The sequence below is a fragment of the Ruegeria sp. HKCCD4884 genome, from assembly GCF_013110855.1.
Lineage (GTDB): Bacteria > Pseudomonadota > Alphaproteobacteria > Rhodobacterales > Rhodobacteraceae > Ruegeria.
The window spans coordinates 57672-173014 of sequence record NZ_WVRJ01000004.1; the positions used below are offsets into that span (position 1 = coordinate 57672).

At 56.7% G+C, this 115343-nt stretch carries 113 protein-coding genes and 1 tRNA gene (2 of these 114 cut by a window edge); 65 read left to right on the top strand and 49 right to left on the bottom strand.

Annotated elements, in window-relative coordinates:
- The 3 genes in view from GS636_RS07325 to GS636_RS07335 are tightly spaced (at most 11 nt apart) and all read left to right on the top strand, a layout consistent with a single transcriptional unit that may run on beyond the window.
- Positions 1–132: the 3' portion of a TRAP transporter small permease gene (locus GS636_RS07325; RefSeq protein WP_171669005.1), read on the top strand. Its footprint begins 534 nt before the window's first position; the window shows 132 of its 666 coding nt (coding positions 535–666); its start codon lies off the left edge, out of view; it ends in the stop codon at positions 130–132.
- Positions 132–1490: a TRAP transporter large permease gene (locus GS636_RS07330; RefSeq protein WP_171669006.1), complete on the top strand. Its 1359-nt coding sequence runs from the start codon at positions 132–134 to the stop codon at positions 1488–1490. The genes GS636_RS07325 and GS636_RS07330 overlap by 1 nt, the downstream gene beginning before the upstream one ends.
- An 11-nt stretch (positions 1491–1501) precedes the next feature.
- Positions 1502–2281: an IclR family transcriptional regulator gene (locus GS636_RS07335; protein WP_171669007.1), complete on the top strand. Its 780-nt coding sequence runs from the start codon at positions 1502–1504 to the stop codon at positions 2279–2281.
- A gap of 357 nt (positions 2282–2638) precedes the next feature.
- On the opposite strand, the gene GS636_RS07340 is transcribed toward GS636_RS07335, so the two are convergent.
- Positions 2639–3034: an ectoine synthase gene (locus GS636_RS07340; RefSeq protein ID WP_171183728.1), complete on the bottom strand. Its 396-nt coding sequence runs from the start codon at positions 3032–3034 to the stop codon at positions 2639–2641.
- Between the two features lie 15 nt (positions 3035–3049).
- Positions 3050–3799, bottom strand: coding sequence for an SDR family oxidoreductase (locus GS636_RS07345; RefSeq protein WP_171669008.1), 750 nt, complete (start codon positions 3797–3799; stop codon positions 3050–3052).
- 112 nt (positions 3800–3911) lie between these two features.
- Here GS636_RS07345 and GS636_RS07350 point away from each other — a divergent pair, with 112 nt between their 5' ends.
- Positions 3912–4790 carry a LysR substrate-binding domain-containing protein gene (locus GS636_RS07350; RefSeq protein ID WP_171183731.1) on the top strand — a complete coding sequence of 293 codons (879 nt, stop codon included), beginning with the start codon at positions 3912–3914 and terminating at the stop codon, positions 4788–4790.
- Positions 4791–5226: 436 nt separating this feature from the next.
- On the opposite strand, the gene GS636_RS07355 is transcribed toward GS636_RS07350, so the two are convergent.
- From GS636_RS07355 to GS636_RS07385, 7 genes are all read right to left on the bottom strand, one after another.
- Positions 5227–6915, bottom strand: coding sequence for an ABC transporter ATP-binding protein (locus GS636_RS07355; RefSeq protein WP_171183733.1), 1689 nt, complete (start codon positions 6913–6915; stop codon positions 5227–5229).
- On the bottom strand, positions 6912–7826 hold the full coding sequence (locus GS636_RS07360; RefSeq protein ID WP_171669009.1) for an ABC transporter permease: 915 nt from the start codon (positions 7824–7826) through the stop codon (positions 6912–6914). The genes GS636_RS07355 and GS636_RS07360 overlap by 4 nt, the downstream gene beginning before the upstream one ends.
- Positions 7823–8791 (bottom strand): ABC transporter permease, encoded by a 969-nt coding sequence (locus GS636_RS07365; RefSeq protein WP_171669010.1) that lies wholly within the window; start codon positions 8789–8791, stop codon positions 7823–7825. Before GS636_RS07365 ends, GS636_RS07360 begins: the two co-directional genes overlap by 4 nt.
- Complete coding sequence (locus GS636_RS07370) at positions 8792–10345, bottom strand: ABC transporter substrate-binding protein (RefSeq protein WP_171669011.1); 1554 nt, start codon at positions 10343–10345, stop codon at positions 8792–8794.
- Positions 10346–10400: 55 nt separating this feature from the next.
- Complete coding sequence (locus tag GS636_RS07375; protein ID WP_171669012.1) at positions 10401–11975, bottom strand: ABC transporter substrate-binding protein; 1575 nt, start codon at positions 11973–11975, stop codon at positions 10401–10403.
- 662 nt (positions 11976–12637) lie between these two features.
- Positions 12638–13438, bottom strand: a complete 801-nt coding sequence (locus GS636_RS07380) for a hypothetical protein (RefSeq protein ID WP_171183738.1) — start codon at positions 13436–13438, stop codon at positions 12638–12640.
- 729 nt (positions 13439–14167) lie between these two features.
- Complete coding sequence (locus GS636_RS07385; protein ID WP_171183741.1) at positions 14168–14848, bottom strand: GntR family transcriptional regulator; 681 nt, start codon at positions 14846–14848, stop codon at positions 14168–14170.
- A 124-nt stretch (positions 14849–14972) separates the two neighbouring features.
- On the opposite strand from GS636_RS07385, the gene GS636_RS07390 reads away from it, so the two are divergent.
- From GS636_RS07390 to GS636_RS07440, 11 genes are all read left to right on the top strand, one after another.
- The gene (locus GS636_RS07390; protein WP_171647443.1) at positions 14973–15473 is read left to right on the top strand and encodes a TRAP transporter small permease; all 501 of its coding nucleotides are present in this window, start codon (positions 14973–14975) and stop codon (positions 15471–15473) included.
- A gap of 9 nt (positions 15474–15482) precedes the next feature.
- A complete protein-coding gene (locus GS636_RS07395; RefSeq protein WP_171183745.1) occupies positions 15483–16769 on the top strand; it encodes a TRAP transporter large permease in 1287 nt (428 codons plus the stop codon).
- A 19-nt stretch (positions 16770–16788) separates the two neighbouring features.
- Positions 16789–17799 carry a DctP family TRAP transporter solute-binding subunit gene (locus tag GS636_RS07400; protein ID WP_216602854.1) on the top strand — a complete coding sequence of 337 codons (1011 nt, stop codon included), beginning with the start codon at positions 16789–16791 and terminating at the stop codon, positions 17797–17799.
- A 21-nt stretch (positions 17800–17820) separates the two neighbouring features.
- Positions 17821–18789 (top strand): C-terminal binding protein, encoded by a 969-nt coding sequence (locus tag GS636_RS07405; RefSeq protein WP_171183748.1) that lies wholly within the window; start codon positions 17821–17823, stop codon positions 18787–18789.
- Between the two features lie 43 nt (positions 18790–18832).
- Positions 18833–19483, top strand: coding sequence for an RraA family protein (locus GS636_RS07410; protein WP_170464565.1), 651 nt, complete (start codon positions 18833–18835; stop codon positions 19481–19483).
- 65 nt (positions 19484–19548) lie between these two features.
- Positions 19549–20739 carry an L-dopachrome tautomerase-related protein gene (locus GS636_RS07415; RefSeq protein ID WP_171647441.1) on the top strand — a complete coding sequence of 397 codons (1191 nt, stop codon included), beginning with the start codon at positions 19549–19551 and terminating at the stop codon, positions 20737–20739.
- Between the two features lie 61 nt (positions 20740–20800).
- On the top strand, positions 20801–21718 hold the full coding sequence (locus tag GS636_RS07420; protein ID WP_171669013.1) for a sugar kinase: 918 nt from the start codon (positions 20801–20803) through the stop codon (positions 21716–21718).
- A 3-nt stretch (positions 21719–21721) separates the two neighbouring features.
- Positions 21722–22426 (top strand): SDR family NAD(P)-dependent oxidoreductase, encoded by a 705-nt coding sequence (locus GS636_RS07425; protein ID WP_171669014.1) that lies wholly within the window; start codon positions 21722–21724, stop codon positions 22424–22426.
- Positions 22427–22440: 14 nt separating this feature from the next.
- On the top strand, positions 22441–22968 hold the full coding sequence (locus tag GS636_RS07430; RefSeq protein ID WP_171669015.1) for a 2,4'-dihydroxyacetophenone dioxygenase family protein: 528 nt from the start codon (positions 22441–22443) through the stop codon (positions 22966–22968).
- Positions 22946–23359: a methylglyoxal synthase gene (locus GS636_RS07435; RefSeq protein ID WP_171183759.1), complete on the top strand. Its 414-nt coding sequence runs from the start codon at positions 22946–22948 to the stop codon at positions 23357–23359. The genes GS636_RS07430 and GS636_RS07435 overlap by 23 nt, the downstream gene beginning before the upstream one ends.
- A 344-nt stretch (positions 23360–23703) precedes the next feature.
- Positions 23704–25248, top strand: a complete 1545-nt coding sequence (locus GS636_RS07440; protein WP_171669016.1) for an amidohydrolase family protein — start codon at positions 23704–23706, stop codon at positions 25246–25248.
- Positions 25249–25355: 107 nt separating this feature from the next.
- Here GS636_RS07440 and GS636_RS07445 read toward each other — a convergent pair whose 3' ends face one another.
- Entirely contained in the window at positions 25356–26309 is a 954-nt protein-coding gene (locus GS636_RS07445) for an SDR family oxidoreductase (RefSeq protein ID WP_171669017.1), read from the bottom strand.
- 168 nt (positions 26310–26477) lie between these two features.
- Between GS636_RS07445 and GS636_RS07450 the strand changes: the two genes are divergently transcribed.
- Positions 26478–27371 carry an AraC family transcriptional regulator gene (locus tag GS636_RS07450; protein WP_171669018.1) on the top strand — a complete coding sequence of 298 codons (894 nt, stop codon included), beginning with the start codon at positions 26478–26480 and terminating at the stop codon, positions 27369–27371.
- 303 nt (positions 27372–27674) lie between these two features.
- Here the strand turns inward: GS636_RS07450 and GS636_RS07455 are convergent, their stop codons facing one another.
- The 3 genes from GS636_RS07455 to GS636_RS07465 all read right to left on the bottom strand — a co-directional run bounded on the left by GS636_RS07455 (position 27675) and on the right by GS636_RS07465 (position 33090).
- Positions 27675–29090 (bottom strand): FAD-binding oxidoreductase, encoded by a 1416-nt coding sequence (locus tag GS636_RS07455; RefSeq protein ID WP_171669019.1) that lies wholly within the window; start codon positions 29088–29090, stop codon positions 27675–27677.
- Between the two features lie 115 nt (positions 29091–29205).
- Positions 29206–29463, bottom strand: coding sequence for a DUF4242 domain-containing protein (locus tag GS636_RS07460; RefSeq protein ID WP_171092613.1), 258 nt, complete (start codon positions 29461–29463; stop codon positions 29206–29208).
- A 27-nt stretch (positions 29464–29490) separates the two neighbouring features.
- Entirely contained in the window at positions 29491–33090 is a 3600-nt protein-coding gene (locus tag GS636_RS07465; RefSeq protein ID WP_171669020.1) for an adenylate/guanylate cyclase domain-containing protein, read from the bottom strand.
- Between the two features lie 824 nt (positions 33091–33914).
- Between GS636_RS07465 and GS636_RS07470 the strand changes: the two genes are divergently transcribed.
- Entirely contained in the window at positions 33915–34370 is a 456-nt protein-coding gene (locus tag GS636_RS07470) for a hypothetical protein (protein WP_216602855.1), read from the top strand.
- Positions 34371–35019: 649 nt separating this feature from the next.
- On the opposite strand, the gene GS636_RS07475 is transcribed toward GS636_RS07470, so the two are convergent.
- The 7 genes from GS636_RS07475 to GS636_RS07505 all read right to left on the bottom strand — a co-directional run bounded on the left by GS636_RS07475 (position 35020) and on the right by GS636_RS07505 (position 42525).
- A complete protein-coding gene (locus tag GS636_RS07475) occupies positions 35020–35364 on the bottom strand; it encodes a RidA family protein (protein ID WP_171183770.1) in 345 nt (114 codons plus the stop codon).
- 48 nt (positions 35365–35412) lie between these two features.
- On the bottom strand, positions 35413–36429 hold the full coding sequence (locus GS636_RS07480) for a D-cysteine desulfhydrase family protein (RefSeq protein ID WP_171669021.1): 1017 nt from the start codon (positions 36427–36429) through the stop codon (positions 35413–35415).
- 16 nt (positions 36430–36445) lie between these two features.
- Positions 36446–37174, bottom strand: coding sequence for a TSUP family transporter (locus tag GS636_RS07485; protein WP_171669022.1), 729 nt, complete (start codon positions 37172–37174; stop codon positions 36446–36448).
- Positions 37175–37211: 37 nt separating this feature from the next.
- Positions 37212–37952: an aspartate/glutamate racemase family protein gene (locus tag GS636_RS07490; RefSeq protein WP_171669023.1), complete on the bottom strand. Its 741-nt coding sequence runs from the start codon at positions 37950–37952 to the stop codon at positions 37212–37214.
- A gap of 28 nt (positions 37953–37980) precedes the next feature.
- The gene (locus tag GS636_RS07495; RefSeq protein WP_171669024.1) at positions 37981–39219 is read right to left on the bottom strand and encodes an FAD-binding oxidoreductase; all 1239 of its coding nucleotides are present in this window, start codon (positions 39217–39219) and stop codon (positions 37981–37983) included.
- Positions 39220–39223: 4 nt separating this feature from the next.
- Positions 39224–41437: a TRAP transporter fused permease subunit gene (locus GS636_RS07500; RefSeq protein WP_171669025.1), complete on the bottom strand. Its 2214-nt coding sequence runs from the start codon at positions 41435–41437 to the stop codon at positions 39224–39226.
- Between the two features lie 80 nt (positions 41438–41517).
- Positions 41518–42525, bottom strand: coding sequence for a TAXI family TRAP transporter solute-binding subunit (locus GS636_RS07505; protein ID WP_170377124.1), 1008 nt, complete (start codon positions 42523–42525; stop codon positions 41518–41520).
- Between the two features lie 137 nt (positions 42526–42662).
- Between GS636_RS07505 and GS636_RS07510 the strand changes: the two genes are divergently transcribed.
- Together GS636_RS07510 and GS636_RS07515 are read left to right on the top strand one after the other, a co-directional pair.
- Positions 42663–43601 carry a LysR family transcriptional regulator gene (locus GS636_RS07510; RefSeq protein WP_253758642.1) on the top strand — a complete coding sequence of 313 codons (939 nt, stop codon included), beginning with the start codon at positions 42663–42665 and terminating at the stop codon, positions 43599–43601.
- Between the two features lie 486 nt (positions 43602–44087).
- Positions 44088–45368 carry a serine hydrolase gene (locus GS636_RS07515; protein ID WP_171669026.1) on the top strand — a complete coding sequence of 427 codons (1281 nt, stop codon included), beginning with the start codon at positions 44088–44090 and terminating at the stop codon, positions 45366–45368.
- 79 nt (positions 45369–45447) lie between these two features.
- Here the strand turns inward: GS636_RS07515 and GS636_RS07520 are convergent, their stop codons facing one another.
- The 3 genes from GS636_RS07520 to GS636_RS07530 form a co-directional block, all read right to left on the bottom strand.
- Positions 45448–46149 (bottom strand): hypothetical protein, encoded by a 702-nt coding sequence (locus GS636_RS07520; RefSeq protein ID WP_171669027.1) that lies wholly within the window; start codon positions 46147–46149, stop codon positions 45448–45450.
- Positions 46150–46726: 577 nt separating this feature from the next.
- Positions 46727–46816 (bottom strand) — tRNA-Ser (locus tag GS636_RS07525).
- A 254-nt stretch (positions 46817–47070) separates the two neighbouring features.
- Entirely contained in the window at positions 47071–47967 is an 897-nt protein-coding gene (locus GS636_RS07530) for a MurR/RpiR family transcriptional regulator (RefSeq protein ID WP_171183787.1), read from the bottom strand.
- Between the two features lie 292 nt (positions 47968–48259).
- Between GS636_RS07530 and GS636_RS07535 the strand changes: the two genes are divergently transcribed.
- From GS636_RS07535 to GS636_RS07555, 5 genes are read left to right on the top strand one after another with little or no spacing between them, the layout of a single operon-like run.
- Entirely contained in the window at positions 48260–49342 is a 1083-nt protein-coding gene (locus GS636_RS07535) for an alcohol dehydrogenase family protein (protein ID WP_253762690.1), read from the top strand.
- A complete protein-coding gene (locus tag GS636_RS07540; protein ID WP_171669028.1) occupies positions 49339–49917 on the top strand; it encodes a dimethylsulfonioproprionate lyase family protein in 579 nt (192 codons plus the stop codon). Before GS636_RS07535 ends, GS636_RS07540 begins: the two co-directional genes overlap by 4 nt.
- Positions 49914–51020, top strand: coding sequence for a mandelate racemase/muconate lactonizing enzyme family protein (locus tag GS636_RS07545; RefSeq protein WP_171669029.1), 1107 nt, complete (start codon positions 49914–49916; stop codon positions 51018–51020). The genes GS636_RS07540 and GS636_RS07545 overlap by 4 nt, the downstream gene beginning before the upstream one ends.
- The gene (locus tag GS636_RS07550) at positions 51017–52123 is read left to right on the top strand and encodes a mandelate racemase/muconate lactonizing enzyme family protein (RefSeq protein ID WP_171669030.1); all 1107 of its coding nucleotides are present in this window, start codon (positions 51017–51019) and stop codon (positions 52121–52123) included. Before GS636_RS07545 ends, GS636_RS07550 begins: the two co-directional genes overlap by 4 nt.
- A gap of 40 nt (positions 52124–52163) precedes the next feature.
- On the top strand, positions 52164–53435 hold the full coding sequence (locus tag GS636_RS07555; RefSeq protein ID WP_171669031.1) for an aspartate aminotransferase family protein: 1272 nt from the start codon (positions 52164–52166) through the stop codon (positions 53433–53435).
- A gap of 218 nt (positions 53436–53653) precedes the next feature.
- Here GS636_RS07555 and hemC read toward each other — a convergent pair whose 3' ends face one another.
- Positions 53654–54619 (bottom strand): hydroxymethylbilane synthase, encoded by a 966-nt coding sequence (gene hemC / locus GS636_RS07560; protein ID WP_171669032.1) that lies wholly within the window; start codon positions 54617–54619, stop codon positions 53654–53656.
- A gap of 106 nt (positions 54620–54725) precedes the next feature.
- Here hemC and hemE point away from each other — a divergent pair, with 106 nt between their 5' ends.
- Entirely contained in the window at positions 54726–55760 is a 1035-nt protein-coding gene (gene hemE, locus GS636_RS07565) for a uroporphyrinogen decarboxylase (protein ID WP_171669033.1), read from the top strand.
- A gap of 81 nt (positions 55761–55841) precedes the next feature.
- Here hemE and GS636_RS07570 read toward each other — a convergent pair whose 3' ends face one another.
- Positions 55842–56930: a CaiB/BaiF CoA-transferase family protein gene (locus tag GS636_RS07570; RefSeq protein WP_171183796.1), complete on the bottom strand. Its 1089-nt coding sequence runs from the start codon at positions 56928–56930 to the stop codon at positions 55842–55844.
- A gap of 169 nt (positions 56931–57099) precedes the next feature.
- Here GS636_RS07570 and GS636_RS07575 point away from each other — a divergent pair, with 169 nt between their 5' ends.
- From GS636_RS07575 to uvrC, 7 genes are all read left to right on the top strand, one after another.
- The gene (locus tag GS636_RS07575; protein ID WP_171669034.1) at positions 57100–58029 is read left to right on the top strand and encodes an ABC transporter ATP-binding protein; all 930 of its coding nucleotides are present in this window, start codon (positions 57100–57102) and stop codon (positions 58027–58029) included.
- Entirely contained in the window at positions 58026–58787 is a 762-nt protein-coding gene (locus GS636_RS07580; protein WP_171093865.1) for an ABC transporter permease, read from the top strand. Before GS636_RS07575 ends, GS636_RS07580 begins: the two co-directional genes overlap by 4 nt.
- Before the next feature lie 113 nt (positions 58788–58900).
- Complete coding sequence (locus GS636_RS07585) at positions 58901–59698, top strand: S49 family peptidase (protein ID WP_171093863.1); 798 nt, start codon at positions 58901–58903, stop codon at positions 59696–59698.
- On the top strand, positions 59679–59870 hold the full coding sequence (locus GS636_RS22655) for a hypothetical protein (RefSeq protein WP_253284744.1): 192 nt from the start codon (positions 59679–59681) through the stop codon (positions 59868–59870). The genes GS636_RS07585 and GS636_RS22655 overlap by 20 nt, the downstream gene beginning before the upstream one ends.
- The gene (locus GS636_RS07590; RefSeq protein ID WP_171184234.1) at positions 59870–60829 is read left to right on the top strand and encodes a calcium/sodium antiporter; all 960 of its coding nucleotides are present in this window, start codon (positions 59870–59872) and stop codon (positions 60827–60829) included. Before GS636_RS22655 ends, GS636_RS07590 begins: the two co-directional genes overlap by 1 nt.
- A gap of 21 nt (positions 60830–60850) precedes the next feature.
- Positions 60851–61630, top strand: coding sequence for an SDR family oxidoreductase (locus GS636_RS07595; protein ID WP_171183798.1), 780 nt, complete (start codon positions 60851–60853; stop codon positions 61628–61630).
- Between the two features lie 290 nt (positions 61631–61920).
- Entirely contained in the window at positions 61921–63783 is a 1863-nt protein-coding gene (gene uvrC, locus GS636_RS07600) for an excinuclease ABC subunit UvrC (protein ID WP_171669035.1), read from the top strand.
- Here uvrC and GS636_RS07605 read toward each other — a convergent pair.
- On the bottom strand, positions 63780–64664 hold the full coding sequence (locus tag GS636_RS07605; RefSeq protein WP_171669036.1) for a DMT family transporter: 885 nt from the start codon (positions 64662–64664) through the stop codon (positions 63780–63782). The two genes, uvrC and GS636_RS07605, sit on opposite strands and share 4 nt — an antisense overlap.
- Before the next feature lie 173 nt (positions 64665–64837).
- On the opposite strand from GS636_RS07605, the gene pgsA reads away from it, so the two are divergent.
- The 4 genes from pgsA to GS636_RS07625 all read left to right on the top strand — a co-directional run bounded on the left by pgsA (position 64838) and on the right by GS636_RS07625 (position 67534).
- Entirely contained in the window at positions 64838–65506 is a 669-nt protein-coding gene (pgsA, locus tag GS636_RS07610) for a CDP-diacylglycerol--glycerol-3-phosphate 3-phosphatidyltransferase (RefSeq protein ID WP_171669037.1), read from the top strand.
- A gap of 3 nt (positions 65507–65509) precedes the next feature.
- Positions 65510–65755, top strand: a complete 246-nt coding sequence (gene moaD, locus GS636_RS07615) for a molybdopterin converting factor subunit 1 (RefSeq protein ID WP_171093853.1) — start codon at positions 65510–65512, stop codon at positions 65753–65755.
- 3 nt (positions 65756–65758) lie between these two features.
- Positions 65759–66202 carry a molybdenum cofactor biosynthesis protein MoaE gene (locus GS636_RS07620; protein ID WP_171669038.1) on the top strand — a complete coding sequence of 148 codons (444 nt, stop codon included), beginning with the start codon at positions 65759–65761 and terminating at the stop codon, positions 66200–66202.
- A 123-nt stretch (positions 66203–66325) separates the two neighbouring features.
- Positions 66326–67534, top strand: a complete 1209-nt coding sequence (locus GS636_RS07625) for a PLP-dependent aspartate aminotransferase family protein (protein ID WP_171669039.1) — start codon at positions 66326–66328, stop codon at positions 67532–67534.
- Between the two features lie 21 nt (positions 67535–67555).
- On the opposite strand, the gene GS636_RS07630 is transcribed toward GS636_RS07625, so the two are convergent.
- From GS636_RS07630 to ubiA, 3 genes are all read right to left on the bottom strand, one after another.
- Positions 67556–67876, bottom strand: a complete 321-nt coding sequence (locus tag GS636_RS07630) for a hypothetical protein (protein WP_050603973.1) — start codon at positions 67874–67876, stop codon at positions 67556–67558.
- A 1-nt stretch (position 67877) separates the two neighbouring features.
- Positions 67878–69797 carry an OmpA family protein gene (locus GS636_RS07635; RefSeq protein ID WP_171669040.1) on the bottom strand — a complete coding sequence of 640 codons (1920 nt, stop codon included), beginning with the start codon at positions 69795–69797 and terminating at the stop codon, positions 67878–67880.
- A gap of 64 nt (positions 69798–69861) precedes the next feature.
- Positions 69862–70824 carry a 4-hydroxybenzoate octaprenyltransferase gene (gene ubiA, locus GS636_RS07640; RefSeq protein ID WP_171183810.1) on the bottom strand — a complete coding sequence of 321 codons (963 nt, stop codon included), beginning with the start codon at positions 70822–70824 and terminating at the stop codon, positions 69862–69864.
- 12 nt (positions 70825–70836) lie between these two features.
- On the opposite strand from ubiA, the gene GS636_RS07645 reads away from it, so the two are divergent.
- From GS636_RS07645 to GS636_RS07685, 9 genes are all read left to right on the top strand, one after another.
- Complete coding sequence (locus GS636_RS07645) at positions 70837–71562, top strand: 16S rRNA (uracil(1498)-N(3))-methyltransferase (protein WP_171669041.1); 726 nt, start codon at positions 70837–70839, stop codon at positions 71560–71562.
- Between the two features lie 68 nt (positions 71563–71630).
- On the top strand, positions 71631–72404 hold the full coding sequence (locus tag GS636_RS07650) for a GNAT family N-acetyltransferase (protein WP_171669042.1): 774 nt from the start codon (positions 71631–71633) through the stop codon (positions 72402–72404).
- Positions 72401–72928: a hypothetical protein gene (locus GS636_RS07655; protein ID WP_171669043.1), complete on the top strand. Its 528-nt coding sequence runs from the start codon at positions 72401–72403 to the stop codon at positions 72926–72928. The genes GS636_RS07650 and GS636_RS07655 overlap by 4 nt, the downstream gene beginning before the upstream one ends.
- A 65-nt stretch (positions 72929–72993) precedes the next feature.
- Positions 72994–74364, top strand: a complete 1371-nt coding sequence (locus tag GS636_RS07660) for a glutamate--cysteine ligase (RefSeq protein ID WP_171183819.1) — start codon at positions 72994–72996, stop codon at positions 74362–74364.
- 71 nt (positions 74365–74435) lie between these two features.
- Positions 74436–75509 (top strand): phenylalanine--tRNA ligase subunit alpha, encoded by a 1074-nt coding sequence (gene pheS / locus GS636_RS07665; protein ID WP_171179000.1) that lies wholly within the window; start codon positions 74436–74438, stop codon positions 75507–75509.
- Positions 75506–76009, top strand: a complete 504-nt coding sequence (locus GS636_RS07670) for a hypothetical protein (protein ID WP_171669044.1) — start codon at positions 75506–75508, stop codon at positions 76007–76009. Before pheS ends, GS636_RS07670 begins: the two co-directional genes overlap by 4 nt.
- A gap of 354 nt (positions 76010–76363) precedes the next feature.
- Positions 76364–77170 (top strand): PHB depolymerase family esterase, encoded by an 807-nt coding sequence (locus GS636_RS07675; RefSeq protein ID WP_171669045.1) that lies wholly within the window; start codon positions 76364–76366, stop codon positions 77168–77170.
- Positions 77171–77248: 78 nt separating this feature from the next.
- Complete coding sequence (gene pheT, locus GS636_RS07680) at positions 77249–79645, top strand: phenylalanine--tRNA ligase subunit beta (protein WP_171669046.1); 2397 nt, start codon at positions 77249–77251, stop codon at positions 79643–79645.
- A gap of 81 nt (positions 79646–79726) precedes the next feature.
- The gene (locus GS636_RS07685; RefSeq protein WP_171669047.1) at positions 79727–80173 is read left to right on the top strand and encodes a YtoQ family protein; all 447 of its coding nucleotides are present in this window, start codon (positions 79727–79729) and stop codon (positions 80171–80173) included.
- A 50-nt stretch (positions 80174–80223) separates the two neighbouring features.
- On the opposite strand, the gene GS636_RS07690 is transcribed toward GS636_RS07685, so the two are convergent.
- A complete protein-coding gene (locus GS636_RS07690) occupies positions 80224–80922 on the bottom strand; it encodes a glutathione S-transferase family protein (protein ID WP_171093826.1) in 699 nt (232 codons plus the stop codon).
- Positions 80923–81131: 209 nt separating this feature from the next.
- On the opposite strand from GS636_RS07690, the gene GS636_RS07695 reads away from it, so the two are divergent.
- A complete protein-coding gene (locus GS636_RS07695; protein ID WP_216600425.1) occupies positions 81132–81944 on the top strand; it encodes a mechanosensitive ion channel family protein in 813 nt (270 codons plus the stop codon).
- 114 nt (positions 81945–82058) lie between these two features.
- Here GS636_RS07695 and ald read toward each other — a convergent pair whose 3' ends face one another.
- The gene (ald, locus tag GS636_RS07700; protein ID WP_171669048.1) at positions 82059–83177 is read right to left on the bottom strand and encodes an alanine dehydrogenase; all 1119 of its coding nucleotides are present in this window, start codon (positions 83175–83177) and stop codon (positions 82059–82061) included.
- A gap of 135 nt (positions 83178–83312) precedes the next feature.
- Here ald and GS636_RS07705 point away from each other — a divergent pair, with 135 nt between their 5' ends.
- Entirely contained in the window at positions 83313–83771 is a 459-nt protein-coding gene (locus tag GS636_RS07705) for an Lrp/AsnC family transcriptional regulator (protein WP_171093819.1), read from the top strand.
- Between the two features lie 3 nt (positions 83772–83774).
- Here the strand turns inward: GS636_RS07705 and GS636_RS22875 are convergent, their stop codons facing one another.
- Positions 83775–84614, bottom strand: coding sequence for a CPBP family intramembrane glutamic endopeptidase (locus GS636_RS22875; protein ID WP_171669049.1), 840 nt, complete (start codon positions 84612–84614; stop codon positions 83775–83777).
- 288 nt (positions 84615–84902) lie between these two features.
- On the opposite strand from GS636_RS22875, the gene ppk2 reads away from it, so the two are divergent.
- A complete protein-coding gene (ppk2, locus tag GS636_RS07715) occupies positions 84903–85820 on the top strand; it encodes a polyphosphate kinase 2 (protein WP_171183836.1) in 918 nt (305 codons plus the stop codon).
- Between the two features lie 45 nt (positions 85821–85865).
- On the opposite strand, the gene GS636_RS07720 is transcribed toward ppk2, so the two are convergent.
- Both GS636_RS07720 and rpsU read right to left on the bottom strand, forming a co-directional pair.
- The gene (locus GS636_RS07720; RefSeq protein WP_171669050.1) at positions 85866–86867 is read right to left on the bottom strand and encodes a CAP domain-containing protein; all 1002 of its coding nucleotides are present in this window, start codon (positions 86865–86867) and stop codon (positions 85866–85868) included.
- Positions 86868–87162: 295 nt separating this feature from the next.
- Entirely contained in the window at positions 87163–87369 is a 207-nt protein-coding gene (rpsU, locus tag GS636_RS07725; RefSeq protein ID WP_005614280.1) for a 30S ribosomal protein S21, read from the bottom strand.
- A 111-nt stretch (positions 87370–87480) separates the two neighbouring features.
- On the opposite strand from rpsU, the gene GS636_RS07730 reads away from it, so the two are divergent.
- Together GS636_RS07730 and GS636_RS07735 are read left to right on the top strand one after the other, a co-directional pair.
- Positions 87481–88173: a COQ9 family protein gene (locus GS636_RS07730; RefSeq protein ID WP_171183840.1), complete on the top strand. Its 693-nt coding sequence runs from the start codon at positions 87481–87483 to the stop codon at positions 88171–88173.
- Between the two features lie 61 nt (positions 88174–88234).
- Positions 88235–89221 (top strand): NAD(P)H-quinone oxidoreductase, encoded by a 987-nt coding sequence (locus GS636_RS07735; RefSeq protein ID WP_171669051.1) that lies wholly within the window; start codon positions 88235–88237, stop codon positions 89219–89221.
- A 30-nt stretch (positions 89222–89251) separates the two neighbouring features.
- Here the strand turns inward: GS636_RS07735 and GS636_RS07740 are convergent, their stop codons facing one another.
- The gene (locus tag GS636_RS07740) at positions 89252–90109 is read right to left on the bottom strand and encodes a DUF2189 domain-containing protein (RefSeq protein ID WP_171669052.1); all 858 of its coding nucleotides are present in this window, start codon (positions 90107–90109) and stop codon (positions 89252–89254) included.
- Between the two features lie 193 nt (positions 90110–90302).
- On the opposite strand from GS636_RS07740, the gene GS636_RS07745 reads away from it, so the two are divergent.
- The gene (locus GS636_RS07745) at positions 90303–91286 is read left to right on the top strand and encodes a quinone oxidoreductase (protein WP_171669053.1); all 984 of its coding nucleotides are present in this window, start codon (positions 90303–90305) and stop codon (positions 91284–91286) included.
- Between the two features lie 50 nt (positions 91287–91336).
- Here the strand turns inward: GS636_RS07745 and GS636_RS07750 are convergent, their stop codons facing one another.
- The 9 genes from GS636_RS07750 to GS636_RS07790 form a co-directional block, all read right to left on the bottom strand.
- The gene (locus GS636_RS07750; protein WP_171093803.1) at positions 91337–91870 is read right to left on the bottom strand and encodes an outer membrane protein; all 534 of its coding nucleotides are present in this window, start codon (positions 91868–91870) and stop codon (positions 91337–91339) included.
- 260 nt (positions 91871–92130) lie between these two features.
- On the bottom strand, positions 92131–92607 hold the full coding sequence (locus GS636_RS07755; RefSeq protein ID WP_171093801.1) for a YHS domain-containing (seleno)protein: 477 nt from the start codon (positions 92605–92607) through the stop codon (positions 92131–92133).
- A 185-nt stretch (positions 92608–92792) separates the two neighbouring features.
- Positions 92793–93059 carry a hypothetical protein gene (locus GS636_RS07760; protein WP_171669054.1) on the bottom strand — a complete coding sequence of 89 codons (267 nt, stop codon included), beginning with the start codon at positions 93057–93059 and terminating at the stop codon, positions 92793–92795.
- Positions 93056–93661 carry a glycerol-3-phosphate 1-O-acyltransferase PlsY gene (plsY, locus tag GS636_RS07765; protein ID WP_171093798.1) on the bottom strand — a complete coding sequence of 202 codons (606 nt, stop codon included), beginning with the start codon at positions 93659–93661 and terminating at the stop codon, positions 93056–93058. The genes GS636_RS07760 and plsY overlap by 4 nt, the downstream gene beginning before the upstream one ends.
- Positions 93661–94941, bottom strand: a complete 1281-nt coding sequence (gene pyrC, locus GS636_RS07770) for a dihydroorotase (RefSeq protein WP_171093796.1) — start codon at positions 94939–94941, stop codon at positions 93661–93663. The genes plsY and pyrC overlap by 1 nt, the downstream gene beginning before the upstream one ends.
- Positions 94938–95324 (bottom strand): hypothetical protein, encoded by a 387-nt coding sequence (locus tag GS636_RS07775; RefSeq protein WP_171669055.1) that lies wholly within the window; start codon positions 95322–95324, stop codon positions 94938–94940. The genes pyrC and GS636_RS07775 overlap by 4 nt, the downstream gene beginning before the upstream one ends.
- Positions 95309–95827 (bottom strand): hypothetical protein, encoded by a 519-nt coding sequence (locus tag GS636_RS07780; RefSeq protein WP_171669056.1) that lies wholly within the window; start codon positions 95825–95827, stop codon positions 95309–95311. The genes GS636_RS07775 and GS636_RS07780 overlap by 16 nt, the downstream gene beginning before the upstream one ends.
- Positions 95824–96759, bottom strand: coding sequence for an aspartate carbamoyltransferase catalytic subunit (locus tag GS636_RS07785; RefSeq protein WP_171093790.1), 936 nt, complete (start codon positions 96757–96759; stop codon positions 95824–95826). The genes GS636_RS07780 and GS636_RS07785 overlap by 4 nt, the downstream gene beginning before the upstream one ends.
- 59 nt (positions 96760–96818) lie before the next feature.
- Positions 96819–97433 carry a scavenger receptor class F, member 2 gene (locus tag GS636_RS07790; protein ID WP_171669057.1) on the bottom strand — a complete coding sequence of 205 codons (615 nt, stop codon included), beginning with the start codon at positions 97431–97433 and terminating at the stop codon, positions 96819–96821.
- Between the two features lie 83 nt (positions 97434–97516).
- Here GS636_RS07790 and GS636_RS07795 point away from each other — a divergent pair, with 83 nt between their 5' ends.
- From GS636_RS07795 to GS636_RS07820, 6 genes are all read left to right on the top strand, one after another.
- Positions 97517–98284 carry a uracil-DNA glycosylase family protein gene (locus GS636_RS07795; RefSeq protein ID WP_171669058.1) on the top strand — a complete coding sequence of 256 codons (768 nt, stop codon included), beginning with the start codon at positions 97517–97519 and terminating at the stop codon, positions 98282–98284.
- Positions 98281–98880: a metallophosphoesterase gene (locus GS636_RS07800; protein ID WP_171669059.1), complete on the top strand. Its 600-nt coding sequence runs from the start codon at positions 98281–98283 to the stop codon at positions 98878–98880. The genes GS636_RS07795 and GS636_RS07800 overlap by 4 nt, the downstream gene beginning before the upstream one ends.
- The gene (locus GS636_RS07805; protein ID WP_171669060.1) at positions 98877–99497 is read left to right on the top strand and encodes a LysE family transporter; all 621 of its coding nucleotides are present in this window, start codon (positions 98877–98879) and stop codon (positions 99495–99497) included. The genes GS636_RS07800 and GS636_RS07805 overlap by 4 nt, the downstream gene beginning before the upstream one ends.
- A gap of 6 nt (positions 99498–99503) precedes the next feature.
- Positions 99504–100046, top strand: a complete 543-nt coding sequence (gene moaB / locus GS636_RS07810; protein ID WP_171669061.1) for a molybdenum cofactor biosynthesis protein B — start codon at positions 99504–99506, stop codon at positions 100044–100046.
- Positions 100047–100152: 106 nt separating this feature from the next.
- Positions 100153–101601: an efflux RND transporter periplasmic adaptor subunit gene (locus tag GS636_RS07815; RefSeq protein WP_171183883.1), complete on the top strand. Its 1449-nt coding sequence runs from the start codon at positions 100153–100155 to the stop codon at positions 101599–101601.
- Positions 101602–101606: 5 nt separating this feature from the next.
- On the top strand, positions 101607–105008 hold the full coding sequence (locus tag GS636_RS07820) for an efflux RND transporter permease subunit (protein WP_171669062.1): 3402 nt from the start codon (positions 101607–101609) through the stop codon (positions 105006–105008).
- Here GS636_RS07820 and GS636_RS07825 read toward each other — a convergent pair.
- Positions 105005–105424, bottom strand: coding sequence for an NUDIX domain-containing protein (locus GS636_RS07825; protein ID WP_171669063.1), 420 nt, complete (start codon positions 105422–105424; stop codon positions 105005–105007). The genes GS636_RS07820 and GS636_RS07825 overlap by 4 nt on opposite strands.
- Before the next feature lie 4 nt (positions 105425–105428).
- Positions 105429–106235 (bottom strand): protein-disulfide reductase DsbD domain-containing protein, encoded by an 807-nt coding sequence (locus GS636_RS07830; RefSeq protein ID WP_371808707.1) that lies wholly within the window; start codon positions 106233–106235, stop codon positions 105429–105431.
- A 150-nt stretch (positions 106236–106385) separates the two neighbouring features.
- Between GS636_RS07830 and GS636_RS07835 the strand changes: the two genes are divergently transcribed.
- The gene (locus tag GS636_RS07835) at positions 106386–106940 is read left to right on the top strand and encodes a YqgE/AlgH family protein (protein ID WP_171669065.1); all 555 of its coding nucleotides are present in this window, start codon (positions 106386–106388) and stop codon (positions 106938–106940) included.
- Here GS636_RS07835 and GS636_RS07840 read toward each other — a convergent pair whose 3' ends face one another.
- Complete coding sequence (locus GS636_RS07840; protein WP_171669186.1) at positions 106941–107891, bottom strand: L-threonylcarbamoyladenylate synthase; 951 nt, start codon at positions 107889–107891, stop codon at positions 106941–106943.
- A 139-nt stretch (positions 107892–108030) separates the two neighbouring features.
- Between GS636_RS07840 and GS636_RS07845 the strand changes: the two genes are divergently transcribed.
- The 7 genes from GS636_RS07845 to GS636_RS07875 all read left to right on the top strand — a co-directional run bounded on the left by GS636_RS07845 (position 108031) and on the right by GS636_RS07875 (position 114537).
- A complete protein-coding gene (locus GS636_RS07845) occupies positions 108031–109734 on the top strand; it encodes an acyl-CoA dehydrogenase (RefSeq protein WP_171669066.1) in 1704 nt (567 codons plus the stop codon).
- Positions 109734–110780, top strand: a complete 1047-nt coding sequence (locus GS636_RS07850; protein ID WP_171669067.1) for an MBL fold metallo-hydrolase — start codon at positions 109734–109736, stop codon at positions 110778–110780. The genes GS636_RS07845 and GS636_RS07850 overlap by 1 nt, the downstream gene beginning before the upstream one ends.
- A gap of 6 nt (positions 110781–110786) precedes the next feature.
- Positions 110787–111239 (top strand): DUF6173 family protein, encoded by a 453-nt coding sequence (locus GS636_RS07855; RefSeq protein ID WP_171093764.1) that lies wholly within the window; start codon positions 110787–110789, stop codon positions 111237–111239.
- A 56-nt stretch (positions 111240–111295) separates the two neighbouring features.
- Positions 111296–113137, top strand: coding sequence for a glycerophosphodiester phosphodiesterase family protein (locus GS636_RS07860; protein WP_371808708.1), 1842 nt, complete (start codon positions 111296–111298; stop codon positions 113135–113137).
- Positions 113124–113663: a hypothetical protein gene (locus tag GS636_RS07865; RefSeq protein ID WP_171669068.1), complete on the top strand. Its 540-nt coding sequence runs from the start codon at positions 113124–113126 to the stop codon at positions 113661–113663. Before GS636_RS07860 ends, GS636_RS07865 begins: the two co-directional genes overlap by 14 nt.
- 89 nt (positions 113664–113752) lie before the next feature.
- The gene (locus GS636_RS07870) at positions 113753–113887 is read left to right on the top strand and encodes an aa3-type cytochrome c oxidase subunit IV (RefSeq protein WP_050604020.1); all 135 of its coding nucleotides are present in this window, start codon (positions 113753–113755) and stop codon (positions 113885–113887) included.
- Positions 113888–113904: 17 nt separating this feature from the next.
- Complete coding sequence (locus GS636_RS07875; RefSeq protein WP_171669069.1) at positions 113905–114537, top strand: hypothetical protein; 633 nt, start codon at positions 113905–113907, stop codon at positions 114535–114537.
- Here GS636_RS07875 and GS636_RS07880 read toward each other — a convergent pair.
- Positions 114526–114858: an AzlD domain-containing protein gene (locus GS636_RS07880; RefSeq protein WP_171183899.1), complete on the bottom strand. Its 333-nt coding sequence runs from the start codon at positions 114856–114858 to the stop codon at positions 114526–114528. The genes GS636_RS07875 and GS636_RS07880 overlap by 12 nt on opposite strands.
- Positions 114855–115343: the 3' portion of an AzlC family ABC transporter permease gene (locus GS636_RS07885; RefSeq protein WP_171669070.1), read on the bottom strand. It continues 225 nt past the right edge of the window; only the last 489 of its 714 coding nucleotides appear in the window; its start codon lies beyond the right edge, outside the window — the gene reads right to left on this strand; the stop codon is at positions 114855–114857. The genes GS636_RS07880 and GS636_RS07885 overlap by 4 nt, the downstream gene beginning before the upstream one ends.

Below are 115343 nucleotides of genomic sequence, written 5' to 3' on the forward strand. Positions count from 1 at the left end.
TGGTTTCTTCTGGCTGCGCCGCTGTCGTTCTTCTTGATGGTAGGGCGCGTGTTTCAAAATCTCGCGGATGATCTGCACAACTGGAAAACAGGCGACCCGCTCATCAAACAGGCCGTGATCGGAGCAGACTAATGACAGATGGAACCATGGTCACACTGATCTCGCTTGGGGTCACATTTCTATTCATGCTGGGCGTTCCGGTTCTGCTGGTCATCGGCTACTGGGTTATCGGTTGTTCGTTTGTCCTTGGCTTGACGCTCGACAATATGGGTGCCGAGTTGCTGAACGTCTTCAACAAGGGTTTCGCCCTGCTGGCGATGCCGTTGTTCATTTTGACCGGAGACCTGATCAACAAATCCGGTATCGCCCGGAGGCTCAGCGACTTCGCCTATGCCTGTTTGGGTTGGATACGCGGCGGGTTGGCGATGGCCTCGCTGGGGGCGTGCGGATTGTTCGCCGCTATCTCGGGCTCGAACTCGGCCACGACTGCCACCATTGGTTCCATGTTGCACCCGGAGATGGTCAAAGGCGGTTATGATGAGCGGTTCAGCGCGGCCACTGCGGCGGCGGGGGGCACGGTGGGGATTATCATTCCGCCGTCGATTATTTTCATTGTCTATGGGTTCCTGATGAACCTGCCGATTTCGGAGCTGTTCGTTGCGGGTATCCTGCCCGGTGCGCTGATGGTCATGGGGATGCAATTCGCTTGCTGGATCATCTGTCGCATGAATGGCTGGGGGTATCTGATCCCACTGCAACTGAATCGGGTGTTGAAAACCGCGTTCGGCGCTTGGCTTGGCTTCTTTGCCATCGGTTTGGTTTTGTGGGGCATCTATACCGGTAAATTCTCACCCACCGAAGCGGCGGGTGTGACTGTTGGATTTTGCGTGATTGCAGGCTTGGTCAGCTATCCGATCAATCGCTTGATGGGCGCCCGCAACAACATTTCACCAACCGAAAAAACCTATGCCGAGATGTTCGTGGTCGAAGGTTTTACGATCCCCGAGATCCCCTCAATTGTGATCCGGTCAGCCCAGATCACAGGTATCCTTGCACCGCTGATCGCAATTTCAGTGGTGATGCAGCAAATCCTGTCGCTGCTGGGGGCGCAAGAAACCATTGGGAACTTTGTAACCTCGATGGGCGGCTACCACGCGGTTCTGTTTACCTCGATGGTGATTGTCTTCTTTTCAGGCATGGTGCTGGAAAGCCTGCCAGTGACGATCATCCTTGCGCCGATACTCGCGCCAATCGCGGCCTCGGTTGGAATAGACCCGATCCATTTCTCGGTGATCTTCCTTGTGGGCGCATCTATCGGCTTCATCACGCCACCTTACGGTTTGAACCTCTATGTGGCATCAGGCGTGACGGGTGTGCCCTATTTCCGCCTCTTGCGATACACTGTGCCCTATCTGGCGGCTTTGCTGTCGGTATGGATCTTGGTGTCGCTTGTGCCCGATCTGGCCTTGATCCTGCTGCCAAATAACTAGAATGTTGCGGGATGGCCGAGACGGAAACCCAAGACAAAGAAACTCAGATCCCGACCAACCTGCGCCTTCTTCTTATCCTTGAGGAGGTGGCGCGGCGTGGGGTCGCCATCAAACCAGCAGACCTGATCGAGACTTTGGGGCTGGCGAAGCCCACAGTTCACCGTCTGCTCCAAACAGCTGAGGCCGAAGGTTTCCTGCAGCGAGATCTGGATGGCCGCTCATACGGCCCTGGGCACCGGCTGCGGTTGCTTTCGGTCAATACCATGTCCTCCGAACACCTGCGCACGGCGCGATTGGCAATCTTGCGCAGTGTCGCCGAAAACGTTGGTGAGACTTGCAACTTAGCCATCCCGGACCGGGAAGGAATGATCTACCTCGACCGGGTCGAAACGAAATGGCCGCTACGCATCCAATTGCCTATCGGTACTCAGGTACCTTTCCATTGTACAGCCAGCGGCAAGATGTACCTGTCTACTCTGCGTCAGAAGACGTTGGATGGATTTCTCTCTGCAGGCAATTTGCAACCCCAGAGCGAACGATCCCTAACGGACCCTAAAGCACTACGCGACGAAATCCGCGGAATCTCTGAAAGGGGTTACGCGACAGATGATGAGGAATTCATGGCCGGAATGACGGCCATCGCTGTGCCCATTCTTGATGGACAAGGCAGATTGGTGGGCACACTTTCGGTGCATGCTCCAACCCAACGTCACGACGTCAACAGTCTGCTGTCCTTTCTGAACATCCTGCAAAAAGGAGCAGGTGAACTTTCCGAAATGCTAATTGACTGATGTCTGCTCGTGACCATCGTCAGGACTGTCGTCACATCAGACTAAAAATGATTTTAACAAGCCGACTGAAGAATTCAGCTATCCGGAAAACGCCGTATTTGGTTGTCGCAAAGTCGGACCTTTTCCGGGCCGAAGTCACCAACCGATCCGACAAGTGACTACAAGCGTTTTTACTCAACAGGTCTGACACTTAAATGCACGCGGCCAAATTCTGATCAGGTGAAGCCACTGGGACCAAAGAAGCCGCTTCGAATGTGCACGGCGCGACGGCAACCCGAGGCGATTGCTGCAATGGCCGAGTGAAGGACGAGGTGCTTCATGCTGCTTTGCGGTCGGATTTTGTCGTTCTGCTCCGATCTACTCAGGTTCAGCTTCGACGCTGTAGCTTCCATCTTCGCGGTGAACTTCGCGCCCGCTGAGAGGTGGGGTGAAGACGCAAACAAGTCTCAGGTCGGTCTCTGTGGCTTGCACCACGTGCCGGTCATGGTGATCCAATGCGTAAAGGGTGAATGGCTCTAGGATATGCCAGGGTTCATCATCGGCGGCTCTGATCCGACCATTGCCCTCGATACAATAGCAAGCCTCCAGATGGTGGGTGTATTCAAGCTCAAGCGAGGCACCCTTTTCGATGAGCGTGTCAGTGAGCGTGAACCCCATGCCATCCGAGGCCAAAAGCAACCTTCTGCTGTTCCAGCCTGGTCCAGAGACGTCCCGCTCTGTTCCAAGAATGTCTTTGAGTGCTTTGACAATCATTTCACTCTCTCTGTTCTACCTGACTGCGCGGTTCATGCCGCCGTCGGACAGTATACTCTGACCATTGATGTATCGGGCCCCCTTACTTGCGAGGAACACGCATGTCTGGCCAATTTCTTCGAATGTTGCCGCCCGCTGCGCGGGAATTTCCATACGGGCCCGCTCGGACAGGTTCACATTCTCGCAGAACCCGGGAAGTAGGTTGTTCATGCGAAGGTTGTACCGCGCATAGCGATCCCCGTAGAGCTTTGAGAAACTGTGCAAAGCACCGCGCAACATGCTCATGGGATAGGGCGCGCGAGGTTCGATTGTGTTCATGGAGGAAATGTTTACGAACGCTCCACCGCCCTGTTCGATCAAGATGGGCGTGACGATGCGAGCAATCTTCACAACGTTCAGCACATACATATCCAGGCTTTCGTGCCACAGCTCGTCGCTCAGTTCCAAAAGCGGCCCGTCAAAATCAGGATCGAAGCCAACAGTTTTGATGGCCTCGGGTACCGAACCACCGTGCCCCATATTGCTGACAATAGCGTCAATCCGACCATACGCGCGCATGGTGTCATCAACCATCGCCTGCAGATCGTCCACATCCAAAACCGAGCCACGGCGGCCGATGCCACCAAGCTCTTCCGCCAGTTCAATCGAGCGATCGGACGGCGACATCAGCGAGACCTTGTAGCCCGCCTTTGCCATTTCAATGGCGCACCCCCGGCCAATGCCTTGGCCCGTACCTGTCATCAGCGCAACTTTGAGTTCGGACATGCGACCCTCGATCAATCAGACCCATGAGATTTCTTAGATTGACCCCGCTATAACTCTTTGTAACCAATGATGCCTATCGAGTTTATCTGATAAGGTTGTTAGTTTTTCTCACATGGCTGAAAATCTCAGACACCTTCGCGCCCTTCAGGCTTTTGACGAAACTGCGACCCATTCCAGCCTGACCAGAGCAGCGGACGTGCTGAATGTCACTCATGGGGCGATCAGTCGACAGATCAAATTGCTAGAGCAACATCTTGGCGTAACGCTTTTTCATCGTCACCCCAATGGCGTTGAACTAACCGACGCCGGGGAACGCCTGCATCAATCAACACGTGGGGCGTTTTCTGCTTTGCAGTTGGGTGTGACAGAGGTGAAGCGTTTTCATCATCGTCAGTCGATCACGGTGTCTTTGTCGACGTCGCTGGCTCTCAAATGGCTTGTGCCATTGCTGAGTTCGTTTCAGCAAGAGCACCCGGAAATCGCCCTGTTGCTAGACACGAATGATGCCTTTGCAGATTTTGACAGATCCGATGTCGACGTCGCATTGCGGTTTGGGGAACCCAATTGGGACGGGCTCTATCATGAGCAAATCCGAGAAGAGGAATTGATCGTCGTTGCCGCGCCTTCGCTTGTAGAAAACAAGCAGCTACCAATGCGTGCCGGAGAGGTGGCAAAATACCCTTTGTTGCATGATACCTTCAATGCGGGTTGGGACCATTGGGCCTTACAAGTTGGCCTGGACGCGGATCGCATCAAAGCGCGGAACATCAATTTCGTGGACAGTGCTGTTCTTTTGGAAGCTGCGATTGACGGCCAAGGCGTGGCCTTGGCGAGACACCTCTTGGCGGAGAGAGATTTAAAGCTTGGTCGGCTGGTCCGCCTGGATGAAAGCCGCGTGTCATTGAACCGTGGCCTCTATTTCGTCTGCCGAAACGGAGATCAAGATCGTGTCACTGTGAGAACCTTCAAGCGTTGGCTGATGTCGATTTGAGGCGATGTCCCGTAAACGATGCCCCGCTAGGCCATCAAGGGTCCGCTCACTTCAGAAGTCGACTATGTCCGCGAACTTTCAGTTCACTCGGACTCCAATTTCCAAGCGCAGCGAATGGCTGGTCTGACGGGCCACGACGCAGCATCCTCAAGGTCGGTCGAAGGTCGGGAATGGGCCGCCCGTGAAGCCGGGCGGAATTGACATAGCGAACATTATTCCCGAAGGACAAGTCACGCGCGGAATCCGTCGGTTTAGCCCACACTCCAAGCTTGTAAGCTGAACCCGAGACAATCTTAGGCCGACTGGACCGATCTGATGCGCCGAGATGGAAGCATATCCAGTCGGTGTTTGAGTTTAAACTTCCGTTGATTGCTTGCGCTTCCACATCTCCAGCAACGTCTTCTGAAAAAAACCGATGTAAGACTATGTCGTAAGATTATGCCAACTGCTTTAACCGGGGCATCAAATCCAAGAGTTCCCTAGTATACGAATGCTGCGGATCTTCGAACAACGAATCCGTCTCCTGGACCTCAAGCAACTTCCCATTACGCATCACGCCCACCCTGTCACACATCTGACGTACGACCGGGAGATCGTGGCTGATAAAGAGCATGGTCAAGCCGAGATGTTCCTGCAGGTCTTTGAGAATGTTCAGGATTTGCGCTTGAATAGAGACATCCAAGGCGCTTGTCGGTTCATCGCAGATCAGAAAACGGGGCTGAGTTGCGAGGGCGCGAGCAATACAAATGCGCTGACGCTGCCCTCCGGAAAATTCATGTGGATACTTACGCCATGCGTCCTTAGCCAGCCCAACCCAGTCGAGCAATTCGCGCACACGTGGTTCGATAGCGGGCTTGGGCAGGATTTTATGGTGATGGATGGGCTCGGCCACGAGATCCCCAACCCTCATGCGGGGATTCAAACTGGAGAACGGGTCTTGAAAGATCATCTGGATCTGGCGGCGGTAGGCTTGCAGAGCCTCTGCCTCCATGACTGTGACGTCTTCGCCATCAAAGATAACCCGTCCGCCATCTACGGGATAGAGCGTTCCAATCATCCGCGCGACCGTGGACTTGCCAGAGCCACTTTCGCCCACAAGGCCGAAAACCTCACCGTCGCGAATGTCGAAACTCACCTGATCGACGGCAGTGAAGTACTTGCGTTGCGATGGTAGCAGCCCACCTTTTTGCAGGAACGTTTTAGTAATGTTTTCGACTTCCAGCAGCTTGCCGGTTTTGGACAGATCAGTCTTGTCCCAATGGGCCGCCAGATCGTCAATCTTGAAGGTTCTTTCCCGCTCGCCATAATTGACCACTGGGAAACGCTCGACCTTGGTGTGCGGGCGCGGCACGGCGGCAATCAGGGATTTGGTATACTCATGTGTAGGCGCGCCGAGGATCTGATCGGTCGTGCCGCTTTCAACCACATGACCGGAATACATCACAGTGACCGTATCGGTGGTGTCGGCGATAACACCCATATCATGGGTGACGAGGATCACGCCGACCTGACGCTCTTTCGCCAGTTCCTTGATCAGATCCAGCACCTGCGCTTGGACAGACACATCCAGGGCCGTTGTAGGTTCGTCCGCGATCAGAACACTGGGTTCGGTACAGAGCGCGAGCGCGATTACCACCCGCTGACGCATCCCGCCGGAAAACTGGTGCGGATACTGGTTGAAACGATCCGCCGGGTCGGGGATGGACACGCGATCCAGCAGGGCAATGGCGCGCTTTTTCGCCTCGGACGCGGACAGGCCAAGATGCAGTTGGATCGTCTCGACCAATTGCTCACCAACTGTGAACAGCGGGTTCAGCGAGGTCAGCGGGTCCTGAAAGATCATCCCGATCTCTTTGCCCCGGATCCGGCGTTTATCCTCGGCGTCCAACTCGTCGATGCGGCGCCCATTCAGCCAGACCTCACCCTCTGACACATGGGCCGGAGGGTCCAGCAGGCCGATCACGGCGTTGCCGGTCATGGATTTGCCTGCACCGCTCTCGCCGACAACGCCCCGGATTTCACCGGGGTGGAGATCATAGGTCACATGCTCGACCGGCTTGAAGATGCCGTGGCGGGTGGGGATTTCCACCGTCAGGTTGCGGATCGAAAGAACGGGATCGGTCATTTCAGCCTCGGGTTCAGAACATCACGCAGCCAGTCGCCCAGCAGGTTCACACTCAGCGCCAGTGCCAGCAGAGTGCAGGCGGGGAAGAACAGGATCCACCACTCGCCCGAGAACAGGAAGCCCTGCCCGATACGGATCAGCGTGCCGAGTGACGGTTGCGTTGGTGGCGCTCCAACACCAAGGAAGCTGAGCGTCGCCTCGGCAATGATCGCCAGCGCCAGCGAGATGGTCGCGATCACCAGAACCGGTGACAGCACATTGGGAAGGATATGGCGCAGCATGATCGTCAGCGGGCTTTGCCCGATGATGCGCGCGGCGGCGACATAGTCCTTGTTTTTCTCGACCAGCGTGGCACCTCGGACCACACGAGCGAACTGCACCCAATCGGACAGGCCAATGGCCAGGATCAGCACCCAGATCGCCATTTGGTCGCGGTATTCCACCGGAGTAATGCCTTTGGCGATGCCAAAGATAAGCATGGCCAGAAGAATCGAAGGGAAGGTCAGCTGAACATCCGCCGTGCGCATGATGATGGTTTCAGTCCAGCCCCCAAAATAGCCCGAGAGCAGGCCCAGAATAATGCCCAGAACCATCGCAAACAGAACGGCCGCCACCCCAACAAATAACGAGATCCGCATTCCGTACAGGATGGTCGAAAACACATCCCGCCCCTGATCGTCGGTGCCCATCAGGAAGCTTTCGCCTGTAAAGGCATTGTGTTCCATCGGCGGGGTGAAGCCGTTCATCAGGTTCAGGCTGGCCGGGTCAAACGGGTTTGTCGGCGCAATCAACGGTGCAAGGATGGTGGCGAGGATCAGGAACAAAGCCACAGTCGCTGAGACCATCGCGACGGGCGAGCGGCGAAAGGCGTAGAACTGGTCGCTGTCCAGAATGCGTCTCACTCGGCTCATGCGCTGACCCTCAGGCGCGGGTCGATGAAGGCATAAAGGATGTCGACCGCAAGGTTGATAGTGACAAAGATGACCGAAATCATCATCAGGTAAGCTGCCATGACAGGAATATCCACGAACTGGATTGCGTTGATGAACAGAAGGCCGAGACCCGGCCACTGGAACACCGTCTCGGTGATGATGGCGAAGGCGATGATGGCCCCCAGTTGCAGACCGATGATGGTGATAACCGGGACCATGGTGTTTTTCAGCGCATGGCGGAAATTGATGGTCCGGTCGCTGAGGCCGCGGGCGCGGGCAAAGCGGATATAGTCTTGCCGGAGGACTTCCAGCATCTCGGACCGCACCAGCCGCATGATCAGGGTCATCTGATACAGACCCAATGTAATCGCTGGCAGGATCAGCGCCTTAAGCCCGCTGCTGGTCAGCAAGCCGGTGTTCCACCAGCCCAGATCCACAACCTCTCCGCGCCCGAAGCTGGGAAGCCAGCCAAGTTCAACCGAGAAGATGTAAATCAACAGGATGCCGATCAGGAAGGTGGGCAGGGATACCCCGATCAGAGAGGCTGACATGATGAGATTCGCGGCAAACCCGTCTCGCCGGATTGCGGTGAAAACACCCAGTGCGATGCCTAAGACTATGGCAAATACGGCCGAGACCAGCGCCAGCTCCAGCGTGGCCGGAGCGCGCTCGGCCAGGATTTCAGCGACCGGACGCCCCTGACGGAAGCTGACGCCGAAATTGCCCTGTACCGCTTCTTGCAGAAACTTCACATATTGCACCGGAAACGGCTGATCGAGTCCCAACTGAGCGCGCAGACGTTCCACATCTTCCATGGTCCGCTCTTGCCCCAGCATGTTGTCGATCGGATCACCGACAAAGCGGAACATGGAAAAGGCGACAAGGCCCACGACGAACAGAACCAGCGCCGACTGGGCAACGCGCCTGATAATGTATGACAGCATTTAGTTGACCGTGACCCAGCGCAGAAGGAAGAAATTGTCGGGCCGTTGTGTCAGCTCGATATTGCTGCGCGCGCCCCAGACCAACGGCTGGACGTAAAGGGGCACATAGGCGACCTCATCCTGAAGTGTGCCTGCAACCTCATCCAGCATGGCCTGACGGGTAGGCTCATCGATCTCGGACTGGATTAGTGGCAGCAATTCATCCACGCGGGCGTTGGAATAGCCGCCAAAGTTCCACGAACCCAGCTTCTTTTCCTCATTGGGTGTCGATGCGAGGAAACGCACAGGATGCTCGGCATCAAATGTGCCCGGTGACCAGCCCAGCAGATACATATCGAAGTTGTCGGCCCGCAGTTCCGGCCAGTAGTTTTGAACCGGCATAGCGTCGAGCGTCACGTTCAATCCAACTTGCGTCAGCATAGCGGTAATGGCCTGACAAACGGATTCGTCGTTTAGGTAGCGGTTGTTGGAGCATTTGAAGCTGACTTCGGCCCCTTCGGCTCCCGCTTCGGCCAGCAACGTCTTCGCACCTTCTGGGTCGTAGGCATATGGGTCTGCGTTTGCAGCTGAATAGCCACGCATCGCCGGGCTGACCAACTGGCTTGCCACTTCGGCGTTGCCGCGCATGATGGTTTGCAGGATGGCTGGTACGTTAACTGCTTTGGCAACTGCCTCGCGTACGCGCACGTCGCCAAAAACGTCGGTCCCGCCTTGGCCCGTTTCACTTGCGCCTTCCTGCTGGTCGAAGCCCAGCATGATGACACGTGCTTCGATGCCCTGAATGACTTTCACGTCCGGGTTGCCCTGCAACCGGGCGACGTCCTGAATGGGAACCGGGTTGATGAGATCCACATCGCCTGAAAGCAGAGCTGCCAGAGCGGTCGCTGGATTCTGGATAGGCACCAGTTCGGCACGAGTCAGGTTGTGTTCGGTCTCGCCCCACCAGCCTTCGAAAGGCTCTAGAACAGTGCGCAGGCCCGGCTCTCTCGCGGTGACTCGGAAGGCGCCGGTACCGTTGGCGTTGAGCGTTGCGTAGTTACCTGTTTCTTTGTCGGGAAGGACTGTGTCATTCGCCTCGGCCCAGCCGCTATCCATGATCATCCAGTTGGCGATGCTGTCCGGGAAGATTGGGTTTGGTGCGGTGGTCATCACGTCAACGGTGTAATCGTCAACCTTGACAACCTCGCTAACGGGCGCGAACCAGCTGCGGGTGTCCGAATTTTCGTCAGACGCCCGCTGGTACGAGAAGATCACGTCATCCGCATTGAATTCAGACCCATCATGAAACGTTACGCCCTCGCGCAGTTTGAACCTCCAGCCATCGCCGTCCCCGATGGTTTCCCAACTGGTCGCAAGCGCCGGTTCGATGGTCATATCCTTGCCTCGCCGAACAAGCCCTTCGTAGACATTGTTCAAAAAACCCAGAACTGGGGCGGAGTTGACCGCATGAGGATCCATTGTTTGCGGGTCCGTTGTGACGGCAAACGTGAACTCTTCGGCTGCGACGGGTAAGGCAAGCGCGCCCAAAAGCGCGGCAGTGGTCAAACGTTTCATGATAGCTCCCACTTATTGGTGGCGGGCCCCGTATTTCGAGGCCCGGCCACGTTTCTTATTTCAGGCCGAAATGCTTGACCATAGGCTGATCTTCAGGATCAACGTTGATGTCCAGGTTTTCAGCCATGCCCCAGTTCAGCACCTGATGGTGGATCGGAATATAAAGCTGTTCGTCCTGCACCACGCGCCAGATCTCGGCGATAGCCTGATCGCGCGCGACAAGATCCGTGTTCGAGGCCAGCGACTTGATCTTGGCATCCAACTCATCATTGTCATACCCGGTGCCGTTCCACGTCCCGATGTCGCTTTCACGGCCATGGACGAGGAAGTTGAAGATGTATTCCGAGTCATAGGTCGGAACGCCCCAACCCAGCATGTAGAAATCGGTTTTTCCGTCTGTGATCAGCGGGAAGTGCTGCGCCTTTGGCTTGGCATCCAGATTCACCGTAATGCCGATCTGACCCAGCATCCCGACAGCAGCCTGACAGATGCCTTCATCGTTGATGTAGCGGTCATTGGGGCAATCCAGCCGGATCGAGAAGCCGTCGGGATAGCCCGCCTCGGCCAACAGAGCCTTCGCGCCTTCAACATCCGTGCTGCTTTCACCGTCCATCTCGGCGGTCCAGCCGTTGACGAACGGCGGTGCGATCATCCCGGCTGGTTGCGACTGACCGCGCATAACCACCTGTTGGATGGCGTCCCGGTTGATCGCCTTGGACATGGCCTGACGTACCCGGACGTCGGCAAGGGGGTTCTTGCCGTCGACGTTATCCGCTTCGATATCATCCCCGCCCTGGTTCATACCAAAGAAGATCACCCGGTTTTGCGGTGCTTGCTTAACGACCAACCCGTCCACAGCATTCACCCGGTCCAGATCCTGCACCGGCATATCCTGAAGGAAGTTCACCTCGCCCGACAGCATCGCCGCAACGCGGGTGGCGTCGTTCTGGATCGGTGTATAGATGATTTCGCTGATCGCCATCGGGAACTGATCACGACCCCAATAGTCTTCGTTCCGCTCCATCACGGTTTTCACATCGGGCTCGCGGCTAACCAGCTTGTAGGGGCCGGTGCCATTCACATTCACAGTCGCAAAGGTGATCTCACCACCTTCAAAGTCCTGAACGTTGACCGCGTTGTTCGCCTCGGTCCAGCCTTTGTCCATGATAAACAGGTCGGTCAGGTTCGCCGGCAGGATCGGGTTCGGGCCGTCGGTCACGATCTCGACCGTGTGGTCATCAACAGCACGCACCTCGACAATCGAGTTGATTAGCTCTTTCATGTCCGAGTTTGGTTGTTTCGCGCGGTTGATACTGAACACTACATCTTCTGCGGCGAAATCAGCACCGTCATGGAACTTCACGCCCTGACGCAGGTTGAACACCCAGACATTCGGATCACTCTCGCTGGGGGCCCAATCGGTGGCCAGCGCAGGCTCAAAAGCGCCGGACGTGTCGCGGATAATCAGAGGTTCATACATCTGGTGGCGCACGGTATGCGTCGGCCCTTCGTTTTGCGAATGCGGGTCAAGCGTCAGCGCATCCCCCGAGCGCGCCCAACGCAGGGTTTCTGAATTGGCCAACGACGTCGTCGTCATCAACAGCGCAAGCGCGAGTATTGGTTTGTTCATGTTTTTCTCCCATTTTGCAGATGCTTATCTGCTTTGAATTCGCGATGCTCTGTCGCAAATTTCTGTGAACGTTATGGTTGTGGATAGCATACCAACTGCGAATGCATGTCAATCGTTCAACGCGGTGGAGAGTTGCCAAACGTTTGAAACGCGGGACTTTTAGATGGCAGCTTCCCTCTAAAAACGTCGCATCAAGTGTCTATTGCTCAGGCGAGACGAAAACAAACCGCAAAAATCAAGCTTCCCGTAATGGTAAGTAAATCCAGGTGGCGCTGGCGGGAACGGCGCTTTTCAGAGTCTGGATAAATGTCCGCTTTTTGAAGCGATTGCCCCACTGCCTTAGACTTGCTGCCAGATTTGTAATCCTCCCGAGGTTTTTTCGCTCGTTTGCCAAGTACACAAGTTGGTTGTTCAAGCAAAACACACCAACGGCAGATTAACCTCGGATAACAGAAGTTTAGTGACGAGTTGCGTATGTCGGGTTCGCGCCTATTCCTGACTTTTCAATTGCGGTCGACACCGGTGGTTGTGCCCTTCCGCAATCAAATTTCAATCAGAACGTTCGATCTAAAAACAGTCCACCGGACTGTCCGCTCAACAGACAAACAGGTAAAGTGCATGATGAACGCGGAGAAGTCTGCTGAGCGGCGTGATTGCGGAGCTTAAATGACCGGATATCGAGCAGGGTCTATACCGTGACGTTTGCAGACGACATCAATGTAGCTTCCTTCGGGCGGCAACCCACCGTAATGCGCCCTTATGTTGCTTCTGGTTTCGCCTTGGAAATGATGGAAACGAACCCAATCGGGTTCGTAGTCATCTAGACCACGTTCAGGATCCAAAAAACCGCGACGCGGAAAATACAAATGCCAGTGCTGGCCGCGACTGATCTCGCCGGTCGCGTTTAGGGCCCAGCGGGTGACACTGGGGCCGGTTGTCGTCCAGGGCAGGTCATACAGCGTAAATCGATCGCCTGCCTGGTATCGGTCAACTAACTTCTGTGTGCGTTCCGGTCCGAGCCAAAACGGAAATGGCACATCAGATTCCAAGAAGTTGATGATAAGTTTTAGGGCCAGTGAACCCTTTGGAAGACGCAGAACGCAGTTGTTCATCGAGTTGTTCCGCCTAATCAGGCCGAACAGATAATCGGAATTCACGTGCAGGGGATTTACGCAATAGATGTCCAGATCGACCCAGACGTAATCGGTTTTTTGCATCAGATAGATTCGGAACACATCCGAATACACCGCGGCGCGTTTGCGTGACGCATCAAGCTGGTCGGTTTTGCCCACGCCATATATTTCGCGGGCGTCATGGACGATGACACCGTCCGGGACATCAATGTCCAAATCCAGAACATAGAGATGATACGTGTAGCCATGGTCGAGAAAGGACTGAATACAGACTCGCTCCACGCAAGAGAGCGATTGTCCGTACCAAAAACTCGCCACCTCAAAATCCAAAACATCGTTCCCTTTGCAACGGTTTGATACAGTGTCTCTACCTAAGGGATTTGGAGGTCGTCAACGACCGGATGATGCTTCTCGATCGTTGTGTTTTATTGTCCACATGCCGATTGGTTCTGTGTCGATGTTTCTGCGTGAATCCAAGTGGAAGTGTATAATCGAAAAGAACCTTGGGCGGGTTCTGCAGACTTATTCAAGTTAAGTTGGATTCACCCTAGATCTGTCTACCGTTGTCGCATCTCCCATCAGTGCTTTTCCTGTAGATCCTGCCGCGCGAGTTCCTGTATTTGCAAACAAAGTGAACTCCTGCCTAGTTGGTTGTGCCTCTTCATCTTCGTGCGAATTTATCAGTCAACGGCGAAAGGCTTTGCCCAGCTTGGCTTTTACCGCATGATGTCAATAGGTTGATGGCGGAAAAGAAGTCAGTAAAACTAATCCTGCAGGTATTTGTTAAATATATAGTAAATTGATCTATGTTGAATGTATACCACGGTAGATACCACACAACGATCGATTTCAAACGAGGCACAGCGCAAGGTGTCTTATGACAAGATGTTGGTAAAACAATATAGCAGACACTCACACAGATTGCAGCTAAAGACCGCTTTGAGCCCAACGCCGACCTCGACTTTTTCGCGTGGTCTAGTCAATCGCGAGGGTAACCCGACCTTCGCTGCGGGTGCGAGTTGAGACGTCGTGCGTGCTGCAGGCAGGACACAGAAGCGCTTAATTCACGTGCTGGGTCTGGCTGTCCGCTTTAGTTGCGTCACTCCAATAGGACCCTTCTTTCCTGTCTATGTGGAGTTTCAGCACGTCTAGCGCTTTTGAAACATCGCCATTCTCGACGCACTGAAGCAACTCAATGTGCTCCCGATAGGACTTAGCCATGTGATCCGGGTGGTGCCCCAACCGGCTGCGCAATGCTGCCATTTTAAGAGCAATCGTCTGGTACGCGTCATTCAGAAACCGATTATCCGCACAATCAAACAGGCATTGGTGGAAAAGAGTATCCTGATACAAGTATTCTGCATCATCCGCCGCCCCTCGCGCCGCTTTCATCCGATTGATGCAATCGTTAAGCGCGGTATACAGCTCTTGCGGGTTTGCCTGCATGGCCGAGGTTAAAGCGGTTGTCTCAAGGCAGACACGCGCGTCGCAGAGCTTTGCCAATTCTTCGGGCTCCAAGTTGAACACGAAGGACCCACGTTGCGGTTCGACTACGAGCAGCCCTTCCATTTCAAGTCGATTGATTGCCTCACGAACAGGTGTGCGGCTGACCTCAAGGTTCTTGGCGATTCGAGCCTCAGACAGCTGCTCACCCAGTTCGAACTCGCCTTTGATAATCCGCTCGCGCAGGTTTTCGGTCACCAATTCCGTCAATGATTTCGGTCTGTTGAATGGGCTCATGTCGCTCTCCTCAGTTCGACAGTAGCAGCGATGTATCTGGCATACAATGTGTTAGTGTTGACACATTAGCATACTGTATGCCAGTTTTGATTCTCACAAAGAGACGGCATCGGGAGGGGCGTCTTTGCAAACTCTAGAAACATGGATTGTTGCATTGAATCGGGCGCTGGTGGCTTTGGCGCTCGCTACGGTCTTTGCAATCGTCTTTGCCAATGTGGTGGGGCGGTACGGTTTTGGTACGTCCCTGGCCTGGGTTGAAGAGGTCGCAAGACACCTAATGATCCTCGGCGCTTTTTGCGGTGCTGGTCTTGCCTTGCGAGAGGGCCGGTTGGTCGCGATCACCACAATTCCGGATTTGCTACCCGAAGCTCTGGCCCGACTGCTGCGCTGGGCCATCGTCTTCGTCATGTTTGCCTTCATGGCGACGATGCTGTGGCTGGGTGTCAAGTTCGTTGAATTCGGCTGGAACAAGGAAACCATGTCCACCGGCATTTCACGCGGCATCCCCTATCTCGCTATCCCAGTCGGGTGCGCTTTGTTCCTGATTCAGTTGGCCTTTTTCGCAAAACGTTTCGTAAGCCAAGAGTTTGAACACGGCCCCAGCGCCAAGAGCGAAGAGGCGTAGGTCTGAGCCATGGCAAAAACCCTGATCATCCTGTTCTTTGCGACGCTGTTTCTGGGTGTTCCCGTAGCCTTCACGATGGGGATCGCCGGCCTGTCGGCGATTTTTATCGACGGTTCATTGAACCCACTGGTCGCAACCCAACGCATGTTCGCCGGGATCGACAGCTTTCCGCTGATGGCGGTACCGTTCTTCATTCTCGCGTCTGAACTGATGACGGCATGCGGGCTAACAAACGCTTTGTTGCGCTTTGCCAACGCTCTGGTTGGGCATGTACGTGGTGGGCTGGGGCATGTGAACATCCTTGTGTCGATGCTGTTTGCGGGGATCAGCGGTTCTGCCCTCGCGGATGCAGCAGGGCCTTCTGCTATCGTCATGCGGATGATGCGTGAAGCTGGGTATGAGAAGAACTATGCCGGTGCTTTGTCCGCCGCGACAGCCACCATCGGTCCGATCATCCCACCGTCCATCCTGGCTGTGATTTTTGCGATCTCGACTAATGGAGTGACGGTCGCGGGACTATTTTTGGCTGGAATCGTGCCTGGGGTTCTGCTGGGCGTTGCGCTGGCCATCGCGAACCATATCGTGTCCACCCGCAACGGCTACCGCGGGCGCGAACATCGCGCCACCATGGTTGAATTGCGCAGTGCAACCCTGTCGGCCATTCCAGCGCTGATCATGCCAGCAATCATTCTGGGTGGTATCCTGTTCGGTGTGTTCACTCCGACCGAGGCGGGCGCGGTGGCCTCTGCCTATGCTCTGTTCCTTGGCTTCATCCTGCGCGCTTTCACGGTCCACGCTCTGTACGCCGCGTTTGTGCGGGCCGCGGTGGTGACGTCGTCGGTCTTCCTGATCGTGGCGATGGCGTCGATCTTTGCCTGGCTGCTGACTTATCTGCAAATTCCGCAGGAACTGGCCAAACTGATCACCCAGATCACCGAGAACCGTCTGGGCATCCTGTTCATTCTTGCGGCGTTCGCCCTGATCTGCGGCTTCTTCATCGACACGCTGCCCGCGTTAATCATCCTGACGCCGATCCTCGGCCCCATCGCTTATTCTGCGGGGATCGACCCGCTGCAATTCGGGATGATGCTGGTGCTGAACCTCACCATCGGAATGATCACCCCTCCGGTTGGTCCAGTGCTGTTCGTGATCGCCACCGTCGGACAACTGAAAATCGAACGCCTGTCAAAAGCGGTTTTGCCGCTGCTGCTGGCTGAGCTCGTGGTGCTGCTTCTGGTCATTCTCGTGCCGGGTGTCAGCACCTTCATCCCCAACTTCTTTGGATTTGCGAACTGACATGAAAGGGAGGAACCTCATGAAAACCATGTCGAAACTGATGACGGCAACAGCCGTTGTTGCAATGACCGCCGCCAGTGCGGCTTCAGCTAAAGAGCTGAAATATGCGCATTTTCAGGCCGCTGACCTGAGCTCGCCCAAACACGCCGCGGCGCTGGCGTTTGAAGCCTGCGTCGAGGGTAAGACCTCGGGCTCGATCGACGTTCAGATATTCCCGGCCTCGCAGCTGGGCGGAGGGTCCGAGATCATGGAAGGTTTGCAGCTGGGCACCGTTCAGATGGCAGCGATCCACGACGGCCCGATCTCGGCAGTCTACAAACCCTTCTCAGTTCTGGCGATGCCCTACCTGTTCGACGATCAGGCGATGGCCTGGGCGGTGATGGACGGTGAATTCGGTGACGCGCTGGCCGAGGATATGCTGGCAAAGACCGGCATCCGCAGCTTTGGTGTGGCCGATAATGGCGTGCGTAACTTCACCAACAACGTCAAGCCCGTGGCCGAGCCTGCCGATATGGAAGGCCTGAAAATGCGTGTAATGACCGCGCCTGTATGGGTGACTCTGGTTGAAAGCCTGGGTGCATCGGCAACGCCCGTTCCGTGGCCGGAACTGCCTGGTGCGCTGCAGCAGGGCGTTGTGGACGGTCAGGAAAACGGTGTGACAAACATTGTCAACGCCTCGCTGTATCAGCACCAGAAATACGTCTCTCTGGATGGGCATGTATTCAGCTGGCACGCCTATCTGATGTCGGACATGTTCTATGAGAGCCTGACCGATGACGAGAAGAAAGCCGTCGAGCAGTGCGTTGAAATCTCGAAAACGATCCACCGTGGCATGACCGCCGCGCAGGACGCCAACGCCACCGCGATCCTGTCGGAAAAAGGCATGGAGGTCGTGCCGGTCAGCCCCGAGCAAAAAGCCATGTTCCGCGAAGCCGCGCAGCCCGCCGTGCGTGAATACATCGTCGGTGAGATTGGCGAGGAATGGCCGGATCGCCTCGACGCTGCCGTCGAAGCCTACAAGGCCCAGTAACCCATGCCGAGGGACCGTCACATGACCCGCCAAACCATAGCAATCCTTGAACCCGGCTATGCCGCCTATGACACCGAGGCCTCGGTGCTGGCCAAGCAGGACGTTCAGATCGCGCCGGTCGGGCCAGAGACTGAGGCGGTCCCGGCTTTGCAGGCGCTGGACCCGGTCGCCATCCTCGTGCGGGAACGTACCGTGGATGCGGCCGTGATCGACGCCTGTCCGAACCTGAAAGTCGTCGTCCGCTATGGGGTGGGCGTCGACAACATCGACCTGGACTACGCCCGGTCGCGCGGCATCTATGTCGTAAACGTCCCCGATTATGGCGCCGAAACCGAGGTCAGCGAACACGCGCTGGCGCTGTATCTGGCGGTGCAGCGGCGCATCCCGTCACGTGATGCTGAAGTGCGACAAGGCCAATGGGGTATAGGCCAAGCAGCCCTGATCCCCAGCCGCGAAAACGCCACCCTTGGCCTGATTGGGTGTGGCAAGATCGGTTTACAGGCAGCCCAGAAATTCCGTGCGCTGGGGTTTGCATCCGTGTTGGTATTTGACCCGTATATGAGCGACGACGCTGCCCAAGCGGCAGACGTACAAAAGGTGGATTTGGCTGATCTTTGTAAGGCCGCAGACGTCATCAGCCTGCACGCACCGCTCACCCCTGAAACGCGGCATATCCTGGATGCCGAACACATCGCACTGATGAAGCCAAGTTCGATCGTGATCAATGTATCGCGCGGGGGCCTGGTCGATGAGGCTGCGCTGGCCGATGCTCTGAACCAGGGGCGCATATTTGGCGCGGGCATCGACGTGTTCGAACAGGAACCGGTCGCCCCCGACAACCCGCTGCTGCACAGCGCCAACACAATCGTGTCCGATCATGCCGCCTGGTATTCGGAACGCTCGGTTGCAGTCCTGCAGCGCAATGCAGCCGAAGAAATCACCCGCGTTCTCAACGGGTATCAGCCCAAAAGCTGGAAAAATCCGTGGTGAGACGCCCCGCTTTCTAACTATCTGACCCAAGAGGATAATACTCATGAACACTCAAGAACTCGTTGCCGGGTTTCGCGAAGTGGCCACCGCATCCGTCGCAGATGCGGTTGACAAGATCGCAGGTAAAACCGGCTTTCTGCCTGCCTCGATCAAGCCGCGCATCAACGAAAAGAAAATCGTTGGCCCTGCCGTGACCATTCTGGAAGGTCCGACAGATGAATTTCTGCCACCCCAGCACGCGCTGGACGCCATTGATGAATCCGAGGCCGGTTCGGTCATTGTGATCTCGACCAACGGCACCACTGACGTTGCCCTGTGGGGTGGTCTGATGACTGCGGGCGCTGTCGCCAATAAGCACGAAGGCGCGGTTCTGGATGGCGGTGTCCGCGATCTGGTGGAAATCAAACGTGACTATGACTTCCCGGTCTATTCCCGCTGCGTCAGCCCAGGCACTACGCTGGGCCGTATCCGGACGCTGGCCTCGAATGTCGAAGTGGCGATGGGTGAAGTCATCGTGCACCCAGGCGATATCATAGTAGCCGATATTGACGGTGCGGTAGCTGTGCCGCGCGACCATGCCGAGGCAATTCTGGAAATGGCGCGCGAGATCGACGAGCGCGAAGCCGAACAGGCCCGCCTGATCATCGAAACCGGCTCGCTGCGCGAAGGTCTGGCGAAATACGGTCGCATCTAAACCAAACGTCCCGCAGGCCGCGGCAACGGCCTGCGGAACACCAAAACTCAGCAAGGGAGGAATACATGCTGAAACGACTGCTCAACACGGTGACCCTTACCGCCGTTCTGGCCACCCCGGCGCTTGCAAACGAGCCCGAGGTAGTAGCGGAATGGAACAGTCTGCCTTATGCCGTCAAGGACGAGGCGACAAAATCTGCCTGGGAAGGCAGCGAGATTTTCGGCAAGGCGCTGGTTCAGGGCGCCAAGGTCGACAGCCAGGGTAACATTTATGTGTCCACCGCGCGCTGGGGCGGGGCCGAGATCCCCTCGACCGTCTCGAAACTGGTCAAGAACGGCGACACGTGGGAACTGGAGGCGTTTCCGTCTGAGGAAATGAACAGCATGTCGAACCCTGATGGCCTGAAAGCCGTTCTGGGTTTTGAGATCGACCGCAACGATGTGATGTGGATCCTGGATCAGGGCCACGTGGCCGGCCCTCCGTTTGAAGACGGTGACGCCAAGCTGGTGCTTTGGGATCTGAAAGAGAACAAGGAAATCCAGCGCTATGTCTTCACAGCGGAAGAAGCGGATCGTCAGTGTTCTTTTCTGAACGATCTGGCCGTCGATAACGACACCGGCTTTGCCTATATCGCGGACAGCGGCATCTTCTGTGACCCACTGCATGGCGGCCTGATCGTATTTGACAGCAACACCAACTCGGTACGCCGCATTCTGGATCAGCACCGGTTCACCAATGATGAACCTAATTTCTTCTTCAACATCGACGACCGCCTGGTCCTGAAGAATGGCGGCATGCGCACCGGTGCTGATGGCATCGCGTTGTCGGGCGACAAGGAAACGCTCTACTGGACCAATTTGACCGGCAATCACCTGTATAGTTTGCCGACCGAAATCCTGCGCGATTTCGAGACCAATGAAACGGTTATCGAAAACGCGGTTGAGGTTGCCGCAGTGCTGCCCTCGAACACCGATGGGATGACGGCGGACAACGCAGGCAACATCTACATGACCGCGCTGTCACTGGACGGGATCATGAAGTTCGATGAATCCACGCGCGAGGTCAGCCGTTTCGTCCACCACCCGGAAATGAACTGGCCCGACACGCTGGCCTGGGGACCGGATGGTGAGATGTATGTGGTGTCGAACCACCTGCACATCTGGGTCGATGGCGACATGAATTTTGAAGACCCCGAAATCCCGAACTTCCGAATCTGGAAGATCCCGGGTGTCGGCCAAAGCTATACGGCCGAATAATCCTCCCATACAACTTGGTCAGCCCCAACGGGCTGACCCTTTTACGTGAAATGAGACACCAATGACCCCCGATATTCTGTGCCTTGGCGAACCGATGCTGGAGTTTAATCAGCAGCCCGATGGGAACTACCTGCCCGGACATGGCGGCGACACGTCGAACTGTGCCATCGCCGCTGCGCGTCAGGGTGCATCCGTAGGTTACGTGACTCATATCGGGGCCGATACCTTCGGCAATTCGTTTATGGACCTTTGGCAGGCCGAAGGTGTGGATGTGTCGACCGTCCGCCAGGTTGCGGACGCTCATACCGGGGTCTATTTCGTAACGCATGGCGCAAATGGGCACGAGTTCAGCTATTTTCGCGCGGGATCTGCCAGTAGCCGAATGGGACCTGACGATCTACCTGTTGCGGCTCTGGAGGCGGCAAAACTTTTGCATGTGTCTGGTATAAGCCAGGCGATTTCGGACATTGCCGCGGACTCCGTATTCGCGGCTATCAAGATCGTAAAACAGGCGGGTGGTCTGATCTCTTACGACACCAATCTGCGCTTGAAACTTTGGCCGATCGAGCGCGCACGCGCGGTGACTCATGCGGCAATGGCGCAGTGCGACATCGCCTTGCCGGGTCTGGATGACGCCGAACAGCTGACAGGGCTGTCCGATCCAAACGCGATCACGGATTTCTATCTGGACCTCGGTGCCAAAATCGTGGCCCTGACGCTTGGAGCTGAAGGCACTTTGGTCGCTACGCCTGACAAACGAGAGCGGGTCAAAGGCCGCAGGGTAGAAGCTGTCGACGCTACAGCAGCAGGTGATACTTTTGACGGTGCATTCCTTGCGCGTATCGTCGAAGGTGATGATCCTTTCACTGCCGCCCGCTACGCCAACGCCGCCGCAGCCCTGTCGACTCAAGGGTACGGTGCCGTTGCTCCGATGCCGAGGAAGAATGCTGTCGAAGCGTTTCTGTCGGAAGGTGACTGACCGATGAAACACGCCGTGATTATTGGTGGAACCCGCGGGATTGGTGCTGGCATCGCGGACACTTTGCGCGCCAAAGGATGGCGTGTGACGGCCACAGGGGTTGGTGCGGAAGAAGTGTCGGAATACGCGGCGCGACATTCCGATGACACCTGCACGCAGTTGGACGTGCGCGATATCCAGGCCGTTTCCGAGTTCTTTACCGGGATCGAAAAGCTGGACGGATTGATCAATTGTGCAGGCATTCTGGTACGCGGCGCCGAATACGAGATCGAGACGTTTGAGAAAGTGATCGACATCAACCTGACTGGTACAATGCGCTGCTGTTTGGCGGCCCAGCCTCTGTTGGCTTCAACAGGCGGTGCTGTCGTCAATACGGCTTCGATGCTTACGTACTTTGGCGGCCCATTGGTTCCGGCCTATTCCGCCAGCAAAGGTGGGGTTGCCCAGTTAACCAAGGCTTTGGCCGGGAGATGGGCCTTAGATGGCATCCGTGTGAATGCGGTGGCTCCCGGATGGATTGAAACCGAAATGACCGAAGCTTTGCGCGCCGATCCGAGCCGTAACCAGCCGATTCTGGGCCGCACCCCACTGGACCGTTGGGGCAAGCCATCCGAGGTTGGGGCATTGGCCGCGTGGTTGCTATCTGACGAGGCCGCTTTTGTGACCGGAGCCATCTATCCTGTGGATGGTGGCTATTCCGCAATGTAAAAAAGGACAACCCCATGCCAGTTCAAGGACAAGACGACGATCCAAGAATGCCGTATCAGTTGCCATTCCCGAAGGATGCGCAAGAGGAGATCGTCATACCCGACGCCGTTGCACGGGATGAGCGTATCTGGGTTCCCCAAACCGAGAACGTGTCGTTCCGGCCTTTATGCCTGAACAGGTCGCAAGGCTATTGGATGAACCTTCTGCGCGTCCGGAAATCAGGTGTCCTGTCCCGGCATCGGCACCCTCAACCCGTGCATGGGTTTGTTCTGAAGGGGCGCTGGCACTATCTGGAACATGACTGGGTCGCACAAGAAGGCGGCTATGTATATGAGCCGCCGGGTGAAACTCATACGCTAGTCGTGCCCGATGATGTGGATGAGATGATCACATACTTTCAGGTGAACGGAGTAATGCTCTATGTCGACCCATGGGGCAAAACCATGGGTTACGAGGACGTCTTTACCAAGATTGACATGTGCCGTAAGCACTATGAGGAAGTAGGTCTGGGTGCGGATTATGTCGAGCAATTCATCAGATAGTCGGCTGCAACTGGCATTGGTTGCGCATGACGCCAAGAAAGACCTGATGGTGGAATGGGCCACAAGGCATATCGAAACTCTGCGTCAAGCCAGCATCTTTGCGACAGGCACTACTGGTGGGTGTATAAAAGCAGCTCTGCCCGAGCTTCAACTAACCGCACTCAAAAGCGGTCCGTTGGGAGGCGATCAACAACTTGGCGCAATGATCTGTGAGGGTAAGCTCGACGGCCTATTCTTCTTCATAGATCCAATGTCACCGATGCCTCATGATGTGGATGTCAAAGCTCTGAGCCGCCTTGCGATTGTCTATGACTTACCTTTCGCAAGCAGTCCAAGCACAGCGGATTTCGTTTTGAACGGAGTTTTCGGTAGAGATTTAGGTAAAGAGTGACTGGCAGTTTTCCGACTTCTTTGGGGAATTCGATGCATTTGCGAGAAGAACTCTACCAATTTCAAACAAGTAAAATCCTAGGGTCTGCTACTACGATCATGCTTATGCGGTTTTTCTGCAGCGAATGACTGCTTCCCGTCCTTTTCTGCGGATTTCTGAGTCTGCAGGGCGTCCGATTGTGCGCCCGCAACGAAGGGCAGTAAAGTCCGCAAAGCGGTTGTTCGAGCCGACCACGGCCAACGTCTGCCCCGAGCCCAAAGGGGACATTTATGTTTCAAAAGTCGCAATGGTGACTGTTCATGCTACTTTCCCACGGAGTTGGGTTTTCTAGTGAGGTTCCTTCGATGAAATTTCTATCCGCACTGCTTGTATTATTCCCAACACTGTTAAGCGCGCAGCAATTGGATGTGGCGGTTAACAACGGACGTGTCATTGACCCAGAAACCGGTTTGGACGCAGTTCGAAGTGTCGGAATTGTCGGTAACGAAATCACAGAGATTTCAGAGGAACCGCTCGACGCAGCGACGGTGATTGACGCGACGGGTTTGATAGTTGCACCAGGCTTCATTGATCTTCACTCGCACTCAGTGATTGATCTTCCAGCCAACCGTCTTCAGGCGTTGGACGGAGTAACAACGGCACTCGAACTAGAATCTGGAGTGCTACCTATCGGCCAGTGGTATGATGCCACTGAAGCGGAGGGGCGTGCCACCAACTTCGGGGCAACAGCGTCTTGGACGTTTGCTCGCATTGCTACGATGATAGACGAGATGCCGCCCGTTGAACCTACGGCAACTTGGTATCAGAGTGCGTTCGCGTATCCACGCTGGACTACGGACGTCTCCACCGACGAAGAACTAGAAGATGTACTCTCCTTGCTGCAACAGGGCCTTGATGAAGGGGCACTCGGGATTGGTGTCAACTCTGGGTACGTTCCCGGTGTCGGTTGCAAGGAACTTCAACGTGTTTGGGAGACCGCAGCTGAAAACAACGTTCCGATCAGTACACATATGAGGAACTGGTCGCAGGTTGATCCATTGAGCTCTCTGGAAGGTCTCAACATGGTCCTCGGTCTGGCTGCAACTACTGGTGCGCGAACTAACATTTGCCACCTGCATTCAACAAATCTCCACGACACACTTACGGCCGCCGAAATGGTGGCGTCGGCGAGGGAATTGGGTGTCGATGTGACGACCGAGGTTTATCCCTACGGGATCGCAACAATGCCTATTGCCTCCGCGGTGCTCTTGCAGGAGGGCGACGAGTTTCGAAACCGGATGGGCATCGATTTTGACTCAGTTCGCCTAGTGGCCAAACAGCGTTGGATCGAAGACGAAGCTGATATCCGCAAGGAGCAAGAGGAAGATCCAGGGCAATTCATAATTATGCAGTATTTAGATGAAAAGAAAGCCAGTGACGCTGAAATCCTGAAGCAGGTAACAGCAAAACCATGGATCGCCATCGCATCCGACTCCATACCTTACACTCTCCCAGATGGGACTCCGGTTATGGGGAGCACTTGGCCCGTACCCGAGAATGCGCAATCAAATCCCCGGAGCGCTGGCACGTTCGCCAAGTTTTTGAGAGTCTGGGTGCGAGAAGATCAACTTCTGGATTGGCCTCAAGCTATCGCAAAAGTTTCGCTAATCCCTGCGCAACTCTTTGACGGTCTCGTACCTTCAATGGAACGCAAAGGGCGTCTGCAAGTAGGTATGGACGCAGACATCACCGTATTCGACCCAGACACGATCAGTGATCGAGCCACCATCGACAAACCAGCAGAAGCTTCGGTGGGCGTAGAGTACCTTCTCGTCAACGGAACAGTGCTCATCAGTGATGGAGAGATCGACACAGATTTACTCCCAGGAAAAGCAATAAAGAACAAATAACCTACAACTTCAAGCGGCAGCTCCGAGCCCCATTCTACTAAATGCTGCACAGTGCACAAATGTCCGATTGTGGGTGAAGCATCACCAGCCGCAGGGGAACCGTTGAATTAAATCTCCCACTTCAAGCCTGTTTCTTGTTCAGTGACCTCCCAAAGCCTTGCCATGACGGTTTTGTCATACGCATGCGGGTTTAATGTGCCCCTGCCGACCGGGCCAACGGCTTCTAAGCGGCCTGTTGGTCCGTAGAGTGCGCGTTGTTCAGTCAAAGTCTCTTCGGTGGCGCACATGACTTCGGGATAGGACCCTTGCTCGGCCGTTTGAACCATCGGTGTCTTCGTCATCAACCACCAGATGAACCGCATCGTCCGGCTGCCGCTCGTGCTGATCAGTGACGTTGCCGACGAGCCGGGATGGCAGACATAAACCTCGACCTCGGTGCGCCCTGCGGCGGCAAGCCTGTCCTGTAATTCATAGGCGAACATCATTTGCGCCAGCTTGCTTTGTGAGTAGGCGGTATTCGGCCCGTAACTCTCTTCCCAGTTCATGTCGTCGAACTTGATCGTCTTCAGACCCATGTTGTAACCGAGACTGGCGACAACAACGATCCGACCTTTCGAGGCTTCGATCCGCTCAAACAGAAGACCACAGAGTAGGAAGTGACCGTAATGGTTGGTGCCGAGCTGGCTCTCGAATCCATCCTCTGTAAGCTTGCGGGTTGGTACCTGCGCGATGGCAGCATTGCAGATGAGCGCATCAATCTGGGGAACGGAATTTAGAACCTCGTCCGCAGCTTCACGCACGCTTGCGAGCGAGGCCAAGTCCATGCGTATGAAGATCACTTCTGCTTCACTGCCGAACTCGCTCTTCAGGTCCGCAACAGCTGCCTGAGACTTCTCAGCCGAACGGTTCAACATCACGACCTTGGCGTTCTTTTTAAGGAGCGTCCGTGCGGCCTGGAACCCGGCACCGGCGTTGGCACCCGTGATGAGGTAGGTCTTGCCAGAGAGGTCGCCGAGGCGCTCAGGCATCCAGCCTTTGGGTCCAAATGTGGTATCTGGCATCTTTTGTCTCCTATCCGCGTTGGCGCATGGGCCAAGCGAACTTTGTATAAGCATGGAAATGCAGATAGCTCTCATCAGAACGCAGAAACAGGCGAGAATGTCGCAAATACTTGCCCGATTATATCAAGATAGTTGTCAGCATCGATCTGGAGCCTTTACATCGCTCTTATGAGCAAGGATCAGATCAAGCAAATCATCGCAGACCGAACCGCAACGGACGGCCTGACCGACACGGGCATCAAGGGTGTACGGCTGTTTCGCACCACGCAATCAATCCCCTGTGTTCCAGCTGTCTATGAGCCCTGTGTCGTGGCCATTGTGAGTGGTGTAAAGGAAGCCGTTCTGGATGGCCGAAGATACGAATACGACAACAGTCAATACCTCTGCTGCCCAATGTCGATGCCGGTCAAGGCGGGGACGCCTTTGGCCTCGCATGACAACCCTCTCTACGGTGTTATGATCTCACTGGAACAACGTGTTATGGCCGAACTGGCGATGGAAATGGAAAATGCCGGGGGCGTTCTGCCTTCGGTCAAAAGAGAAATGCGGGAGCTGGGAATTAGGCTCGCGCGATGGGACGACGGGTTCACGGAAGCGCTGCTGGGGCTACTGCGGCTCGGAGACAGCGAGATGGATACAGCAGTTCTCGGCGAGGCGCGATTGCGTGAGCTGCTCTATTCGATCCTGAAGGGAGAAGCTGGCACCTTCGCACGGCAAGCATTTGGTGCTGGCAACGCCATCGCACGTTCAATTGCGCATGTGTCCTTACACCTGGATACGCCGATCTCCATAGAGGATATGGCAAGCCGAGCGGGGATGAGCCGGGCGGTCTTCCATCGCAAATTCAAGCAGGTCACGACGATGGCTCCAATCCAGTTCGTCAAGACGATGCGCCTCAACAACGCTGCCATGAAGATCGCGGGCGGGATGCCGGTGAACGAAGCCGCAATGGACGTTGGTTACGTCAGCCCGTCCCAGTTCAGTCGCGAGTTCAGGCGCATGTATGGGCAATCGCCGAGGCAATGGGGAGAGGCACAGAAACTACTGGTCAAAGTTGCTTGAGGCTGACTTGCGTGAGCAGAGCGGACCTTGGAGCCACCGCAGTGAACGGAAGCTTTGTCCGCAAAGCGGTCACTCGCGATACTCAGGCGAGCGTCTACACCGAGCCCAAGGCGGAAACATACGCATATTGAATTTCTTGGCCGTATCTACGGAAACCACAACCCATTGGGTGCATGATCACCAGCGCGATCGTCGCTTGGATGCTCCACTTGGCCTAAAAACTAGCCATCGAGAAATGCGGCGTGACGCCAAAGCAAAACAATCAACATCAATCTGGATCAATTTATGCAGTTCAGGATTTCATCACGCAGGCAAGATATTGTGGTTTACCCTGAACAAGTTGGTGGGGTCGTATGTGCCCTTGATCCTAGAAAGCTTCTCACCGTTGTTACCATATGCACCTGCCATGTGGTCCGCTTCGTCTTCGGGCATAAAGTTGACATACGCACTTCCGGTCGCGTGCGGTTGCATCTGGTCGTAAAGATCTCGCGCCCAAGCAATACAATCGGCATCCTTGCTGGAATCCTCCCAACGCGTGTGAACATTCATGATGAAGTGAGCAGATCTTTGGGGATAAGCGGTCGAACCGGCCGCGACGCGCGCCATTGCTCCGCCCACATGGGCAATAAAAACTTCACACGCCGGGTCAGGAAGGCTGGAAATCGCTTCCAGAAGTCCTGAGATTGCACTCGATGAAAGTGCATCGAAATCGTGACTTTTCCAGTAATTCCGGGCACCGGGTGTCAACAACGGGTCGAAAGCGGCCTGCCAGTCTACGAACTTATGGGGCGAGATCACATCGACAATTGGTTCGCCAAGCGCGCGCAATGCTGTCATGGCTTTTTCACCTTCGTCCATCGGCCCGCTGTAGCAGGCTGCAAAGATCAACACTTCGCGCCCATGCCACTCAGCCGGCAGGAAAGGCAGAGGAGGCGCTTTTCGCATCACGCTCCAGACCGTCAACTCATCCGGGGAATTATCTGCAATAGAGGCGAATTCGACCAGAAGCTTTGGCGCATTTTCTATCGGATGAACAATAAGACCAGACAAGACATCAGGTCCGAGTTCATGCAGTTGGAACTCGAATGAGGTCACAACACCGAAGTTTCCACCCCCACCGCGAATGGCCCAGAAAAGCTCCGGGTGGCTTGCGGGCGAGGCGGTTACAATGGCACCGTCCGCGGTCACGACCTCCGCTGAGAGCAGGTTGTCGATCGTCATACCAAATTTTCGAGTGGTCCATCCAAAACCGCCGCCAAGGGTAAGGCCTGCGATGCCCGTAGTCGAATTGATGCCAACGGGAACGGCAAGTGCATGTGCTTGAGTTTCGCGATCTACGTCTGCCAACAGCGCTCCCGGCGCAACCCGAGCGGTCTTTTTGACAGGATCGACGTGAACCGACCGCATCTGCGACAGGTCAAGCATGACCGTTTCATCTGCAACAGCGTGACCAGCAATCTGATGTCCACCAGAGCGAACAGACATAACGAGGCCGGCGTCCCGAACAAAGTTCACGGCCTTCTGCACGTCACTGGCCCCCAGCGCGCGGATTACGAAGCCTGGGTAACGTTCGAACATGCTGTTCCACGTCGTTCTTGCATCCTCATATTCAGGGGAGCCCTTCTGATAGACCCCGCCACGAAGCGATGCATCAAGAGCGCCCAACGCGTCTTGCTCCACTGTTGCCGTACCACCGTCGAGTGTTTTCAGATCAAACATGCGTAAGCCTCCCTATTGTCAGGTCGGGCTTCTTGCAGCGCTGCCTCAGTCGATTTTTTTCCGTCGCGTGGTCCCGCGAAGGCGTTTCACTGAATTGGGAAAATAATGTTGCAGGTCAGGCAAAAATTCCCGGGTCGATGCGATCCACAGGTGTTATCACGTCGGCGGGAATATTCAGGCGTTCGGCCGCCTTTCTCAGGCTTTCCTCATCCGGGGCTTCGTACAAGCAGTACGTTTTGCGCTTGTCTGCACTGAGAAACGAGAAAATCCACTCGACGCCGACTTCGTCATTGATCTCTTTGATGTGAATTTTGTCATCGTCTGTAACGTTTAGTTGCTCGGCAAAATTTCTTTCAATTATGTACCTTGGCATGAAGTCCCCCAGACCAGATTTTTTACCTTAACTCGCTACTCCTTCGAGCTTTGACCTTAGGGAAACCATACTCAATTTCTGTGAAATTGCCAACGCTTCCCCTTCCAGTTGAAACGCCTGTTCCACATCAGCCGGGCGGCCGCGTTGTCTTAGTGCAGTAGCATATGCCGCCTTGCTGTGCGCGACCCAAGGTGGGCATTTCATGCGCGTGTCAATTTCTATTGCCTTCTGGAACATCTTCTCAGCGGCATCCCAGTCCTTCAGGACGGTACCCAGACTTCCGAGGCGTCGCGCAGCTGCGCCAGTGCATACTGTCGTGGCCCCAGCGGTGATCGTCAGTTCTTCGTAAGGAGCAAGCATTCTATAGAGCGTCTTGGCGTGTTCTTGATGCTGAATGGCGACACATATGTCGGCCAGATAGGACAAAGTCGTTGAATACATGGCGTCTGGTGGAAGATCGAAGCCATTGGCAGCCATTTCATTCAGTATTCGTTCGGCGGGTTCTTTGTATCCAAGCTCAGCAGCGATAAGACCAAAACCGGGCTTCCATGAAATGTCTTCGGGGCTGTCTGTCATCAGTTGCTTAATCACAGGCGCAACCTCGTGCAGTCGGTTTTGCTCGCGGCGAATGGTGAACATCTGAACTCCAAAGACGCCCTCAACATGTTCCCCATGGGTCTTTCGGCCAATTTTTACCGCTTCGGTGGCGTGTTTTTCAGCTTGCTCAAAATCGCCGTCCATAATTGCAACCATCGCGCGTGCGTGTTTCTGAACCCAATAGAGCTGCAGATGATTGTCCTTTTCCGAAATCTCTGTAAGCAAACCCAAAGAATGGTCCATCAACTCTCGGTCGGCCATCTCGGCGCCTACAAACAAGCTCAGAGTGCGATCCCGCCCTTGATCGATGCTACCAAGATGCTCGGCCACACCGTGCATAGCCTCCAGATTTTCGCGCCAATGGTGGGCTTCTCTTCCCTTCCGCGCAACGAATGGGGCCCCGAAATGCATCATCATTACCGAGAACTGGGATTTATAATCACCCAGTTTTGCGGCCAGTTCCATGGACTGCTGGCCGAAACGCGCACCTTCGGAGAACTGACCGACGAACATGTGGGCGCGCGCAAGTTGGCTCATCAATCTACACCGGCGGACTTCATCATCATCAGGCAAATCCTTCAGCGCATTATTACAGAGATCGATTGCTTCACCGTGCCTCTCGCTAGACATCATACATGAGTCAGCGAAGTGGTTGGCTGCATCGGCGGCTAACTCCACATTGTGCACTGCCCGGGCCGCTTTTGAAGCGCCCTTCAGAACCGCTATCCCTTCAGGCAATTGGCCTAGGCTGTCATGGCTGCGGCCAACCAGGATCTTGCTTTTGATCAATTCTGAATCGGAGTCTGAGCCCAGGTTTTCAGCAGCTCGTAGAGTTTCCTTAGCGTTGGCCATCGCCTCCTGGCTGGCAGATCGCGCCAAGGCCATTTCTGTCGCAATCTGCCACTTTTCAAACGCTGCCCTCCAATCCTCAGCTTCTGAAAGGTGGCGAGCGATCAGTTCGGGACGACGCTCGATCTCAGCGGACCGTGTCCGTATCAACGCACGCGCCACGTCTGCGTGTTGCCTTTTCCTAGTCGAGCTCAGCATGGACTGATAGGCGGTATCGCGGATCAGGGCGTGCCGGAATACAAAATGCCCACGATTGTGTCCGCTTTCGAAGATTATGCCGGTTCGAGAAAGCTCTTCGAGGCATTTGTTGATATCAGAATCAGCAAGACGCATCGCTGCATCCAATATGCTCGGCTCAAACTCTCGGCCAATAACAGAACCCGTGAGCGCGACCTGTTTTGCCTTGGGCGAAACCGCATCGAGACGCGCCATCAACGCGCCTTTCAAAGACGAGGGTATGTGGATTTGCCCGTGCTCTCCCGCCTCGACAATCGCTCGGGTTAATTCTTCCACGAACAAAGGTACGCCGTCGGTCTTTTCAATGATTGTAGCAATCAGAGCATCGTCTGGTTTTTTCCCGGTTATGTTTTCGACAAGGTGTGAAACATGCGCAGAATCGAACCGACGCAATACCAGAGACTGAACGTGCGTGTCCCCATCGTCTCGGGCCAATTCCCACCCGGGCCTGTGGGTTATCAGGATCATCAGAGGAAGATCGGTGCATATCGACTTAAACCGCTCCAACAAGGCTTGGGTGGAAGGATCGATCCAATGAGCATCTTCGACGCACAGAATAACCGGGCGTACGTTTGATCGCACTTGCACGGTATGGATCAAAGTTTGGATTGTTATGTCGCGTTGCTCCTGCGGTGACATCTCGAGCACCGTTCGGGCGAGCGCGCTTCGGGGTGCGACCAACGCTGCAAAGACAGGCAGAGCTTGTTTCCAGTCCAGCCCGGGCCGCGCTTCAAGCATCTTCCTGACATGTTCGAGGATCAGATTGTCGTCGAAGTCCGGTTCGACCCCGGCGTCTTGGGAAATTCGTTGGGCAACCGGATGAAATGGGCTACTGCTGAGGTAAGGGGAACAGTTCAGTCTTATGACATCGGCTTGGTCGTTTACGGCGATGTCAGCAAGAAATTCCTCTGTAAGTCGCGATTTTCCAATCCCGGCTTCACCGGACAGCAGAACAACCTCTCCGTGACCATTCTGAGCACGTTGCCATGATTGCAGTAAAATTCCCTTTTCGTAGTCCCGCCCAACCATGACGCTGTCGACATCGTCTCGATGTGAGGCCCGAAACCGGCTTTCCGCACTGCGTTCTGACATCACTTTCTGCAGATTACGTGGTTCAGCAAACCCCTTGAGCTGTGCCTGTCCAAGAGATTTAAACTCGAATATCCGATGTAAAGCTGTCTCGGTTTCCTCAACTGACAAAACGACTGAGTTTGGCTCTGCATGCTCTTGAATCCGAGCCGCAAGGTTGACGACCGGACCAGTCATGGCTCCTTCCTCATATGTGTTTTCACCAACGGTATCGCCGACCACAACATCACCGCTCGCAACTCCCAGTCTAACTGACAAAGGCTCTCCGTCAGGCGTTTTGAGTTCTTTGACACGTTGAACAGACTCAAGACTGGCTTTTACCGCCCGAATCGCGTGATCTTCGTAAGCCCGCGGCCATCCGAAAAACACTAGAAGACCATCGCCCAAGTACTTTGCAACGTAGCCACCATATCGGCTTACGGCTCCTGCAACAGCATCTTGATAGTTCTGTAGCAAGTCCCGCATGTCTTCGGGATCAAAGCGATTGGTGAGTTCAGTCGAACCTACAAGATCGGCAAACAAAACAGTTACGTGACGTCTCTCTGCAGTAGGTGGTTCAACATGCTTTTGTTTGCGCAGATCGTCACTTTGTGAATTGTCTGAGGTGGGCGCTTGTTCGCCTTCGGGCGTTTTTTCACGAGCTGCTTGTGACGGGGAGGTTGCGTTCTGTTGGTCGACTAGCTCGTGAATTGCGGCAAGAATGATTTTGCGATGACCAAGGCTTACTCCGAGATCTTTTAAGTCGTCGCCAGATAGTAGTGGCAGAACACGCGCATCGATATCGTTTTCCGCAAAAACATCTGCGTACTGACTCAGTTCGAGATCGTTTAACCATTTGTCTATTTCAGCCGACATCTTTGGATCATGCTGAGATACGCGACACTAATCAAGAAAACGCTTTCAAAACGAACTGACTATTCAATGAATGGCGTCTGTTTCAGTTTTCTTCAGGTCACTCTACAATTCCGGCTTTTGCCACCGCGTTCTAGATTTACACGACTGGCTGATTGGCTGCACACGTTTGATGATTGCCTTTGAAGGCGACTTTGTACGCAATTCGCAAGTTCAGGCAACCTAAGATTTTGCGCTCGCAGCGAACGGCAGATTCGACGGGCCGCGCCGCAGCATGGAGACTATAGAGTGAAGGTCCGTTATGGGTCGATACCAGTCCAAGCCTTCCAAATTTGGCAAATACCGTTTCGCATCCGAGGTCAGGAACGAGCCCAAAGCGGCCCTGAGAAATGACGCAACTCATCTCCCGCGGTGAATGTAGGTAACACGCTTTAGGTTGGATTGGGGTAGAATATCGAAAGGACAGAACGAGGCAGATGTCTGCCGTTCGGCTATCAGCCCACGCTCTCGTAACCCATCTAGGCCTCTATGCTTGGATCGGATCACCTGGCAACCCTATATCCTCTCTGATGGGGTCAGGCAGATGAAGGTTTTGTGCCAGGATATCCGCTTTTTCTGACAGCGTTTCCGCGCGTTCTGCAGCAGTTTCCGCTTTGGATTGCATTCGCGACTTTCTGAGTATCCACGCCTTCACCAACCAGAAGTGTCGACAGTAGGGACGCATTTCAGTCGCGTCCGAAATTGCTCCAAGCGCGAGTTACTGATCACCTGCCATCATGTGTGCAATCGAAAGGGGATAAAGCCAGTATGGCAGAAACGGATCTTCGGTGGAACGATCAACAGCCTCTACCAAACTCTTCTTCTCACAGGTTTCTCGCACCGAACTGTACGAGGGAATGGCCGCAGAGGTGGCGTGCGAAAGCAACTTCAACATTTCGATGCGGAATACTGTTCTTCCGGCAAGGATCGTCCGAATTCAGGAGCAGATTTCTTCCGGTCAGCTTTCGCCTAGCGGTCGCCTGATAGAGCCCAGTGAAAAGGCAAAAAGGGGTCAGATCGTTGTGCATCTCGATCTGGTGCACCCAGAACACCGCGAACTATTGGTGCCGGGTAGCGGTTGCATCGTCCAGTCCTACACCACCAATTTTGAAGGTGAAATGGAAGGAACTCTTGTCGCCCACGGGATCCAGGCTATGGGAATAATCAAGGCAGTCGGATTGCGGGTTAAAGCTTGGTTTGGTCTGACTTCGGGTATCGGCTTGATCGGTGGCGGACACGCCTGACTTCCCAAGGACACTCCTATTCAAAAACACGGCTCCCGATAAACGTTGGGAGCCGTTTCTACTACTCACGTACAGACCGCGCGTCAAAAAGCGAGTTCTGTCACGGCTTTCTGCTGCACGGCGAACGATTAATTGGTTCGCTCAGGCAGTCTTTTGCAAGGGACTGGCGAATGCATGCGGTGGCCCGGAATGTCAGCTTCGTCCACGTTGCAGGCATTCATTGAATCCTGCCGTACGTCTGCTTCGAGCCCAAAGGAGACTTAGGTGATGAGTGCAGCAATTTTCGTTTAGGGCGTATAGTGGATATTAGTTGCATCTGTGGTAAAATCCACTCCTGATTTTCAGAGTGGGCATTCACTGCTAAGCGTTTGTGCTTCGAAATTGGCTGCTCAAGGCTTAGCTGCCTGCGGAAGCGGCATAGCGCTTGGGCTGCGGCTGATGACCACGATTGCAGATCAGGTACGTAGGATTATCGGCCGTTCTTTTTTCAACGCGCAACGAGAGTTGTCGCCCGTTGGAAGTGCAAATGGGACTGCAGCTTAAGAACCGGTAGCTCTTTTTCGCAAGAAATGGCGCATTAACTGAGAACTTATGCCTGCTATACTTCGAACACCACTCCGTCGATCTTGCAAAAACTCCCGGTAGGGATTCAGTCACAGGCTGCCGTTACAATCATTTCAACTTTCAAAACACTTCGGGCAAGCTTGGACTCTCCGCAGGCACGGGCTGGAGCGTGGCCTTCAGGCACCCAGGCGTCCCAGACGTCATTCATTTCGGAAAAGTCCTTCATGTCAGCTAGCCAGATTTCGCATTTCAGAATACGGGTTTTGTCGCTGCCAGCTTTGGTCAACAGGTCTTCAACCTTCGTTAGGATGTCGCGTGTTTGTTCGGCAACTGTAGGTGCGTCTGAGGTTTGACCGCATAGGTATGCGACGCCGTTGTGCTTGACGATACGGCTCATGCGCTGGCCGGTTTCGATCCGGGTGATAGTCATGTTTTGTGTCTTTCCAGTAGGGGAATTTTGGGGTGGTGATAGGTGGGTTCAGGATAGGCCGCTTACCAATTCGTTTTCGTATCCGAAGAGTGCAGGCAACCCGCCCGTATGCAGCATGACAACTTTTTGGCCGGGTTGAATTACTCCTTCACGCACCAAGTGCAACAACCCTGCGAAGGTTTTCGCAGTATAGACGGGGTCAAGGAAAATTCCTTCGCTGCGCGCCATCTTTTCCAAGGCCGATCGTGTCATTCCACTTAGCTTGCCGTAACCTGGGGAAAGCGCGCAATCTGAAACGTTGATCCTATCCAGCAAAGGTGCTGCGTCTATGTCCAGTAAATCCGCCAGCTTATGCAGCACAGTATCCATTCGAGCCTTTTGTTTGTCGCGATCCCGGCGCACGCAGACGCCAAACACAGAAGAGGTATTTCCCGCCAACGTCAGTCCTGTCAACAAGCCTCCATGTGTTGCGCCGCTGCCCGAGGGAACGACGACCGCATCGAAATCCGACATCTGCTGGCACAGTTCATTTCCGGCGACGACATAACCCAAGGCACCCAACGGCGGATGGTCCAATCCCAGGTGAATGACATAAGGTTTGCGACCCTCAGCCTTCAGTTCGTCGGCACGCGCGTGCAATGCGGCGTCGGCACCGGATTCGTCCTCACCCTCGGGATAGCTCATATGTTCGGCGCCCAGAATTTTTGCTAGCAGCACATTTCCGGAGGTGTAGTACTCTTTGCCCATATCTGGGACACGCTCTTCCAGTTGCAGGACGGATTGCATGCCCAGTTTTGCTGCGGCGGCTGCAGAAGAACGAACAAAGTTGGACTGAACTGCGCCAGTGATCAAAATGGTATCCGCACCTTCCTGAAGAGCATCACCAAAATAGAACTCGAGCTGCCGCGTTTTGTTTCCACCAAACCCAAGCCCGGTCAGGTCATCGCGTTTCAGCCAAAGGTCGATGCCCAATTCCGAAGACAATTTGTCCAACCGCTCCAAAGGAGTTGGACTTGACATGAAGTGGGCACGAGGAAATCTGTCCAGTTTGTTGTCTTGTGTCATCGTCTGCCCTTTGAGTTCACACAATCGTAAATGCGCGATGAAAGAGAACGCTGCAAGCTATCAGAGAAACCACGCGGATAGCCGTTGTGACCAAGGTCTGCGGTAAATGGGACCCAACCGCACGACCCAAAAGGCTGCCGATCAGCGTGAGTACGACAAAGCCCCATAGCTGCGGGCCATAGGCAAAGGCTTGCGTCTCGGACAAGCTGTGCAACAGGAAGGCGACTCCGTACGCCAGCAGCGCAATGGGTTGAACCAACCTGGCAACCTCTTTGGCTGGGTAGCCTTTCGCAATCAATCCGAAAGCCATTAAAGGGCCGGGTGTCGCTGCCCAAACAGTCGCCAGCCCGGACAAGCCGGAAACGGTCGAAAACCCAACTGTTCCAATTGAGCGACGTAAGGGTAGCAAGGTCGTCAAAAGCCCGATCAGCAACAGGCTGGCCGTGAGAGCAAGGACAAACGCCTCGCTCAGCCAAGGGTGTACAACAAGGCCCGCGACCACTCCGACGAGGCATCCGATGATGGCCGTGCGAATGGTCTGACGGTCGGTCTTCAGCACCTCGCGGTCTATCGCAACCGCGGAAACGACGGTGTTCAGTAGCAGTAGTACTGGAACGGCTGTCGACGTACCAAGCAGGATCATCATTGGCGGTCCAGCAAGGATGCTGAAACCGATACCAACGCCGACTTGCAGCATTGCTCCCAGGCCTATGGCAACCATCAGGATGGTTAGGTCAACGGACACTTAAACCCTCCGAGCCCCGCGCTAAACTGCTGTTCCTCTAGGTCCAAGGCATGATGCCAACATAGGATTTGCGTGTCGCCACGGTATGCGCCATCTGCGCCAGTGTCGTCAAATCGAAGACCGGAAGTTGCAACTCGTCCTGAAGGCGCGCCGCATAAGGCGGCAAATCGGTGCATTCCAACACCAGCGACCGTATGTCCGGCGCCTGAAGTTTAAGTCGCCGCGCCGCCTCAAGGACTTCAGCTTCAACTAGATCGGTGTCCATGCGGGTGCGCGTGTTTTGCAGGATCACCTCGGCGAATTCGCTGGTGTCCTGCAAACCTTGCACCGAGACGGGAATGCCTGCTGCACCGACACCTTCGAAATGCTTCGGCGTCAGAGCAGTTGCATCTGCGGTCAACACGCCCACCGGGGCATTCGCCCCGGTCATTTGAAAGGCCAGAGGAACCTGTATCAAGCTGGATGCAAAGACAGGTACGGAAACAGCCGCAGCCAATTCCTTTTGAAACAAAGCCAGAAATCCGCAGCTTCCAGTAATTGCCCGAACGCCCTCGGCCTCAAGCCGTTGCGCGCCCTTAATAAAAGGCGCCAGCAACTCGGGCGTCGGGTTGTTTAGCAGGGTCGGGACGGTGATGCCGTCGATCATTTCGTAAAGAACAGGAAACGGGAGGCTAGACGGATTCTTGATGTGCCCAGGCGGTTTGGGGAAATAGCTTTCAAGGCACAGAACCCCGATCGAAGCCCCGCAGATGTTTTGGCCGCCTTCATAAATTGGCATGGTGCTCAGGTCCTTTCGAATAGGGGATTTAGAAACGGGCCAGCGAGAATGAGTCCAGGTTAATATTCGGGCTGCATCCCGAAACCAGATCCGCCACAAGCTCTCCGGTTTTTGGCGCCATCATCAACCCGTAATGAGAATGGCCGAACGCGGTAAAAAGCCCGTGCTTTCCGTTCAGCGGCCCAATCGCTGGCAGACTATCGGGAAAAGAGGGGCGCCGACCCATCCAGAACTTTGCCTCGCCAGTATTGAGGTCCGGTACCAAAGACTTTGCCTGATCGGTGAGTATCTTTTCCTTTCGCGGATCGGCTGGCGCATCGACACTGCCAAACTCGGCTGTGCCAGCAACCCTCAGACCGCCCTGCATTGAACTTGCGACGACCTTTGCGTCCACATCCATGACAGAGTTGTTCAGCACAGCAGAAGGAGCCGGAAATTCAACGTGGTAACCCCGCTCGGCCACCAACGGTACTGGTATGCCAAGGGGTTTGAGCAAGTCGGCAGACCACACTCCGGCCGCTAGGACAATATTGCGCGCGTGCAGCGTGTCATGTGACGTGGCAAGCTGCCAAATGCCGTCTTCGCTGTGGCTCAGCTTGATGACTTCGGACCGCACAAACTCAGCCCCTTGCGCACGTGCTTTTTCGGCCAATACAGCGCCCAAACGCCCGGGAGACGTTGCGCGAGCCTGACCTTTGATCACAATCGCAGCCTTGAGGTCCTTTGACAGCGCCGGTTCCAGGCGCCGCAATTCGACGCCATCGACACGCTCCAATTCACCGCCTTTTTCCTGGCGGATCAGATAGCCAAGATCATTCAGGTTGGCCTGTTCAGGATTGCGGAACGCGTGGATATAGTAACTGTCCGCGATCAACGCATCATGCCCGGTGCCCTGCAGGTGCCGACGATACAGATCAATGGACGGGCGGCATAAAAGCTCCATCGCATCCGAGGCTTCGCGAACCGACTTTTCGCCGGACTTACCCAAAAACCGTAGCCCCCACGGGATCATCTTCGGCCAGAACGACGCCCGGACTGAAAGCGCGCTTTTCGGGTCCAACAGCATTTGCGGCAGCTTTTTCCAAATGCCCGGAACTGCCTGCGGAATGATCGACCAGGGCGACACCACCCCCGCATTACCGAACGAGGTTTCCTGCCCCGGATCACTCCGGTCGATTAGACGGACCGGTATGCCGCGGTCCTGCAGCGACAGCGCGCAACAGATGCCGACGATTCCTGCGCCGATGATGGTCACTTGCTCTTTCATCGCATCAGGCCGTGGAAGGGCTGCGGTTGCGCGCGATCAGTTGGATGACAATGACCGGTGAGGCCACCGCTAGCGCGATCAGGTCAGCCGTCAGGCTGGGCGCGACAAAGATCACCCCCGCAATGGCCATTAGGATACGCGACGCGATGTTCAGCGGCTTCAGCCAGTATCCGACCACGGCCGCAGATAGGGCAATGACCCCGGCGATACAGCTGGTGGCGGTATAGGTGAACTCCCACAGGTTGAACCCGGTTGAGGACACGAAAAGCAGGACGGGCGCATAGACAAAGGCCATTGGCGCAATCACCTTGCCCAATCCCAGCGTGAAGGCGGACAACCCTGTTCGGAACGGGTTGGAGTTCGCAATGGCTGCCGCCGCATAGGCCGAGGTACAGACCGGAGGCGTGATCTCGGACACCACTCCATAGTAGAGCACGAACAAGTGGCTCGCGATCGGCGGGACACCCAGCTGCGCCAGCGCGGGCTGCGCGACCGAGACCAGCATGATATATAGTGCGGTGGTCGGGATGCCTGCACCCATCAGGATGCAGACGATGGCAATGAAGACCAGCGAGATGAACAGTTGCAGGTCTTCCATCGCAAACAACTGCCAGCTGCCGAACGAGATCATGTTATACAGGTCCGCCGCCAGATTGCCCGCGCCTTGTGTCACCATGAATCCGATGCGGAAACCGATCCCAGTTGTGTTGATCACGCCGACCACGATACCGACCGCAGCGGCTGCCGCTCCTACGGCCAGCGAGTATTTCACGCCCAACTCAACCGCTTGCAGCATCTCGGGTACTTCAATGCGTTTTTGCGGGTTCAGCGTGGCGATCACCGACAAGGCACACAGGATCGCTGTCATCTTCAGATCGAACCCGCCATCCGAGAATTTCCATAGCACGAAGGCCAGAAACGCCGCGGCATAGATCAGCGTGGGCGGTTGTTTGATGCGCGACATGCCAGCGATCACCGCCAGAGAAATGCCGCAGAAGGCGGACATGAACGGCGTATATCCTGTGAACAGCACGACCAGCAGACCGATCAGAGGTACAATGTTGGCCCAACCTTCAGCCCAGACGGCCTTGAGCTGCGGCAGTTGCTCTTTCGCCAAGCCCTGCAGGTTCAGTTTGCGTGCCATCAGGTGCACCACGGCAAAGACGCCGACATAGTGAAGGATCGCGGGGAAGATCGCGGCGATGACGATGGTGGTGTAGGGCACCTCAAGGAACTCGGCCATGATGAAGGCCGCTGCCCCCATGATCGGCGGCGTGATTTGCCCTCCGGCTGACGATGCGGCTTCGACGCCGCCCGCAAAATGGCCGGGGTACCCTAGGCGCTTCATGTTGGGAATGGTCAGCGCGCCGGTCGAAACGGTGTTGGCCACCGAAGAGCCCGAGATCGTGCCGAAGAACGCCGAGGATACCACCGACACTTTTGCCGGCCCGCCGGTATAGCGGCCCGCCAAAATGGTTGCGTTGTCGATGAAGAGTTGTCCCAATCCGGTGCGCTGCGCGATCACGCCGAACAGGACGAAATGGAACACGATGGTCGAGACGACCCAGAGAGTGACGCCATAGATGCCTTCCTGCGGGAAATACATCGACGACACGAAGGTTTTGAAGTTCACACCTGGATGCTGCAGCAAGCCGGGAAAGTACGGACCCAACAGAGCGTATGAGATAAACACACAAATAATCAGTGGCAGCACCCAACCTAGCGTGCGGCGGGCGATGTCCAGAACCAATAGGATGATGACTACGCCCAAAACCACGTCAAAGGTGTTCGGGTTGCCCATTCGGAATGTCTGTTCCTCGATCCCCAGAAACGGAATGCCGCGCCAGGCGACCCCAACATACAGCGCTGCAATGATCCCCAGCGCCATGAAGACCAAGTCGTACAGAGGGATGTTGCCGATACGGAACCGGCTGACCTTGAGCGCATAGAGGTTTTTGGAGCCAATTATCGGAATTGTCGCGTAGACCAGAATGAACAGTAGCGCCAGATAGATACCCATGTGCCAATGGTCGGCTGGCAGGCCGAAACCGGCTGTGAAGAATTCGTAGAACGCAAGGATCAGGGCAACAACGCGCAGTACCTTGCCTGCGGTGGGCGTGACTTGCCGTACGGCGGCGCCTTCGTCGAACTGTTCTTCGATGGCGGACAGTTCCTCGGCCGTCAGTTCGTGGTCATCAAGTTTCTGGGTCTCGGACATGATGGCCCCCCGATTTCGCATAATTCCAGAGTGCGGTGCCCCGAGCAGGGGCACCGACGACAAGTGTCAGTAAGCTAAAATTACTGAAGCAGACCGGCTTCTTTATAGAATTTCTCGGCCCCAGGATGCAGAGGTACACCCAGCGCCTCGACACCATCCAGCGCCGTGTCGGGAGTGATCTGCTTGCCTTTGGCGTGACCATTGTCCAGCAGCTTGCGGGTATTGTCGTTCCACAGCGCCTTGGTCAGGCCGTAGACCAGTTCGTCAGACAATTCCGAAGACACAACCAGCATTGCACTGACCGCCGGGGTCTTGGTTTCACCGTCGATACCTTCATAAACGCCACCTGGGATGGCCGAGGGGATGTATGCCGGGATGATCTCGTTGATCTTCGCCATGTCTTCGTCGCTGAAGGAATGCAGATTCATGCCCTTAGTTGACGATAGCTGCACCATTGCCGCAACAGGCCAGCCTGCAGCGTAGAAATAGGCATCCAATTGACCGTCAGCCAGACGCTCGGCGCTTTGGCTGTTGTTCAGCTCGGCCTCATCCATGTTGTCACGGTTGACGCCCCAAGCATCCAGCATCTGCAGCACGGCAACCTGTGTACCGGAACCGGCTTGCGCGATGCCGACGCGCTTGCCTTCAAGATCGCTCAGATCGTTGATTGTCTCACCGGCAGGCAGAACCAAGTGGAGGTCTTCGGGGAACAGGTTGGCCACGATGCGGAGATTGGGGTGAGGTTTGCCCTCGAACTTGCCCTCACCCAGATACATCGAGCGGGTGACGTCAGCTGCGGCCAGGCCGGCCTCAAGCTCTCCGTTCTGAACGGCGGCGTTGTTGAACACCGAAGCGGTGGTGGATTGAGCGATAGCAATCAGGCCCGGTACGCCGCACTGGCCGCCTTCTTCGCAGGGGCGCGAACCCGGCGGGGCGGAGATTCCATTTGCGATGGTGCCGCCGATGGGGAAGTAAGTTCCGCCTGCGCCGCCCGTACCGATGCGGAAAAAAGTTGGGTCTTGCGCCAATGCAGGGGCGGCAAGCGCGCCTGCCAGAGCCAGTCCCGTCAAACATTTCACAAATTTCATCATCATCTCCCTTGTTGGATCGTCGGATTCGGTTTGGCCGAATTTCGATCCTGCAAGCGTAGTAGCAATTTTCATAAATACAAATTTGTTATATTTCATAAAACTAAGGTTTGGCTTATACATCGACCATGAACCTTATGCAGTTGACCGTTTTTCGCGAGGTGATGGAGACCGGCTCTATCTCTCAAACAGCCAAGAAACTGAACCGCACCCAGCCTGCGATCAGTCTGGCCTTGAAGAACCTTGAAAAGACCCTTGGCCTGACACTGTTCGAGCGTAAGGGACGGCGATTGGTCCCGGTTCCCGAAGCGCATTACCTTTTGGCCGAAACAACTGGTATTCTGGACCGCCTAGCGACGATTTCCAGTACAATGGAAGGGTTGATTAAAGGGCATTCCGGCAGTCTGAATATCGCTACAATGCCGGGCCCATCCGCTTTCTTGTTCCCGCGTTTCATCAGCCAATCTGTCGGCGAAAACCCAGAGATACGTATCACATTGTCTACACGCAGTTCGCCTCAGATTATAGAGCTTGCGGGAACGCAGAATATTGATTTCGGCTTTGCAGACTTCGATCATTCAACCGGGAAAGAGCCTCAGTATTCAACAGAGCTGATCCGGGCAGATTGTTTTTGTGCCGTTGATCGTGACAGCCCGCTTGCTTCACGCAGGACCGTATCCATTTCCGATCTCGACGGAGCGCCTATGGGAGGATTGCATGCCACGCACCCGTTCCAGCGTAAAATTCGACAAGAGTTTCAGGATGTTTCAGCTGACTACAACCCAACAGTGACCTGTCAATACTTTCTGCCGCTGATACCCTTTGTGAGCTCAGGTCAGTGTTATTCAATCGTGGATCCGTTGACCGTAGCGACCGAACAAGAACTAAACCTGTCCAACGGGAAAGTTGCGTTCGTGCCCTTCGAAAAGCCGCTCAGATATGAATATGCGCTCCTTGAGCCCGATCACCGACCACCGTCTCAACTGGCTTTAAAGATCAAAGCGGGCTGGAAAGCCGAAGTATTAAAGATGTTGGCAGAGGTGAAAGCCAACCCTCGTGCAATTGGGATGGATTAAGCCGGAAGCGAACAAAGCTGAATAACACTGTTTTACAAACAGAAAACTGATGGGAAGGAGGGTTAACTTGGATCGACTTGCGACGAGTAGGTGTATATCGGCTAGGTGACCGGAACCTCAAGTTTCTTGGACCGGACCGAAGGTTCGCTTAGTCCCGCTTAGCGGTCACCGCCGCCGTCACTGGGAAAGGTCTCCAGTGCGGACAAAGCCGCCTTATGCTCATCGCTTTCTGGTAACTGGTCTCACACCGAAGCGGACCTTCCTTTCGAGCTTTACATCCTCCGAGATGCGTACGAAGCGGGTACTGCTCAAGGCGACTAACGCACAGTATCTGCCATCCGTCGCTTGCGACTAATAAACTGTCCTACCAGAGATTAATTCGCAGTCGTCTGACAGCCTCTGGCCCAAACACAAGGGGCTAGACACCAGAGCTGAAGCGTGGCTGGATTGCTTAGAGATTGTCTAGTCGGACGGAGATCCTCAAAATTGAAAAGAAATGCAAACAAGCTGTTAGTAACTTCCGCTATTGCTATCGCTCTGTTGGCCTCCGGTGCGGTATTTACTGCTTCTACACAACCAGCAAGCGCAGAGGCTGGTTATTTCTGGGATGAAACCGTTGGGTCTGTAGATAGAAGCCCTTGGATATTTGAAGGTACAAATGTTTTTGGCGAATTAGCACGAGTTCCACCGTCAGATTGGATGCGTACTTTGGAAAAAGCGGCATACCCAACTGAGCTTGAGACTTTTGTTTTCACAGCTAGCAATAATGAAGAACAGAACATCAACGATTGGTTGCATCAAACGCATACCGATAGCTTTTTGATTTATCACGATGGCAAATTGGTCGCTGAAAAGTACTTCAATGGCATGAGAGCTGATACGCCTCACCGCATTCACTCGATCACCAAGACTGTGTTGGGTATGGTAGCAGGGCTGGCGGTTGAGGCGGGAGAATTAGATCCTAAAAAGCTGATCACCGAATACCTGCCAGAGTTGGAAGGCCCAGCATTCAAAAATACAACGGTTAGACACCTACTTGATATGACCGCTGCTGTTGATTGGAAAGATGCTTCTAGCGGCTACTTAGAAGACGCCGGTGATCTGTTCTGTGCGTTTGGTCAGGACCTCTCTGAAAAAATTGAAATTTGTGATACGGAGTCTGGCGTTAAAGAGTACATGATCTCTCTTAGTGATCGCGAGACCTTGGTAGAAGACGGTGAAGTTTATAGTTACCGTTCAGTGCTATCTGCGTTGCTGGGTATGGTTATCGAGTCAGCAACTGGAGAAAGCTATCTGGATGTACTGGCCGAGTTGTGGCAGGACATCGGTGCTCAGGATCCTGCATATACCGAACTAGGGCCCAAAAGGATTGTGCAAACGAGTGGTGGGTTATTTACCAGCTCTCGTGACCTATTGCGGTTTGGCATAATGATGCTGGACAACGGAAAGGTTAACGACACTCAAGTTATTCCTCCTGATTGGATAGCTGACACGATTCAAGCAAATGATGACGTTATCGCAGCTTATGAGAAAAGCGCATATTCAGAGGTGTTTGAAGGCTTCCACTACCGTAATCAAGTTTGGGTGAAAGACAGAGAAAAAGGTGCGTTTTATGGCATTGGTGTCTATGGGCAGCTGTTGTATGTGAACCAAAAAGCCAATGTGGTTATGGTGAAGCTATCAAGCCAGCCGGACGTTCAAAATACACCTATGTACCTGGATTCTATGGTTGCGATGAAAAGCATTTCAGAGACTTTGAGCAAATGAAATTCAAGGCGTCTTAGTCTCTAAAGCACAGCTAAACGGCTCGGCTTATACTACGGAAAGACTTAACAGTGTCGTCGGGTTAGTACCGGGTGACCTCGACTGCGACCGCAGCAAACACCACACCAATCAACAGAGCTTTTGTATTCACTGCCGAAAGGCTGGGTAGTTTGACCCGAAGAGACAGGGCTATTATCACACCCCCTGTTAACCCAGTCGCAATCGAATAGATCATGCTACTTTTGTCTGCGTTGAGACCGATCAATATGCCGACTGCAAGCGACGCGACAAAGTATGCGCGTAGCCATCCAGACATGTGTCCGGGGTGGGTCTTATAGAGAAAGATATTCACCCCAAACAAATGCAGTGAATAGGCCAACGTTCCAACTGCGTACAGCTCAGGTGATGTTCCGGTCGTTTGCATGACGGTAATGGCGAGCAAGCAGTTATAGGTTCCAAGTGCCACTGTGTCCAAGCCAAGCGACAACCTGTTATCGGCCCCCGTGTCGCGACTGGCTTCCAGCAAGTAGTAAATGAGAAATCCTAGGAGCGAATAACCGAACAGCGAGTTTTCCCATTTCCCATTTGCAGCCAAATCGGCCGACAATTCACCGATTTTTGGCAGTAAGAAAAGGAAAGCATAGCCAAGTCCGATCCCAGATGAAAAATCAGAAAGCCAGCCTGCTAGGCCGGGGAATCTCTGGTAGAAAGACACGCAGAAGACGTGAACAGTGCCGATGACTGCAATCGATGTTATCGCGAGGTATGTCGAAGCGTCGAACACGGCTAAGATCCAATGATCACATTACAATTTGTATGAGACACCCCTTGGGAGCGTTTGCACAACCCAAAAAGTGAAGAAGGTGCGGTTTGAACAGAACACTCAACGACAGCTTTCCGGACTTCATGCCATGTTTCTTCGAGGTCAGACCAGCGGGGTTTTTCGTTTTGGCGTTCATGATTTGCTCCATTATTGCGTGTTAGAACACCAGTTTCCTCCCACAGTCCCACCGAAAAACTCTGTCGTACCGTGGGACAAAATGAAGACGCTGCTATCGGCCTATGTCCGCTTGATCCCACAGCGCGTTTCCTGAGGTAGATTCCGATAAGGTTCGCTTTACTCAAGCAGTGATGGCTACACACTCCTTTTGGGATTGGGCGGCAATGGTTTTATGAAAGGTGCGGCAATCGCATTAGAATACGCAATTTAGATACGAAGTACGAAGCAGCCAGTGGGTTGCAGTTGGGCATAGCTGATTCACCCGTTGCATTAGGTGGCAACCAAGCGCATTTGGGATGGCGGGTTTTTTAGCGGGTACCGCAATTAGTGCCCAAAAATACCATTTAAATTCAATGATATATGGCGGAGACGAAGGGATTCGAACCCTCGAGACGGTTTCCCGCCTACTCCCTTAGCAGGGGAGCGCCTTCGACCACTCGGCCACGTCTCCGCCGACGGGTATATCCTTGCAAACACTGGAAATACAAGGCCATTTGTCGACGGTTTGACAGTTTTATTGAATTTTCCGGAAATCATTGAAATTGCTTGGATTCACGTGGCGAATGGTGAATTGCGACGCAATTCGCACACTGTTTTTCAATCTGCGCATCGCCGAGGCGTTTCAAAACTCGAGCCGAAAGCAAAGGGCGCGTAACCTGAGTCTCGTGAAATCTGCCGATCACAACCGGTGTCAACTGAACCGGTTCAACGGGGCCATTCGGGTTCAGCCGCGTAGATGCCAAGTTGATGGCGGCGGCGGTGGAACCGCTCGACCCGTTCGACGATCTCGTCGCTGGAAACGGCGATCACAAAGGACAGCAGGGTTTCAAGCAATGCTATGGTTGAAACGGACGATGGGAAAAATTGGGGCGTATCTGCAGATACAACGAATCCGTGATGGGCGTTCAGGATGACAGGGCTGGCCGGGCTGTCCGATATCCCCACAACTGTCAGGCCCTGTTGGCGTGCCAGTTTGATCGCCTCGATCACTTCGGTGCGGTAAGGGTGACATGTGATTGCGATCAACACATCTTGTTCGTCAGCCCATGCCAGATCATCGACCGGCGTGGATCCGGGGCGTGGAATGGCATGGAACTGCTTCATTCCTGTGGAGGCCAGGTAGGTGAAATTGCGCGCGTTTGAGTTGTTGACGCCCACGCCCAAAGTGAAAATCTGCCGACAATTCCAGATGTCTTCTGCAGCCGATTTCAAGCGCTCAGCGTCAATACCGGCAAAGGTTTCTTCGATGTTCCGTATCGCTGCACCGATCATGTCGGCGTAAAGTGTACCCAGCTCTCCGGACTTACCGATGTCTTGCAGCCAACGGGCGCGGTCCGGGAACGAGATTTGACCCTTGCGGATCGCGTCGCGAAACGGTTCGCGGAAATCGTCATACCCGTCAAAGCCAACTTGCCGTGCCATGCGTACAAAGGTGTTGGGCTTAACCTTTGCAGCCTCGGCAATTTCACGCACGGTCGAAACCCCAACATCCGTTGGGTTTTCCAAAACATACCGTGCGGCTTTTTGCGCTTCGGGTGTAAGGGCGTCCCACTCGTCAGTCAGGCGGTTCAGGACAGCTTGGGATACGTTTGTGTCATTCATGGTTGACGATGGTACAAATGTGAAATTAGCGTGTCGAGCAGAAACGCGACTCGCGATGAGGAACGATCATGTCCGCGAATGAATTGCCATCACTCTTGCATGCGGTGATCGCAGACTATGACTAATTTGCCATGGACGTGAAGCGTATTGCGCACAGGTGCAACTGTGCTTGCGAAAAGACCACCGCGCCAGCCGACGAACAGCGCATTGCGCGCGCTGGCAGGACGTTTCTGATTGGGGGTATTGCACCGACACATACGCCCCGCACTGACGCAACAGTGGAGACCGCTCAATGAGCTTGCCTGAAACAATGAAAGCTATGGTGACAATGGGCCACGGTGGCCTGGAACAGATGGTTCTACATGGCAACTGGCCGCGCCCCGAACCACAGATTGGGGAAGTGTTGATTAAGGTCGCGGCCTGTGGGCTGAACAATACCGACGTCAACACGCGCTCAGGCTGGTATTCAAAGACCGTGACCGACGCAACGACCGGCGGTGCGTTTGAAGAGGTTGGAGAAGACGACCCTACCTGGGGCGGCAATCCGATCACCTTCCCACGGATTCAGGGGGCTGACATTTGTGGACACATCGTGGCTGTGGGTGAAGGTGTCGACCCCCGGCTCATAGGTGAGCGTGTCATTACCGATGGCTGGCTACGCGATCCAAACGATCCCGAAAATATGGATAAGACCGGCTATTATGGGTCAGAACGAGATGGCGGGTTCGCGGAATACGCGACGACGCTTGCGGTCAATGCCGTGCCGATCACGTCAGATCTGTCGGACGCTGAACTGGCCACCTTCTCATGTTCCTATTCCACGGCCGAAGGCATGCTGACCCGCGCCAACGTAACGGACCGGGACACGGTTCTTGTGCCCGGAGCATCGGGCGGCGTTGGCGGTGCCCTTGTCCAGTTGGCAAAACGGCGTGGCGCGCGTGTCATCGCGATGGCATCCGAGGCCAAACACGCAGATGTTGCCAGGCTTGGCCCGGATGTCATTTTACCGCGCGGGCCAAAGGATCTGCGTGATGCATTGGGTGACGAAAAGATTACAGTGGTCGCGGACGTGGTTGGTGGGTCGTACTGGCCGAACCTGATCGACATTCTGGAACGCGGCGGTCGCTATACCTGTTCTGGCGCGATCGCCGGACCAATGGTCGAGTTTGATCTGCGCACTTTCTATCTGCGGGATCTGACCTTTACGGGCTCGACTGTGATTGACCCACAGGTGATGCGAAACCTTGTCGGCTACATTGAGGCTGGTGAAATCAAACCTGCTTTGGCCGCCACATATCCTTTGGAGGAATTGCGTGAAGCGCAGGCCGCGTTCATTGCCAAAGAGCACACCGGCAATATCGTGGTGATACCATGACGCTTGAAGACGTTTTGGAGGCGGCGCGGCAGCTACATCAGGCACACCCTGAGCTGTCCGCCTTTGGCGCTTGGCCATCTGATCTGTCTGCCGCAGTGACAGAACCAGTTCACATCCCAGCCGCAGATCTGGTGCAGGGTTTCGGTCGGCGGGGGAGTGAACTGACGCAACCGCTCATCGACGCCGTCAAGGCAACCACCCATCTGGCCCATTGGAAACAGACCTACACCGAGGAAGAGGTTGGGGCGGATTTTCTCAACCGTTACGGCTATTATGAGCTGTTTGGTCCGACCGGACATTTCCACTCGGCGCAATTGCGCGGCTACATCGGGTATTGGGGGGCTGGCCTGAACTATGACTGGCACAGCCATCAGGCAGAAGAAATCTATTTGACGCTGGCGGGTGGTGCCCTGTTCAAGGTCGAAGGGGACAAGACTTTTGTTGGCCCCAACCAGACACGGCTGCATTCCAGTTGGCAAAGCCATGCCATGATCACAACCGATCAACCGATCCTGACCTTTGTGCTGTGGCGTGGTGACGGGATGGGCGACTTACCAAGAATGGATGCCAAATGAAAATCACTCGAATTCGGGTTTTTCAGACCGGGTTGCCGTACGTCGGTGGCGCCTATGTCTGGGGGGCAGGGAACGCTATCGAAACGGCCATTGCATCGGTCGTGGTCATCGATACTGACGCGGGCTTGCAAGGGTGTGGCGAGTTCTCTCCTTGCGGGGAAAACTACATGATCGCCCATTCCGAAGGCGTCCCGGCATTGGCGCGGCTTATTGCGCCGAAGCTGTTGGGTGAGGATCCCCGACAGGTGGCGCGGATCGAGCAGTTGATGGATCATCTTGTGCAAGGCCACGGCTATGCCAAAGCCCCATTCGATGCGGCGTGCTGGGATATTCTGGGTAAGGCGTGTGATCAGCCGGTTTGGATGCTGCTGGGCGGCAAGCTGACAAACGGTGCGCCGATGTACCGGGTCGCGCCGCAAAAGGCGGTGGATGAGACCGTGGCAGAAATGAATGTCTATCGCGATCAGGGATACCGCCAGTTTCAGGTCAAGGTCGGAGGCGACTGGGCCACCGATATTGATCGGATCCGCACTACGGTCCCTCTGTTGCAATCGGGTGAAAAGGCGATGGCCGATGCAAATCAGGGATGGCGCGTTGACAATGCGATCCGAGTGGCGCGGGCGACACGCGATCTGGATTTCATCCTCGAACAACCCTGTCGTACCTACGAGGAATGCCGACAGGTGCGCCGCGTGGCCGAACAACCGATGAAATTGGATGAATGTGTAACAGGCATCCACATGGCGCAGCGGATCGTTGCGGATCGTGGGGCCGAGATCTGCTGTCTGAAGATTTCGAACCTCGGTGGCATCAGCAAAGCGCGGCGCGTGCGGGACTATCTGGTCGACAACCGTATCCCGGTGGTCAGCGAAGATACCTGGGGCGGCGAGATCACGACGTCAGTGGTAGCGCATTTTGCGGCCTCTACACCACCTGAATACCTGCAGAACACAACGGATCTGATGAACTACAACACCAGATCAACCGGCATCGGCGGACCAACGGCTAAGGATGGCAAGCTCTTTGCATCGGACACGCCCGGACTGGGCGTTGCCCCTGATTTTGAAAGCCTCGGCGCGCCTGTAGCGGAGTACACACTATGAAGATCAAGTCCATTACCGTTTATCAGGTGGACCTGCCGTTAGAGCATCCCTATTGGCTGTCTGGCGGTCGGTTGAAGTTCGAAACCCTCGACGCGACAATTGTGAAAATCGAAACCGACGCCGGGCTGGTAGGCTGGGGTGAGGGTACCCCATGGGGGCACACCTATGTTCCTGCCCACGGACCAGGCATTCGCGCCGGTATCCAGACGATGGCCCCGTTCATTCTGGGTCGCGATCCGCGCAAGGTTTTGGATGTGGAACGGGCGATGGATCTGGCCTTGCCCGGGCATCTTTACGCCAAAAGCCCGATCGATATGGCCTGTTGGGACATTGCCGGTCAGGCGGCGGAACTGCCCATTGCTGATCTGATGGGCGGCGGATCGCGCACACCGCGCCCGATTGCTTCGTCGGTAGGGGCAAAGACTGTCGAAGAAACCCGAGAGGTGATGGAACGTTATCGCAGCCGGGGTTACATCGCCCATTCGGTAAAGATCGGCGGCAACGTGGAACGCGACATCGCACGTGTTCGCGATGTAGAGAGCATCCGGCGACCGGGTGAGATTGTCCTGTATGACGTGAATCGCGGTTGGACGCGGCAACAGGCCCTGCGGGTGATGAGCGCCTGCGAAGACCTGAACGTTATGTTCGAACAGCCGGGTGAGACGTTGGATGATATTGCTGCGATCTCGGGGTTGCATGCCTCGCCTGTCTCTGTGGATGAAAGCCTCGTGACCTTGCAGGATGCCGCCCGGATTGCCCGCGAGGGTATTGCCGAGATCTTTGGGATCAAACTTAACCGGGTTGGTGGATTGACCAAGGCTGCCCGGATGCGGGATATCGCGCTGGCCCATGGCATCGATATGTTTGTAATGGCAACCGGCGGCACGGTTCTGGCCGATACCGAAGCACTGCATTTGGCGGCCACGATCACGGATGACAATTGCCATGCGGTATGGTCCTGTCAGGACATGATCACCGTCGACATTGCGGGTGGGCGTGGGCCGCGCAATATTGACGGTCACCTGCACTTGACTGAAACTCCGGGGCTGGGTGTGCACCCTGATGAAAACACGCTGGGAGATCCTGAAGCCGTGTACAAATAGGACTCGCACCAACGTTCTGAGATGACGGAGATCACGTGACATGTTGAAGATCAACACTCAATCCGAATGGATCGACCGTGCAAGGGCGGTATTGCCAGCGGGCGGGTTCGGCAATTTCGACCCGGGCATCGTCATCGCCCGGGGCGAAGGCAGTCGTGTCTGGGACGAAGACGGAAACGAATATGTCGACTACCTGATCGGGTCCGGCCCCATGCTGCTGGGGCATGGCCACCCCGAGGTGATGGAGGCCGTGCTGGAACAGCTTCCGCAAGGCATGACCTTCTTTGCCAATAACAGAAAGGGTATCGAACTGGCCGAAGCCATCATCGAGGCCGTTCCCTGCTGTGAACAGGTGCGGTTTGTTGCGTCAGGTGGCGAAGCTGACATGTATGCCATTCGGCTGGCACGGGCCTATACGGGTCGCAACAAGATCCTCAAGTTCGAGGGCGGGTACCACGGGATGAGCGCCGAAGCGCAGATGAGTCTGGCGCCCAGCCGTCGGGTCAATTTCCCTCAGGCCGTGCCCGACAGTGCCGGGATCCCAGACAGCGTCGCCGAACAGATGCTGATCGCGCCGTTCAATGATCTTGAGGCTGTCGCGGCCTTGTTGGATGAACATGACGATGTGGCGGCGATCATGGTCGAGCCGTTGCAGCGGATCATTCCGCCCTTGCCCGGGTACCTGCAAGGGCTGAGGGATTTGTGTGACAAACACGATGTCTTGCTGATCTTTGATGAGATCGTCACCGGGTTTCGCCTTGCCTATGGCGGGGCGCAGGAGCGCTATGGCGTGACCCCGGATATTTGCACGTTGGGAAAGATCACGGGTGGCGGGTTTCCTCTGGCCGCTTTGGGCGCCAGCGCTGAGATTATGAAGCATTTTGACAAATCGAAAGTCGGTGAAGACGGCTGGTTGATGCAATTGGGAACTTTGTCAGGCAATCCTATCGCTGCAGCTGCAGGTTTGAAGACAATGGAGATTCTGCGTCGAGACGGGGCTTATGACCGTCTGCGCAGCATCGGCCGACAGCTGCAAGATATGCAGACCGAGGCGCTGAACGAAGCGGGTATTCCGCATCGGATTTGCGGTGACGACACGTTGTTCGACATCTATTTTACCAAGGCCGAATGCAGGGACTACCGCAGCGCCAGTCATGATGACCCTGCGCGCAACACATCATATAATGCGGCTTTAAGGTCGCATGGGATATTCAAAGCCCCGGGCAAGCTGTACCCGTCTCTTGCGGTGACCGACGTCGATCTGAACCAGACCCGAGAGGCCGTGCGTCACGCGGTTGCTGCGATTTCCTGAGTGTTGCTTGCATGAAAAACGGGTCGCCGTTGGTTAAAACTGCGACCCGTCACCTTTGGAAGTCGGGGGTCAGCCTCGCCCCCTCGAATACTGATTAAATCACCGCAATCTGAAAACTTTTCGATACTTTCGAGACTGACCCGACTTCCTGGTTGGTATGTCACCTTAATGCCTGAAGAAATCACCTTCTACAGTGACCCAGTTCACATTAGGCGAATTTATTTTGATTTTTTCCAATCGAATAAATCCGGGCCTGCTTGCGCAAGCAGTTCTGCAGCCATCGCGCGGGCCATTTCCGGACCGTCTTCTATTGGGGCTGTCATATCCCGGCTGGCGGTTTCAGTTCCGTCTGGCCGCAGAACCTCGCCACGCAATCTGAGAGTGCCGCCATCCAGCTCGGCCAGACCCGCGATCGGTGTTTCACACGACCCGTCCAGAGCATCCAGCAACGTACGTTCGGCCGCCAGCCGTTGGCCTGTTTCCGCGTGGTGAATCGCTTCAAGCATTTCTGCCGCACGCGTGTCGTCGCCGCGCCGTTCAATGCCGATGGTGCCTTGCGCAATGGCGGGCAGCATATCGTCAGGGGAAATGGCGCTTGCCGGGACATCATCCATACCCAGACGTCGAATTCCCGCCATCGCGAGGAAGGTGCAATCTGCCACGCCATCTTCCAGCTTTTTCAGTCGCGTCTGAACGTTTCCACGAAATTCGACCACCTTCAGATCAGGACGTCGGTTCAGCAATTGAGCACGGCGACGCAGCGAGGAGGTGCCAACAACGGCGCCCTCGGGCAGTTCGTGGATGGAACCCAGGCGCGGTGAGATAAATGCATCCCTTACGTCCTCGCGCGGCAGGAATGTATCCAGCACAAGGCCGTCGGGCTGTGCGACCGGCATGTCTTTGGTCGAATGCACGGCGATGTCGATTTCGGTGCGCAGCATCGCTTCTTCGATTTCTTTGGTGAACAGGCCCTTGTTGCCGATCTCTTTCAGCGGTCGATCAGCATCGATCATGGCGCGATTGTCACCCGTGGTTTTGATCACAACGATCTCGAATGCGTCTTCGGGCAGGTCGAAGGCATCACTCAGGCGTTGGCGTGTTTCATGGGCCTGCGCCAGCGCAAGCGGAGAACCACGGGTGCCGATTCTGAGGGGCGATGCGGGTGTGGGCAAATTCACAGTCATGCTCACAGCTTTAGTCGCGTCACATTGCCCTGACAATGGGGGCTGCGCTTGACAAATTGCCGCCGAAGGACGACCCGTTGCGAAAACCGGATGACTGGGGGCAAAAATGGCCGAGACAAAGAAACTGCTGCGGGCTCTGGCGGGTGAGGTTCAGGACGTGCCGCCGATCTGGATGATGCGCCAGGCGGGTCGGTATTTGCCCGAATATCGCGCCACCCGCGCGCAGGCCGGTGATTTCCTGTCCTTGTGCTATAACCCTGAGCTGGCCGCCGAAGTCACATTGCAACCGATCCGGCGATATGGGTTTGATGCCGCGATCCTGTTTGCTGATATCCTGTTGGTACCGCAGGCGCTGGGCGCGGATCTGTGGTTTGTGACCGGTGAAGGCCCGCGCCTGTCGACGATCACGCAGCAATCCGAGTTTGACGTGTTGAAGCCGGTTGACGCGATTCATGAAACACTGTCACCGGTTTATGAAACGGTGCGCATTCTGTCACAGGAATTACCGTCGGAAACCACTTTGATCGGGTTTGCTGGCGCGCCGTGGACGGTGGCCACCTACATGATCGCGGGGCGCGGCACGCCAGATCAGGGTCCCGCGCACGCGTTGCGGGAAGGGAACACCGCGCTGTTTGAGGCTTTGTTGGATCGCATCACCGCCGCAACGATCGAGTACCTGTCCGCGCAAATCGAAGCCGGGGCCGAGGTGGTCAAGATCTTTGACAGTTGGGCGGGGTCATTGAAAGGCGAGGCGTTCCAGAAATACGCGGTCGAACCGTGCCGGGTGATTACTCAGGCCATTAAGAAACGCCATCCAGGCATTCCGGTCATTGGATTCCCGCGTGAGGCGGGCGATGGGTATATCGGGTTTGCCAAAGCAACCGGTGTGGACTGTGTTGCGCTGGACAATTCGGTGTCGCCGGAATGGGCGGCCGAGCATGTGCAAGCTGATGGCTGTGTGCAGGGCAATCTGGCCTCGTCTCATATGGTGACGGGCGGGCAGGCGCTGGTGGACGAGACGCGACGCATTGTCGAGGCGTTCTCGAAAGGGCCACACATCTTCAACCTGGGGCATGGCATCACACCGGATGCGGATCCTGAGAACGTGCAGCTGATGATCGACACGGTGCGTGGGCGGTAAACCGGCGAAAGGGGGCCAGCCCCCTTCTTGGTCTGCGGCCAATTCATCCCCCGAGGTATTTTTGGCCAGATGAAGAGCGGATCAGCGTGGCTCTTTGAGCTGCTCGAGAATTTCCTTTGTGTGCTCACCGCGTGCGGGGCTGGGGCTGGGGTTCCATTGGTGATTAGAAAATCGCGGCGCGGCTGCGGATTGCAGGGTACCGTCGACGTCTTGCCAGCTGTTGCGGTGAGTGTTCATAGGGTGGTCCAGCGCCTCTTGCGGGCTGAGCACAGGGGCGACGCAGGCATCCGTGCCACGGAATAAGGCTTCCCAATGGTCGCGGGGTTGACTGGCGAAAATATCGGCAAGGCTTTGGGTCAGATCAGGCCAGAGTGTGCGATCATATTGGTTCTGGAAAGCGGTATCTTGAGCGAGACCCAGGATCTGCAAGAACTGGGCGTAAAACTTGGGTTCAAGGCATTGGACGGTGATGAAGCCACCATCGGCGCAGGTGTAAGTTCGGCTCCAGTGTGGGCCGTCCAGCAGGCTTTCGCCGCGCGTGTCGGACAGATTGCCTGTTTGGCGCATGGTCATCAGAAGGTTCATCATATGGGCTGAACCGTCGTAGATTGCGGCATCGACAACTGTGCCTTCACCAGTGCGTTGCGCATGGATCAGACCGGCCAGAATACCTGCGACCAGATACATGGAACCACCGCCAATATCGCCCACCAGAGTTGCAGGTGTCTGCGGGGGTTGGCCGGGTTGAGAGGCATACCAAAGCGCGCCGGACAGGGCGATATAGTTGAGATCATGCCCGGCAGTGTCAGACAGCGGGCCATCCTGACCCCAGCCGGTCATACGACCATAGACCAGTTTTGGGTTGCGGGTCAGGCAAGCGTCGGGGCCAAGGCCCAGTTTTTCCATCACGCCGGGGCGGAAGCCTTCGATCAAGGCATCTGCGGTGGCGATCAGACACAGGGCGGTCTCCAGGTCATCAGGGTCTTTCAGGTCAAGCGCGATGGACCGCTTGCCGCGATCCAGAAGTGAGCGTTCTGGCATTCCGGGTGTGACGGCACCGCTTTTGCGATGAATGGTTATCACATCAGCGCCCAAATCGGCCAATTGCATGGCGGCAAATGGGCCGGGACCCAGCCCCTCAATTTCGACGACACGAATTCCTTTTAGCATCTGCACCCTCCGTTTCGGGCAGAGTTTGCGAGCCGGCTGCGGATTGCAAGGCGGATGTTTGATGGCGCAGATCGTCGCCTGTAAGGCAGATGTGTATCAAACGATGTTGAATTGACCTGTTATACCCAGGTTTGGCGCGATAGGGTCCACGCCAGAACGGGGAACGGATATGACGACAATTTTGTCCATCAGAGATCTGCGCAAGTCTTACGCCGATGGGTTTGAGGCGCTGAAAGGTGTGTCTTTGGACATTGAAGAGGGTGAGATTCTTGCCCTGCTGGGACCAAACGGTGCCGGAAAGACAACCTTGATCTCGACCATCTGCGGGATCACCACCCCGAGTTCAGGCGAGGTCACGGTGGGAGGGCATGATATTCAGGCCGATTACCGCGCTGCGCGCAGGATGATCGGGCTTGTGCCGCAGGAAATTGCGCTGGAACCGTTTGAGAAGGTCTGGAATACGGTGCGCCTATCGCGGGGGCTGTTCGGGCTTGGCAAAAACAATGCGCGGGTCGAAGAGATTCTGCGGAAACTATCCCTCTGGGACAAGCGCGACAACGCGATCAAGGAGTTGTCTGGCGGTATGAAACGTCGTGTCCTTATTGCGAAGGCACTGGCCCATGAACCCCGCGTTCTGTTTCTGGATGAACCCACTGCCGGTGTGGATGTCGAACTGCGTAAAGACATGTGGGAAATCGTGGCCGAGCTTAAACAGGACGGGGTCACCATCATTTTGACCACCCACTACATCGAAGAGGCCGAAGCCATCGCAGATCGTGTCGGGGTCATCGACAAGGGTGAGCTGCTGTTGGTGCAGGACAAGGACGCGCTGATGGCGCAAATGGGTAAAAAGCAGATTGAGGTCATGCTGACAGAGCCAATCGCGCAGATTCCTGACAGTCTTGCGCTGCATAATTTGACGCTGAATGGCGCGGGGGATGTCTTGATTTACACCTATGACACCCACGCGGACCGCACGGGTATCACGACACTGCTGAATGACGTGTCACAAGCCGGGTTGATCCTGCGGGACGTGCAGACTCGGCAATCGAGTCTGGAAGAGATATTCGTCAATCTTGTATCCGGAGAAATGGCATGAACTGGACTGCAATTGCTGCCATCTACCGGTTCGAAATGACCCGGTTCTTCCGCACTCTCGCGCAAAGCTTTTTCTCGCCGGTTCTGTCCACGTCGTTGTACTTCGTGGTCTTTGGCACAGCCATCGGCAGTCGCATTCAAGAGGTTGAAGGCGTCTCATATGGTGCGTTTATCGTGCCGGGGCTGATCATGCTGTCGGTGGTGATGCTGTCGATTTCGAACGCGTCTTTCGGGATATATTTCCCGAAGTTTCTGGGCACCATCTACGAGCTTCTGTCCGCGCCGGTCAATTTCATCGAGATCGTGATCGGATATGTAGGTGCCGCAGCCACCAAAGCGCTGTTTGTGGGTTTGGTGATATTGGCAACCGCTACCTTTTTTGTGGATATTCGGATTGAACATCCCTTTGCCATGGCTGCGTTCCTGATCCTGTCCTGTCTCAGTTTTTCTTTATTGGGCTTCATCATTGGAATCTGGGCCAGCAATTTCGAACAGATGTCGTTGGTGCCTCAGCTTGTTGTGACGCCCCTGATATTTCTGGGGGGAACGTTTTATTCGATCTCGATGCTGCCACCGGTGTGGCAGACCATCACATTGTTCAATCCGGTCGTTTATCTGATTTCGGGGTTCCGTTGGTCTTTTTACGGGCTGGCCGATGTGCCGATTGTCTTTAGTCTGCTGGCCATTCTGGCTTTTACAGGTGTTTGTCTGGCGGTCATTGGCTGGATTTTCAAAACCGGTTGGCGCATACGCAGCTGACTGTTCTTGGGCGTTGCATTTTTGCCCACTGAGTGTGGGAATTTGGTTCACGTCGCGTTTAAGGCCGGATGAGTCCCTTGTTTACGGGTTGGGGGCACTCTACATCGGCACCCATGAAACTCAGCCTGCCGTTTGTCAAAAAGCACCCCTGCGTGGCCGTTGTCCGCCTGTCCGGCGCCATTGGAATGGCGGGGCGTGGGGCGTTGAACGATACAACCCTGGCCCCGGTTCTGGAAAAAGCGTTTCGCAAGGGAAAACCCGCCGCCGTGGCGATTGAGCTTAATTCCCCGGGCGGGTCCCCTGTGCAAAGTTCACTGATCGGTGCCCGGATCCGGCGTTTGTCGGAAGAGCTGGACGTGCCCGTGATTGCCTTTGTCGAGGATGTTGCTGCCTCGGGCGGGTACTGGCTGGCCGCCGCCGCGGACGAGATCTGGGCAGATGACAGTTCGGTTCTGGGCTCGATCGGAGTGATTTCGGCCGGGTTTGGCGCGCATGTCTTTCTGGCACGGCAAGGGTTCGAGCGGCGCGTGCACACGGCAGGCCAATCGAAATCCATGCTGGATCCGTTTGCACCAGAAAAGAAAGAGGATGTGGCCCGCCTGCAAGGTTTGTTGGGGGACATCCATGAAAACTTCATTGACCATGTCAAAGCGCGCCGCGGTGACAAGCTGGATAGCAGTGCTGATCTGTTCACTGGTGAGGTTTGGCTGGCGCGCCGCGCGCAGGAATTGGGCCTGATTGATGGCATCGCTCATCTCAAACCCAAGATGCAGGAACGCTTTGGCGACAAGGTCAAGTTCCGTCGTTATGGTGTCCGCAAACCGATCTGGACGCGCTTTGGGGCCAGCCTGGCACAGGATGCCATCGCCGGATTAGAGGAGCGTGCAGCCTATGCGCGTTTCGGTTTGTAACGTGATCATCAAGGCCGTCACCCTTTTCCTGATTGCCATGGGCGTATTGGCAATGTTCGGTAAGCTTCGCTTTCCCGGGCAAAAGAAATTGAGTTCGGCGAAATGTCCGCGCTGCGGTCGGTATCGTATCGGCAAAGGCCCCTGCGCCTGCGAAAAGGGAGGCCGGACTTGATTACCACATGGCTGTTGTCCGGTCTGGGCTTGTTGATTCTGTTGCTGGCAGGCGACGCCCTTGTGCGTGGTGCCGTAAACCTGAGCCTGCGCCTTGGCGTTCCGGCGCTGATTGTCAGCCTGACGATTGTAGCTTTTGGGACATCCGCGCCTGAGCTTTTGATTGCAATCAGCGCTTTGGAAGAGGACGCGCCTGGCATCGCGCTGGGCAACGTAGTCGGATCAAACACGGCGAATATCCTGCTGGTTCTGGGCCTTCCCGCGCTGCTGGCGACTTTACACACCAGTGAGTGCAACAGCCGCAGGAACTATGTCTTCATGCTGATGGCGACGGTTCTGTTCATTGGTTTGGCATTTTTGGGAACGTTTACTTTCTTCAGCGGCCTGATCTTGTTGGCGGCTTTGGGTCTTGTTCTTATGAACGCCTTTCGAGAGGCAAAAGCCCATCGCAAAGCCTGCGGTGAGGCCTGTGTGGATGAAGAGCTTGAGGGGCTGGAAGAAGCAGATCCTGACATGCCGTATTGGAAGGTATCTGTTTTCTTGATCCTCGGGCTGATTGGTCTGCCGATGGGCGCGCATCTGTTGGTGGATAATGCAACGGTCATCGCACGTAACTATGGTGTCAGCGAAACGGTCATTGGTTTGACGTTGATTGCAGTTGGAACGTCTTTGCCTGAATTGGCGACAACAGTTATGGCCGCGTTGCGCAGACAGGCCGACGTAGCGCTGGGTAACGTGATCGGTTCGAACATGTTCAACCTTTTGGCCATCATCGGGATCGCAACCTGGTTTGGTCGTATCCCGGTTGATCCCGAGTTCCTGCAATTCGACCTTTGGGTCATGCTGGGCGCATCGCTGCTGCTGATCCCGTTTGTGTTCTTCAAACAAGATATCTCGCGCATCTGGGGGTTGGTGTTGACTTTCCTTTATGTGCTTTATGTCACCGTATTGCTGGTGTGATCTGACAAAACGAGGTGAAGCATGACCCGAGCTTTAGTGACCGGTGCCGGTATTCGTCTGGGCCGGGCCATGGCGCTGTATCTGGCAGGTCGTGGTTACGATGTGGCGGTGCATTACGCCACATCAGAACAACCGGCGCAGGAAACTGTAGAAAAGGTGCAGGCCCTTGGGCGGCACGCGGTGGCATTGCAGGCCGATCTGCTGGACGAAGTTCAGGTTCAGGCGTTGTTGCCCAAAGCGGCTGAGGCGCTGGGTGGACCGATCACTTGTCTGGTGAACAACGCCTCGATCTTTGAGTACGACAATATCCATACTGCAACCCGCCAAAGCTGGGACCGCCATCTCGACAGCAATCTACGCGCGCCATTCGTACTGACGCAGGCTATGTCTGAACAGGGACTGGCCGCTGGCATGGACGAAAACAACGAGCCTCTGGCCGCAGGCTTGATCGTCAACATGGTCGATATGCGGGTCCGAAAGCTGACACCCGAATTCATGTCCTACACCATCGCGAAAATGGGGTTGTGGGCTCTGACCCGAACGGCTGCTCAGGCCCTGTCACCTGACATTCGGGTCAACGCGATTGGTCCGGGTCCGACGGTTCAGGGGCATCGTCAAAGCGAACAGCATTTTCAGGCACAGCGATCGAACACAGTGCTTGAGCGGGGTTCCAACCCGTCGGACATAACCGCAGCGCTGGGCTATTTTTTGGATGCACATGCAGTCACAGGGCAACTTCTATGCGTTGATGGGGGGCAGCATCTGGGTTGGAAAACACCCGACGTGCTCGGCGTAGAATAAGCAATTTCCCTGTAAGTTTTGCACTGCTCTCATTTGTGTTACCTGCGCGTTACAAAAATGTCTTTTTTTTCATATACTTGCTAAGTGATTGAAAAAATATCATTTAGAATCAAAGCTTTAATTTATTGCCCATTTTTTGTGCAAATCAAGGAAGAGGCAATGAAACAAGGGGATTTCCGATCCAGCAGAAACTTATCTTCACACTTATCCACAGAAGTCGTGGATTTGTTTCCTCTTGATTTGAGAGGCCTGAGATTGCAGCCAGTCCAAGAGAATCATATCAAAAGCCCATGACCACTCACAGCGACTCCTCTCAGACCGGTTACGCCTGTATTCAGCGTTATGTGAAAACGCTGGACAGTTCGCCCGGTGTATATCGGATGCTGGATGCGGATAGTCGGGTTCTGTATGTGGGCAAGGCACGCAACCTGAAGGCGCGGGTGTCGAATTACACACGCCCGGGGCATTCCGGCCGGATCGAAAAGATGATCGCTTCGACCGCCTCGATGATGTTTCTGACTACTCGGACCGAGACCGAGGCGCTGCTGCTGGAGCAGAACCTGATCAAGCAGCTCAAGCCGAAGTACAACGTGCTTCTGCGCGACGATAAAAGTTTCCCCAATATTCTGGTCGCAAAAAGCCATGCCTTTCCGCAGATCAAAAAGCATCGCGGGGCGAAGAAAGAGAAAGGTGCCTATTTCGGCCCATTCGCCAGTGCCGGTGCGGTGAATCGGACACTGAACCAATTGCAAAAGGCGTTCCTGCTGCGCAACTGCTCGGATTCCATGTTTGACAGTCGAACGCGGCCTTGTCTGCTCTATCAGATCAAACGCTGTTCAGGGCCGTGCGTCGGGCTGATCTCGGAAGAGGCATACCGCGAAAGCGTCAAGGACGCTGAACGTTTCCTGTCTGGCCGGTCCACCAAAGTGCAGGAGGATCTGGCCGAGCAGATGATGGCTGCGTCCGAGGCGATGGAGTTCGAACGCGCCGCCGGTCTACGGGATCGCATCCGGGCGCTGACGCAAGTACAGACGTCCCAAGGCATCAACCCGCGCGGCGTGGCCGAGGCAGATGTGATCGGCCTGTACATGGATAGCGGTCAGGCTTGTGTGCAGGTGTTCTTCATCCGTGCCAACCAGAACTGGGGCAACAAGGATTTCTATCCGCGGGTCGGCCCCGATGTTTCGCCCGCTGAGGTGATGGAGGCGTTCCTTGGCCAGTTCTACGACAACAAGGAACCGCCCCGGCAATTGATCCTGTCGGACGGCATTGAAAACGCCGATCTGATGCAGGAGGCCCTGACCGAGAAAGCAGGCCGCAAGGTGGAAATCCTGGTGCCGCAACGCGGTGAGAAGCAGGAACTGGTGGCAGGAGCCCTGCGAAATGCGCGCGAGTCATTGGCTCGTCGCATGTCAGAAAGCGCGACGCAGGCCAAACTGCTGCGCGGGGTGGCCGAAGCGTTTGATCTGGATGCGCCGCCTGAACGGATCGAGGTTTACGACAACTCGCACATTCAAGGCACCAACGCCGTAGGCGGCATGATCGTGGCAGGGCCCGAAGGCTTCATGAAGAACGCCTATCGCAAGTTCAACATCCGTGGCGATGACCTGACACCTGGCGATGATTTCGGCATGATGAAAGAGGTGCTGAACCGTCGCTTCACCCGGTTGCAAAAAGAAGATCCGGATCGGGACAAAGGGCTCTGGCCAGACCTGCTGCTGATTGATGGCGGTGCAGGGCAGGTGAGCGCCGTACACGAAATCATGCAGGCCCATGGGGTTGAAGACATTCCCATGGTTGGCGTTGCCAAAGGGGTCGACCGCGATCACGGCAAGGAAGAATTCCATAGGACCGGTCAGCGCCCCTTTGCCCTGAAGCGCAACGACCCGGTGCTGTATTTCATCCAACGCTTAAGGGATGAGGCGCATCGGTTCGCCATCGGTACCCATCGCGCGAAACGGGCAAAGGCCGTCGGGGCCACGCCGTTGGACGAAATTCCTGGTGTAGGGGCCGCGCGCAAACGTGCCTTGTTGACGCATTTCGGCAGCGCCAAGGCGGTCAGCAGGGCCAATCTTGCCGATCTGAAAGCGGTCGAGGGGATCTCGGCCGGGCTGGCGCAGAAGGTTTACGATTTCTTCCACGACAAGGGCTAGGCGCGTCGTCCACGCCACAGGATGTACAGCCCCGAAGCCACAATGAGCGCGCTGCCGATCCACATGGTCGGATCGAGGCTTTCACCGAACATGACCACGCCCAAGCCGATGCCGAACAAAAGGCGGGTATAGCGGAACGGGGTCACAGCGGACACTTCGCCCGTGCGCATGGCCTTCATCAGCGAGGAATAGGCCAGAACGCCCATCAGCACCGCGCCGGTCAGATGTAGGCCGGTATGCAGATCAAACGAGACCATCGGCACGCCTTCCCAAAACCGATAGATGAGCCCCGCAACGATGATGCTGAGAAATCCGTAGAACCCCAAGACCTCGGTTCCCAACGTGGCAGGTGCTGCGCGGCTGGCCAGATCGCGCCCGGCAAATCCCAGCATCCCCAGCACGGCCAGTATCGACAGCAGCGAGAAGCTGTCGCCGGTGGGTTGCAGGATCACGACAACCCCGATCATACCGACGAAAATGGCGCTCCACCGCCGCCAGCCGACGGATTCCCCGAAGAACATCGCAGCACCCGCAACCACGACCAGTGGCGTGGCTTGCAGGATCACCGTAGCCGAAGACAAAGGGGTCAACGCGATCGCCAGAACATAGAACAACCGACCAAAGACCTCGAACAGCACCCGAACTTTCATCGGGCGGGACAAGACATCGGGATGCAGCAAGTTTTGCCCCCGGGCCAATGCCACCGCCGCAAAGATCACCGAGCCGCCCGCGCCAAACAGCACCAGCACCTGCCAGATCGGAAGCACGGCCGAGGCTGCTTTCAGCAAAGCGTCCTCAAGCGCGAAGCCCGCCATCGCGGCGATCATCCAAAGGCTGCCGATCATGTTCGACCGGGCGTCGGTTTGAATATGCGCTGTCATCTGTTTCTTTCTGATTGGACTTGCGCGGCAATCTGACCGCAAAGCAGGAAAAGGCCAAGAGGTACAACTCTGAGACGTCAGGCCTGCGGCGCTTTGACCAAGCGTTTGGGTGTGGCGCAGTTTTTTGCCTGTTTGGCTTTTCTGTCCTGCGGCGTCGATATAGGGTCCAAGCCATGAAGTGGAACTTGCCCAATATTCTGACCGTCCTGCGCCTGTTGGCGGCACCCGGTCTGGCCGTCATGTTTTTGTACTTTACCCGGCCATACGCGGATTGGTTCGCTTTGATCCTGTTCCTGTCGGCTGCGATTACGGATTGGTTCGATGGGTACTTGGCCCGCGCGTGGAAGCAGGAAACCAAAATCGGTGCGATGCTGGACCCGATTGCCGATAAGGCGATGGTTGTGATCGCGCTTATGATCCTTGTCGGCTACTCGACCGAACACTGGACCCCGTGGCTGGTGCTGCCTGCCACAGTGATCCTATTCCGCGAGGTTTTTGTCTCGGGCCTGCGTGAATATCTGGGTGATGTGGCAGGCACGCTAAAGGTTACGAAACTGGCCAAGTGGAAGACCACTGCGCAGATGATCGCCATCGCGGTTCTGTTTTCGCAAGGCATCTTTGAACACTATGCCGTTATGGCAAGCTTCGGAATGGATGCTGATCTGGTCGAGCAGATCATTTCGGGTCAGGTTGAAGACGTAAACCACCTGCGCTGGAACATCGAAGGTATGTACTGGGCTGGCCAAATCGGGCTGTGGCTGTTGTGGATTGCTGCAACGCTGACATTGATCACCGGCTATGACTACTTACGTAAAGCCATGCCGCATCTGAAGGAGAGCTAAGCGATGGATGTGCTGTACTTTGCATGGGTGCGCGAACGCATCGGTCTGCCAAAGGAAAAAGTCGAAACCAGTGCTGCCACGGTCAGCGATCTGGTGGCCGAGTTAAGCGCAAGGGAAGAACGTTACGCAGCGGCTTTTGCCGATTTGTCAGCCCTGCGCGTGGCATTGGATCAAGAGCTTTCAGATTTTGACGCCTCGCTGACCGGTGTGCGTGAGGTTGCGTTTTTCCCGCCGATGACAGGTGGTTAAGTGATGAGAATCGCTGTTCAAGAAGAAGCTTTCGATCTGGGCGCTGAGGCCAACGCCTTTGCCGCCGGGGATGATGCCAACGGTGCCATCGTCACCTTCACCGGCGTCGTACGCGATCTTGCAAGCGGTGATCTGGATGTCATGGAGATCGAACATTATCCGGGCATGACCGAACGTGCCCTGACCAAGATTGCCCAGGAAGCAAAGGATCGTTGGTCACTGGGCGATGTGTTGGTGATCCACCGCCACGGTCGCCTGGCCCCAGGCGACCGGATCATGATGGTGGCCACGGCCGCGCCGCATCGCAAAGATGCATTCGAGGCGGCTGAATACCTGATGGATTACCTGAAATCCCGCGCCCCGTTCTGGAAGAAAGAAATCACTGGGGCCGGTGCGGGATGGGTTGCCGCCAAGGACGAAGACGAAGACGCACTAACCCGGTGGTGAGATGGGCCCGCCACCGCAAGAATGCGGTGGTCGTTTTTGACCCACACGAGGCTCAATTTTCCTCTAGACGTCAGCATCAGAGCTTGCGCTAAATCCGAGCAACCGGATCAAGAGGACAACCCCATGCAAAACGATTTGAGAAACAAGGGTCTTGCGACGCGCGCAATTCATGCGGGTGAAGAACCGGACCCGACCAATGGTGCATCTGCACCGGCTTTGCATATGTCATCGACTTTTGTCACCGGTCAGGTGGCAGGGTTCTCGGCTCATGATCTCGAGGAAGAGGCCCCTTACCTTTATGGGCGCTGGGCCAACCCCAACGTGCGAACGCTTGAAACCAAGATCAGCGTCTTGGAAGGCACCGAGGATTGTATTTGTCTGGCGTCGGGTATGGCCGCTGCAACTGCGATTTTCCTGACGTTCCTGTCAGCCAGAGATCACGTGATCGTCTCAGACGTATCTTATGCGGGCGTGGCCGAGCTGGCGCGGGATACGCTGCCGCGCTTGGGGATCGAGGTCAGCACGGTCAACATGTCTGATCTGGCGGCGGTATCAGCGGCAATCAGGCCAAACACACGGCTGATCCATACGGAAACACCGGTAAACCCAATCGGGCGACTGACCGATCTGGCTGCGGTGTCAGCCATTGCGCAAAATGCCGGAGCGTTATTGTCTTGCGATGCCACCTTTGCCTCTCCGCTGGGTCAACCCAGCAAAGATTTGGGCGTCGATCTGATCATGCACTCCGTCACCAAGTTCATAGGCGGTCATGGTGATGCCATTGGCGGAGCGGTAGCGGGCCGCAAAGAGTTGATCGAGAAAATCCGCAACGAGTCGGCCATTCATCACGGCAGCATCATGTCACCGTTCAACGCGTGGATGATCGCCCGGGGCATGGCCACTTTGCCGCTTCGAATGCAGGCGCATCAGGCGGGGGCCATGGCGATGGCCGAATGGCTTGAAACACGCGGGACCGTCACCAAAGTCGTGTATCCGGGCCTGAAATCACACCCACAATACGAACTGGCAAAGCGGCAGATGCGGAATTCATCCGGCATGATCATCTTTCAGGTGGGCGACAACGCCACCGGAGAAGCACTGGCCCAGCAGATGATCGACAAATTGAAGATCGTCCATTACGCCGTGTCACTTGGCCATCATCGCAGCCTGATTTTCTGGATGGGAACGGAGGCTTTGATGCAGACCTCATTCCGTCTGGAAGGGGCGCAACTGGAAAGCTACCGGGATTACGCCGGGGACGGCGTGTTCCGGCTGTCGGTTGGTCTTGAAGATCCCGAAGACCTGATCGCGGATCTTGCGCAGATTTTGTAATCCGATCATGTCGCGGGCGCGTCAGTCGGCGTTGTTGATCCGCCCGCGCAATTCTTCGGCCTCTTGCCGCGCGGCACGCAGGCCGTCCATCGCGGCGGCCAGCTCAGCTTCGGTCTGCGTCAGTTGATTGGTCAGCTCGGCTTCGCGCTGCTGCAGATAGGTGATGGCCTGATCACGGGTTTCTTCGGCTTCGTGTAACTCCTGGCTCATCCGGTCCAGATCAGCAACGTCGCTTTGGCGGACGCGGGACAGGCGGTGGGCCAGCCAATTGGCAAACCAGCCCATGCAGAAGGCCGCAAACAGAATGATGGCCGTGGCGATGATGAATTCAGTTCTGTTCAACTTACTGGTCCTCTGCATCCGCATCTGATGCGGTCGTGTCGGTCTGGTCTGCTTCTGACGTGTCAGTCTCAGTCTCAAGCGCTTCGAGACCTGTTTCATTGGCCTCAACAGGCTCGGGGCGGATCAGGCGGAATTCAATGCGACGGTTTTCTTCCCGACCTTCTTCAGTGTCGTTGTCCGCAATGGGCTGCGTTTCGCCATATCCGACGGCTGTATAGCTGCTGGTGGGAATGCGACGCCCGCGCAACTCGTTCAGGATCGACTGCGCGCGTGCCTGACTGAGCTGCTGGTTCATCTCTTCGCGACCCTGACTGTCTGTGTGACCCTGAATCTCCAGTCGAATGGGGCCGCAGTCCCGCAGGATGTCTGCGATCTGGTTCACGGTATCGCGCGAATCCGATGCAATCGTGGCCGATCCGGGTTCGAAGGCGATTTTGCTGGAAGCCTGGACTTCAGCGATCTGTTGTTCACAGACTTCCGGATCAGGCAGGGCGTCTTCGGGTTCCGGCGGAGGCTGATAGGTGATCATCAGAGTGAATTCCTGACCTTCGCCCAGCTTATCCGACAGCTGACCGGCAATACGGGCCTTGGCGTCTTCTTCGTGGCTGAGGCCGGTCAACTCTACGGTATCAGGCGTCACGGTCAGGGCCCCGTTGTGAAGCTGCGCCAATGCTTCCAGCCCGGCCAGAACTCGGACAGGCCAGTCTGAGGGCAGATCGGTCACGATGCGGGTGGCCGTGTAAACTTGATCAGAGCCAAATGCGGCCCGGGCATAGCTGTCGACCATGTCACGCAGGGTTTCATCGCCCAGACGACCGCGCAACTGCACCAGGCCTTCGGGGCTGCGGGTGGCCGAAAACTCAACCGGGCCGGTCGCATCTGTGTCTTCGGGTTCCGGCAACACGGCGTGCAGCGCAAAGACGGGGGGCAGGGCGGTTTCAAGCTCACCCACCACCCGGTCAAAGAGGGCAGGGTCCGTTCCTTGGGCTGCGACCAGTGTAATGTCGGCATCTGACAGTGTGACAGTGCCATTGCCGATTTTTGACAGGGCCTGAATGCTCAGTTCAGCGGCTTCGGGCCAACGCGGTGAGGGTTCCCCCAGACCGATGGTGCAAGAATAAGTGCCTTGCAAGCCGGCCTCGCGTGCGGCGGCTACGATGCGGTCGCGCGCCTTTTCATCCTGCGCGGAACAGGCGTCAAACTGCCCGCCCTCATCATTGATCAGGTAGCGCAGCGTAAAGGGTGTGATGACGGGGCGGGGGGCCGAGATTGCCAGGCCGATGCGCAAGCTGGGCGGCGCGGTGCGCGTCAGATCCTGTTCAAGCCGCTGTTTTTCTTCTTGGCTATCAGCAATTGCGGTGATCTTGACCAAGCCAGAGCTGGCGGAAACTTTTGCACGAGGCAAGCGTGCCAATGCTTCGATGGCGTAAGATATTGCGGCGTCCCAGCCGTCGGGCTTGGGGTAATCTGCCGTTTCCATCAAGTCCGATACTGCAACGCTCCGATCCAGGTTGCGCAGCCGGTCAATCAGCTCTTCCCTGTCCTCGCTGGCGGGGATCAGACCGATGATCGAGATGCCGCTGTCATTGCGCAGAATCTCTGCTGAAAAGCGGGGTGGGGCCAGCGCCGAGGTGGCCTCGACCTCCATTTCGTCGATCACACGGGATGTTTCGACCTCGGTTCCAGCAGCGGTCAGCGCGTTGAATCGGGTGGCTTCATCCGGCGCGGTGCCTGTCAGAACCACACGAAGCCCGTCGGATTCGACCTCGGCCCAGTCATGTCCTTTAAGGTCCAATGATCGACGCACAGCGAATTCGGATGTCTCTTCGATCTTCGTAACAGCGTAGCTGGCGGCCACGAGGGACAATCCGGCCGAAACCAGAAAAATCAGCAAAACAGCGATAAAATACGGCAGACGCATGCTCGGGTTCGACACTCCTCAGGCGATTGGGCCGATCTTTACAGTCCCCATTCGGCAGGTGCAATCAGAGCAGCAAAGCGACGCAAAGGAAGATCAGCGGAATCAAGCCGGTGTCGCGGTTGACCCGGAACAATTGCAGCAGCTTGGCATTGTCTTCCAGATCCAGACCGCGCAACTGCCACGCCATGTGCCAACCCATGGCCCAAGGTCCGCTAAGTGCAACAACAAGCGCCAGAATCGAAGCATCCGGCACGCCCGCATCGATGATGGCCAGTCCCATCAGCGATACCGTTGCCACCAAAAAGTACTTAAGCCACTTCGCTGTATCTTTGCCGAACAAGCGCGCCGTGGACTTGATGCCCACCAACTCGTCATCTTCGGCGTCCTGATGGGCGTAGATCGTATCGTAGAACAGGGTCCATGCGATGCCCGCCAGGTAAAGCGTGATGGCAGGCCAGCCTACAGAGCCGCTATGCGCGGCCCAAGCCAATAGCGCGCCCCAGTTGAAGGCCAGTCCAAGGAACACCTGCGGCCACCACGTGAACCGTTTCGCGTAAGGGTAGATTGTCACCGGCAGCAGGGACAAAACGCCCATGGCAATCGCGGCCTGATTGAAGCTGAGCAGGATGCCAAGCGCCAGCAGGCATTGCAGGATCATCCACACCGCAGCCTGCCGGACGCTGACCTGTCCCGAAGGAATCGGGCGTGAACGTGTGCGTTCAACCTGCCCGTCGAAGTCCCGATCCGTGATGTCGTTCCAGGTGCATCCGGCCCCTCGCATCAGAAACGCGCCCAGCGCGCAGCCAATGGCAATCCACAGATCTTCCCAACGGGGCTGGCCATCATGCAGAATGGCCAACGCTAATCCCCACCAGCATGGAATCAGCAACAGCCACGTTCCAATGGGCCGGTCCGCGCGGCTGAGGCGCAGATAAGGGCGGGCAAAAGCCGGTGCATAAGTGTCGACCCAATTGCCGGTTACGGCATCGGCGACTTGACCGTCTGGTGTTGGGGCATTGCCTTGCATATGTAAGGTCTCATGAGTGCGAAGATCAGACTGTATGTAGAGCAGCCCTTGGGTCAGGGGCAATCGGTTCCTTTGACGCGCGACCAGGCGCATTATCTGTTTGGCGTGATGCGCCTGTCGGTTGGCGGGTTTGTGGCCCTGTTCAACAGCCGGGATGGCGAATGGTTGGCCAACGTGACAGAAGCGGGCAAGCGGGGTGGAGTATTGACCTGCCTTGAACAGACCAAACCTTTGCAATTACCGCCCGATCTGTGGTTCCTGTTTGCGCCGATTAAAAAGGCTCGCACCGATTTCATCGTCGAAAAAGCGGCAGAAATGGGCGCGGCCCGCATCCTGCCTGTGCAGACCGAATTCACCAATTCCGAACGCATCCGTCAGGACCGCTTGCAGGCCCATGCGGTCGAGGCTGCAGAACAGTGTGGCGGCACATTCGTGCCCGAAGTCACCGACCTGCAGCGGCTGGATCGTGTACTGGATACATGGCCCGAAGACCGTCAGTTGATGTTCTGCAACGAGGCCGAGGTCGGCTCGGCCCTGCGATTGGCCGCTAATGAAAAAGGACGGCCTTGGGCGATTCTGATCGGCCCGGAAGGCGGTTTTTCTGAGAAAGAACGCGCGCGACTGACAGCATTACCGTATGCGCATGTGGTCAGTCTGGGCCCGCGTATCCTGCGGGCGGATACGGCAGCCGTTGCAGCGCTAACCATGTGGCAACAGGCGCTGGGGGATTGGGCGTGATTCGAGAGGCGGTTTCGTCAGATGCTCCTGCGCTCGAGGCGTTCCTGGCAAACTACCCGGACAGCTCAATGTTTCTGCGTAGCAATCTGGCGGCACACGGAGTGGGATTGAACGCATATGACCATTCCAGTCGCTACTTCATTTGGGGTAAGGATCGAATTCAGGGCGTCTTTGGGTTGAGCAAAAAGGGCTACCTAATGGTTCAATTGCCAGATCGTGCGACTGAAGCGGCAGAGAGTTTTGCTCGGATGATCGAAGGCGAAACGGTTCTTGGTATGACCGGTGATGCGCTTCAGGTCGAGTTAACTTTAAAAGCTCTGGATATGGCGCAGGCCAGGTACCGTTTGCACCATGATGAACCGTTGTACCGACGAGATCTGAAGGACTTGCCCGAAGCACTGATCCCGTGTCGCGGCATGCAAGGTTCGGATCGGACTTGGCTGCGATCTTGGTTCGCGGATTACATTGAAGATACAGGGCAGGCCGCTGGTAAAGAGGCACGCGAACTTGCTGCTGAGCGTGTCGATGCGGAACTGACCGCAGATAGGGCGATTGTTCTATTGGAAGATGCGTCTCCTGTTGCAATGGCGGCCGTGAATGCCAAGATTCACGACCAGATACAGGTGGGAGGCGTTTTCGTGCCGCGCGAAAACAGGAATCGTGGTCTGGGTCGCCGGGTCACGACCGCATTGATGCAAAAAGCAAAATCCGAAGGTGCGACGTCGGCTATCCTGTTCGCGAACAATTCGCCTGCAGCTCGTGCTTATGAGGCGATTGGGTTCCGGCAAGTCGGTTGGTACCGTGTAGCGCTTCTGCAGAAACCGCAAAAGGTAGTGCCATGAGTTTCATCCGACCCGAAGCAAAATTGGCGCTGTGGCGTTGGCGCGAAGTTTTGGTTGCTGTCTTCGTTCTAATTCTCGGCCTCAGCTGGGTCAGCGGGCCGGGTGGGCTGTTGGCATGGTTGGGCTGGTTCCTAATCTTGGTGTCTGTGGCATTGGCGGTCATTGGCATACAGCGCGCCCGGTTCAGAACCGGCGCAGGCGGGCAGGGTGTGGTGACCGTGGACGAAGGTCAGATCACCTATCTGGGCCCCTTGGATGGCGGCATCGTGGCGACGCGCGAAATTGAACGGCTTGCGCTCGACCCGACCTCAAGCCCGGCGCATTGGGTTTTGGATCAGTCGGGACAGCCGGCGCTTCACATTCCTGTGAATGCAGAAGGGGCAGAGGCTTTGTTTGATGTGTTCTCTAGCCTGCCAGGGTTGAAAACCGAACAGATGCTGTCGGAACTCAACGGTAAATCACGACATCCCGTTGTCATCTGGGAACGGACCCCATCGCGCCCGGCACATTTGCGGTTGCATTGACACTGGCGTCATTTACGACCACGACTGACCTTCAAGACAGACACATCAGGATCGGAGCACGGTTCATGTCCATCCCTCAGTCCGGCGGCGGTCCGATCGAACGCCATGAGCAACTGGCCGAATATCTGGAATCAGGCTGCAAACCCAAAGAAGACTGGCGCATCGGCACCGAGCACGAAAAGTTCGGCTATTGCAAAGACACGCTGAAGCCGCTGCCGTTTGAAGGCAAACGCTCGATTGTGGCCGTGCTGGAAGGTCTGCGGGATCGCCATGGCTGGGGCGAAGTGCGCGAAGGCGACAAGTTGATCGGTCTTGAAAAAGACGGTGCAAATGTCAGCCTGGAACCCGGTGGCGCGCTGGAGCTTTCCGGTGCCCCGCTTGAGACGATCCACGAGACCTGCGATGAGGTAAACACCCACCTGCGTGAGGTGAAGGACATCGCGGACGAGATCGGCGTTGGTTTCATCGGTCTGGGCGCGGCCCCGATATGGACCCACGAGGAAATGCCGTTGATGCCCAAGGGGCGTTATCGGCTGATGAACGACTATATGGAAAAGGTCGGCACCATGGGCCGCGCCATGATGCGGCGTACCTGCACGGTTCAGGTCAATATCGACTTCGGGTCCGAGGCCGACATGGTGCAGAAACTGCGCGTGGCACTGGCGCTTCAGCCAGTGGCGACCGCCCTGTTTGCCAATTCGCCCTTTTTTGAAGGCAAGCCCAACGGTCAGAAAAGCTGGCGCAGCCATATCTGGCGGCATCTGGATGATGCACGCACCGGGATGCTGCCCTTTGTGTTCGAAGACGGCTTTGGGTTCGAACGTTACGTGCAATATGCGCTCGATGTGCCGATGTATTTTGTCTATCGCGACGGCCAGTATATCAACGCGCTGGGCATGTCGTTCCGCGACTTCCTCAAAGGGGAATTGCCTGCATTGCCGGGTGAGACACCGACCCTCAGCGATTGGGCCGATCATCTGACCACGGCTTTCCCCGAAGCACGGATCAAGAAATACATGGAGATGCGCGGGGCAGATGGTGGCCCGTGGCGCCGCCTGTGTGCGCTGCCCGCCTTCTGGGTTGGTTTGACTTACGATCAGGGCGCGCTGGATGCGGCGTGGGATCTGGTTAAGGGCTGGGATGCGGAAACGCGCGAGGAACTGCGCGTGCAAGCTGCGGTCAATGGCCTTCAGGCGCAGGTCGGTGACATCAACATGCACGATCTGGCGCGTGAGGTTGTTGCGATCTCTGAGGCCGGGTTGAAGGCCCGCGCACGCCCCGGTGCAGGGGGGCTGGTCCCGGATGAGACGCATTTCCTGAATGCGCTCAAGGAAAGCATCGACACTGGTAAGGTTCCGGCAGATGAGTTGCTGGATCACTACAATGGCGACTGGAATGGCGACCTGACCCGGATTTTCCCGGAATACAGCTATTGATCCGCACCGTCCCGCTTGCATTCGCGGGGCGGGGCCGATAGCAGGTTCTCGACCAATTTCAGAGGGCCGTCATGGACGATCTTAAGGCAAAATATCTGGGCCAAATCGCCGAAGCAGGCGACGAAAACGCGCTTGAGGCGATCCGCGTCGCTGCCGTGGGCAAAAAAGGCGAGGTTGCGCTGAAGATGCGCGAGCTGGGCAAGATGACGCCCGAGGAACGTCAGGTCGCAGGCCCCGCGCTGAACGCCCTGAAGGATGAGATCAACTCGGCTCTGTCCGCCAAAAAGGCCGCGCTGGCCGATGCCGCGCTGGATGAACGTCTGCGCACCGAATGGCTGGACGTTACTCTGCCAACCCGCGCCCGCCGTCAAGGCTCGATCCACCCGATCAGCCAGGCGACTGAGGAACTGACCGCGATCTTTGCCGAACTGGGCTTCTCGGTGGCCGAAGGGCCGCGGATCGAGACCGACTGGTACAATTTCGACGCCCTGAACATTCCCGGCCATCACCCCGCGCGGGCCGAGATGGACACGTTTTACATGCACCGCGCCGAGGGCGACAATCGCCCGCCGCATGTGCTGCGGACGCATACCTCGCCGGTGCAGATCCGGTCGATGGAGAAACAGGGCGCGCCGATCCGCGTGATCTGTCCGGGCGGCGTCTACCGCGCCGACTACGACCAAACCCACACGCCGATGTTCCATCAGGTCGAAGGTCTGGCCATCGACAAAGACATCTCGATGGCGAACCTGAAATGGGTTCTGGAAGAGTTCGTGAAGGCGTTTTTCGAGGTCGACGACGTCGAGCTGCGCTTCCGCGCCTCGCACTTCCCGTTCACCGAACCGTCGGCCGAGGTCGATATCCGCTGTTCCTGGGACAACGGTCAGCTGAAAATCGGCGAGGGCGATGACTGGATGGAGATTCTGGGCTCGGGCATGGTCCACCCCAAGGTGATCGCCGCCGGTGGGATTGATCCTGAGGTCTATCAAGGCTTTGCGTTTGGCATTGGGATCGACCGTCTGGCGATGCTGAAATACGGCATTCCTGATCTGAGGGCGTTCTTTGATTCAGACCTGCGCTGGTTGCGCCACTATGGGTTTGCGGCGTTGGATATGCCGAATCTGCATGGTGGTTTGAGCAGGTGAGCGAAGCGAACGTGATCACGGCATGCGAGAATTTCTGCCGTGACTTCAGCTGGTTGATAGAATGGCTGACGGAAGTTGCAAAGAACCCAATCTGGGCTTTATTCTTTGGTTTTTGGATTTCTCTTTACATTTGGCGAAGCCAAACAAAACTGTCGTCGGAACTGGACTTAAATCGAGAGAAGCGGTCTCTGTATCGCGAATTTATCGCGCAGGTAGGAAAGGCTGTTCTTGCTAAAGATACCGAGACATGCACGCCTTGGTATTTTCATCCAGAGGTTCGGCGCGTCTGGGCACTGCAATCTGAAATCGCCCTTATCGGCTCCGAGATTGTAGGTGAGAAAACTAAAGTCGTCTTAGAAGCTCTACAGAGTCGGTTTGCTAAATCCGAACCCACTATGAAATGTTCTGATGGTGTTCTTCGAAAGGTTGATGACTGTATCCGGTTCGAGTTGGTACGCTCAATCGAGTATATGAAGGCAGACATCAATAGAGACCAATAAACTAGATGAGCAAAGGCCGATAGGCCGCCGCGCCATCGGTCGTTCATTGCGGCGCCATTGGTTCGAGCCCAATGGACGACACCGCCCGTACGGGCTGGCGATTTGTCTCCGCCAGCGCAACGCTCAAACAGTGCTCGGATTTGGCTGGCATAAAGTGCCCAATACAGACCAAGGATCGCCATCCCGCGGTCTGGCGATGGCGCGGCTTGGTGCTTGGATCGGATGTAGGGCAGGTGTAGGGCGGGCTTCAGCCCGCCATTTGTGATAGATGGACGCCGGGCTGAAGCCCGGCCTACGCCCTCCTACACCGATATGTTATGTGACAGCGCGGAAAGTCTCGCTAGGGTCAGGCGCATGATCTATCGACTGCTTTGCCTTCTGTTGCTGACCGCCTTACCCGCCTTCGCCATGGGGCCTTGGAACACCGACTGTCACGGCGACACGGCCTGTGAGGTCGGCGACCGCTCGTATCATGTGTTGGAGCCTGAGGGCTGGGACGGCGAAACGCCTCTGCCCGTGTTGCTGCATTTCCACGGCTGGGCGCGGCAGGGAACCGTTGTCGTGAACCATGAGCGCATTGCCGGGGCGACCAAGCTGCGGGGCGTGTTACTAGTGGCCCCGAACGGGCTGGGCAAAAGCTGGGATTTCTGGACCTCGGGCACCGACGATGTGCCTTTTGCCGACCGGGTGCTGGAAGATGTGGCCAAGCGCTATCCGATTGACCCTGACCGCATCTATGTCTCGGGCTATTCCTTTGGTGGCGCGATGGCGTGGCGCTATGTGTGCCAGTCGGGCAATGACGTTGCCGCCTTGCTGGCCGTTGCGGGCAGCATTCGCCAGACAGAAAACTGCCCCGAAGGCCCGCGCGAGGCGCGCCATGTCCACGGCCTCAGCGATACGGTGATGGATTTTCCCTATGGCGCGAAAGGTGACACGACCTATCCGGTGGCCCTGTGGCGGGAAAAGTACAACTGTAACGGAGCGACCCCGCGCGGCGATTGGAGCGTGGTGCCGATCCTGACGCTCAGCCGGGTGGAATGGACAGATTGCGCGCAGGGGCAGGTGGTACTGGACACCCACCCAGGCGGGCATTTCATCCCGCATGGCTGGATCGGGCGGCAATTGGACGAGCTTTTGGGCCGCACCCCCACCTATCCATGACGCACAGCGCTTGCACCTTGGTCCATTCTTTGCCATTGCCTGTGCCGACTGGATATCTGCCAAAAAAGGCCCCGTGCAATGAAATTCACTCTGTCCTGGCTGAAAGACCACCTCGACACTGACGCTTCGGTTGATGAGATCGCCGAGGCGCTGACCGACCTTGGCCTGGAGGTCGAAGAGATCGTGAACCCGGCGGACCGGTTGGCAGGCTTTACGCTGGGCCATGTCAAACATGCCGAGAAACACCCGGACGCTGACAAGCTGCGGGTCTGCACGGTTGCGACGGACGAGGGTGATCTGCAGATCATCTGCGGGGCCCCGAACGCGCGTGAAGGCATCACCGTCGTGGTTTGCAAGCCGGGCATGTACATCCCCGGTCTGGATATCACCATCAGCGTCGGCAAGATCCGGGGCGTCGAAAGCTTTGGCATGATGGCGTCCGAGCGCGAGCTGGAGCTGTCGGAGGAGCATGACGGCATCATCGAGCTGCCTACCGGTGAAGTTGGCGACAAATTTGTCGACTGGCTGGCCGAGAACGATCCGTCGAAGGTCGATCCGATGATCGAGATTGCGATTACGCCGAACCGGCCCGATGCGCTGGGCGTTGAGGGGATCGCGCGTGATCTGGCCGCGCGCGGTATCGGCACGTTGAAACAGCGTGACTATGCGCCGGTTCCCGGGGATTTCGAGTGCCCGATCAAGGTGAGCATTGACGAAGACACTTTGGACGGCGCGCCGCATTTCACCGGGCGTCTGATCCGCGGCGTCAAGAACGGCCCCAGCCCGCAGTGGCTGCAGGATCAGCTGAAGGCTATTGGCCTGCGTCCGATCTCGGCCTTGGTGGACATTACCAACTATATGACCTTCGACCACAACCGCCCGCTGCACGTGTTTGATGCGGATAAAGTGCAAGGCAACCTGCGGGTGCATCGCGCCAAAGGTGGCGAGACGCTGGTGGCGCTGGATGAGAAAGAATATACTCTGCAGCCAGGCATGATGGTGATTTCGGACGACAAAGGCCCGGAATCGATTGCCGGGATCATGGGGGGCGAGGAAACAGGCTGCACCGAAGAGACGGTTAACGTCTTCCTCGAAAGCGCGTTTTGGGATCATGTGCAGATTGCCCTTACGGGTCGCGCGCTCAAGATCAATTCGGACGCGCGGTACCGGTTCGAGCGCGGTGTTGATCCAGATTACACCCGTGAAGGGTTGGAACACGCAACCCAGATGATCCTGGATATCTGCGGCGGCGAAGCCTCCAACGTGGTCGAAGCGGGCAAGGCCCCGAACCACGGGCGGGCTTACAAGTTGGACGCGGCGCGGGTGCAGTCTCTGGTCGGAATGGACATTCCGGAAAGCGAACAGCGTCAGACCCTGACCCGCCTGGGTTTCCGCCTTGAAGGTGAGATGGCTCATGTGCCCAGCTGGCGACCCGATATTATGGGTGAGGCCGATCTGGTGGAAGAGGTCGCGCGGATTGCGTCGCTGACCAAGTTGCAGGGCAAACCGTTGCCACGTGTGACGGATGGAATCCCGAAGGCTGTTATGACACCGACGCAGCGCCGTCAGTCCATGGCGCGTCGCACCTGCGCTGCGCTGGGCTATAATGAATGCGTCAGCTACACCTTCATTGATCAGGCGTCCGCAGCGCTGTTCGGCGGAGGTGATGAGGCGACCCAACTGGAAAACCCGATCTCGTCCGAGATGAGCCACATGCGCCCGGACTTGCTGCCTGGCCTGTTACAAGCGGCGGCACGCAATCAGGCGCGAGGCTTTGCGGACGTGGCTTTGTTCGAGGTTGGCCCGGTGTTCCATGACGGAGAGCCCGGCGATCAGAAAACCCAGATCACCGGCTTGCTGGTCGGTCGTGACGGACCGAAGGATGTACACGGGGCCGCGCGAGCGGTGGATGTGTTTGACGCCAAGGCAGATGCTGAAGCTGTACTGGCTGCCATTGGTGCACCGGCGAAGGTGCAGATCCTTCGTGACGGGGACGCCTGGTGGCATCCGGGACGTCATGGCAAGATTTGCCTGGGTCCGAAAAAGGTACTGGGCGTGTTCGGCGAACTACATCCGCGTGTCTTGCAGGCGATGGACATCAAGGGTCCGGCGATGGCGTTTACCATCTGGCCGGACGAGGTGCCTCTGCCCCGCAAATCCGGTGCCACCCGTGCCGCTTTGGAGCTGCGAGATCTTCAGGCGGTCGAACGTGATTTTGCCTTTGTCGTCGATGAAGGTGTCGAGGCGCTGACGGTGGTGAATGCTGCAGCGGGTGCTGACAAGGCGCTGATCGAGGATGTACGCGTCTTTGACGAATTCATCGGCGGAAGCCTGGGTGAAGGTAAGAAATCTCTGGCCATCACCGTGCGCCTGCAGCCGACGGACACGACGCTGAAGGAAAAAGACATCGAAGCGGTGGCCGAAAAGATCATCTCGAAAGTTACCAAGGCGACCGGCGGCGTCCTGCGCGGGTAACTCAGGATCGCCTTCGGCGAGAGTATTTTTGAAAAGATGAAGGGGCGGCGGCGCCCTTTCTGTATTTGCGGAGGACTGAATATGCTGAACGTTTACCTCTCGGGCGAAATTCACACCGACTGGCGGGAACAGATCATTGAGGGTGCGCAAGGGTTGGATGTGACATTCAACAGCCCTGTGACCGATCATGCTGCCAGCGATGATTGCGGTGTCGCCATTCTAGGGGCCGAGCCGAACAAATATTGGCACGACCATAAGGGCGCGATGGTCAACGCGATCCGCACGCGCAAGGGGATTGCGGATGCGGACGTCGTGGTTGTTCGGTTTGGAGACAAGTACAAACAGTGGAACGCAGCCTTTGACGCGGGTTATGCTGCGGCACTTGGCAAGTCGATCATTGTTCTGCACGGCCCGGATCATCAGCATGCGTTGAAAGAAGTCGACGCGGCCGCGCTTGCAGTGGCCGAAGAACCTGCTCAGGTTGTGAAAATTCTGCGCTATGTGCTGACAGGCGCGCTGCCCGGTTGAGACATGCAAAAAGGGTGCCGCGACAGGCACCCTTCCAAAAATTCGATCGTTTAGCCGCGCGCAGGTATGACCTTGCCGCGCTGAACCGCCGGACGTTGCATGAAACGGTCGACATAGGCGACAGCATTGGCGTAGTCGTCCCAGCCGACAACGTCTTTCGTGCCGTAGAAATCCAACGCGTTCAGCCATGGCGCAAGGGCAATGTCAGCGATTGAATAGTCGCCTGCGATCCAATCTTGCCCTTCAAGCTGGGTGTTGACCACGTTCAACAGGCGTTTCGCCTCGTTGATATAGCGTTCGCGCGGGCGGGGGTCTTCGATCTCGCTGCCCGCAAATTTGTGGAAAAAGCCCAGCTGGCCGAACATCGGACCGACCCCGCCCATCTGAAACATCAGCCACTGGGTGATGCGGTGTTTGTCGGCGGCGCTTTCACCCAATAACTTGCCGGACTTCTCTGCCAGGTACAGCAGGATGGCGCCGCTTTCGAACAAGGCAAGCGGTTCACCATCGGGGCCGTTGGGATCGATGATAGCAGGGATTTTGTTGTTCGGGTTCAGCGATAGAAACTCGGGGCTTTTGACATCCGCATCCGCGAGCGTCACCAGATGAGCCTCGTAAGGCAGGCCGGTTTCCTCAAGCATGATCGACGCTTTGACGCCGTTTGGGGTTGGATAGGAGTACAGTTGGATCTTGTCCGGGGATTGGGCAGGCCAGCGGGCCATGATCGGATGAGGTTTGTTGTCCAGCATTGGGGGCTCCTGATTGGATATCTCGTCAAAGCTAGGGATCAAACTGCGATCATGTAAGCCCTTTGCCCTGTGCATTTCCGGTCAGGCCGTGTTTTTTGACGAACAACGGGGAAATCCGGCGAAAGTCGCACCTAGACCGAAACGCAATCTTAGCTCACAATCCGGTGACCCCCGCGAAAACCTCGCGGGTTTCTTGCTGTTGAAAGGAGATGCGCGTGGATGAGGTCGTAACACAGGTGGGCGCATACGCCCCGCTGATCATGAATGCAGTCAAGGCGCTTGTCGTTCTGATCCTAGGCTGGATTGTAGCCGGCGCAATCGGTGGCATGGTGCGCCGCCGGATCAATTCGACGCCACATATCGATCCCACACTCGGGAACTTTATGGCGAGCCTTGTCAAATGGGCCATACTGGCCATGGTTCTGGTTGCCGTTCTTGGCATCTTTGGGATCGAAGCCACAAGCATCGTTGCCATACTGGGTGCCGCTTCGCTGGCCATCGGTCTGGCGCTGCAAGGCACGCTCAGCGATTTGGCTGCCGGTGTCATGCTGGTCGTCTTCCGACCCTACAAACTGGGTCAGTATGTGGATATTGGCGGCACAGCAGGAACCGTGAAGGATTTGAACCTGTTCACCACCGAACTGGTAACCCCTGACAACGTTCAGATCATTGTCCCGAACGGTCAGTCCTGGGGATCGATCATCACCAACTTTTCGGCACATGACACGCGTCGCGTCGATCTGGTGTTCGGTATTGATTATGGTGACAGTGCGGACAAGGCGATGCAGATCATCTTGGACGTGGCGAAAGCGGACGACCGCATTCATAGCGATCCCGAGCCCTGGGTCAAGGTCACCAATCTTGGGGACAGTTCAGTGGACCTGACGGCGCGGCTCTGGTGTGATGCGGCGGATTATTGGGATGCCAAATTCGAACTGACCAAGGCTGTGAAAGAAGCCTTTGACGACAAGGGTATCTCGATCCCTTACCCACACGCAGTGGAAATTCAGAAACAGGGGTGACGGCTCCTGCCTGTCAACCGGGCATAAAATTTGCCATTATCCTGTTGGGCTGGGCACCGCGCGAAAGCGCGGTGCTTTTTTGGTTTGTAAACTGTGGTTCAGAACCATCTTTGCTTATGACTTGACCACCACGTTGGGCGAAACCACGTCAATACCCAGGGCTTTGCCGACGGCATAGTAAGTCAGCTGCCCTGCATGAACGTTCAGACCTTCCAGAAGGTGCGGATCGTCCTGACATGCCTGTTTCCAGCCTTTGTCTGCCAGAGACAGCATGAAGGGCATCGTGGCGTTGCCCAATGCGATGGTCGAAGTACGCGCCACAGCACCGGGCATGTTTGCCACGCAGTAATGCATGATGCCATCGACATCGTAGATCGGGTCGGCATGGGTGGTGGCTTTCGAAGTCTCGAAGCACCCGCCCTGATCGATGGCGACATCAACCAGGACCGCGCCAGGCTTCATGGTCGACAATTGAGCGCGCGATACAAGTTTAGGAGCCGCAGCGCCAGGGATCAGAACGGCACCGATGACCATATCGGCATCCCGGATCAGCTCGGCCGTGGCGCCCGCCGTTGAATATTGGTTCTTGAATGTCCCACCAAAGACATCATCCAGATAACGCAGCCGCGGCAGAGAGCGGTCTAGAACGGTGACGTCTGCGCCCATGCCAGCCGCGATCTTGGCTGCGTGCGTACCCACGACACCGCCACCGATCACGACGACTTTGGCCGGGCCCACACCGGGAACGCCGCCCATCAGAACACCGCGTCCACCATTGGCTTTTTGCAGGGTCCACGAGCCGACCTGAGGCGCCAGACGACCAGCGACTTCGGACATCGGCGCCAGCAGAGGAAGACCGCCATTGGCATCGGTTACGGTTTCATAGGCGATTGCTGTACAGCCTGATTCCAGCAGGTCATGGGTTTGCTCTGGGTCGGGTGCCAGATGCAGGTAGGTGAACAGCAGCTGACCTTCACGCAGCATCTTGCGTTCGACAGCTTGCGGTTCCTTGACCTTAACGATCATGTCAGCGGTGGCGAACACTTCTTCTGCGGTGTCGAGGATGCGTGCGCCTGCTGCAACGTACGCGTCATTGTCAAAACCAGCGCCGATGCCTGCACCGGTTTCGATCAGCACTTCGTGACCGCGGGCAACCGCTTCCTGAGCGGCGTTGGGCGTCATGCCGACGCGGAATTCCTGAGGTTTGATTTCCTTGGGGCAACCGATTTTCATGGTGGTCTCCGTTCATAAACTGCTTAAATTATGTGCATTCCGGTGCGCAATTTCTGTGAAAGAAAACGTGCCGTGGGAATTTTCTTTGGAAGAATCTCCTATATAAAGTGTAAATCCCGCAAAGGAATTGCACGAATGGCCTTAGATACGACTGATAGAAAGATTCTGGCCGCCCTCCAGAAAAACGGCCGGATGTCGAATTCGGAGCTGTCCGAGCAGGTCAACCTGTCGCCGTCTGCCTGCCATCGGCGTGTTCAGCGTCTCGAGGTTGAGGGGTTCATCCGCAACTATGTGGCGTTGCTGGATGCCCGCAAGATGAACGTGCCTACAACCGTCTTTGTCGAGATTACCCTGCAAGGACAGGCCGAAGAGGTTTTGGATTCCTTTGAAAAGGCAGTGGCGCGTATTCCCGACGTATTGGAGTGCCACCTGATGGCCGGGACGGCGGACTATATCCTGAAAGTGGTGGCCGAAAACACCGAGGATTTTGCGCGCATTCACCGGCAATATCTGTCGCGATTGCCCGGGGTGGCTCAGATGCAAAGCTCGTTTGCTTTGCGCACAGTGTTCAAGACTACCGCTCTGCCGGTCTGACTTTCAGGCGGGGCCGGGATAGGTGAACAGCAGCAGGTGCACAAGGTTGAACCCGAAATGCATTGCAACGGGCACCCAAAGCCGCTGTGTTGCGTAATACCCCAAGCCACAGGCCAACCCGAGAATTGAGGCAAAGACCACAAGTGTCGGTCCTCCGCCAAAGTGAGCCAACCCAAACAGCAGGCTAGCCGCAATCACGCCTCCTACCGCACCAAGACGTGAGGTGATGGCGGATTGCAGGTAGCCACGAAAGAAGGCTTCTTCCGTCAGGCAGGTCAAAAACAAGTTGGACAGGACAAAGACCAGCCACCACGGTGGGATCGAAAACTCTGGCTGTATCGCGCCGACAACAAGACCCAAAAGAAACAGCCCCGGCAAAAGCAGCAGCCCAGCTGCCAGCGGGCCGAATTTGGTCTGAATGGTGCTTTGAAACATCCCGGGCCAAGCCAAAAGAACGGCAAAGAAGACCATCGGTTTGTCCAGATTCAGGTGCATTGTGAACCCTGTGCTGGCGGCACCGGCCTGTACCTGATCCAACACTTTCAGGTTCTGAAATCCGGGCAGAAGATGCGCCCCCATGGCCAGACACCACAGGATCAAAAGCGCGTGTCCTGCGACCGCAAGCCGCCCTTGGAGGTGCGGCAGCAAGGCGGCTCCGGCCAGCCCACCGACCACAGCCGCAATAGCCAGAAGTGACATCAGCCCCGTTGCTGAGGCGATGCTTGCAAACAGAACCAGCAGTGACAGCGCGACCGCCCAGTGCCCCACAAGCGCAGTTACCTGCGCGGCGATCAGAATCAACCAAGGCCAAATCGTCGGTAAGAGAGAAAGAAAGAACGTCACGCGCTTTGCATCCTGTAAGTCCAGACAGTCTTGCCGCACAAAATCGAGGCAATGCAAGCATTCAGCACGCTGCGCGTTCCTGTGTTCTGCCTTGCGTCAATTCTGACGCTTGTAACCTCTGGGTTGGACGTTCACATTTGGGGGAAAGACCATATGCCCGCGCCGACTGGATTTTCGGAGATTTCGGCAGCATTGGGCGTCATCGTCTTGCATCAATTTATCTGATGACGTCAGGCGGTTACACAGGCCCGATATGGTTCGAACCCGATAACAAAAAAGGAGCTGACCTTGGCTTACGAAAACAACGGTGGACCCAAAGATTGGCTTGAGGCCGAATTGGAAGACACGTTGGACGAAGATTTTGAGATCGAGTTCAGCGAACCGATGCTGTCGATGGAAGTGCGGAAGATCTATCGGGAACAACACCCGGATATGCTGGATCGTAAGGTCTATTTCCGCAACCTGCTGCGCCTGCAAGCTGAGCTGATCAAAGTGCAGGATTGGGTTCAGCACACCGGTGCCAAGGTCTGTATTCTGTTCGAAGGTCGCGACAGCGCGGGCAAGGGGGGCGTGATCAAACGGATCACCCAGCGCTTGAATCCACGTGTCGCGCGTGTGGTCGCCCTGCCCGCGCCCAGCCGTCGCGAGCAGAGCCAGTGGTATTTTCAGCGTTACGTGCCGCATCTGCCTGCGGCTGGTGAGATCGTGCTGTTCGATCGGTCATGGTACAACCGCGCAGGCGTTGAACGGGTGATGGGTTTTGCGTCCGAGGATCAGGTTGAACAGTTTTTTCAGGACGTTCCCGAATTCGAACGGATGTTGGTGCGATCAGGGATTATTCTGCTGAAATACTGGTTCTCGATCACGGATGAAGAACAGCAATTGCGATTCCTCATGCGGATTCACGACCCGATGAAACAGTGGAAGCTGTCGCCGATGGATCTGGAATCCCGCATCCGTTGGGAATCTTATACCAAGGCGAAAGAGGATATGCTCTTCCGGACCAATATTCCCGAAGCCCCTTGGTACATTGTCGAAGGCAATGACAAAAAGCGCGAGCGGTTGAACTGTATCGAGCATCTTTTGACGAAAGTTCCATACACGGATGTGCCACAGGAAAAAGTCAATCTGCCTGACCGCCGATATAACCCGGAATACGAGCGTCGCGTTTTGCCGGATGAATTGTACGTGCCAAAGATTTACTGATGGCGCCATGCGGGGCGAGCCAGCCGCCCCGCACCTCAGCTGCTATCAGGCTGCTTCGATCATGCAGCCCGTGCCCCAGAAATTGAATACATAGATGTCTGCGTCATCTGTTCCGTCCGAGCCGGCATAGTCGTCAACGGGGGCTTCGACCGGGTCCATGTCATCGACCTCAACAATGTCCATGTCGTCGGTGTCTGTATCCTGCATGTCATCCTCGGCCATATCCGACGGCGTCATGTCGTCTGTCTCCCAGTGGAACTGATCAATCTGCGCCAGAACGTTATCCAGGAAAGCTTCCAGTTCGGCCAGGAAGGCTGTCACGTCGAAACATCCGTCAGGTTCTTCACCGACCGGTGTCTCGGGGGTTGGCTCGGCCACGTCGGTGTCAGGCGTTTCGGCATCCGGGTCCTCGGGCTCGGCCACGTCGGTGTCAGGCGTTTCAGCATCAGGCTCCTCAGGCTCGGCCACATCGGTGTCGGGCGTCTCGGTATCCGGATCCTCGGGTTCGGCCACATCGGTGTCGGGCGTCTCGGCGTCCGGGTCTTGGGGGTCCGCCACATCGTCCACAGGTGGAACCGGAGCGTTCCCGTTGTCCAGCATCACAGCGCTGTCAGTGGCCGCGAAATTCTGAGTGACCATCACCGCGTCGAATCCTTGCATGTCACCGGTTTCAATGCCGATGCCAATATATTCGAAATCAGGGTTCAGAATGTTTGCTCGGTGTCCCGGGCTGTTCATCAGGTTTTCGTGCAACTGCGCGACGTCATCGCTGATGCCGGGCTCGCCGCGTTCTGATTGCCAGGCGATATTCTCGCCAGTGCGCCAGCTGCCGGACAGATCAAAACCTGCATCCTGCATACGCTGTGTCGCACTAGAACCGCCTTGGCCTGTATGGCTGAACGTGTCGGTGTCCAGCATCCAGCTGCTGTGATCTTCGGATGAGTCGTTCAGCTGTGTTTCCAGTTGCAGTGGGGTAAGCCCGCGTGATGTGCGCTCGGCGTTGATCAGCGCCAGCATTTCTTGCTCGATTTGACTTGCAGTCGACATGGTAGCCTCCGTTTGTAAGTGTCGTCCGGTTGGACGTCGCCAGTTACAAGCGGCTTGCTGAGGTCAGATAGAGGCGCAGAAATATTAGGCGAATTCTGGCGGGGCAATGCTACCATAGCGGGATTCGCTGCGCTGCAAAACGCCGGGCAAAATGTTGCTGGTGGGGAAATGGCGGCTTGTCGCACACCCTGAAGCACGAGTCGGCGGAATAAAACCCACCCTTGAAACGACAAACCCCCGGGCGGGGCCTCGGGGGTCGTCAAATAGTGTCATCCAAAGCTGGATGAGGAAAGTCTTAGAGCAGACCTTCGCGCTGGGCTTTCTTGCGTGCCAGTTTACGGGCACGACGAATCGCTTCAGCTTTCTCACGCGCTTTTTTCTCGGACGGTTTCTCGAAATGTTGCTTCAGCTTCATTTCACGGAACACGCCTTCGCGCTGCAGCTTTTTCTTCAGGGCACGAAGCGCCTGATCGACGTTATTGTCGCGAACACTAACCTGCATGTGGTTGTCACCACCTTTCTAGATAGAGTTGCAAGGAAATTGCAGGAGTTGGCCGTATAGCAAAGCCGCCCTAACTTGTCTAGTACTGGGCCCGACAACCGGAGAACCGCCATGACGACCACATATGAAGATGCAAAGCAGCAGCTTTTGGATGCGATGCTGATCCATGTTCCCTTCGACGGCTGGTCGGAAACCAGTTTTCGTGCCTCTATTTCCGATTGTGACCTGGATGATGGTCTGGCCCGTGCGATCTGTCCACGCGGGGCGGTTGATCTGGCGCTGGCTTACCACGCACGCGGCGATCAGGCGATGTTGGATCGTATCAAGTCCGAAGATCTGAGCGAGTTGAAATTCCGCGACAAGATTGCAGCTGCGGTTCGGTTCCGGTTGCAGGCGGTCGAAGACAAAGAGTTGGTACGCCGTGGCATGACCTTGTTTTCCCTGCCGACCCATGCGGCGGATGGGGCCAAGGCGGTTTGGCAAACCTGCGATCTGATCTGGGATGCGCTGGGCGACACATCGGACGATGTGAATTGGTACACCAAACGTGCCACTCTGTCGGGGGTCTATTCGTCGACGTTGCTGTTTTGGCTGGGCGATGACAGCCCCGACCATCAGCGCACGTGGGAATTCCTGGACCGCCGGATCGCAAATGTCATGGAGTTTGAAAAGCTCAAGGCGCAGGTACGCGACAATCCGGTGTTGAAACCGTTTCTGGCGGTTCCGAACTGGCTGGCCGGGCAGGTGAAAGCACCCATGAGAATGCGGGCCGATCTTCCGGGCATGTTGAACCCTCGAAAGTAGGGCATCTTGGCGCTAGGCCCCGGCCCGTATGCCTGCTAGGCATTGCGCAAAGGAGGTGCCTATGACCCAGATGATGCGCGCTGTTGAGATCACCAAACCGGGTGGTCCTGATGTTTTACAACTGACCGAACGACCGATCCCGGAACCGGGTGACGGACAGGTTGTACTGAAAGTCGCCTATGCCGGTGTGAACCGTCCTGATGCGTTGCAGCGCGCAGGGGCCTATGATCCGCCTCCGGGTGCCAGCGACCTGCCGGGGCTTGAGGCGTCGGGCGAAGTGGTCTCGGTCGGTGCAGGGGTCGAGGGGTTGTCAGTCGGCGACAAGGTTTGTGCGTTGTTGCCGGGTGGGGGCTATGCCGAATACGTCGCCACGGCTGCTGCGCATTGCCTACCGGTCCCGGCGGGGATGGGAATGAAAGAAGCCGCTTGCCTGCCGGAAACCTTTTTCACCGTCTGGTCCAACGTGTTCACACGTGGCGGTCTGAAAGCGGGTGAGCGGTTTCTGGTCCATGGCGGCTCCAGCGGGATCGGAACAACCGCAATCCAACTGGCCAATGCTTTTGGTGCACGTGTCTTTGCGACCGCTGGGTCCGATGAGAAATGTGAGGCTTGCGTCAAGCTGGGTGCGGAAAAGGCAATCAACTATCGCGATGAAGATTTTGTGGCCACCATGCGGGCCGAGGGCGGGGCGAACCTGATCCTTGATATGGTGGGTGGGGATTACATCCCACGCAACGTCAAAGCGTTGGCCGAGGATGGACGTCTGGTACAGATCGCGTTCCTGCAAGGTCCGAAGGTCGAGCTGAACTTTGCGATGATGATGGTCAAACGTTTGACCCTGACTGGCAGTACCCTGCGCCCGCAGAGCGATTTGGCCAAGGCACAAATTGCGCAGGATCTGCGCGAAGCCGTTTGGCCTCTGCTCGACGCTGGCAAAGTTGCCCCAGTTATGGACAGTGAATTTGAACTGGCCGAGGCGGCGGCAGCCCATGCGCGCATGGAAAGCTCTGGCCATATCGGCAAGATCGTCCTCAAGGTTGCGGACTAAGTGTCAAATGCGCGGGCTTGTCCCGCGCCTTCACGCAACCGCGCGGCGGTATAGATGCCATGTGGCGTGGCCCAGAACGGGTACTACCACGATCAGACCCAATAGCATCGGCAAGGCGCCCAGAAACAGCAGCGCCGCCACGATGAAGCCCCATGTCAGGATGACGCCGGGGTTCTCACGCAAAACACGAAACGATGTCACAACTGCCACCGGCAGCCCCACCTTGCGGTCCAGCAGCAATGGAAAGCTGACAACGCTGACCGCCAATGCGCACAGGGCAAACACAAAACCAACAGCGGTTCCGGCGACAATCATCGTCCATCCCGCAGAAGTGGTGAGAACCTGTGTGGCAAATGCACCAAGGGATGCGGGTACTTCAGGGCCCATTGTATAAGTATGAATGGCTTGTGCGACCATCAGCCAGACCAAAAGCAGCATGACAAGGTAGAACCCAAGTACCAGAATTGCACCGAAGGACGGTGATCTGAAGACACCGAACGCATCCAACCAATGCACCGCACTGCCCTGTTCACGCTTGCGGCTAATCTCGTAAAGCCCAACAGCGGCGACTGGCCCGATCAAGGCAAAGCCGGCGACAAGCGGAGCCATAAGCGGCACCAGATTCATGTTCAAAGCAAAGCCGAACATCAAGAGCCCTGCGATCGGGTAGATCAACACAATGAACACGGCATCCGCCCGTGTTTCGAGAAAGTCGTCATAGCCCGCGCGCAGACAGGCGCGCAGGTCTTGCAGCGTCAAGGTTTGCACCAATGGCAGCTTTTTGGTGTCCGCGCTGCCCAGGCGCGAGACGCTTTCAGTGACATGATCACCTGCCGCCCCGAGATTTCGGGCGGTCCAGCTGATCGGGTTTCCGATTGTTTTGGCCATTTTCCTCCCCTTCCCTGGCGAAAACTGCGCCGCGGGGCGGATCCGGCATCACGTTGCCCGTGGCCGGACCAGCCGGCAACGCCTGATTGCAGTATAGCACAGTTTTGCGAAATCCAGATCAATAGTCTGGCATCGCACGGATTGCCCTGCGTCGAAGTCATGTTAGCTTGAGGGCAGGCAAGAGGAGGTCAGGATGCAGAATACAGCAAAAACAGTTATAATTCATGAGTTTGGCGGCCCCGACGTTCTGCGGATCGAAGACAGACCGCTCGGTGACCCCGGACCGGGGGAAATCCGAATTCGTCACGAAGCCTGTGGTCTAAATTTTATCGATGTATATCAACGGACTGGCTTGTACCCTCTGGATCTTCCGCACGCGCTGGGCATGGAGGCCGCAGGTGTTGTCGAGGCTGTTGGCGAGGGCGTAACGCATCTGGCACCGGGACAGCGGGCTGCATATGCTGCGGCACCGTCGGGGGCCTATTGCGAGGCCCGTGTGATGCCAGCAGCGCAGGTTTGCCCCTTGCCAGATGACATTACATTTCAGACTGCTGCGGCGATGATGCTTAAAGGATTAACGGTGGAATACCTGTTTCATCGAACGACTCCGTTGAAACGCGGCGATACTGTCCTGTTCCATGCCGCCGCTGGTGGTGTCGGACTGATCGCCTGCCAATGGGCAAAATCCGAGGGGATCACATTGATCGGCACGGCTGGAAGTGATGAAAAATGCAGCCTGGCCCGTTTCAACGGGGCTGCGCATTGCATCAACTACCGGACTGAAAATTTCGCCGAGCACGTGGCCGAGATCACCAAGGGGCAGGGTGTGGATGTGGTGATGGATTCCGTTGGGGCGGACACGTTCGAGGGATCTTTGGATTCCCTCAAGCCGCTGGGCATGATGATTTCTTTCGGAAATGCTTCGGGCCCGGTGCCGCCCTTCAATATCGGTGTTCTGGGTCAAAAGGGTTCACTTAAGATCACCCGGCCCACGCTGTTTACGCATATCTCGGATCATGCGGTGTGTCAGGCAATGGCCCGACGACTATTTGGCAAAGTTGAAGGCGGTGAGGTCAAGATCCATGTGGATCAACGCTTTGCGCTTGATCAGGTCGCTGATGCGCATCGCGCGCTTGAGGCGCGGCAAACAACCGGCAGTACAATTTTGGATGTGTGAGACGCGACCCGGCTGAAAAAGCCGGGTCATAAGTTTTCAGACAACAGTTATCAAAACCGATACGTCGCCCGGATCTGCAATGTGGTTGCGTCTACATCCACACCAGTTGCGTTGAAATTGTCGAATTCGTGGTACAGCAGTTCCCCACCGATGCTCACATTGGGTGCCACGATCTGCTCATAGCCTGCGCCGATGAACCAGCCGTCATCGCTGCCGAGGGTGTCTGTCCCGGCTTCGGCATACCCGACCGTGCCGTATAGAAGACCTTGTGGGTTAACTTTGTACCCTGCGCGCGCTTTCAGGCGCCATACGTCTTCGACGGTAGCGGCTCCGGCCAGATCCACATCGGTCCAGTCGTAATCAAAGCCGCCGCCGACAACCCAGGTTCCCAGATCATAGTCGTAACCCAGTACAATACCACCGATTGCGCCGTCTCCGTCGACGCCAGATACGTTGGTGTCCACGTCGATGTAACCCAACTGCAGACCACCGTAGAAGCCGGTCCAATTGCCCGAAGATTGCGCCAGCGCTGATCCGGCCGTCAGTGTCGCGGCTGTTGCGATGAGAGCCAATTTCAAAGTCATCTCATTTCCTTTCGTTCGAAACTCTGCACGAGCGAGCCTCTGCTCACCTATGCAAACCGATACGATCCAGCTTGGTCACCGGATCATTGATTTCTACGTATTCCAGCCCGAAATCCGGCGCTTAAAGATACAGGCAAGCGCCTGTGCCCTGTTCAGCCGGGCACTTGGTATACTGAAAAGATAGGAAAGGATCTGAGGTCTTCAAACGACATGCGGCGACGGAACGCTCCGCCGCCGACACGCCTGACATTTTCAGCGGATTATTGCGCTTGCAGCTCCGCAGGGGTCTTGTCAGCGATGGTTTCCCAGTTTGCGCTTGCGCTTTCGATGAAGCCCGGGATGTCGCCTTCCCAACGTTCCTGGATATCTTGCGACAGGTTCAGGTACAGCTTGTTGTCAACGATTTTCCAGTGGTTCGGGTCGCCGTCGAACTTGAAGCCCATGGCCGCGCCAAATGCACAGTAGCCACCGTATGCGGGCAGGTATGCCTCCGGGTTGGCTTCAAAAGCGGCTTTGTTTTCTTCCGACGAGAAACGGTACAGCGCTTCATCATGCAGCGTGGTGATGCGGTAATCGCCCTTGGTTGCTTCACCGGCGGTGAAGTAGGCAACCGGGTCATAGCCCTGCATCGCCAAGCCGGTCGAGCTGGCGTTGATTTCCACGCCTGCAGCCAAAGTCGAAGTTGCCAGCGCGACGGACAGAGCGACGCCGCCGATCAGAGATTTAAAAGTGTTCATTGCTTCACCTTTCGTGAAAGGAGCCTTGTCTTGGTGCAAGCGCAGGCCCCGGTTGTTGTCCTGTGCGGCCCGTAATTGACCGTCACGACAGCGATCTGGGAAGCGGGGTGATCACGTTCAAAGCAATGAATTGTGATTGTGCAGCAGCAAAGATGTCGTGTTCAAAAATGCAGAGCTTAGCTGATTTAGTCAGGCACAAGGCCCAGTACGAAAGTGATGACTTTGCTGGCGGGCATTTCACAGGGCCGCAGCAACGCCCCGCTGTCTCGCGTCTGGTACAGGTTCAGGCTGATATAGTCCGCGCCGCCCCGCTCATGGGCGACCAGTTTGTGCGACTTGCCACCAGCCATCCGCTGCCGCACGACAACATAGCTGCGCCCATTCGAAGTGCCGGTAAAGCTGCCCTCCGGCAGCGCCAGAAACGCTGACAAGAACGCGTCGGGTACCGTCACGGCTTCCCGATTTTCGGTTCAGTCCCGGCCTTGATCCGCGCCACATTCGAGCCATGACGCCAATAGATCATAAGAGTCAGGATGATCCCCAGAATAAAGGTGGATCCGTTTGTGAGAACCAATACCCAGGTTGTCGACAGTGCCGCCGCAGCCAGTGCGCCGACCGACGAAATCCGCCAGATTGCGGCCGCGACCAGCCAGCTCAGGCAGCAGGCCACACCGACGCGCCAGTCCAGCGCCAGCCACAGCCCCAGAAAGGTTGCCACGCCTTTCCCGCCTTGGAAGCCAAGCCAAATCGGGAAGCAATGGCCCACAAATGCCATAAGCGCTGCGATTTGGGCGGCATCTTCGCCCGCATAAGCGCGCGCAACAAGAACGGCCACAGCCCCTTTGGCGGCGTCAAACAGCAACGTCAGGGCTGCAGCGGCCTTGTTTCCAGTGCGCAGAACGTTTGTGGCCCCGATATTGCCCGACCCTATTTCGCGCAGGTTGCCCAGCCCCATGACCTTGGCCAGGATCAACCCAAAGGGGATGGATCCCAACAGGTATCCAATCAAAGCCCACAAGAACAAATCCTCTGCCGAATTTCCGATAATGGGCATTAAGGTCTCCGGAACACTTCTTGGCCTGCAACATAAGTTGCTAAGACCTTACCTTGCATCCGCTGGCCGTCAAATGGCGTGTTTTGCGATTTGGATTTTAAGGCAAACCGATCAAGCAAAAAGGGCACATCCGGGTCGAAGAGAACCAGATCAGCCGGGGCGTCTTCGGCCAATCGACCGCTCTTCAGTCCCAACCGTTTTGCAGGGTTGAGCGCCATGGCCCTAAAAAGGGTCGGCAGGTCCAGTTGATCTGCGTGATACAGGCGGAGTGCTGCAGGCAGCAGCGTTTCCAAAGCGACCGCACCCGAGGCAGCCTCTTCAAACGGCAGGCGCTTGCTTTCTTCATCTTGCGGTGTGTGCATCGAACTGATGGTGTCGATCAGCCCTGTCCGCACAGCCTCGATCACCGCTTGCCGGTCATCCTCGGACCGCAGCGGCGGTTTGACCTTAAAGAAGGTGCGATAGTCGGCCACGTCCAACTCATTCAGGGTCAGATGGTGGATCGATGTGCCGGCAGTGATGTCCAGCCCATTGCGCTTGGCCCGTTCCAGCGCGGGCAGGGCGCGGGCGGTGGTGATCTGATCGGCGTGGTAGGTCGCTTCGGTCATCTCAAGCAGGGCAATATCACGATCCAGACCCATGCGTTCCGCCATCGGCGATACGGCAGGCAGGCCGCGCAACGCTGCGAACTTGCCGCTGGTCGCCGCCGCCCCGGCGCTGAGACCGGGTTCCTGAGGGTGGGCGATCACCAACGCGTCACAGGATTTTGCGTAGGTCAGCGCGCGGGAAAACACCTTGGTATTGGTGATGACATGATCGCAATCGGTAAAGGCCACAGCGCCTGCGTCCTGCAAAAACCCGATCTCGGTCATCTCACGCCCTTCGCGCCCTTTGGTCAGCGCAGCCATCGGCAGCACGTTGACAGGCGCATCCGCCTGCGCGCGCCGGGTCGCGAATTCCAACGTCTCAGGCGTATCCACTGCTGGCAGCGTATCGGGACGGGTGACGATGGTGGTCACACCACCGGCAGCGGCGGCCAGACCTGCAGACTTGTAGCTTTCCTTGTGCCGCTCGCCCGGTTCACACACTTTGACGCCGATATCGACGATACCGGGGGCAAGGCACTTTCCGTTGCAATCGATGATCTGCCCGTCAGAACCCGGCGCGTTTCCTTCCCCTCGGTCAACGATCCGGTCATCGGCCACCTGTAGCCAGCCGATTGTATCCGTCCCGGCCTCCGGGTCGATCAGGCGGGCGTTGGTGAAGAGAACGGTGCTCATGGCATGGCCCTTTCGATGGCGGCTTTGGTTGCGGCAGGGTCGGCTTGATACTTGATCAGGTGCTTGTCAGCACTCTTGGTGACGATCTGAACAAAGCTGCCCATGGTGTTGACCGTTTGGATCTGGCTCAAAGGCACCTTGCGCGGGCCAGGGCCGGTTAGGGTGGTGTCCGACATTTCCCAATTGGCGACCAACTCTTCCGAGGCCAGATACCAGGCGCGGATGCCAATGGCGGCCAGACCTGCGGGAGCTCCGGTCCAGATGTACGGATTTCCAATCAGCCACAGAACGACCATGGCGCCACCCATCGCGACAGCGGCCAACCAGGCGTTGGTGCGGATATAGGCCCCTTTGTCCGGGGCGAAGATCACAGGATCAGCCATATGACGCCTCCGATGACCAAAAGCGCGGCCAGTGCCATAACAGCTGACCCGACGCGGTGGGGGTGGTTATCCGTTGGAGCGGCTTGCGGTGCCGAAAAAGGCTTGGCGCTTTCGGTTTCAATGACCCCACCGGTCCAGTTTGTGGCCTCTTCCGTGAACAGACCGATCAGGCGCAAGCGCGGATCAGGTTTCAACGTCGCCGGGCGTCCTTGGAACGCAGCGCTGCGCAAGACCATAACCCAGCCGTCTATCGCGGCCAGAGCGTCCTGATCCAACTGATCTGAGGACACGCCGCAACCTTCGGTCAGATAGCCATACAGCCCGAGGTCTTCGAGATCGGACACTGGAAAGATATCGATCTGCTCAGGATCCAACCCGTCCACCCCAAGCACCTGATCGGCAGCACCCGGTTCGCGCAGAAACTTCGCCTCTTCCGGGCGCATGTCCAGCGTGAACAGGCGCAAGACGCCGCGTTCGTGGGGGGCGACGGTCAGATCGCTCATGCGGCCTCGCGCAGGTTGCGGGCCAACAGATCCATCGCGGCCATGCGGACGGCGACGCCCATTTCCACCTGTTCCTGAATGACGGACCGGTTGATGTCATCGGCCAGCGTGCCGTCGATCTCAACCCCGCGGTTCATCGGGCCGGGATGCATGACAATGGCATCAGGCTTGGCTTGCGCCAGCTTTGCGGCATCCAGCCCATAGCGGTGATAGTACTCGCGTTCCGAGGGGATGAACCCACCATCCATCCGCTCTTTCTGAAGGCGCAGCATCATGACGACATCGACGTCCTTCAGACCCTCGTTCATGTCGTCGTAGATCTCGGCCCCGAACTCGGCAAACTGGCTGGGCACCAGTGTCGGCGGGCCGATCAGGCGAATACGGTTTTCCATTTTACCCAGCAGGATCAGGTTTGATCGCGCGACGCGGGAATGGGCCACGTCGCCGCAAATCGCGATGTTCAGCCGGTGCAGGCGGCCCTTGGCGCGTCGGATCGTCAACGCGTCCAACAGGGCCTGCGTAGGGTGTTCGTGTTTGCCGTCGCCCGCGTTCAGAACGGCGCAATTGACCTTTTGCGCCAGCAAGTCGACCGCGCCGGAATGCGGATGCCGGACCACCAGCAGATCCGGGTGCATTGCGTTCAATGTCATCGCCGTATCGATCAGGGTTTCACCTTTTTTGATCGAACTGGCCTGCATTGCCATGTTCATCACATCTGCACCCAGACGCTTGCCCGCCAGTTCGAAACTGGCTTGTGTGCGGGTCGAGTTTTCAAAGAACATATTGATCTGGGTCAGCCCCGACAGAACGTCCGAATGCTTGGTCGACTGGCGGTTCATGTCGACATAGGTCTCGGCCAGATCCAGAATTTCGGTGATATCGGATTGCGACAGATGCTCGATGCCAAGAAGGTGACGATGGGCGAAACGCATGGGCGGGCTCCTGTCTGACAATCGGGCCGCTTATAGAAAGCTGGGCGGCGCAAGGCAACCTAAGGTTCGGTACCCTCTGGCAGTTTTTCGCAGCCGCCCTCGGGCAGGCATTGTTCACCCGGCTTGCACCATTTGCCATAACCGCAGTCGATGGCCTTGATCGGCACGCAGCCCTGATGGGCCGAGCATTTGAAGCCAGGGCGGCATTGCGAACCGGTTTCTTCGCACAAGAACCACCCAGGGCGGGAACAGCCCCCGCCGGGCAGGCAGGAGGAGCCACGCGCGCAGGTGCGCCCGTCGTCGCACGTGGTGGGCGGCGTTGTGTCCAGGTCGGGTGTGATCCGTTCGCATTCGCCACGCCCGTTGCAAAAACTGTCGCCCGGGCAATCCAGGCGAGACGTGCATTTGTTCAGGCCCGCGGGTGCACATCTGGTTCCACCGGCCACGCAACGTTCGAACGGGCCGCAGGTGCGACCGCCACCACAATAGGTGCCGCCCAGCGGAATGCAGTGGCCATCAAAGCTGCATCTTTGCCCGCCCGAACAGCAGGTGCTGCCACATTTGAACTGACCCGCACGGCACTGCCCATGTGTGTCGTGAAACGTCGCCAAAGCCGGATCGCCGGTAAGGGCCAGCACAAGACCAAGCAGGAGGAATCGCAGAATTCTGAGCATCGCGCCCTGATGGTCGGCGCGACAGAGCGACCGATCAAGCCCTATTCGCTTTCCCTCAGCGTTTAGGCAGGTAAATTATCCGTATGGAATCGGGCTTGGACTATTACTCTGCACGGGCGCTGCTGGAATGGCAGATCGAACTGGGCGCGACCGAGGCAATCGGGGATGTGCCGGTTGATCGGTATGCGTTGCCGGATACGTCGCCCAAGCCCAAGAAGGCAGAAGCGGCCTCCGCTCCTCAGACGAAACCTAAACTGGCTGACCCGGTTGCCGTAGCGCAGGCTGCAGCGCAGGGGGCAGGGTCTCTGGATCAGTTGCGGACAGTGATGGAGGCTTTTGATCATTGCGAGCTAAAGCGCGGGGCACGACAGTTGGTTTTTGCCGACGGCACCCCCGGCGCAAAGGTGATGATCATCGGCGAAGCCCCCGGCCGCGATGAAGACCGTGAAGGCAAGCCCTTTGTCGGTCGCGCCGGTCAGTTGCTGGACCGGATGCTGGCGGCAATCGATCTGGATCGCCGCGAAAACGTGTATATCACCAACGTACTGCCATGGCGGCCTCCGCAGAACCGCGATCCCAAGCCCGAAGAAATCGGGATGATGAAGCCTTTCCTTGAGCGTCACGTTGCGTTGGCCAAGCCCGAAGTTCTGGTGGTGATGGGCAATATCAGCTGTCAGGCAGTGCTGGGAAAACGGGGTATCACTCGTTTGCGCGGCAATTGGGATCAGGCGATAGATTTGCCGGTGATCCCGATGTTCCACCCGGCCTACCTGTTGCGTCAGCCGCAGATGAAACGGCAGGCTTGGGCTGATCTGCTGGAATTGAAAGCGCGGCTGCGAGGCGCAACATGAAGGTTCTGGCCTTTTCCGATTTGCATATGGCGCGCAATCGCGCCGCGGATCTGGTAGCGGCGAGTGTTGACGCGGATTTGGTCATTGGCGTGGGTGATTATTGCAACATGCGTCAGGGTCTGGATGAGGCGATGCAAATGCTTGCGGGCATTTCTGCCCCGCTGGTGTTGATTCCAGGAAATGCAGAAAGCGCAGAAGAACTGGGCGATGCCGCGCCGGAAGGTGTTCATGTTTTGCACGGGTCCGGTATGACACTCGACGGGCTTCGCCTGTTTGGTCTTGGTTATGGCGTGCCGCCCACGCCGTTTGGCGACTGGTCCTGCGACCTGACTGAAGGTGCTGCGACCGAGATGCTCGACCGGTGCGATGCGGCTGATGTCCTGATCGTGCATTCTCCGCCCAAAGGCTATGGGGATCAGACGTCGCAAGGTCTGTCGGTTGGGTCGACGGCAGTGCGCGACGCCATAGAGCGGCTTCAGCCAGATTATACGGTCTTTGGACATGTACACGAAAGTTGGGGCTATCGCGGAACGCTGGGCCGAACGCAATTGGCCAATCTGGGTCCAAAGCCGAATTGGTTTGAGGTGTCTGTGTGATCGAACTTCAGACTTTACTGGTTTTTATTCCAGCCGCCTTGGCACTGAACCTGACGCCCGGTGCCGATATGATGTTCTGCTTCGGCCAGGGTCTTCGGTCGGGCGCATGGCCTTCAGTCTCGGCAAGTGCCGGGGTGTCTGTAGGGTCCATGGTTCATGTCCTGTTTGCTGGTCTTGGTCTGGGCGCTGCGGTCGCGGCGATGCCGTGGCTGTTCGACGTGATCCGTTGGATGGGCGTGACATATCTGCTCTGTCTGGCCTGGGGCGCGATCCGTAACGGCGCAATCACCGAAGACGCGCCGGTCCGTCCAACGCATCTGGCATTTCGGGATGGGATGCTGGTCAACTTGACCAACCCCAAGGTCATCCTGTTTGTGCTGGCCTTCATCCCGCAGTTTGTGAACCCCGCCACGGGCTCTGTTCTGCTTCAGTTTCTGACCTTTGGTGTGATCATGGCGGTCGGAGGGTTTGTGGTGAACGGGCTGGTGGGCATATTCGCGGGCGGCGCAGGTCGGGTGCTGGTCGGCAACCCACGCGCCTCTCGCATTATTGGCTGGACTACAGGTGGTATTTTTGCCGCGCTTGCCATCCGGCTTGCCATTATGGAAAGGGCCTGACGCAAGATGTCACGCATTGACGACAACAAAGAGTTCATCCCGGTCAAAATTGCTGTCCTGACCGTGTCGGATACACGGTCGATGGACGAAGATCGCTCGGGTCAGACTCTGGTGGACCAGATCGAAAAAGCGGGCCACATGGTGGCTGATCGCAAGATTATTAGGGACGAACGTGATCAGATTGCCGATCAACTGCGTGCCTGGGTGGCGGACGATCAGATTGACGTCGTGATCTCGACCGGCGGCACCGGTTTGACCGGGCGCGACGTGACCGTCGAAGCGCATCGTGACGTCTATGAGAAAGAGATCGACGCGTTCGGCACCGTGTTCACCATTATCTCGATGGAGAAAATTGGCACCTCGGCGGTGCAGTCCCGTGCAACGGGTGGGGTTGCCGGTGGCACGTATCTGTTCGCACTGCCCGGCAGCCCCGGGGCCTGCAAGGATGCGTGGGACGGGATACTCGAAAAACAGTTCGATTATCGGCATCGCCCCTGCAATTTTGTGGAAATAATGCCCAGATTGGACGAACACCTGCGACGGAAGTAGACTGGTCATACGTTCAAATCCGTGTAACCGCTTTGTGGCTTGGCATAATTCGTGATCCAGCTACATGTTGGGGACGGCAGCGTGGTGCAACCGGGGTAACTGACTGATGCGATTTTTGCGGCAAAGTCTTGTCGGTATTTTTCTGGCGTTTCTGACGCTGGCTTTGCTGTTTGTTGCCGCGCAGATCATTGTAGGCGCGGTGCAGGATGTTCTGACACGTGACGACGCCGCACCGCCCGCGCGCGAAAGGGTTTTTGCGGTGTCGGTTCTTCGAGCCGAGGCGGAAACCGTCACCCCCTATCTTGAAGCTTTCGGAGAAGTCCAAAGCCGTCGCAGGTTGGAATTGCGTGCGGCGCTGGGCGGACGCGTAGTTGCGCTGGCCGAAGATTTTGAGGATGGCGGTTCGGTTTCGGCGGGCGAGGTTCTGGTTGAACTTGACCCGGCGGATGCGCAATCAGCACTGGATCGGGCCAAATCCGATCTTTTGGATGCTCAGTTTGAAGAACGCGATGCCGAACGCTCGTTGCTACTGGCGCAGGACGAGTTGAAGTCAGCCGAGGCGCAGGCGGACCTGCGTGAACGGGCGTTGCAACGTCAACGCGACCTGCAATCCCGCGGTGTCGGTGCCGCAGCGAGTGTGGAAGAGGCTGAGCTGGCAGCGACTTCAGCGCAGCAGGCGGTTCTGGCCCGCCGCATCGCGCTGGCGCAGGCAGAATCCCGTGTTGATCAGGCTACGACTTTGCAAGCCCGCGCGGTGATCGCGTTGGAAGCGGCAGAGCGCGACCTGGAAGACATGACCATTCGGGCGGGCTTTGGCGGCACACTGACCGACGTGACACTGGTAGAAGGACGGCTGGTGTCGGCCAATGAAAAGCTGGCAGAACTGGTTGATCCCAACGCCCTAGAAGTGGCGTTCCGGGTGTCGACGGCACAATACGTTCGTCTGTTGGATGAAAACGACAGACTGATCAACGCCCCTGTTACAGTGTCGCTGGAAGTCACCGGCGCTGATCTGACTGCTGCGGGTCAGGTCAGTCGCGACAGCGGTTCCGCCGGAGAAGGCCAGACCGGGCGCTTGATCTATGCCCGTCTGCAAGAGGCGTCGGGTTTCAAGCCTGGCGACTTTGTTACTGTTTCGGTCCAAGAGCAGCCGGTTTCAAATGTCTATCGTCTGCCGTCGTCAGCGCTGGATGCGTCGGGCACGGTTCTGGTCTTGGGCGCGGATGACCGGTTGGAAAGCCTGCCGGTGCAGTTGGTCCGCAGGCAAGCGGATGAAGTCCTGCTGCGCGGCGATGGGCTTGAGGGGCGCGAAGTTGTCATTGGACGCACGCCTCTGCTGGGCTCCGGCGTGCGGGTGCGACCGTTGCGTGTTGAGGCCGGTGCAGACCCGGACATGGTTGAGTTAAGCCCTTCGAAACGGGCCGCGCTTGTGGCGCAAATCGAGGCCAGCGAGACAATGCCGCAGGACGAGAAATCGCAGCTTCTGGGCCAATTGCAGGAAGCGCGCGTGCCGGCCGCTCTGATACGTCGTCTTGAAACCAAGGCCGGAGGCTGAGCGCCATGATGCGCGAGATACCCGGGGCAGCGGGCGGCATTCTCAGTTACTTCACCCGCCATCGGACCGTTGCCAATCTTCTGTTGCTGGTCATGCTGGTTCTGGGTGCGGCGGCCATTCCCAACATGCGGGCGCAGTTCTTTCCCGACGTGGTCTTGGAACGCGTCGATGTCACCGTCTCGTGGGAGGATGGTGGACCCGAAGATATGGATGCGGGGATTGTCCAGCTTCTGGAACCTGCGCTTTTGGCAGTGGAAGGCGTAACAAGTACGGAGGCCAACTCTTACCCCGGTTGGACGCGGATCAGACTTGAGTTTGAACCAAACTGGGATGTATCCCGCGCGGTCGAAGATGTCAGAACTGCGGTGGACGGCGTCTCGGACCTGCCTGAAGACGCCGAAGAACCTAAAATCCAGCGTGGTGTCTGGCGTGACAGGGTGACGGATCTGATCATCAGTGGCCCAACTGACACGACGCAACTTGCCAAACTGACCGATGAGCTGATCAACCGCCTGTTCGCGGCCGGTGTCACCCGCACCAGCATCCGAGGTATTGCTGCACCGCAGATTATTGTCGAGGTGACAACGGCGCAGTTGATTGCAAATGACATCACAATGGCCGAAATCGCCTCGGCCATCGGGGCCGAAGTTAATACGGACCCTGCAGGGGAAGTGGAACGCGCGGGTGCGCGCATTCGGGCTGGGACCGAAAAGCGAAAACCTGAGCAGATCGAAGCCATTGCACTGCGGACCAATGACGATGGGTCGAAGCTGCGGGTTGGCGACATAGCTCGCGTTAGGGTCGAGGGGGTAACGCGCGACCGCAGCTATTTTGTCGGTGATCACCCTGCCATGTCGATCCGGGTTGACCGGTCAAACCAGGGCGATGCCATCGAAATCCAGCACACGGTTGAAGATGTCGCCCGCGAGATGCAGGCCAGTGTGCCCGAAGGCGTAAAGATCGAGTTGATCCGCACCCGTGCTCAGGCCATCACCGACCGGCTGAACATCCTTGTCGACAATGGGCTGATGGGTTTGGGCCTTGTGGTTTGCCTGTTGTTCCTGTTCCTGAATGCACGCATCGCTTTCTGGGTTGCAGCGGGTATCCCGGTGGCCATGTCGGCTGCCATTGCGCTGATGTATCTTGGCGGGTTGTCGCTGAACATGGTGTCATTGTTTGGCCTGATCATTACCCTTGGTATCGTGGTGGATGACGCCATTGTGGTGGGCGAACACGCCGATTTCCGGGCCCGTCGTCTGGGCGAGCCGCCTGTGGTGGCCGCTGAACGCGCAGCCCGGCGCATGGCGATGCCTGTTCTGGCAGCGACCGTCACGACAGTGATTGCGTTCTTTGGTCTGACTCTGGTGGGTGGTCGGTTCGGAGAGCTGATCCGCGATATTCCGTTCACGGTGATTGCGGTTCTGATCGCGTCGCTGATTGAATGCTTTCTTATTCTGCCCAACCATATGGCGCACGCGATTGCGCATTCCGCCAAGGAACACTGGTACGATCTACCGAACCGTGTTGTGAACCGGGGCTTCCGCTGGGTGCGGGACCACCTGTTCCGTCCGTTGATCGCCTGGGTAATCTGGGCGCGATACGTTGTTGTGGCTTTGATGATCGCGATTTTGGCCAGTCAGGTTGCCCTGTTCATCCGTGGCGATGTGAACTGGCGTTTCTTCAACGCGCCTGAACGTAGCTCAGTCAGTGGCGGGTTCATCATGCGCGAAGGCTCGACCCGGTCGGATACGCTGGAAATGATGCGCATTCTGCAGGACGCCACCGACGAGCTGGGCCAGATTTATGAAGAGCGCTATGGCCAGAATCCGATTGAATTTGTTCTGGCCGAGGTCGGGGGCACCGCTGGCCGTGGTCTTGCGGCGGCAGACGGAAAAGACGGCAGCGTGCTGGGTGGCATTTCGATCGAATTGATTGATGCAGACCTGCGGCCCTACTCCAGTTTTGAATTTGTGGGCGAATTGCAGGACTTCGTGCCACGGCACCCGAATGTCGAAGTGTTGACTTTCCGGGGCTGGAGGTCCGGCCCCGGCGGCGATGCCATTGATGTGCAATTTTATGGATCGGATGTGAATGTCCTGAAGGCGGCGTCAGAAGATCTGAAGACCGCATTGTCGAAGTTCTCCGAGGTTTCGGCGCTGGAAGACACTCTGGCCTATGACAAGGAAGAGTTCCTTCTGGACCTGACGGCACAGGGGCAGGCCCTGGGCTTTAGGATCGAAACACTGGGCAGCGCATTGCGCAACCGCCTGACTGGGGTCGAGGCCGCCACATTCCCCGATGGCCCGCGCAGCACCGAAATTCGGGTTGAATTGCCCGAGGGCGAGCTGACGGCAGATTTCCTTGAACGTACTCTGATGCGTTCACCGGATGGGGTTTATGTGCCGCTGGCCGACATCGTTTCCGTTGAGCGAAATTCAAGTTTTTCGATTGTGCGGCGCGAAAACGGCATTCGGGTCGTTTCGGTTACGGGAGATATTTCCGAGGACGACCCGGCGCGTGCGGCTGAAATAGAACGCATGATGCAGGATGAGATACTACCAAACATCGCCGCAGAACGTCAGGTCGAATGGCGTATGTCGGGTCTGAGCGAGCAGGAGAACGAATTCCTTGCCGAAGCGCGCACCGGGTTGATCCTGTGTCTGACCGGGATCTACCTTGTGCTGGCCTGGGTGTTTGCAAGCTGGTCGAGGCCGTTGGTGGTTATGGCGATTATCCCCTTTGGCCTCGTCGGTGCGATCTGGGGGCATTACATCTGGGATGTTCCGCTCAGTATGTTCACGGTGGTCGGATTGCTGGGAATGACCGGGATCATTATCAACGACTCGATTGTGCTTGTGACCACGATAGATGGGTATCAGCAGGATCGCGGTCTGGTGCCGTCAATTGTCGAAGGCACAGCCGACAGGCTGAGGCCCGTTATGCTGACCACACTGACAACGGTTCTTGGGCTTGCACCGCTGCTTTATGAGGGCTCGCAACAGGCACAATTCCTGAAGCCGACCGTGATCACCTTGGTCTATGGGCTTGGGTTTGGAATGCTTCTGGTTCTGATCCTCGTGCCTGCCCTGCTGGCGATCCTCAACGATGTTGCGCGCCCGATGACCGCCATGCGCCGCGCGTTACGCGCACCCGACCGGGTGGTTCGGGGCGCTTTGATGGCGACAGGAGCCGCTTTGGCGGTTTGGTTTGTTCTGACGATGATCTGGCCAACAGTTACCGGTGCGCCGATAGGTATTTTCCAGGGCCTTTATGCTGACGCAGACGGTATCCCGGTTTTACAGATGGGGCTGGGCGCGTTCCTTGCCGGAGCCCTGCCTATTCTGGTGCTGAGCATGGTACTGTCTGCGTTGTTCTATGGTCGGTTCACCCGTTCAGCGGGAACCTAACCGTCACGCAGAGCGAATTCCATCAGATCGGCAACCCGCGCGCTCATCGGCAGGTCGCCTTCGCGTATCTGTTCGATCGGAAACCAACGTGCATCCAGTGCGTCGTCGCCAGCTTCGGGCGCGCCAGAGAGATACGTGCAGGCGACACCGACCAGAAGGTAGTGGGACAGAACTTGCCCATTGGGGTCGTGCCGCAGAAGATCCAGATTCTTGAGATAGTGTGACGGCTCTGCAATCACCGATGTTTCCTCGCGCAGCTCGCGCTGTGCTGCTTGCAGAACGGTCTCGCCCCATTCCACATGCCCGCCCGGAAAGCCCCACAACCCGGCATCCGGCTGTTTGCTGCGCTGTACCAGAAGCACCTGATCCTGATGCAGAACAACCGCCAAAGCGCCGATTTTTGGAGTTTGGATCACAAGGTCAGCCCGCGCTGCAGCCCAGAATGTCGACCGCGTGATTGGTGCCCAGAACGGTGATCCGGATTTCAGACCGGTCCAGCGCGAAAGGTGCACCAGACGCGTTGATGATTTCAGCCTGCGCCACCAGCGTACCGCCCTCGCGTTGCGAGACCGGTTGCGATGCCCAGAGAACCGGGTTTCCCGGCTCGATCACTGCGACTTCGCGGCCCCCCGCAGACGGCATCGTCACCCGAGCTTCGATTTGAATTCCGTCTTGAGTTGGCGTGAGATTACACGTGGCCTTGCTGACACGGGCTTCCTGCGCCGAGTAGGGACGTTGCGCCAGAGCCGCCGCAATGGCCGGGTTGCGGCCTGCTTCTGAGTCCAGTGTGTGGTCAAAGCCCAAACGTTCCGGGATACACACATCCTTGCAAACGCCCAGATCCATCTCACCTTGTAGGCGTACGGGTTTGGCAGGGTTTCGCGGTGTAATTTCAATCGGCAGGATCAGCTGGTTTTCATAGCCGATCGACTGCAAGCCATTCTGGTCAAAAATCTCGGGCGCGGGCCAGGTGATGTCCACATGCCCAACGTTGCTTGAGCGTTTCCAGTCGAACTGGGGCGGGATGCCAGCATCACCGGGCGCGCGCCAATAGGTTTTCCAGCCGTCTTTGAGGGTTAGCCTCAGGGCGCTCAGATACGTGCCGTTTGCGGTTCGACCGCCGTCCAGAACATCCAGTTGCACCACACCGTCCAAACTCTGTGCGGTGGCAGCAGAGGACAGGGTCAGGCAAGCAAACGCAACGGCGGCTGTGGATTTGATCGACATCTTCATCCCTCATACATGCGCGGGCTGGGGCCGGATTCCAAGTCACGATCCGGTCACTGCAATGAAATCTGTCGAATTACCCGTTGTTCTCTTGCAAACACAGGGGTGGCGGGGCCATTGTTGACAGAGTCGAGAAAGAGATGACGTCCCATGGATCTGACCGGAAAACTGTTGATTGCGATGCCCGGTATGGGCGACCCGCGATTCGAACATTCGGTGGTTTACATGTGCAGCCACGGCGATGACGGCGCCATGGGGCTGATCATCAACAAACCCTCGGACCTGCGCATCAAGACCTTGCTGGGCCAATTGAACATTGCGTGCCGTATTCCGGTTGTTGGCGAACGGCTGGTTCATTTTGGCGGCCCTGTCGAGATGTCGCGCGGCTTTGTTCTGCACAGCGCGGACTATGAAGCAAACTTGCATTCGATGCAGATCTCGGAAGAGTTCAGCATGACCGCGACGCTGGATGTGCTGGAAGACCTTGCCTCTGGCGTGGGGCCGCTGAATTCGATGTTGGCACTGGGTTATTCCGGCTGGGGTCCAGGTCAGCTTGAAGATGAAATCGCGATGAATGGCTGGCTGACCACTGATGCAGCTTCCAAGCTGGTCTTCGACGTGCCGGATGATGAAAAATGGGAGGCTGCGCTGGCAACCTTGGGCGTGGATCCTTTGACGTTGTCCGCCAGCGCCGGCCGCGCCTGATCAGCAGTCGCGTGGCGCTGCCGCGCGTCGCAGCCTGTCGTTGATAGCTGTGCCCAATCCAGTATCAGGGATCAGAGAAACGGCGATTGGTCTGCCTGTCTTGTTCAATTCATGCAAGCAGGCAAAAAGGTTTGCGGCGGCCTCAGTCAGGTTGCCGTCCACGGACAGGTTCAAATCACAATCCACCGGGCCAAAGCCCAGCAAGACCTCATCCCCCTGGCGCGATCCCGCATTCAGGCGGACTGGCGCGTCCGGCGCGTAATGTGATTGCAACTGTCCCGGAGCGGTGAGCAGATCACCGGATTGATGCAGGTGCAGATGTACCCCCAGTTCCTGTTCGATCTGTTCCAGCGCGACGCCGCCGGGTCGTAGTAATGTGGGCTGTCCGGCCAGGCCGACGATTGTGGATTCCACGCCAACGCCGCACGGCCCGGCGTCCAGAATTGCGGCGATCCTGCCGCCCAGACCCGACCACACGTGATCTGCTGTTGTGGGGCTGATCTGCCCTGACGGGTTTGCCGAAGGTGCCGCAATCGGCCCGTCGAATGCTGTCAACAAGGCGCGCGCGGTGGGATGCGCAGGCACCCGAACCGCCATCGTGTCCAAACCGGCCGTCACAAGCGAGGATATTCCGTGCCCGTCGCGCAGCGGTAAAACCAGAGTAAGCGGACCGGGCCAGAAGGCGCGCGCCAGTTGTTCGGCCTGATCGGACCATTGCACAAACCTTTGCGCCGCGCTGGCCGAGGCGACATGGGCGATCAGCGGGTTGAAGCTGGGCCGCCCCTTGGCTTCGTAAATCGACGCGACGGCCTCTCCGTTTCGGGCGTCTCCGCCTAGCCCATAAACCGTTTCGGTGGGCAGGGCGACAAGAAGGCCCTGACGCAACAAATCTGCCGCCCGCGCGATGCCGTCGGGATCAGCCGTCAGTTCCTGAGTGCCGGATGAGATCATATCTGGTGACGCCGCGTTTTGGTTGCCTGAAACATGAGGAACAGTAGGTAATCGATCAAGACCCATACGCTTACCGGCGCTTGTCCCTGATTCCAAGCCCGTCGACGTATTCTGATCCTCTAGACGTTCGAGAGTTGTCATGCCCTATCGCGCCCCAATCTCAGACTATCAGTTTCTGCTGCACCGTGTGGTCGGGTTCGACCAGATCGCTGCGACCGAAAAGTTCGCCGAGGCCAGCATCGATGTCGTGAACGCAATCCTGACCGAAGCCGGAAAGATGTGTGAAGAGGTTATGGCCCCGTTGCAGCGCACCGGTGATCTGGACCCTGCGCGTCTTGAAAACGGCGTGGTCAAAAGCCCCGAGGGATTTGCAACGGGCTGGAAGGCGATCGCCGAGGGGGGGTGGATTGGAATGAGCGGTGATCCCGAACACGGTGGAATGGGCTTGCCGATAACCATCGCAACAGCCGTAAACGAAATGATGAGCGCAGCGTGCCTGTCCTTGCAGGTCGCGCCGTTGATGAGCCAGGGCCAGATCGAGGCGTTGGAACATCACGCCAGTGAAGACCTCAAGGCCCTTTATTTGCCCAAATTGATGTCGGGTGAGTGGTCGGGAACAATGAACCTGACCGAACCACAGGCTGGTTCGGATGTGGGCGCATTGACCACCAAGGCTGAGCCGAACAGTGATGGGACGTATGCGATCACAGGGCAAAAGATTTACATCTCGTGGGGCGACAACGACTTTGCCGGAAATGTCTGCCACCTGGTGCTGGCCCGTTTGCCGGATGGTGTGCCCGGCACAAAAGGAATATCCCTGTTCTTGGTGCCAAAGCATCTGCCGGATGCGAACGGGAACCCTGGCGTAGCCAATGACCTGCATGTGGTATCTCTGGAACACAAAATGGGCCTGCACGGCTCACCCACCTGTGTGATGCAGTATGATGGAGCCAAAGGCTGGCTTGTTGGACAAGAGCATGGTGGCATGGCCGCAATGTTCACCATGATGAACAACGCGCGTCTGGGCGTGGGCGGACAGGGCGTCGGCGTTGCGGAAGGCGCTTATCAACATGCGCTGGCTTATGCGCAGGATCGCAAGCAGGGCAAAACGCCGTCAGGTGCAATCATCGACCATGCGGATGTGCGTCGAATGCTGATGGACATGCGGGCTGATGTTTTCGCGGCGCGTGCCATTTTGGTGTCCAATGCTGCCGCGATAGACATGGCCGAGGCCACCGGAGACGCAGACTGGGTTGCACGCGCGGCCCTGTTGACGCCGATTGGCAAAGCGTTTGGAACGCAAACAGGCATACGCGTGGCCGAAACCGGTGTTCAGGTGCATGGCGGCATGGGGTATATCGAAGAAACCGGGGCCGCGCAGTTCTATCGCGATGTCCGGGTGACTGCGATTTACGAAGGTACAAACGGAATTCAGGCGATGGATCTTGTCGCACGCAAGATGATAGATGGGGGCGAGGCAGCGTCGAACCTTCTGGACGAGATTGAGGATCAGGCCGAGCGCGCCCGCGCCACTATGCCCGATTTGGCGGGTCCGGTCTGGGAGGCCACTGAAACACTGCGCGAGGCGACCGAATGGCTTGTGGCGCAGGACAATATGAACGACCGCTTTGCAGGTGCGGCGGCGTATTTGCAGGCTTTTGCCCGCGTGCTGGGCGGGCATTACCACCTGACTGCAGCTCTGGCTGACCCTGATGGACCTCGGGCCAAGTTGGCGCGATACTATATCAACGCTTTGCTTCCCGAACATTCTGGTCTTTTGGCCCGTGCTCAGGGTGGGGCGGATGATCTTTTTGCGCTGAGCGTGGACGAGTTGGCAGCCTGATGGACGGGGATCGCGTATTGGGAATCAGATATCCGTGGGCCGAACCGCCCGCACCAGGCGAGGCTATCCAGATTGCCGACGGGGTTCTTTGGATGCGCCTGCCGCTGCCAATGGCTCTGGATCACGTCAATATCTTTGCTCTGGACGATGGTGATGGCTGGACGGTAATTGACACCGGCCTGTCCTCGAACAAGACACGGCGCATCTGGCAAACCTTGATGGACGGCCCTTTGGTGGGCAAACCGATAAAACGCGTGGTTGTCACGCATCATCACCCAGATCACGTGGGCAACGCCGGGTGGTTTCAGTCGGAACACGGGGCTGAGCTGGTGACCAGCAGAACTTCATGGTTGTTTGCGCGGATGCTGACGCTGGATGTGCAAGAGACATGGCCGCAGGAGACGCTTGATTTCTATCGTAGTGCTGGCATGTCACCCGAAGTGCTGAACGCAAGAATGCGGGATCGTCCATTCAATTTTGCCGACACGGTCTATCCCATGCCGCTGGGCTTTACGCGCATACAGCAGGGTGACGTGTTCCGCATGGGCGGGCGCGACTGGGATGTGCATATGGGCAACGGCCACGCCCCGGAACACGCCACGTTCTGGAGCCGCGATGACAATCTGGTTCTTAGTGGCGATCAGATACTCAGCTCGATCAGCCCCAATCTGGGTGTCTATGCAACCGAGCCCATGGCCGACCCGGTTTCGGCCTGGATGGAAGCGTGCGAGCGACTTCAAGCACTGGCCCAACCTGATCATCTTGTTCTGGGAGGGCACAAACTGCCCTTTACCGGGCTGCCTTTGCGCATGAAACAGCTGATCGATAACCACCACAGTGCGTTGGAGCGTTTGCTGGACCATCTGGACGAACCGAAATCCGCCGCCGATTGTTTTCTGCCGCTATTCAAACGCACAATCCGCGAAGGTGAATATGGGCTCGCGCTGGTCGAGGCGGTTGCACATATGAATCATCTCTACCACATTGACGCTGTGACCCGAACGCAGCGTGCGGACGGGGCTTGGCTGTATCAGCGCAAAGGGTAGAAAAGAATGCAGGACCAGATTGAAACCTCGGCCGAGGCCGCCGAAGCCGCCGCCTTGCCGCGCTGCCATGAGGTTCACGCCGATCCAAAAGCCGAGTCCGGCACTAAAACCCTTCCTGAGCCTTTGAACAAGCCGGTGGAAAACAAAAGCCCCGCGCAATGGGCTTATGAACGACTGATCATGTATATCCAGAACTTTGAAAAAACACTGGATGGCGACCACGAGGTCGCAATGGGCTTTACCGGTGGGGATGCTGGTGTGATGCGGATCGAAGGTATGGGATATTTCGACCCCGATATGATCACGTTCTATGGCTCGGACGGGGCAGGGGCTCGCACGCAATTGGTGCAGCACGTCAGCCAGTTGAACGTAATGCTGCGTGCGTTGCCCAAATCGGTCGAAGATAAGCCCGCAAACCGCATCGGTTTCCGTCTGGCTGCTGATCTGGAAGACAGCTGACTTGCAATTCACGCTTGCGCGCCTTTGAATGAGTGCATCATTTCGGAGGCCGCCGCGTGAGCAGATTTTTTCAAGCCGTTTCACATGCCTATGCCGGGGCCTGGGCCCGGCGTATGGTCTTTGTCCCGATCTATATTGCTGTGCGTCTGCTGCTGGTGGCGCTCATCGCGCCAGGTGTCGCGGTGGCGGTCAACTTGGCGGTTTCGCTGTCGGATCAGACGGCGCTGACGGATCAGGACATTGCAATGTTCCTGTTGTCTCCGGCAGGGTTTATCGCGGGTATCGCGGTTCTCAGCCTGTTTTTGCTGGCCGAAGTCTTTGTGTTCTCGGTTATGGCCGGGTCTTTGCGCATGGGCGAAAGCGACCCTTGGCGCGCGGGCAGCGCGGCGCTGGCGCTGAACCTGTCCCGCTTTCCGGCGCTGTTTGGGTTTGCGGTTCGGTTTATTTTGCGCGTGCTGTTGCTTGCCCTGCCATTTGTGGCCGCCGCGGGGCTGATCGCGTGGTGGACGCTGACGGAATATGACATCAACTACTACCTGACTTTCCATCCGCCCGCCTTTCAGGTGGCGGTGGTCCTGATTGGATTGGTGGTTCTGGCGCTGGCTTGGGTTTTGATCCGACGTCTATCCGGTTGGGCACTGGCCCTGCATCTGGTGCTGTTTGAAGATGCGTCACCTCGAGTGGCTTTCTCGCAAAGCGAGCAGAGGATGGAAGGCCAGCGTGGGCGATTAAAGATCGAACTTGCCCTGTGGCTGGCGACGCGGCTTGTCATTGCGGCTTTGATCGCAGGGGTGGCCAGCCTTTTGTTTGCGCTGGTGCCGATACAGGAAGGCGGCAGCCTAAGGCTTGCGCTGATCTTTAGTCTCATCATCGCAGGGCTTTGGTCTTTGGCGGGGTTGGTTCTGGCGGCGACGGCGTTGGGCGCACTTGCTGTTTTGCTGGACGGGTTTTTTGATTCAGAGGCCAAGGAAGTTGCTCACCCTGAACCCAGGAAAATCCGCGCGCCCGTATTTGTAACCGTCGCAGCTGCGCTGGCCGCATTGGGTATTGGCCTTTGGTTCGGGCAGGGCCTGCTGGAACGTGTGCAGGCTCCGGATCACGCCGAGGTGATCGGCCACCGGGGTGCAGCGGCTATACGGCCTGAAAACACCATGGCTGCGGTGTTGAAGGCGATCGAGGATGGCGCGGATTGGGTCGAGATTGACGTGCAGGAAACGGCCGATGATGTGGTCATCGTGGCCCATGACAGCGATTTCATGAAGCTGGCAGGCGTCAACCTGAAGGTCTGGGACGCCACTATGGAGGACGTGGCCGACATCGATATTGGCAGCTGGTTCGGGCCGGAATATGCCTCGGAACGCACGCCGACCCTGCGCGAGGTTTTGGAAGCGGCCAAGGGCAAGTCCAAGGTCCTGATTGAGCTGAAATACTATGGTCACGATGTCGATCTCGAAAACCGGGTGATCAATCTGGTGGAAGAGCTGGGGATGCAGGACGACATTGCCACCATGTCGCTGAAGTATCCGGCGGTGCAAAAGATGAAGAAGCTGCGCCCTGACTGGCGGTCCGGCGTGTTGGCGGCCACTGCCGTTGGGGACCTGTCGGGCCTGGAAGGCGAATTCGTCGCAGTCAATGCAGGGATGGTGACACCGGGGCTGATCCGAAAGGTGCAGGACGCTGGCAAGGATATCTATGTCTGGACGGTGAATGATCCGTTGCAGATGTCCAAAATGGCCTCAATGGGTGTGGACGGGTTAATCACCGACCGCCCTGCAATGGCCAACGAGGTCTTGCGCGTGCGAGCTGAAATGGGGCCAGGTGAGCGGTTGTTGCTGTGGCTGGCAACAACGTTTGGATTGCAGGTCGATACCGAGGCAATGCGTGATGAAAGCCCTTAATTTAACACTGTTCGTATCATTGCTGCCGCTGCCTGCCTTGTCTCAGGATCTGATGCGCAGTTTTGAGTTGCCGTCGCACCATGCCCTTGTGGACCAAAGCCTAAGCGCCGAGTTGACCGCGTTTGAAACCGACGGCTGTTCGGGCGGACTGTCGGCCAGTTGGCGCTGGGTCGCCAAGCAGTTCCCCCAAGTCGGCGAGCTGTATGAAGAGCACCCGCCATGGGAATATTGTTGCGTGACCCATGACCAAGCCTACCACAACGCGGGCGGCGCGGTGACGGCAGAGGAAAGCTATGATGCGCGTCTTGCAGCGGATGATGCCTTGCATGCTTGTGTGGTGGAACACGGAAATCGCTATGCTGAAGATTATGCCGAACGTTACGAAATGACGCCCAAGCAGATTCGCGACGTGCACGCGATTACAGCGGATGCGATGTATGGTGCCGTGCGATTTGGCGGTGGGCCATGCAGTGGCCTGCCGTGGCGGTGGGGGTTTGGGTATCCGGGGTGTTCGATCCTCAGGTAAGCATACCCTGCGCGCGAATGACGTGGTGACAGGCGTTTGGTTTTCTATTATCCAACAGATCAAACACGCGAACTGGGATTCTGAGACTCATGGCTGAACACAAGCACGGCGAAATGGACATCACCGTCCAAACCAAAACTTTCAACGGTTTCATCAAGGCCACCACATGGTGTGTGGTTGCGATTGCTTTCCTGTGTCTGTTCCTGGCGGTTTTCGCCTCCTAAGCATTTCGGGGGCAACGTTGCTCAGGATTTTGATTGCCTGCCTGTTGGCAGCAACTGTGGCTGGCTGCGCAAGCTCGAATCGCCCGCAAGCGGATAGGGCAGAAATTGTTGCGCGATCCTACAGCGCGCAGGGTCCATCGACGCTGACACTGTACACGATGATCAACACGCGCACTGGTTCGGGTGCGCATACATCCTTGATGATTTCGGGCAGCGAACGGGTGATCTTTGATCCAGCCGGTTCGTTTCGTGCAGACGTGGTTCCGATAAAGGACGACGTTCTTTATGGCATTACCCCGGCGGTCGAGCGAGCTTATCGCAGCTCACACGCCCGCGAGACGCACTATGCCCGCATTCAGACAATTCAGGTGACCCCGCAGCAGGCTGAAATTGCCCTGCAACTGGCCAAACAATCCGGCCCGGTTGCCGGGGCGTTTTGTACCAATTCAACCGCGCAGTTGTTGAAGCAGGTGCCGGGGTTCGAACAGATCGAAGTCACCTTCTACCCTGTGAAACTGTCGGATCAGTTCGGTCAAATTCCAGGTGTCGTAACGCAAGAGTACCGTGAAAATGACGATGCCGATCTGCAAAAAGGGTTGGCTGCGAACAATGCGCTTCTCAATCAGATAGACGCGGATTCAAGTCAGTAGATACAGCAATCCATACAGCGTGGCGGCCCCCGAAAAGATGGCCGCCAGAACGTTTTTGCTGATCACCCCCACAACCAATGCAACGGCTGCCGCTGACATGCGGGGCAGGTCCGGTTGCCCTTCGGTGGCCGAGGGCCAAACGACCAGAGGCGCTATCAGTGCGGGAAGAATGGCGACGGCCGTATAGCGCAGGTGGCGCAGCAGCCAGGGGGGCATAGGGCGATCGCCCACAAGCCCGATAAAGGTAAAGCGCAGTGCGTAACTGCCCACCGCCAGGCCCACAATAATGATCCACATGGTGGTCGGGTCGATCTGGGTCATGACGGCGACCTCCGTTCCAGCATCAGTTCGGCTTGTGCACCGGCCATCATCCCGGCCATCCCGGCGATCAACAGACCCAGATTGTACGGCACACCCACTGTCAGCAGCGCGACAACTATGGCGACCAATGCCGCGATCACATGTGCCAGGGTGCGCATCATCGGCCCGACCATGGCCAGAAAAGTAATCGGAAGAGCAAAATCCAGCGCCCAGCTTTCCGGGATTTGCGCGCCAAGGACAGCGCCGATAATGGTTGCCAAGATCCAAAGCGGCGTGATCGGTGTAACCGAGCCGAAAAAATATGTCATGCGCTGGGGGATTGTCAGGTCAGGCTCTTTCTCGAACCGCACAATCGAACAGGCATAAGACTGATCAACGATCAGATAGGCGGCACAGGCGCGCTGCCACAGCGGGGCTGCACCCAGATAGGGCGTGAGCGACGCGGAATACATCGCGACCCTCAGGTTCACGGCCAGCGCCGAGAT

Bases quoted from the DNA above. Each gene is read 5' to 3' on its own strand.
- GS636_RS07330 (WP_171669006.1), top strand. From the start codon at position 132: ATGACAGATGGAACCATGGTCACACTGATCTCGCTTGGGGTCACATTT.
- GS636_RS07335 (WP_171669007.1), top strand. From the start codon at position 1,502: ATGGCCGAGACGGAAACCCAAGACAAAGAAACTCAGATCCCGACCAAC.
- GS636_RS07340 (WP_171183728.1), bottom strand. From the start codon at position 3,034: ATGATTGTCAAAGCACTCAAAGACATTCTTGGAACAGAGCGGGACGTC.
- GS636_RS07345 (WP_171669008.1), bottom strand. From the start codon at position 3,799: ATGTCCGAACTCAAAGTTGCGCTGATGACAGGTACGGGCCAAGGCATT.
- GS636_RS07350 (WP_171183731.1), top strand. From the start codon at position 3,912: ATGGCTGAAAATCTCAGACACCTTCGCGCCCTTCAGGCTTTTGACGAA.
- GS636_RS07355 (WP_171183733.1), bottom strand. From the start codon at position 6,915: ATGACCGATCCCGTTCTTTCGATCCGCAACCTGACGGTGGAAATCCCC.
- GS636_RS07360 (WP_171669009.1), bottom strand. From the start codon at position 7,826: ATGAGCCGAGTGAGACGCATTCTGGACAGCGACCAGTTCTACGCCTTT.
- GS636_RS07365 (WP_171669010.1), bottom strand. From the start codon at position 8,791: ATGCTGTCATACATTATCAGGCGCGTTGCCCAGTCGGCGCTGGTTCTG.
- GS636_RS07370 (WP_171669011.1), bottom strand. From the start codon at position 10,345: ATGAAACGTTTGACCACTGCCGCGCTTTTGGGCGCGCTTGCCTTACCC.
- GS636_RS07375 (WP_171669012.1), bottom strand. From the start codon at position 11,975: ATGAACAAACCAATACTCGCGCTTGCGCTGTTGATGACGACGACGTCG.
- GS636_RS07385 (WP_171183741.1), bottom strand. From the start codon at position 14,848: ATGAGCCCATTCAACAGACCGAAATCATTGACGGAATTGGTGACCGAA.
- GS636_RS07395 (WP_171183745.1), top strand. From the start codon at position 15,483: ATGGCAAAAACCCTGATCATCCTGTTCTTTGCGACGCTGTTTCTGGGT.
- GS636_RS07400 (WP_216602854.1), top strand. From the start codon at position 16,789: ATGAAAACCATGTCGAAACTGATGACGGCAACAGCCGTTGTTGCAATG.
- GS636_RS07405 (WP_171183748.1), top strand. From the start codon at position 17,821: ATGACCCGCCAAACCATAGCAATCCTTGAACCCGGCTATGCCGCCTAT.
- GS636_RS07410 (WP_170464565.1), top strand. From the start codon at position 18,833: ATGAACACTCAAGAACTCGTTGCCGGGTTTCGCGAAGTGGCCACCGCA.
- GS636_RS07415 (WP_171647441.1), top strand. From the start codon at position 19,549: ATGCTGAAACGACTGCTCAACACGGTGACCCTTACCGCCGTTCTGGCC.
- GS636_RS07420 (WP_171669013.1), top strand. From the start codon at position 20,801: ATGACCCCCGATATTCTGTGCCTTGGCGAACCGATGCTGGAGTTTAAT.
- GS636_RS07425 (WP_171669014.1), top strand. From the start codon at position 21,722: ATGAAACACGCCGTGATTATTGGTGGAACCCGCGGGATTGGTGCTGGC.
- GS636_RS07430 (WP_171669015.1), top strand. From the start codon at position 22,441: ATGCCAGTTCAAGGACAAGACGACGATCCAAGAATGCCGTATCAGTTG.
- GS636_RS07435 (WP_171183759.1), top strand. From the start codon at position 22,946: ATGTCGAGCAATTCATCAGATAGTCGGCTGCAACTGGCATTGGTTGCG.
- GS636_RS07440 (WP_171669016.1), top strand. From the start codon at position 23,704: ATGAAATTTCTATCCGCACTGCTTGTATTATTCCCAACACTGTTAAGC.
- GS636_RS07445 (WP_171669017.1), bottom strand. From the start codon at position 26,309: ATGCCAGATACCACATTTGGACCCAAAGGCTGGATGCCTGAGCGCCTC.
- GS636_RS07450 (WP_171669018.1), top strand. From the start codon at position 26,478: ATGAGCAAGGATCAGATCAAGCAAATCATCGCAGACCGAACCGCAACG.
- GS636_RS07455 (WP_171669019.1), bottom strand. From the start codon at position 29,090: ATGTTTGATCTGAAAACACTCGACGGTGGTACGGCAACAGTGGAGCAA.
- GS636_RS07460 (WP_171092613.1), bottom strand. From the start codon at position 29,463: ATGCCAAGGTACATAATTGAAAGAAATTTTGCCGAGCAACTAAACGTT.
- GS636_RS07465 (WP_171669020.1), bottom strand. From the start codon at position 33,090: ATGTCGGCTGAAATAGACAAATGGTTAAACGATCTCGAACTGAGTCAG.
- GS636_RS07475 (WP_171183770.1), bottom strand. From the start codon at position 35,364: ATGACTATCACCCGGATCGAAACCGGCCAGCGCATGAGCCGTATCGTC.
- GS636_RS07480 (WP_171669021.1), bottom strand. From the start codon at position 36,429: ATGACACAAGACAACAAACTGGACAGATTTCCTCGTGCCCACTTCATG.
- GS636_RS07490 (WP_171669023.1), bottom strand. From the start codon at position 37,952: ATGCCAATTTATGAAGGCGGCCAAAACATCTGCGGGGCTTCGATCGGG.
- GS636_RS07495 (WP_171669024.1), bottom strand. From the start codon at position 39,219: ATGAAAGAGCAAGTGACCATCATCGGCGCAGGAATCGTCGGCATCTGT.
- GS636_RS07500 (WP_171669025.1), bottom strand. From the start codon at position 41,437: ATGTCCGAGACCCAGAAACTTGATGACCACGAACTGACGGCCGAGGAA.
- GS636_RS07505 (WP_170377124.1), bottom strand. From the start codon at position 42,525: ATGAAATTTGTGAAATGTTTGACGGGACTGGCTCTGGCAGGCGCGCTT.
- GS636_RS07510 (WP_253758642.1), top strand. From the start codon at position 42,663: ATGCAGTTGACCGTTTTTCGCGAGGTGATGGAGACCGGCTCTATCTCT.
- GS636_RS07530 (WP_171183787.1), bottom strand. From the start codon at position 47,967: ATGAATGACACAAACGTATCCCAAGCTGTCCTGAACCGCCTGACTGAC.
- GS636_RS07535 (WP_253762690.1), top strand. From the start codon at position 48,260: ATGAGCTTGCCTGAAACAATGAAAGCTATGGTGACAATGGGCCACGGT.
- GS636_RS07540 (WP_171669028.1), top strand. From the start codon at position 49,339: ATGACGCTTGAAGACGTTTTGGAGGCGGCGCGGCAGCTACATCAGGCA.
- GS636_RS07545 (WP_171669029.1), top strand. From the start codon at position 49,914: ATGAAAATCACTCGAATTCGGGTTTTTCAGACCGGGTTGCCGTACGTC.
- GS636_RS07550 (WP_171669030.1), top strand. From the start codon at position 51,017: ATGAAGATCAAGTCCATTACCGTTTATCAGGTGGACCTGCCGTTAGAG.
- GS636_RS07555 (WP_171669031.1), top strand. From the start codon at position 52,164: ATGTTGAAGATCAACACTCAATCCGAATGGATCGACCGTGCAAGGGCG.
- hemC (WP_171669032.1), bottom strand. From the start codon at position 54,619: ATGACTGTGAATTTGCCCACACCCGCATCGCCCCTCAGAATCGGCACC.
- hemE (WP_171669033.1), top strand. From the start codon at position 54,726: ATGGCCGAGACAAAGAAACTGCTGCGGGCTCTGGCGGGTGAGGTTCAG.
- GS636_RS07570 (WP_171183796.1), bottom strand. From the start codon at position 56,930: ATGCTAAAAGGAATTCGTGTCGTCGAAATTGAGGGGCTGGGTCCCGGC.
- GS636_RS07575 (WP_171669034.1), top strand. From the start codon at position 57,100: ATGACGACAATTTTGTCCATCAGAGATCTGCGCAAGTCTTACGCCGAT.
- GS636_RS07580 (WP_171093865.1), top strand. From the start codon at position 58,026: ATGAACTGGACTGCAATTGCTGCCATCTACCGGTTCGAAATGACCCGG.
- GS636_RS07585 (WP_171093863.1), top strand. From the start codon at position 58,901: ATGAAACTCAGCCTGCCGTTTGTCAAAAAGCACCCCTGCGTGGCCGTT.
- GS636_RS22655 (WP_253284744.1), top strand. From the start codon at position 59,679: ATGCGCGTTTCGGTTTGTAACGTGATCATCAAGGCCGTCACCCTTTTC.
- GS636_RS07595 (WP_171183798.1), top strand. From the start codon at position 60,851: ATGACCCGAGCTTTAGTGACCGGTGCCGGTATTCGTCTGGGCCGGGCC.
- uvrC (WP_171669035.1), top strand. From the start codon at position 61,921: ATGACCACTCACAGCGACTCCTCTCAGACCGGTTACGCCTGTATTCAG.
- GS636_RS07605 (WP_171669036.1), bottom strand. From the start codon at position 64,664: ATGACAGCGCATATTCAAACCGACGCCCGGTCGAACATGATCGGCAGC.
- pgsA (WP_171669037.1), top strand. From the start codon at position 64,838: ATGAAGTGGAACTTGCCCAATATTCTGACCGTCCTGCGCCTGTTGGCG.
- moaD (WP_171093853.1), top strand. From the start codon at position 65,510: ATGGATGTGCTGTACTTTGCATGGGTGCGCGAACGCATCGGTCTGCCA.
- GS636_RS07620 (WP_171669038.1), top strand. From the start codon at position 65,759: ATGAGAATCGCTGTTCAAGAAGAAGCTTTCGATCTGGGCGCTGAGGCC.
- GS636_RS07625 (WP_171669039.1), top strand. From the start codon at position 66,326: ATGCAAAACGATTTGAGAAACAAGGGTCTTGCGACGCGCGCAATTCAT.
- GS636_RS07635 (WP_171669040.1), bottom strand. From the start codon at position 69,797: ATGCGTCTGCCGTATTTTATCGCTGTTTTGCTGATTTTTCTGGTTTCG.
- ubiA (WP_171183810.1), bottom strand. From the start codon at position 70,824: ATGCAAGGCAATGCCCCAACACCAGACGGTCAAGTCGCCGATGCCGTA.
- GS636_RS07645 (WP_171669041.1), top strand. From the start codon at position 70,837: ATGAGTGCGAAGATCAGACTGTATGTAGAGCAGCCCTTGGGTCAGGGG.
- GS636_RS07650 (WP_171669042.1), top strand. From the start codon at position 71,631: ATGTTTCTGCGTAGCAATCTGGCGGCACACGGAGTGGGATTGAACGCA.
- GS636_RS07655 (WP_171669043.1), top strand. From the start codon at position 72,401: ATGAGTTTCATCCGACCCGAAGCAAAATTGGCGCTGTGGCGTTGGCGC.
- GS636_RS07660 (WP_171183819.1), top strand. From the start codon at position 72,994: ATGTCCATCCCTCAGTCCGGCGGCGGTCCGATCGAACGCCATGAGCAA.
- pheS (WP_171179000.1), top strand. From the start codon at position 74,436: ATGGACGATCTTAAGGCAAAATATCTGGGCCAAATCGCCGAAGCAGGC.
- GS636_RS07675 (WP_171669045.1), top strand. From the start codon at position 76,364: ATGATCTATCGACTGCTTTGCCTTCTGTTGCTGACCGCCTTACCCGCC.
- pheT (WP_171669046.1), top strand. From the start codon at position 77,249: ATGAAATTCACTCTGTCCTGGCTGAAAGACCACCTCGACACTGACGCT.
- GS636_RS07685 (WP_171669047.1), top strand. From the start codon at position 79,727: ATGCTGAACGTTTACCTCTCGGGCGAAATTCACACCGACTGGCGGGAA.
- GS636_RS07690 (WP_171093826.1), bottom strand. From the start codon at position 80,922: ATGCTGGACAACAAACCTCATCCGATCATGGCCCGCTGGCCTGCCCAA.
- GS636_RS07695 (WP_216600425.1), top strand. From the start codon at position 81,132: ATGCGCGTGGATGAGGTCGTAACACAGGTGGGCGCATACGCCCCGCTG.
- ald (WP_171669048.1), bottom strand. From the start codon at position 83,177: ATGAAAATCGGTTGCCCCAAGGAAATCAAACCTCAGGAATTCCGCGTC.
- GS636_RS07705 (WP_171093819.1), top strand. From the start codon at position 83,313: ATGGCCTTAGATACGACTGATAGAAAGATTCTGGCCGCCCTCCAGAAA.
- GS636_RS07720 (WP_171669050.1), bottom strand. From the start codon at position 86,867: ATGTCGACTGCAAGTCAAATCGAGCAAGAAATGCTGGCGCTGATCAAC.
- rpsU (WP_005614280.1), bottom strand. From the start codon at position 87,369: ATGCAGGTTAGTGTTCGCGACAATAACGTCGATCAGGCGCTTCGTGCC.
- GS636_RS07730 (WP_171183840.1), top strand. From the start codon at position 87,481: ATGACGACCACATATGAAGATGCAAAGCAGCAGCTTTTGGATGCGATG.
- GS636_RS07735 (WP_171669051.1), top strand. From the start codon at position 88,235: ATGACCCAGATGATGCGCGCTGTTGAGATCACCAAACCGGGTGGTCCT.
- GS636_RS07740 (WP_171669052.1), bottom strand. From the start codon at position 90,109: ATGGCCAAAACAATCGGAAACCCGATCAGCTGGACCGCCCGAAATCTC.
- GS636_RS07745 (WP_171669053.1), top strand. From the start codon at position 90,303: ATGCAGAATACAGCAAAAACAGTTATAATTCATGAGTTTGGCGGCCCC.
- GS636_RS07750 (WP_171093803.1), bottom strand. From the start codon at position 91,870: ATGACTTTGAAATTGGCTCTCATCGCAACAGCCGCGACACTGACGGCC.
- GS636_RS07755 (WP_171093801.1), bottom strand. From the start codon at position 92,607: ATGAACACTTTTAAATCTCTGATCGGCGGCGTCGCTCTGTCCGTCGCG.
- plsY (WP_171093798.1), bottom strand. From the start codon at position 93,661: ATGCCCATTATCGGAAATTCGGCAGAGGATTTGTTCTTGTGGGCTTTG.
- pyrC (WP_171093796.1), bottom strand. From the start codon at position 94,941: ATGAGCACCGTTCTCTTCACCAACGCCCGCCTGATCGACCCGGAGGCC.
- GS636_RS07775 (WP_171669055.1), bottom strand. From the start codon at position 95,324: ATGGCTGATCCTGTGATCTTCGCCCCGGACAAAGGGGCCTATATCCGC.
- GS636_RS07780 (WP_171669056.1), bottom strand. From the start codon at position 95,827: ATGAGCGATCTGACCGTCGCCCCCCACGAACGCGGCGTCTTGCGCCTG.
- GS636_RS07785 (WP_171093790.1), bottom strand. From the start codon at position 96,759: ATGCGTTTCGCCCATCGTCACCTTCTTGGCATCGAGCATCTGTCGCAA.
- GS636_RS07790 (WP_171669057.1), bottom strand. From the start codon at position 97,433: ATGCTCAGAATTCTGCGATTCCTCCTGCTTGGTCTTGTGCTGGCCCTT.
- GS636_RS07795 (WP_171669058.1), top strand. From the start codon at position 97,517: ATGGAATCGGGCTTGGACTATTACTCTGCACGGGCGCTGCTGGAATGG.
- GS636_RS07800 (WP_171669059.1), top strand. From the start codon at position 98,281: ATGAAGGTTCTGGCCTTTTCCGATTTGCATATGGCGCGCAATCGCGCC.
- moaB (WP_171669061.1), top strand. From the start codon at position 99,504: ATGTCACGCATTGACGACAACAAAGAGTTCATCCCGGTCAAAATTGCT.
- GS636_RS07815 (WP_171183883.1), top strand. From the start codon at position 100,153: ATGCGATTTTTGCGGCAAAGTCTTGTCGGTATTTTTCTGGCGTTTCTG.
- GS636_RS07820 (WP_171669062.1), top strand. From the start codon at position 101,607: ATGATGCGCGAGATACCCGGGGCAGCGGGCGGCATTCTCAGTTACTTC.
- GS636_RS07830 (WP_371808707.1), bottom strand. From the start codon at position 106,235: ATGTCGATCAAATCCACAGCCGCCGTTGCGTTTGCTTGCCTGACCCTG.
- GS636_RS07835 (WP_171669065.1), top strand. From the start codon at position 106,386: ATGGATCTGACCGGAAAACTGTTGATTGCGATGCCCGGTATGGGCGAC.
- GS636_RS07840 (WP_171669186.1), bottom strand. From the start codon at position 107,891: ATGATCTCATCCGGCACTCAGGAACTGACGGCTGATCCCGACGGCATC.
- GS636_RS07845 (WP_171669066.1), top strand. From the start codon at position 108,031: ATGCCCTATCGCGCCCCAATCTCAGACTATCAGTTTCTGCTGCACCGT.
- GS636_RS07850 (WP_171669067.1), top strand. From the start codon at position 109,734: ATGGACGGGGATCGCGTATTGGGAATCAGATATCCGTGGGCCGAACCG.
- GS636_RS07855 (WP_171093764.1), top strand. From the start codon at position 110,787: ATGCAGGACCAGATTGAAACCTCGGCCGAGGCCGCCGAAGCCGCCGCC.
- GS636_RS07865 (WP_171669068.1), top strand. From the start codon at position 113,124: ATGAAAGCCCTTAATTTAACACTGTTCGTATCATTGCTGCCGCTGCCT.
- GS636_RS07870 (WP_050604020.1), top strand. From the start codon at position 113,753: ATGGCTGAACACAAGCACGGCGAAATGGACATCACCGTCCAAACCAAA.
- GS636_RS07880 (WP_171183899.1), bottom strand. From the start codon at position 114,858: ATGACCCAGATCGACCCGACCACCATGTGGATCATTATTGTGGGCCTG.